General features: G+C 40.2%; 104 protein-coding genes, 2 tRNA genes, 1 other RNA gene, 1 pseudogene, 1 riboswitch and 4 other annotated features. Of the genes and pseudogenes, 99 read left to right on the top strand and 9 right to left on the bottom strand.

The window, feature by feature from the left end:
* The first annotated feature begins 282 nt into the window (after positions 1-282).
* From IHV12_RS00535 to IHV12_RS00490, 10 genes are all read left to right on the top strand, one after another.
* Positions 283-435, top strand: coding sequence for a hypothetical protein (locus IHV12_RS00535; protein ID WP_197189548.1), 153 nt, complete (start codon positions 283-285; stop codon positions 433-435).
* A 118-nt stretch (positions 436-553) separates the two neighbouring features.
* Positions 554-2,245, top strand: a complete 1,692-nt coding sequence (locus IHV12_RS00530; protein WP_197131469.1) for a long-chain-fatty-acid--CoA ligase — start codon at positions 554-556, stop codon at positions 2,243-2,245.
* 204 nt (positions 2,246-2,449) lie between these two features.
* Positions 2,450-3,052, top strand: coding sequence for a TetR/AcrR family transcriptional regulator (locus tag IHV12_RS00525; RefSeq protein ID WP_197131467.1), 603 nt, complete (start codon positions 2,450-2,452; stop codon positions 3,050-3,052).
* Positions 3,053-3,078: 26 nt separating this feature from the next.
* The gene (locus IHV12_RS00520) at positions 3,079-3,852 is read left to right on the top strand and encodes an enoyl-CoA hydratase (protein WP_197131465.1); all 774 of its coding nucleotides are present in this window, start codon (positions 3,079-3,081) and stop codon (positions 3,850-3,852) included.
* A 14-nt stretch (positions 3,853-3,866) separates the two neighbouring features.
* Positions 3,867-4,637, top strand: coding sequence for an electron transfer flavoprotein subunit beta/FixA family protein (locus tag IHV12_RS00515; RefSeq protein WP_197131463.1), 771 nt, complete (start codon positions 3,867-3,869; stop codon positions 4,635-4,637).
* A gap of 12 nt (positions 4,638-4,649) precedes the next feature.
* Positions 4,650-5,621, top strand: a complete 972-nt coding sequence (locus tag IHV12_RS00510; RefSeq protein WP_197189547.1) for an electron transfer flavoprotein subunit alpha/FixB family protein — start codon at positions 4,650-4,652, stop codon at positions 5,619-5,621.
* Between the two features lie 68 nt (positions 5,622-5,689).
* Complete coding sequence (locus IHV12_RS00505) at positions 5,690-6,286, top strand: histidine phosphatase family protein (RefSeq protein WP_231620602.1); 597 nt, start codon at positions 5,690-5,692, stop codon at positions 6,284-6,286.
* Positions 6,287-6,400: 114 nt separating this feature from the next.
* Positions 6,401-6,712 carry a thioredoxin gene (trxA, locus tag IHV12_RS00500; protein WP_137788705.1) on the top strand — a complete coding sequence of 104 codons (312 nt, stop codon included), beginning with the start codon at positions 6,401-6,403 and terminating at the stop codon, positions 6,710-6,712.
* Positions 6,713-6,876: 164 nt separating this feature from the next.
* Entirely contained in the window at positions 6,877-8,679 is a 1,803-nt protein-coding gene (gene uvrC, locus IHV12_RS00495) for an excinuclease ABC subunit UvrC (protein WP_197132113.1), read from the top strand.
* 65 nt (positions 8,680-8,744) lie between these two features.
* Positions 8,745-8,933: riboswitch (Lysine riboswitch) on the top strand.
* A 162-nt stretch (positions 8,934-9,095) separates the two neighbouring features.
* Positions 9,096-10,334 (top strand): aspartate kinase, encoded by a 1,239-nt coding sequence (locus IHV12_RS00490; RefSeq protein WP_197132112.1) that lies wholly within the window; start codon positions 9,096-9,098, stop codon positions 10,332-10,334.
* 40 nt (positions 10,335-10,374) lie between these two features.
* Here the strand turns inward: IHV12_RS00490 and IHV12_RS00485 are convergent, their stop codons facing one another.
* On the bottom strand, positions 10,375-10,821 hold the full coding sequence (locus IHV12_RS00485) for a YslB family protein (RefSeq protein WP_197189546.1): 447 nt from the start codon (positions 10,819-10,821) through the stop codon (positions 10,375-10,377).
* A gap of 304 nt (positions 10,822-11,125) precedes the next feature.
* Here IHV12_RS00485 and IHV12_RS00480 point away from each other — a divergent pair, with 304 nt between their 5' ends.
* The 31 genes from IHV12_RS00480 (at position 11,126) to yihA (ending at position 46,872) form a co-directional block, all read left to right on the top strand.
* A complete protein-coding gene (locus IHV12_RS00480) occupies positions 11,126-11,734 on the top strand; it encodes a succinate dehydrogenase cytochrome b558 subunit (RefSeq protein WP_197131456.1) in 609 nt (202 codons plus the stop codon).
* A 15-nt stretch (positions 11,735-11,749) separates the two neighbouring features.
* On the top strand, positions 11,750-13,510 hold the full coding sequence (gene sdhA / locus IHV12_RS00475) for a succinate dehydrogenase flavoprotein subunit (RefSeq protein WP_066396656.1): 1,761 nt from the start codon (positions 11,750-11,752) through the stop codon (positions 13,508-13,510).
* Between the two features lie 2 nt (positions 13,511-13,512).
* Entirely contained in the window at positions 13,513-14,268 is a 756-nt protein-coding gene (gene sdhB, locus IHV12_RS00470) for a succinate dehydrogenase iron-sulfur subunit (protein WP_144698733.1), read from the top strand.
* A 101-nt stretch (positions 14,269-14,369) separates the two neighbouring features.
* On the top strand, positions 14,370-14,837 hold the full coding sequence (locus tag IHV12_RS00465; protein WP_197131454.1) for an acyl-CoA thioesterase: 468 nt from the start codon (positions 14,370-14,372) through the stop codon (positions 14,835-14,837).
* Positions 14,838-14,992: 155 nt separating this feature from the next.
* Positions 14,993-15,217, top strand: a complete 225-nt coding sequence (locus tag IHV12_RS00460; RefSeq protein ID WP_066243534.1) for a helix-turn-helix domain-containing protein — start codon at positions 14,993-14,995, stop codon at positions 15,215-15,217.
* Positions 15,218-15,365: 148 nt separating this feature from the next.
* Entirely contained in the window at positions 15,366-16,220 is an 855-nt protein-coding gene (glcT, locus tag IHV12_RS00455; protein ID WP_197189545.1) for a glucose PTS transporter transcription antiterminator GlcT, read from the top strand.
* Between the two features lie 196 nt (positions 16,221-16,416).
* Positions 16,417-18,489, top strand: coding sequence for a glucose-specific PTS transporter subunit IIBC (gene ptsG, locus IHV12_RS00450; protein WP_197131438.1), 2,073 nt, complete (start codon positions 16,417-16,419; stop codon positions 18,487-18,489).
* Between the two features lie 13 nt (positions 18,490-18,502).
* Complete coding sequence (locus tag IHV12_RS00445) at positions 18,503-18,769, top strand: phosphocarrier protein HPr (protein WP_066396644.1); 267 nt, start codon at positions 18,503-18,505, stop codon at positions 18,767-18,769.
* Positions 18,769-20,481, top strand: a complete 1,713-nt coding sequence (gene ptsP / locus IHV12_RS00440; protein ID WP_197131435.1) for a phosphoenolpyruvate--protein phosphotransferase — start codon at positions 18,769-18,771, stop codon at positions 20,479-20,481. Before IHV12_RS00445 ends, ptsP begins: the two co-directional genes overlap by 1 nt.
* Positions 20,482-20,693: 212 nt before the next feature.
* On the top strand, positions 20,694-21,488 hold the full coding sequence (racE, locus tag IHV12_RS00435) for a glutamate racemase (RefSeq protein ID WP_305069382.1): 795 nt from the start codon (positions 20,694-20,696) through the stop codon (positions 21,486-21,488).
* A 196-nt stretch (positions 21,489-21,684) separates the two neighbouring features.
* The gene (locus IHV12_RS00430) at positions 21,685-22,722 is read left to right on the top strand and encodes a GerMN domain-containing protein (RefSeq protein WP_197190324.1); all 1,038 of its coding nucleotides are present in this window, start codon (positions 21,685-21,687) and stop codon (positions 22,720-22,722) included.
* Between the two features lie 422 nt (positions 22,723-23,144).
* Entirely contained in the window at positions 23,145-23,753 is a 609-nt protein-coding gene (locus IHV12_RS00425) for an XTP/dITP diphosphatase (protein WP_231618363.1), read from the top strand.
* Entirely contained in the window at positions 23,738-24,268 is a 531-nt protein-coding gene (locus IHV12_RS00420) for a metallophosphoesterase family protein (RefSeq protein WP_197189543.1), read from the top strand. Before IHV12_RS00425 ends, IHV12_RS00420 begins: the two co-directional genes overlap by 16 nt.
* A gap of 81 nt (positions 24,269-24,349) precedes the next feature.
* Positions 24,350-24,423, top strand: a tRNA-Gly gene (locus IHV12_RS00415).
* Positions 24,424-24,611: 188 nt separating this feature from the next.
* Positions 24,612-24,688, top strand: a tRNA-Arg gene (locus IHV12_RS00410).
* 304 nt (positions 24,689-24,992) lie between these two features.
* Positions 24,993-25,895, top strand: a complete 903-nt coding sequence (gene ilvE, locus IHV12_RS00405) for a branched-chain-amino-acid transaminase (protein ID WP_153237714.1) — start codon at positions 24,993-24,995, stop codon at positions 25,893-25,895.
* Between the two features lie 24 nt (positions 25,896-25,919).
* Entirely contained in the window at positions 25,920-27,587 is a 1,668-nt protein-coding gene (gene ilvD, locus IHV12_RS00400) for a dihydroxy-acid dehydratase (protein WP_197189542.1), read from the top strand.
* A 3-nt stretch (positions 27,588-27,590) separates the two neighbouring features.
* Positions 27,591-27,855, top strand: a binding site (T-box leader).
* Between the two features lie 148 nt (positions 27,856-28,003).
* Positions 28,004-29,722 carry an acetolactate synthase large subunit gene (gene ilvB / locus IHV12_RS00395; RefSeq protein ID WP_197189541.1) on the top strand — a complete coding sequence of 573 codons (1,719 nt, stop codon included), beginning with the start codon at positions 28,004-28,006 and terminating at the stop codon, positions 29,720-29,722.
* Positions 29,719-30,237 carry an acetolactate synthase small subunit gene (gene ilvN, locus IHV12_RS00390; RefSeq protein ID WP_066396617.1) on the top strand — a complete coding sequence of 173 codons (519 nt, stop codon included), beginning with the start codon at positions 29,719-29,721 and terminating at the stop codon, positions 30,235-30,237. The genes ilvB and ilvN overlap by 4 nt, the downstream gene beginning before the upstream one ends.
* Positions 30,238-30,252: 15 nt before the next feature.
* Positions 30,253-31,278: a ketol-acid reductoisomerase gene (ilvC, locus tag IHV12_RS00385; protein ID WP_197131416.1), complete on the top strand. Its 1,026-nt coding sequence runs from the start codon at positions 30,253-30,255 to the stop codon at positions 31,276-31,278.
* Positions 31,265-32,806 (top strand): 2-isopropylmalate synthase, encoded by a 1,542-nt coding sequence (locus tag IHV12_RS00380; RefSeq protein WP_197189540.1) that lies wholly within the window; start codon positions 31,265-31,267, stop codon positions 32,804-32,806. Before ilvC ends, IHV12_RS00380 begins: the two co-directional genes overlap by 14 nt.
* Positions 32,807-32,824: 18 nt before the next feature.
* Positions 32,825-33,919: a 3-isopropylmalate dehydrogenase gene (gene leuB, locus IHV12_RS00375; RefSeq protein ID WP_197189539.1), complete on the top strand. Its 1,095-nt coding sequence runs from the start codon at positions 32,825-32,827 to the stop codon at positions 33,917-33,919.
* 14 nt (positions 33,920-33,933) lie between these two features.
* Entirely contained in the window at positions 33,934-35,370 is a 1,437-nt protein-coding gene (gene leuC, locus IHV12_RS00370) for a 3-isopropylmalate dehydratase large subunit (protein WP_197189538.1), read from the top strand.
* Complete coding sequence (gene leuD / locus IHV12_RS00365) at positions 35,357-35,950, top strand: 3-isopropylmalate dehydratase small subunit (protein ID WP_197189537.1); 594 nt, start codon at positions 35,357-35,359, stop codon at positions 35,948-35,950. The genes leuC and leuD overlap by 14 nt, the downstream gene beginning before the upstream one ends.
* A 43-nt stretch (positions 35,951-35,993) precedes the next feature.
* Positions 35,994-36,947 carry a threonine ammonia-lyase gene (gene ilvA / locus IHV12_RS00360; protein WP_197189536.1) on the top strand — a complete coding sequence of 318 codons (954 nt, stop codon included), beginning with the start codon at positions 35,994-35,996 and terminating at the stop codon, positions 36,945-36,947.
* Positions 36,948-37,182: 235 nt separating this feature from the next.
* On the top strand, positions 37,183-38,202 hold the full coding sequence (locus IHV12_RS00355) for a hypothetical protein (protein WP_197189535.1): 1,020 nt from the start codon (positions 37,183-37,185) through the stop codon (positions 38,200-38,202).
* A 106-nt stretch (positions 38,203-38,308) separates the two neighbouring features.
* Positions 38,309-39,601 (top strand): trigger factor, encoded by a 1,293-nt coding sequence (gene tig / locus IHV12_RS00350; RefSeq protein ID WP_197189534.1) that lies wholly within the window; start codon positions 38,309-38,311, stop codon positions 39,599-39,601.
* A gap of 331 nt (positions 39,602-39,932) precedes the next feature.
* Positions 39,933-41,207, top strand: coding sequence for an ATP-dependent protease ATP-binding subunit ClpX (gene clpX / locus IHV12_RS00345; protein ID WP_191751861.1), 1,275 nt, complete (start codon positions 39,933-39,935; stop codon positions 41,205-41,207).
* Positions 41,208-42,107: 900 nt separating this feature from the next.
* Entirely contained in the window at positions 42,108-43,775 is a 1,668-nt protein-coding gene (lonB, locus tag IHV12_RS00340; RefSeq protein ID WP_197131389.1) for an ATP-dependent protease LonB, read from the top strand.
* A gap of 194 nt (positions 43,776-43,969) precedes the next feature.
* Positions 43,970-46,288, top strand: coding sequence for an endopeptidase La (gene lon, locus IHV12_RS00335; protein WP_197189533.1), 2,319 nt, complete (start codon positions 43,970-43,972; stop codon positions 46,286-46,288).
* Complete coding sequence (yihA, locus tag IHV12_RS00330; protein WP_197131383.1) at positions 46,285-46,872, top strand: ribosome biogenesis GTP-binding protein YihA/YsxC; 588 nt, start codon at positions 46,285-46,287, stop codon at positions 46,870-46,872. Before lon ends, yihA begins: the two co-directional genes overlap by 4 nt.
* Before the next feature lie 299 nt (positions 46,873-47,171).
* Here the strand turns inward: yihA and IHV12_RS00325 are convergent, their stop codons facing one another.
* Positions 47,172-47,648: a LiaI-LiaF-like domain-containing protein gene (locus IHV12_RS00325; RefSeq protein ID WP_197189532.1), complete on the bottom strand. Its 477-nt coding sequence runs from the start codon at positions 47,646-47,648 to the stop codon at positions 47,172-47,174.
* A 234-nt stretch (positions 47,649-47,882) separates the two neighbouring features.
* On the opposite strand from IHV12_RS00325, the gene hemA reads away from it, so the two are divergent.
* The 9 genes from hemA to ysxE all read left to right on the top strand — a co-directional run bounded on the left by hemA (position 47,883) and on the right by ysxE (position 57,833).
* Positions 47,883-49,250 carry a glutamyl-tRNA reductase gene (hemA, locus tag IHV12_RS00320; protein WP_197189531.1) on the top strand — a complete coding sequence of 456 codons (1,368 nt, stop codon included), beginning with the start codon at positions 47,883-47,885 and terminating at the stop codon, positions 49,248-49,250.
* A 38-nt stretch (positions 49,251-49,288) separates the two neighbouring features.
* On the top strand, positions 49,289-50,107 hold the full coding sequence (locus IHV12_RS00315; RefSeq protein WP_197131374.1) for a cytochrome C assembly family protein: 819 nt from the start codon (positions 49,289-49,291) through the stop codon (positions 50,105-50,107).
* Between the two features lie 19 nt (positions 50,108-50,126).
* The gene (hemC, locus tag IHV12_RS00310) at positions 50,127-51,059 is read left to right on the top strand and encodes a hydroxymethylbilane synthase (RefSeq protein ID WP_197131360.1); all 933 of its coding nucleotides are present in this window, start codon (positions 50,127-50,129) and stop codon (positions 51,057-51,059) included.
* Positions 51,059-51,811 carry a uroporphyrinogen-III synthase gene (locus IHV12_RS00305; protein ID WP_197131358.1) on the top strand — a complete coding sequence of 251 codons (753 nt, stop codon included), beginning with the start codon at positions 51,059-51,061 and terminating at the stop codon, positions 51,809-51,811. Before hemC ends, IHV12_RS00305 begins: the two co-directional genes overlap by 1 nt.
* 1 nt (position 51,812) lies before the next feature.
* Positions 51,813-52,784 carry a porphobilinogen synthase gene (gene hemB, locus IHV12_RS00300; RefSeq protein WP_197131356.1) on the top strand — a complete coding sequence of 324 codons (972 nt, stop codon included), beginning with the start codon at positions 51,813-51,815 and terminating at the stop codon, positions 52,782-52,784.
* A gap of 16 nt (positions 52,785-52,800) precedes the next feature.
* On the top strand, positions 52,801-54,087 hold the full coding sequence (gene hemL / locus IHV12_RS00295) for a glutamate-1-semialdehyde 2,1-aminomutase (RefSeq protein WP_197189530.1): 1,287 nt from the start codon (positions 52,801-52,803) through the stop codon (positions 54,085-54,087).
* A gap of 145 nt (positions 54,088-54,232) precedes the next feature.
* Positions 54,233-55,831, top strand: coding sequence for a LysM peptidoglycan-binding domain-containing protein (locus tag IHV12_RS00290; protein ID WP_197189529.1), 1,599 nt, complete (start codon positions 54,233-54,235; stop codon positions 55,829-55,831).
* Between the two features lie 14 nt (positions 55,832-55,845).
* Complete coding sequence (locus tag IHV12_RS00285) at positions 55,846-56,763, top strand: hypothetical protein (RefSeq protein ID WP_197189528.1); 918 nt, start codon at positions 55,846-55,848, stop codon at positions 56,761-56,763.
* Positions 56,760-57,833: a spore coat protein YsxE gene (gene ysxE / locus IHV12_RS00280; protein ID WP_197131335.1), complete on the top strand. Its 1,074-nt coding sequence runs from the start codon at positions 56,760-56,762 to the stop codon at positions 57,831-57,833. The genes IHV12_RS00285 and ysxE overlap by 4 nt, the downstream gene beginning before the upstream one ends.
* Before the next feature lie 28 nt (positions 57,834-57,861).
* Here the strand turns inward: ysxE and IHV12_RS00275 are convergent, their stop codons facing one another.
* The gene (locus IHV12_RS00275) at positions 57,862-58,056 is read right to left on the bottom strand and encodes a hypothetical protein (RefSeq protein ID WP_066396554.1); all 195 of its coding nucleotides are present in this window, start codon (positions 58,054-58,056) and stop codon (positions 57,862-57,864) included.
* A 168-nt stretch (positions 58,057-58,224) separates the two neighbouring features.
* Positions 58,225-58,447: a binding site (T-box leader), on the top strand.
* 47 nt (positions 58,448-58,494) lie between these two features.
* Here IHV12_RS00275 and IHV12_RS00270 point away from each other — a divergent pair.
* From IHV12_RS00270 to IHV12_RS00175, 20 genes are all read left to right on the top strand, one after another.
* Complete coding sequence (locus tag IHV12_RS00270) at positions 58,495-61,143, top strand: valine--tRNA ligase (RefSeq protein WP_197131333.1); 2,649 nt, start codon at positions 58,495-58,497, stop codon at positions 61,141-61,143.
* A gap of 75 nt (positions 61,144-61,218) precedes the next feature.
* Positions 61,219-62,517 carry a bifunctional folylpolyglutamate synthase/dihydrofolate synthase gene (locus tag IHV12_RS00265; RefSeq protein WP_231620601.1) on the top strand — a complete coding sequence of 433 codons (1,299 nt, stop codon included), beginning with the start codon at positions 61,219-61,221 and terminating at the stop codon, positions 62,515-62,517.
* A gap of 108 nt (positions 62,518-62,625) precedes the next feature.
* Positions 62,626-64,347, top strand: a complete 1,722-nt coding sequence (locus IHV12_RS22535; RefSeq protein ID WP_197131323.1) for a GGDEF domain-containing protein — start codon at positions 62,626-62,628, stop codon at positions 64,345-64,347.
* 110 nt (positions 64,348-64,457) lie between these two features.
* Entirely contained in the window at positions 64,458-65,453 is a 996-nt protein-coding gene (locus IHV12_RS00255; protein ID WP_197189527.1) for a hypothetical protein, read from the top strand.
* 620 nt (positions 65,454-66,073) lie between these two features.
* Positions 66,074-66,664 carry a Maf family protein gene (locus tag IHV12_RS00250; RefSeq protein WP_197131319.1) on the top strand — a complete coding sequence of 197 codons (591 nt, stop codon included), beginning with the start codon at positions 66,074-66,076 and terminating at the stop codon, positions 66,662-66,664.
* 32 nt (positions 66,665-66,696) lie between these two features.
* On the top strand, positions 66,697-67,368 hold the full coding sequence (gene radC, locus IHV12_RS00245) for a RadC family protein (RefSeq protein WP_197190322.1): 672 nt from the start codon (positions 66,697-66,699) through the stop codon (positions 67,366-67,368).
* A 72-nt stretch (positions 67,369-67,440) separates the two neighbouring features.
* On the top strand, positions 67,441-68,478 hold the full coding sequence (locus tag IHV12_RS00240; RefSeq protein ID WP_137788747.1) for a rod shape-determining protein: 1,038 nt from the start codon (positions 67,441-67,443) through the stop codon (positions 68,476-68,478).
* A 14-nt stretch (positions 68,479-68,492) separates the two neighbouring features.
* Positions 68,493-69,365 carry a rod shape-determining protein MreC gene (gene mreC / locus IHV12_RS00235; protein WP_197189526.1) on the top strand — a complete coding sequence of 291 codons (873 nt, stop codon included), beginning with the start codon at positions 68,493-68,495 and terminating at the stop codon, positions 69,363-69,365.
* A complete protein-coding gene (gene mreD, locus IHV12_RS00230; RefSeq protein ID WP_197189525.1) occupies positions 69,362-69,883 on the top strand; it encodes a rod shape-determining protein MreD in 522 nt (173 codons plus the stop codon). The genes mreC and mreD overlap by 4 nt, the downstream gene beginning before the upstream one ends.
* 63 nt (positions 69,884-69,946) lie before the next feature.
* The gene (minC, locus tag IHV12_RS00225) at positions 69,947-70,624 is read left to right on the top strand and encodes a septum site-determining protein MinC (protein WP_197131311.1); all 678 of its coding nucleotides are present in this window, start codon (positions 69,947-69,949) and stop codon (positions 70,622-70,624) included.
* Between the two features lie 15 nt (positions 70,625-70,639).
* On the top strand, positions 70,640-71,434 hold the full coding sequence (gene minD / locus IHV12_RS00220) for a septum site-determining protein MinD (RefSeq protein ID WP_197131308.1): 795 nt from the start codon (positions 70,640-70,642) through the stop codon (positions 71,432-71,434).
* Positions 71,435-72,125: 691 nt separating this feature from the next.
* A complete protein-coding gene (locus tag IHV12_RS00215; protein WP_197131305.1) occupies positions 72,126-72,854 on the top strand; it encodes a M23 family metallopeptidase in 729 nt (242 codons plus the stop codon).
* Positions 72,847-73,698 carry a site-2 protease family protein gene (locus IHV12_RS00210; protein WP_197189524.1) on the top strand — a complete coding sequence of 284 codons (852 nt, stop codon included), beginning with the start codon at positions 72,847-72,849 and terminating at the stop codon, positions 73,696-73,698. Before IHV12_RS00215 ends, IHV12_RS00210 begins: the two co-directional genes overlap by 8 nt.
* Positions 73,699-73,740: 42 nt before the next feature.
* Entirely contained in the window at positions 73,741-75,216 is a 1,476-nt protein-coding gene (locus IHV12_RS00205; RefSeq protein WP_197189523.1) for an Rne/Rng family ribonuclease, read from the top strand.
* Positions 75,217-75,262: 46 nt separating this feature from the next.
* Positions 75,263-75,334, top strand: a sequence feature (ribosomal protein L21 leader region).
* A 14-nt stretch (positions 75,335-75,348) separates the two neighbouring features.
* On the top strand, positions 75,349-75,657 hold the full coding sequence (gene rplU / locus IHV12_RS00200) for a 50S ribosomal protein L21 (RefSeq protein WP_066396525.1): 309 nt from the start codon (positions 75,349-75,351) through the stop codon (positions 75,655-75,657).
* Between the two features lie 5 nt (positions 75,658-75,662).
* Entirely contained in the window at positions 75,663-76,016 is a 354-nt protein-coding gene (locus IHV12_RS00195; protein WP_137788753.1) for a ribosomal-processing cysteine protease Prp, read from the top strand.
* Positions 76,009-76,299 (top strand): 50S ribosomal protein L27, encoded by a 291-nt coding sequence (rpmA, locus tag IHV12_RS00190; protein WP_066239506.1) that lies wholly within the window; start codon positions 76,009-76,011, stop codon positions 76,297-76,299. The genes IHV12_RS00195 and rpmA overlap by 8 nt, the downstream gene beginning before the upstream one ends.
* Before the next feature lie 128 nt (positions 76,300-76,427).
* On the top strand, positions 76,428-76,964 hold the full coding sequence (locus tag IHV12_RS00185; RefSeq protein ID WP_171005400.1) for a Spo0B domain-containing protein: 537 nt from the start codon (positions 76,428-76,430) through the stop codon (positions 76,962-76,964).
* A gap of 18 nt (positions 76,965-76,982) precedes the next feature.
* Positions 76,983-78,269 (top strand): GTPase ObgE, encoded by a 1,287-nt coding sequence (gene obgE / locus IHV12_RS00180; protein WP_197131287.1) that lies wholly within the window; start codon positions 76,983-76,985, stop codon positions 78,267-78,269.
* Positions 78,270-78,384: 115 nt separating this feature from the next.
* Positions 78,385-78,831 (top strand): ACT domain-containing protein, encoded by a 447-nt coding sequence (locus IHV12_RS00175; protein WP_137788756.1) that lies wholly within the window; start codon positions 78,385-78,387, stop codon positions 78,829-78,831.
* Between the two features lie 38 nt (positions 78,832-78,869).
* On the opposite strand, the gene IHV12_RS00170 is transcribed toward IHV12_RS00175, so the two are convergent.
* Both IHV12_RS00170 and IHV12_RS00165 read right to left on the bottom strand, forming a co-directional pair.
* Entirely contained in the window at positions 78,870-79,397 is a 528-nt protein-coding gene (locus tag IHV12_RS00170) for a transcription repressor NadR (RefSeq protein WP_197189522.1), read from the bottom strand.
* Complete coding sequence (locus tag IHV12_RS00165; RefSeq protein ID WP_197189521.1) at positions 79,394-80,545, bottom strand: IscS subfamily cysteine desulfurase; 1,152 nt, start codon at positions 80,543-80,545, stop codon at positions 79,394-79,396. The genes IHV12_RS00170 and IHV12_RS00165 overlap by 4 nt, the downstream gene beginning before the upstream one ends.
* A 97-nt stretch (positions 80,546-80,642) precedes the next feature.
* Here IHV12_RS00165 and nadB point away from each other — a divergent pair, with 97 nt between their 5' ends.
* The 12 genes from nadB to yajC all read left to right on the top strand — a co-directional run bounded on the left by nadB (position 80,643) and on the right by yajC (position 92,241).
* Positions 80,643-82,223 carry an L-aspartate oxidase gene (gene nadB, locus IHV12_RS00160; protein WP_197131279.1) on the top strand — a complete coding sequence of 527 codons (1,581 nt, stop codon included), beginning with the start codon at positions 80,643-80,645 and terminating at the stop codon, positions 82,221-82,223.
* On the top strand, positions 82,177-83,037 hold the full coding sequence (gene nadC, locus IHV12_RS00155) for a carboxylating nicotinate-nucleotide diphosphorylase (RefSeq protein WP_197190321.1): 861 nt from the start codon (positions 82,177-82,179) through the stop codon (positions 83,035-83,037). The genes nadB and nadC overlap by 47 nt, the downstream gene beginning before the upstream one ends.
* Positions 83,012-84,109 (top strand): quinolinate synthase NadA, encoded by a 1,098-nt coding sequence (gene nadA / locus IHV12_RS00150; RefSeq protein WP_197131277.1) that lies wholly within the window; start codon positions 83,012-83,014, stop codon positions 84,107-84,109. The genes nadC and nadA overlap by 26 nt, the downstream gene beginning before the upstream one ends.
* Positions 84,110-84,245: 136 nt before the next feature.
* A complete protein-coding gene (locus IHV12_RS00145; RefSeq protein ID WP_197189520.1) occupies positions 84,246-85,892 on the top strand; it encodes a LysM peptidoglycan-binding domain-containing protein in 1,647 nt (548 codons plus the stop codon).
* Positions 85,893-85,938: 46 nt separating this feature from the next.
* Positions 85,939-86,865, top strand: coding sequence for a phosphotransferase (locus IHV12_RS00140; RefSeq protein WP_231620648.1), 927 nt, complete (start codon positions 85,939-85,941; stop codon positions 86,863-86,865).
* A 72-nt stretch (positions 86,866-86,937) separates the two neighbouring features.
* Positions 86,938-87,525: a YhcN/YlaJ family sporulation lipoprotein gene (locus IHV12_RS00135; protein ID WP_197131271.1), complete on the top strand. Its 588-nt coding sequence runs from the start codon at positions 86,938-86,940 to the stop codon at positions 87,523-87,525.
* A 285-nt stretch (positions 87,526-87,810) separates the two neighbouring features.
* Entirely contained in the window at positions 87,811-88,404 is a 594-nt protein-coding gene (ruvA, locus tag IHV12_RS00130) for a Holliday junction branch migration protein RuvA (protein WP_197189518.1), read from the top strand.
* 14 nt (positions 88,405-88,418) lie between these two features.
* Positions 88,419-89,420 carry a Holliday junction branch migration DNA helicase RuvB gene (gene ruvB, locus IHV12_RS00125; protein WP_197189517.1) on the top strand — a complete coding sequence of 334 codons (1,002 nt, stop codon included), beginning with the start codon at positions 88,419-88,421 and terminating at the stop codon, positions 89,418-89,420.
* Complete coding sequence (locus tag IHV12_RS00120) at positions 89,417-89,608, top strand: DUF2905 domain-containing protein (RefSeq protein ID WP_197189516.1); 192 nt, start codon at positions 89,417-89,419, stop codon at positions 89,606-89,608. Before ruvB ends, IHV12_RS00120 begins: the two co-directional genes overlap by 4 nt.
* A gap of 131 nt (positions 89,609-89,739) precedes the next feature.
* Positions 89,740-90,768: a tRNA preQ1(34) S-adenosylmethionine ribosyltransferase-isomerase QueA gene (gene queA, locus IHV12_RS00115; RefSeq protein ID WP_197189515.1), complete on the top strand. Its 1,029-nt coding sequence runs from the start codon at positions 89,740-89,742 to the stop codon at positions 90,766-90,768.
* 17 nt (positions 90,769-90,785) lie between these two features.
* Complete coding sequence (tgt, locus tag IHV12_RS00110; RefSeq protein WP_197189514.1) at positions 90,786-91,928, top strand: tRNA guanosine(34) transglycosylase Tgt; 1,143 nt, start codon at positions 90,786-90,788, stop codon at positions 91,926-91,928.
* Between the two features lie 43 nt (positions 91,929-91,971).
* Positions 91,972-92,241 carry a preprotein translocase subunit YajC gene (gene yajC / locus IHV12_RS00105; RefSeq protein WP_197131260.1) on the top strand — a complete coding sequence of 90 codons (270 nt, stop codon included), beginning with the start codon at positions 91,972-91,974 and terminating at the stop codon, positions 92,239-92,241.
* A gap of 24 nt (positions 92,242-92,265) precedes the next feature.
* Here the strand turns inward: yajC and IHV12_RS00100 are convergent, their stop codons facing one another.
* On the bottom strand, positions 92,266-92,655 hold the full coding sequence (locus IHV12_RS00100; protein WP_231618360.1) for a TIGR04086 family membrane protein: 390 nt from the start codon (positions 92,653-92,655) through the stop codon (positions 92,266-92,268).
* Positions 92,656-92,851: 196 nt separating this feature from the next.
* On the opposite strand from IHV12_RS00100, the gene IHV12_RS00095 reads away from it, so the two are divergent.
* Entirely contained in the window at positions 92,852-93,511 is a 660-nt protein-coding gene (locus IHV12_RS00095; RefSeq protein WP_197131257.1) for a DUF421 domain-containing protein, read from the top strand.
* Positions 93,512-93,530: 19 nt separating this feature from the next.
* Here IHV12_RS00095 and spoVB read toward each other — a convergent pair whose 3' ends face one another.
* On the bottom strand, positions 93,531-95,081 hold the full coding sequence (gene spoVB / locus IHV12_RS00090) for a stage V sporulation protein B (RefSeq protein WP_197189513.1): 1,551 nt from the start codon (positions 95,079-95,081) through the stop codon (positions 93,531-93,533).
* 99 nt (positions 95,082-95,180) lie between these two features.
* Between spoVB and IHV12_RS00085 the strand changes: the two genes are divergently transcribed.
* The 12 genes and pseudogenes from IHV12_RS00085 to IHV12_RS00035 all read left to right on the top strand — a co-directional run bounded on the left by IHV12_RS00085 (position 95,181) and on the right by IHV12_RS00035 (position 109,007).
* The gene (locus IHV12_RS00085; protein WP_197189512.1) at positions 95,181-95,441 is read left to right on the top strand and encodes a post-transcriptional regulator; all 261 of its coding nucleotides are present in this window, start codon (positions 95,181-95,183) and stop codon (positions 95,439-95,441) included.
* A gap of 344 nt (positions 95,442-95,785) precedes the next feature.
* Positions 95,786-98,003: pseudogene (gene secDF, locus IHV12_RS00080) on the top strand (protein translocase subunit SecDF).
* Between the two features lie 71 nt (positions 98,004-98,074).
* Positions 98,075-100,426: a single-stranded-DNA-specific exonuclease RecJ gene (recJ, locus tag IHV12_RS00075; protein WP_197189511.1), complete on the top strand. Its 2,352-nt coding sequence runs from the start codon at positions 98,075-98,077 to the stop codon at positions 100,424-100,426.
* 20 nt (positions 100,427-100,446) lie between these two features.
* Positions 100,447-100,959, top strand: coding sequence for an adenine phosphoribosyltransferase (locus IHV12_RS00070; RefSeq protein ID WP_197189510.1), 513 nt, complete (start codon positions 100,447-100,449; stop codon positions 100,957-100,959).
* A 360-nt stretch (positions 100,960-101,319) separates the two neighbouring features.
* Positions 101,320-103,503, top strand: coding sequence for a RelA/SpoT family protein (locus IHV12_RS00065; RefSeq protein WP_197131245.1), 2,184 nt, complete (start codon positions 101,320-101,322; stop codon positions 103,501-103,503).
* Positions 103,504-103,525: 22 nt separating this feature from the next.
* A complete protein-coding gene (gene dtd / locus IHV12_RS00060; RefSeq protein ID WP_197189509.1) occupies positions 103,526-103,969 on the top strand; it encodes a D-aminoacyl-tRNA deacylase in 444 nt (147 codons plus the stop codon).
* A gap of 66 nt (positions 103,970-104,035) precedes the next feature.
* On the top strand, positions 104,036-104,209 hold the full coding sequence (locus IHV12_RS00055; RefSeq protein WP_197189508.1) for a hypothetical protein: 174 nt from the start codon (positions 104,036-104,038) through the stop codon (positions 104,207-104,209).
* A gap of 43 nt (positions 104,210-104,252) precedes the next feature.
* Positions 104,253-104,484 (top strand) — a binding site (T-box leader).
* Positions 104,485-104,630: 146 nt separating this feature from the next.
* On the top strand, positions 104,631-104,756 hold the full coding sequence (locus tag IHV12_RS22825) for a hypothetical protein (protein WP_255520105.1): 126 nt from the start codon (positions 104,631-104,633) through the stop codon (positions 104,754-104,756).
* Positions 104,757-104,788: 32 nt separating this feature from the next.
* A complete protein-coding gene (gene hisS / locus IHV12_RS00050) occupies positions 104,789-106,057 on the top strand; it encodes a histidine--tRNA ligase (RefSeq protein ID WP_197131238.1) in 1,269 nt (422 codons plus the stop codon).
* Positions 106,058-106,071: 14 nt separating this feature from the next.
* Positions 106,072-107,850 (top strand): aspartate--tRNA ligase, encoded by a 1,779-nt coding sequence (gene aspS, locus IHV12_RS00045; protein WP_197189507.1) that lies wholly within the window; start codon positions 106,072-106,074, stop codon positions 107,848-107,850.
* A 91-nt stretch (positions 107,851-107,941) separates the two neighbouring features.
* A non-coding RNA gene (gene ssrS, locus IHV12_RS00040) (6S RNA) lies at positions 107,942-108,122 on the top strand.
* A gap of 117 nt (positions 108,123-108,239) precedes the next feature.
* A complete protein-coding gene (locus tag IHV12_RS00035; RefSeq protein ID WP_197131234.1) occupies positions 108,240-109,007 on the top strand; it encodes a tRNA threonylcarbamoyladenosine dehydratase in 768 nt (255 codons plus the stop codon).
* A gap of 316 nt (positions 109,008-109,323) precedes the next feature.
* Here IHV12_RS00035 and IHV12_RS00030 read toward each other — a convergent pair whose 3' ends face one another.
* Both IHV12_RS00030 and IHV12_RS00025 read right to left on the bottom strand, forming a co-directional pair.
* The gene (locus IHV12_RS00030) at positions 109,324-110,172 is read right to left on the bottom strand and encodes an RsfA family transcriptional regulator (RefSeq protein WP_197189506.1); all 849 of its coding nucleotides are present in this window, start codon (positions 110,170-110,172) and stop codon (positions 109,324-109,326) included.
* A 124-nt stretch (positions 110,173-110,296) separates the two neighbouring features.
* On the bottom strand, positions 110,297-111,631 hold the full coding sequence (locus IHV12_RS00025; protein ID WP_197131230.1) for an AAA family ATPase: 1,335 nt from the start codon (positions 111,629-111,631) through the stop codon (positions 110,297-110,299).
* A gap of 155 nt (positions 111,632-111,786) precedes the next feature.
* Here IHV12_RS00025 and IHV12_RS00020 point away from each other — a divergent pair, with 155 nt between their 5' ends.
* Genes IHV12_RS00020 through mnmA form a run of 4 tightly spaced genes read left to right on the top strand, consistent with a single transcriptional unit; the run spans position 111,787 to position 115,171 of the window.
* Complete coding sequence (locus IHV12_RS00020; protein WP_370568754.1) at positions 111,787-112,497, top strand: YczE/YyaS/YitT family protein; 711 nt, start codon at positions 111,787-111,789, stop codon at positions 112,495-112,497.
* Entirely contained in the window at positions 112,430-112,849 is a 420-nt protein-coding gene (gene cymR / locus IHV12_RS00015) for a cysteine metabolism transcriptional regulator CymR (RefSeq protein ID WP_144698865.1), read from the top strand. The genes IHV12_RS00020 and cymR overlap by 68 nt, the downstream gene beginning before the upstream one ends.
* A 14-nt stretch (positions 112,850-112,863) precedes the next feature.
* Positions 112,864-114,003 (top strand): cysteine desulfurase family protein, encoded by a 1,140-nt coding sequence (locus IHV12_RS00010; RefSeq protein ID WP_197189505.1) that lies wholly within the window; start codon positions 112,864-112,866, stop codon positions 114,001-114,003.
* A gap of 40 nt (positions 114,004-114,043) precedes the next feature.
* A complete protein-coding gene (gene mnmA, locus IHV12_RS00005; RefSeq protein WP_197189504.1) occupies positions 114,044-115,171 on the top strand; it encodes a tRNA 2-thiouridine(34) synthase MnmA in 1,128 nt (375 codons plus the stop codon).
* Positions 115,172-115,343: the final 172 nt, after the last annotated feature.

The raw sequence follows: 115,343 nt of genomic DNA, 5'->3' as shown, positions 1-115,343 counted from the left end.
AAAGATATGGAAACATTATTTAAAGTGTTGTTTGTGTTAAGCGGAGTATTCATTGCGGCAGGACTTATCTACTTATTCTTCTTTGCGTAAGTCTCAAAACCAGTTCTCGATTCGGAGAACTGGTTTTTTGTTTTCCTTAAGACTGTTCTGTAATTGTTATTAATCTTTAATGATTGTTTTACTTAGTATTACTTAAAAGATGTTACTTTAATTGTTTCTGATTTCTTCTGTGCAGGTTGATTGGAGCGCAAGGTTGCCGACTCCTGCGGGACAGGTGGGCAGGTGAGACACTTATACGTGAAACGTACGAATGTGGCTCACCGCCTGCCCCGCGGAAAGCGAGCAACCTGGAGCGGAAATCAATTACTACCAAGACTATCATTGAATCTGAATAAACAGCTTTTAAGTTTCCTTATGCTCAAAAACAGTTTTTAGAACCGTATTATTGAATTATTTATAATTTTTAAAAAAGTATATAAAATTGTATACGTTTTCAATATAATAGGAATAAAGATATAGAAATTTTGAAGGAAGGCGTGAATTAAAGGAGGAGATGCAAGTGGAAAGACGGTGGCTCAACAGTTACCCTAGTGAGATTCCGGGACATCTTGATTACGACAGCAAACCTTTATTCGCGTATTTAGAATCAGCAGCAGAAGAAAAAACAGATAAAACTGCTGTACACTTTTTAGGAAAGACATTAACATTCGGTGAGCTTCATGAATGCAGTTTACGCTTTGCGCATGCTCTAACAACGCTTGGTGTAAAAAAAGGTGATCGTGTTGCCATCATGCTGCCTAACTGCCCGCAGGCAGTCATCGCCTATTATGGCACCCTTTTTATAGGGGGAATTGTTGTGCAGACGAATCCTCTTTACACAGAGAGGGAGCTACGCCATCAATTATCGGACAGCGGGGCAAAAGTCATTGTAGGATTAGATCTTTTGTTTGGAAGGATTTCAGCCGTTCGTGGGGATACGAACATTGAACACATTATCATGACATCTGTGAAGGATTATCTGCCTTTCCCTAAAAATTTGATCTATCCATTTATTCAAAAGAGGCAGAATCCAACAGTAGTCGTTGATATTACGTACAATCATGAAGTTCATTCGTTTCGAGATCTGCAGAAACGCTCTCAACCAGTAAAGCCACAAGTAGAGGTTGATCCTGATGAGGATCTCGCACTGCTGCAATATACTGGAGGTACTACAGGGCCAGCAAAAGGTGTGATGCTGACTCACAAAAATCTAGTCACGAATGCGTTGCAGTGCAATACATGGATGTATAAAAATAGGGAAGGTAAAGAAAAGATACTCGGCGCTCTGCCTTTCTTCCATGTTTACGGGATGACCTGTGTTATGAATCTTGGCATCATCACGAGAGCAGAGATGATCATTCTGCCGAGGTTTGATCCAGTGCAAGTTTTGAAGACGATTCATAAGGAACGACCAACACTATTTCCTGGCGCTCCGACTATGTACATCGCACTTCTGAACCATCCAGATCTGAAGAAATACGATCTTTCCTCCATACAAGCATGTATAAGCGGATCGGCTGCTCTTCCGCTTGAAGTGCAACAAAAATTCCAGGAAGTCATCTCAGGTTCATTAGTTGAAGGGTATGGACTTACGGAGGCTTCACCCGTTACACATGCGAACCTCATTTATGGCGATCAGGTAAGAGGGAGTATAGGATTGCCTTGGCCGAACACAGAAGCAGCAATCATCTCAGCTGAAACAGGCGAATGGGCGGAGCCGGGTGAGATTGGAGAGTTAGCTGTAAGAGGACCTCAAGTAATGAAAGGGTACTGGAACCAACCTGAAGAAACCGCATCTGTATTCAGAGAAGATTGGTTGATTACGGGAGATATGGGTTATATGGATGAAAAAGGTTACTTTTATATCGTGGATCGGAAAAAAGACTTGATCATCGCAGGAGGATTTAATATTTATCCTCGTGAAGTAGAAGAAGTTTTATATGAACACGAAAAAGTAAAAGAAGCTGTAGTAGTCGGTGTGCCTGATGCATACAGAGGAGAAACAGTTAAAGCTTTTGTTGTGTTAAAGGAAGGAGCAGAATGTACGGAAGAAGAGTTAAATAAATTCTGCCGAGAACATCTTGCATCCTTTAAAGTGCCTAGGCTCTATGAGTTTAGACAAGAGCTGCCAAAGACGATGGTTGGTAAGATCTTAAGAAGAGTTCTTTTGGAAGAAGAACGTGAAAAAGCAAAGCAAAGTTCGTGAAAGCTGCCATCTGGCGGCTTTTTCTATGCAAAAGTGTCACCAAACAAGGAATGAAATAAGTAAGATTTAAGTTAGACTTGTAAAATGTATATAAAAAATGACATAATGAAATTGACAGAAAAGAAAGATTTGTTTTACAATTATGAATGAACAATCATTCATTTTTGAAAAGATGATTGTGTTATACAAAAAGAGGCGATAGAAATGAAGCGTAAAGGTCCAAAATACGAAAAAATCATTGATGCAGCTGTAAATGTGATCGCAGAACACGGCTATCATCAATCCCAAGTTTCAAAGATAGCGAAAGAAGCAGGTGTCGCTGACGGCACCATCTATCTATATTTTAAAAATAAAGAAGATCTGCTTGTTTCTGTTTTTAATGAGAAGATGGGGACCTTTATCGAAAAAACAGAAAACGAGCTGAAAAGTAATGATTCAGCGATTGAGAAGCTTAGAATTCTTGTTGAGATGCATTTTAAGCAATTGACTGCTGATTTTGAACTATCAATCGTAACACAGCTAGAACTAAGGCAGACGAACAGGCAGCTTCGTGCGAAGATCGGAGAAGTATTAAAGAGGTACTTAGATTTAATCGACTCGATCTTGAAGGATGGTATGCAGGAAGGCGTTTTTGTTAAAAACATGGATTACAGATTGGCTCGTCAGATGATCTTTGGAACAATTGACGAAACAGCAACAAACTGGGTAATGAACGATCATCGATATGATCTTCCTGCTCTTGCTGGCCCGGTTCATCAGATGCTTGTAAACGGTCTTTCCGTTCGCTCTGTACATCCAGATGATTGATATTCAAAAAAGGAGGGAATGCAAAGTTGGAATTCTTACAAATTGAAAAACAAAATAAAGTGGCAACGATCAAACTTAATCGTGCGCCAGCTAATGCTTTATCAACAGGAGTTATTGAAGAGATCGATAAAGCTTTAGATCAGATCGAAAATGATAACTCTGTTAAAGCAGTTGTTATTTTAGGAGAAGGACGATTCTTTTCCGCTGGAGCAGACATCAAAGAGTTTACAGAAGTTCCTGATGAAAAAGGTTTTGCGGAGCTTGGGAAAAAAGGACAAGATGTTTTTAGCCGAATCGAGCAATTTTCAAAACCAGTAATTGCAGCGATTCATGGAGCTGCGCTTGGTGGTGGACTAGAACTTGCGATGAGCTGCCACGTAAGGCTTGTGGCTGAAGATGCGAAACTTGGTCTTCCTGAGCTCACACTAGGGCTAGTTCCGGGATTTGCTGGAACTCAAAGACTGCCACAGCTTGTAGGTGTACCTAAAGCTTGCGAGATGCTTCTTTCAAGTAAGCCGATCTCCGGAGTAGATGCTGTCACATTTGGTTTAGCAAACAGTTCTTATCCAACAGAAGAGCTTTTTGAAAAGGCTTACAAAATGGCTGAAGAATTTTCTATGAAGAGTGCTGTTTCCATTAAGTACACTTTAGAGTTGTTGCATTATGCGAGACATGGACTCTATGAAAAAGGTGCAGAGAAAGAAAGAGAACTGTTTGGGAAAGCTTTTAAAAGCTTTGACGGACAAGAAGGAATCTCTGCATTTATTGAAAAAAGAAAGCCTGAATTTCAGGACCGATAACTAGGAGGGTAACCATGAACATTTATGTAATTTTAAAACGTACTTTTGATACAGAGGAAAAAATTTCTGTTTCAAACAACAAGATTTCTGAAGATAGTGCAGAATTCATTATTAATCCTTATGACGAATATGCGATTGAAGAAGCGATTACATTAAAAGATGCTCACGGCGGTACGGTTACGGTTGTAACGGTTGGAGACGAAGATTCTGAAAAAGAGCTTCGTACTGCACTAGCTATGGGAGCAGATCAAGCGGTTCTTATTTCGAACGAAGACTTGGACAGCCAAGATCAATTCACGACTTCGTCGGTTTTGGCAGCTTACTTTAAAGATAAAGAATACGACATTATTCTAGGCGGAAACGTTGCGATTGATAACGGGACTGGTCAAGTTGGACCGCGTCTTGCAGAATTATTAGATATTCCACACGTAACAACCATCACAAAGATTGAAGTGAACGGTTCGACTGTAAACATCGAACGCGATGTTGAAGGAGATCTTGAGAAGATTGAGACATCTCTTCCATTATTGGTGACTGCACAACAAGGATTGAATGAGCCACGATATCCTTCGTTACCAGGGATCATGAAAGCAAAGAAGAAGCCTCTTGAAACATTGGAGTTAGATGATCTTGATATTGATGAAGATGACGTAGAAGCGAAAACAAAAACGGTAGAAGTATATCTTCCACCAAAAAAGGAAGCTGGAAAAATCCTATCAGGTGAAACTCCAGACCAAGTAAAAGAACTTGTATCTCTGTTAAGAAATGAAGCGAAGGTAATATAAGGAGGAGTCATCATGGCAAAAAAAGTTTTAGTACTTGCAGAATCCCGTGACGGTGCGTTACGTAATGTTTCATTTGAAGCAATTGCAGCAGCAAAAGAAATTTCTGGCGGCGGAGAAGTGTTCGCAGTATTATGCGGTGACTCTGTTCAGTCGTTAGCAGCAGAATTAATTCACTATGGAGCTGATCGTGTACTCACAGCGGAACATGAGAAGCTAGCGAACTATACTCCAGATGGTTATTTCCAAACGTTAAAGCAGATCATCGATGATGAAAGCCCTGAAGCAATCGTGTTCGGACACACATCGTTAGGAAAAGATCTTTCGCCACGACTTGCAGCTCGTCTAGAATCTGGACTGATTTCAGATGTTACAGGACTTGAACAAGCTGGTGAGAACACTGTGTTTACTCGCCCTGTATATTCAGGAAAAGCCTTTGAAAAGAAATTAATCTCAGATGGTCTAGTATTCGTTACGATTCGTCCGAATAACATCGCACCATTAGAGAAAGATGAATCTCGCTCTGGTGATGTAACATCTGTATCTGTTGACATCAAAGACTTAAGAACGATTGTTAAAGAAGTAGTTCGTAAAGCATCTACAGGCGTAGATCTAGCAGAAGCAAAGATCATCGTTGCTGGTGGTCGCGGTGTGAAATCTGAAGATGGCTTCAAACCTCTTCAAGAACTTGCAGATGTACTTGGAGCAGCAGTTGGGGCATCTCGTGGTGCGTGTGATGCTGATTATTGTGATTATTCATTACAGATCGGTCAAACCGGTAAAGTTGTAACGCCTGATCTGTATATCGCTTGTGGAATTTCGGGAGCTATTCAGCATCTAGCTGGGATGTCTAACTCTAAAGTCATCGTTGCGATCAACAAAGATCCCGAAGCTAGCATCTTCTCGGTAGCAGACTATGGAATCGTTGGTGACCTGTTTGAAGTCGTTCCTTTATTAACGGAAGAGTTTAAAAAAGTGTTAGTATAATAGAATGTAAATGAATGAAAACGTCCGTTTTTCTGGACGTTTTTTCAATTTGAGAACGAGGAAGGTGTATGATGACTACGATTGCATTCATTCGTCATGGTGAAACGGATTGGAACATTGAAAGAAGAGCTCAAGGCTGTAAGGATATCCCGCTTAATGACAACGGGAAGTATCAAGCTGAACGTTTAGCGGAACGGTTTGTGGATGAAAAATGGGATGCTATATATGCCAGTCCATTACTCAGAGCATATAAAACTGCTGATGCTATCAGCGGAATAACCGGTCTAAACGTGTTGGCTGATGATAGACTTCGCGAGATCTCATTCGGTGAGACAGAAGGAACCACTGAGAGCGAACGAGTCGAACGCTGGGGAGAAAATTGGATGGAGCTTGATCTAGGTAGAGAATCAAATGAAGATGCCGATACTAGATGGAAAGCAGCCCTAAGCGATATTGTTCAAAAGCATAAGGGTGAGAAAGTTCTGGTCATCACTCATGGAGCATTACTTGTAAGGATCTTCAAAGAGCTTCTGCAAGACGATACTGATCGCTGGTACGGACTTAACAATACGTCTTTTTCTATTTTTAACCTAAAAGCAGAAAACGCTTGGACTTGTGAATTATTCAACTGTCAGAGACATCTAGAAAAGAGTGCTACAATCTAACGTTTGTCGAATAAAAAACTTGGGTACCATAAAGTTGAGCAAACTATTAGCAACTGTTACATTTGTGGGATATACTTTGTTTACACTTTGTTATTTAAAAGGAGGGCCAAATAAATGGCTATTGTTAATGCATCAGATCAAACATTTAATACAGAAACGAACGAAGGTTTAGTACTTGCTGACTTTTGGGCACCATGGTGCGGACCTTGTAAAATGATCGCTCCTGTTCTTGAAGAAGTAGATCAAGAAATGGAAGAAGTAAAAGTAGTTAAGCTTGATGTTGATGAAAACCAAGAAACAGCTGGAAAATTCGGTGTTATGAGTATTCCAACCCTACTTGTATTCAAAGACGGTCAAGTGGTAGATCAAGTTGTCGGTTTCCAACCGAAAGAAGCATTAGTTGAACTATTGAACAAACATAAATAAGGTTTACCCAAAAAAGCCCGTTGCTCGGGCTTTTTTTTTGTGCATTTTACAAACTGTTCAATATTTTCTAGGAAATATTGTCGATAAATGAAAATATGTGGTATTGAAATCACGATAGTATTATGAACACGTTGATACATGATATGATAGTAGAAAAGACTGCTATGAGTGAAGGGGGGAAGAAATTGACCTCTATTTCTGTAAAACAAAAATTAATGTTGCTACCAGATCAACCTGGCTGCTATCTTATGAAGAATGAGTTTGGGAAAGTTATTTATGTTGGTAAGGCGAAAGTGTTGAAGAATCGTGTGAAATCTTATTTCTCGGGGACACATGATGGTAAAACGCAAAGACTTGTTAGTGAGATCAGAGATTTTGAATACATTGTAACTTCTACTGAGATGGAAGCATTAGTTCTAGAGATGAATTTGATTAAAAAGCATGACCCTCGTTATAACGTTATGCTAAAAGATGATAAGAGCTATCCATACTTAAAAATCACTGCTGAAAAACAACCAAGACTTCTATATATACGGAAGATAAAAAAAGATGGCGGAAAATATTTTGGTCCGTTTGTGAATGCTTATGCTGCCCAAGAAACGAAAAAGCTTTTAGACCGTATTTTTCCACTCCGTAAATGTGATACGATGCCTAAAAGAGTGTGTTTGTATTATCATATCGGTCAATGTTTAGGTCCTTGCGTATATGATGTTACAGAACAAGAAAATAAACAGATGGTAGATGGCATCGTGAAATTTCTTAATGGCGGCTATCAGGATGTTAAAAATGAGTTGTCAGAAAAGATGCTCGAAGCCTCTGAAGCATTAAACTTTGAACGCGCAAAAGAGCTTCGAGACCAGATACAGCACATTGAAGCTGTTATGGAGAAGCAAAAGATGATGACAGCAGATTTAGTCGATCGAGACGTTTTTGGTTATCATTTCGATAAAGGATGGATGTGTGTACAAGTCTTTTTCATTAGGCAAGGAAAAGTGATTGCTAGAGATATTTCGGTCTTCCCTTTTTATGGAGAAGCGAATGAAGACTTGCTAACCTTTATTGGTCAGTTCTATCTGCAAAAAAATCACCTTCTTCCTAAAGAGATTCTCCTTCCACAAGAAGTGGATGCAGATCTTGTATCCGAACTTCTTCAAGTGAAAGTATTGCAGCCGAAAAAAGGACAAAAGAAAGAGCTTGTGGAATTAGCTACTAAAAACGCGTCTTTAGCTCTTCACGAGAAATTTGCCCTGATCGAGCAAGATGAGGCGAGAACGATTAAAGCCGTTGAGAACCTTGGTGAGAGAATTGGAATTGCTGCACCTTATCGTATTGAAGCGTTCGATAACTCGAATATTCATGGAACAGACCCTGTTTCTGCCATGGTTGTTTTTGTTGACGGAAAACCGTACAAAAAGGATTATCGAAAATATAAGATCAAATCTGTGGAAGGTCCAGATGATTATGCTTCCATGAAGGAAGTTGTTCGCAGAAGATATACAAGACTATTGAGGGAAGAAGGAGAGCTTCCTAGTCTTATTCTGATCGATGGCGGAAAAGGGCAAATATCTGCGGCTCAAGATGTATTAGAGAACGAGCTTAACTTATTTATTCCAGTAGCAGGTCTATCGAAAGATGAAAAGCATAGAACCTCACAGCTTTGGATTGGGGATCCTCCTGAAATGATACACTTGCCTAGAAACAGTCAGGAATTCTATCTTCTGCAACGAATTCAAGATGAAGTTCACAGGTTCGCGATCTCCTTCCATCGAAAAGTTCGCTCTAAAAGCATGTTCGAATCAACATTAGACAGCATCGCTGGAATCGGTGACAAACGCAAAAAGATGCTGCTTCGCCACTTTGGATCGTTAAAAAAGTTAAAAGAAGCTTCTGTTGATGAGATTCAAGCAGCAGGTGTGCCTAAACCAGTAGCCGAGCTTATTGAAAAAGCATTTTTATCAAATGAGTAGTTGCAGCTATTGAGTAACTTTGTTAAAATAAATCCAACTTTATAAATATGCCATGCTTCGTATGAAGTGATGGTAGAGGAGCAGGAACCAATAGTAACCCATCTGAAGAGAAGAAGCTCTAGTGATGATGGTGGAAAGGGGATTCTTGCCGAAGTGTAAAAGGACTTCTAGCCTTTTATGCTGGACCTGTATTGAAGAAATACAGAGCTGTCACACAAGTCCCCCCAGGGTTTGTGTGGAGGACTATCTCACGAGGGGGAACAAACTTGGCTTGCTACGGATTATAGCAACAATAGGGTTTTTCCTTATTGTTGCTTTTTTGTATTTACTTTCAAAAAAAGAAGGTATACGTGCACCGTCAACAAAGTCTTCTAATAAAAGAGATAGAATCTTACAACAAGAAGGGATTGGAGTATATGGGGAGAATCGTTCAAAAATTTGGTGGAACTAGTGTAGGCTCAGTTGAGCGAATACAAAATGTTGCAAAACGAATCATCCATGAAGTAGATGCAGGAAATGAAGTCGTGGTTGTGGTTTCAGCGATGGGCAAAACAACGGATGAACTCGTAAAGCTTGCTACAGATATCAGTCAGAACCCTTCTAAACGGGAAATGGATATGCTACTTACGACGGGTGAACAGATTACGATTGCCTTATTGACGATGGCTCTGCATCAAGAAGGATATAAAGCTCAATCATTAACCGGATGGCAAGCGGGTATTCAAACCGAAGATGCTTTTTCAAATGCAAGAATACTAGACATCGATTCAGAGCGCGTATCTTCTCTATTAAAAGATGGCCATATCGTGGTTGTCGCAGGTTTTCAAGGGCTGATTCCTGAAACAAAGGATATTGCAACGCTTGGCAGAGGTGGATCTGATACAACAGCCGTTGCGCTAGCGGCAGCTTTAAAAGCCGATCGATGTGACATCTATACCGATGTGACGGGTGTATATACGACGGATCCGCGTGTAGTGGATTCAGCTAGAAAACTACCTTCGATCTCTTATGATGAGATGTTAGAGATGGCGAACCTTGGTGCTGGCGTTTTACATCCGAGAGCGGTTGAGTTTGCTAAAAACTATAGTATTACATTAGAAGTAAGATCTAGCATGAGTGAAGAACGTGGAACATTAGTTGAGGAGGAAGTGTCTATGGAACAAAATTTAATGGTTAGAGGTCTTGCGTTTGAAGGAAACATAACAAAAATTACGGTCTCTTCAGTTCCCAATGAAATACACGCGTTAGCGGAATTGTTTACTATTTTGGCATCAAACGGCATCAATGTAGACATCATCATTCAGAATGTCCTAAATGAAGAAAAAACGAATATTTCGTTCTCGATTGAATCAAACTCATTATCTGCTACACAAGAAGTACTTGCTGCGCATCAAGGGAAATTAGGATTCGAATCGATCAGTTATGAACAAGGTCTTGCAAAAGTGTCAATCGTTGGCTCAGGCATGATCTCAAATCCTGGCGTTGCCGCTAAAATGTTTAAAGCTCTTTCAGACGAAGATATTATGATAAAAATGGTAAGCACTTCTGAGATTAAAGTATCAACCGTCGTGAAACAAGAAGATATGATTAAGTCGATAGAAACGCTGCATGATGTGTTTGAGCTAGATGCTCGTGTTCCCGTTCAGAACACATAGGACCAAACATTGAAAAAAGCCGGCAATACGCCGGCTTTTGTTATTCAATCGTATCTTTTTTGTCCCATTGAACAGTAATAAAAACTTTGTTTCGTTTTGTAGATTCTAAAGCTTCTGTTGTGCATTTTTTTTGCAGCTGAACTTGTTCAGCGAGGAAGCCTGCTTCTAGGCTGAACGTTTGATGATTGAAGTTTTCCATTCGCTGCATGATCAGTTGAGAGTTTAAAGAGAAATTCATCTCAGTTTTCGAAGCTTCGATCATTTCAAGAGTGCCCCAGCCTGCTTCAACAAAAAAAGCGTGAACTTCTTCCATCGTATGTAAAGGATATTTTCTAGCCAAGTGTCTTCCTGCCCAATAGAGAATATTTCGTTCTTGTTTGCCAAGAAGTTCAGGCAACAAATCGCTTCGAAGGATCTCATACCCAAAAGCTGAAACAGAAAGCTGTTCTACAGGGGTGTTATCATCCTTTGTCTTTTGTTTAAACATTCTGCATCCCTTCTTTCTAATTTTTATTATAACGGGAAAGCGGTTTAAACTCTATAGCAACTATCGGTATTTGTCGAAAATCTTAAACCTCCAAAAGCGTTGATGTATCAAGAAAATTTACGTATTTAGTTGTTAGCGTTTTCTTGACGGTGTCAAACGATGGGAGTAAAATGGACATGTTGCTAGTTAATTAAGCTAATTGTTTAACACTCATCCTCTAGAAGAGGAAACTTAAAACGCTTACATGTGGAGAGGAACAAAGATTAGCAGCCAGAGAGAGGCTAAATTTGAAGGGGGCAAGAGAATGGCTGGCAGTAGAGATTTTATTAACAGAAGGATTCATTCATTATTAGGAGTAATTCCGATCGGGATTTTTCTCGTACAGCATCTAGTTGTAAACCATTTTGCAACGAGGGATGCTGAAGCATTTAACAAAGCGGCGCATTTTATGGAAAGTTTACCTTTTCGTATTTTCCTAGAAACGTTTGTCATCTACTTACCTATTTTGTTTCATGCCGTGTATGGACTTTACATTACGTTCCAAGCAAAAAACAACGTTACCCGCTATGGCTATTTCCGCAATATGATGTTCCTCGTTCAGCGTGTAACAGGCGTTATCACATTAGTCTTTATCGCTTGGCATGTATGGGAAACACGTGTACAGGCTGCGTTGGGACAAGAAGTAAACTTTGATATGATGGCAGACATCTTAAGCTCTCCATTCATGGTTGTCTTCTATCTTGTTGGTGTTTTATCAGCAGTATTCCATTTTGCTAACGGATTATGGTCGTTCTTTGTCAGCTGGGGCCTTACAGTTTCGCCTCGTTCACAGAAAATTTCAACATACGTAACAATGGGTGTATTTGTTGCACTTGCTATTGTTAGCGTAAGAACAATCTTTGCATTCATTTAAAAGGGGTGAGACAAATTGAGTAATCAGAAAATAATTGTTGTTGGCGGAGGTCTCGCCGGTTTAATGGCTACGATCAAAGCAGCTGAAGCTGGTGTGAACGTTGACCTCTTTTCAGTTGTTCCAGTAAAACGTTCGCATTCTGTTTGTGCTCAAGGTGGTATAAACGGTGCTGTAAATACAAAAGGTGAAGGAGATTCACCGTGGGAGCATTTTGATGACTCTGTATACGGTGGAGACTTCTTAGCAAACCAACCTCCAGTTAAAGCAATGTGTGACGCAGCGCCAGGAATCATTCATTTAATGGACCGTATGGGTGTAATGTTTAACAGAACGCCTGAAGGATTACTTGACTTCCGTCGTTTCGGAGGAACACAGCATCATCGTACTGCATTTGCTGGTGCTACAACGGGTCAGCAGTTATTGTATGCACTTGATGAGCAAGTTCGTCGTCATGAGGTTGCAGGTCTAGTAACGAAATATGAAGGATGGGAATTCTTATCTGCCATTATTGATGACGAAGGACAATGTAGAGGAATCACCGCACAAAACTTGAAAACGATGGAAATCGTAAGTTTTCCTGCAGATGCAGTTATTATGGCGACTGGCGGACCTGGAATCATTTTCGGTAAGTCGACTAACTCTGTTATTAACACAGGTGGAGCAGCATCAGCTCTTTATCAGCAAGGTGTTTATTATGCGAATGGTGAGTTCATTCAAATTCACCCGACGGCCATACCTGGTGATGACAAGCTTCGTTTAATGAGTGAATCTGCACGTGGTGAAGGTGGACGTGTTTGGACTTATAAAGACGGAAAGCCTTGGTACTTCCTAGAAGAGAAGTATCCAGCATACGGTAACCTTGTTCCTCGTGACATCGCTACACGTGAAATCTTCCACGTGTGTGTTGATCTGAAGCTAGGAATCAATGGTGAGAACATGGTATATCTTGATCTTTCACACAAAGATCCTAAAGAGCTTGATATCAAACTTGGTGGAATCATTGAGATCTACGAAAAGTTCATGGGAGATGACCCACGTAAGGTTCCTATGAAAATCTTCCCTGCTGTTCACTATTCAATGGGTGGCATGTGGGTTGATTATGATCAGATGACGAACATTCCAGGCCTTTTTGCAGCTGGTGAGTGTGAATATCAGTATCATGGTGCTAATAGATTAGGAGCTAACTCGCTGCTTTCAGCTATTTTTGGCGGCATGGAAGCTGGTCCGTCGGCTGTTCGATACATTAGAGGATTAGAAAAAACAGTTGAGGATGTACCTTCTACTGTATTTGATAACCAAGTGAAAAAAGACCAAGAAGTATACAACAATATTCTATCTATGGATGGAACTGAGAACGCTTATGTGATCCATAAAGAGCTTGGAGAATGGATGACAGACAACGTAACGGTTGTAAGGTACAACGATAAGTTAAAACAAACAGATGAAAAGATTCAAGAATTGATGCAGCGTTATAAAAACATCAATATTAACGATACTTCCAAGTGGAGCAATCAAGGTGCATCATTTACACGTCAGCTATGGCACATGCTTCAGCTAGCTCGTGTTATTACACTCGGTGCTCTTAACCGTGATGAAAGTCGTGGAGCCCATTATAAACCGGACTTCCCTGAACGTAATGATGAGCAATGGTTAAAAACAACAAAAGCGAAATTCAATCCAACAACGAACGGACCAGAATTCGAGTATGAAGAAGTAGATGTTTCGCTAATCCAGCCACGTAAACGTGACTATTCTAAGAAGAAGGCAGGGGTGTAAGAATGAGCACAAAAATGGTGAAATTCGTCATCTCAAGACAGGATAACCCAGAAACTGCCCCATATTTAGAAGAGTTTGAGATTCCTCATCGTCCAAACATGAACGTAATATCTGCTCTTATGGAAATTCGTAGAAACCCTGTTAACGCTAAAGGGGAAGCTACGACTCCCGTTACTTGGGAGATGGGTTGTTTAGAAGAAGTTTGTGGAGCTTGTTCCATGGTGATCAACGGAAAGCCTAGACAATCTTGTACGGCTCTTGTTGATCAGTTAGAACAGCCGATCCGTCTTGAACCAATGAAAACATTTCCGGTTGTCCGTGATTTGGCGATCGATAGAAGTAGAATGTTTGATGCACTTAAACGAGTTAAAGCTTGGATTCCAATCGATGGCACGTACGACCTTGGACCAGGACCTCGTATGCCTGAGACTAAGCGTCAGTGGGCATATGAACTTTCAAAATGTATGACTTGCGGTGTTTGTTTAGAAGCATGTCCGAACGTAAATACGAACTCGGACTTTATCGGACCGGCGCCTTTATCTCAAGTTCGTTTATTTAATGCTCACCCAACTGGTGAGATGAATAAAGAAGAGCGCTTGAACGCGATCATGGATGACGGAGGTCTTGCAGAGTGCGGTAACTCTCAAAACTGTGTGCAGTCTTGTCCTAAAGGAATTCCTTTGACAACATCAATCGCTGCACTTAACCGTGATACAAGCTTCCAAGCTTTCAAGAACTTCTTTGGAAGTGATCGTTAAAGTATCATACAGAGCTTCTCTCATCAGGGAGAAGCTTTTTTTAAAAACAAATAACTGAATAGCGATTCATTAAATATCTGTATGGAAAGGCGGTAAAGAATTTGGCTAGGCAAGATTACATATCAAATATGGATGATTGGCAGAAGGGCTTTTCTTTTTATCACGAATTGCAAGTACGTTTTGGTGAGATTGACGGATTTGGCCACGTGAACAATACGAATATCTTTACTTATATGGAAGAATCACGAATCGCGATGTTTAAGGAACTGGGTTTGATGACTGACTGGGGTGCTCCAGATTCAGAAGAGATTCCGGTAGTGGCAGACCTTCAATGTGACTATTTGGCCCAGATCATGTACGATGAAAAATTAAAAGTATATGTGAAAATAAATGAAGTAGGTTCATCTTCAATAGACATCCATTACTTAGGCATAAATGAGAAGAAGATTCCTGTATTTACAGGGAGAGGTGCTATCGTACAGATTTCTAGAAGAAATGGACGTCCCGTAAAGTGGAATGAAGAGTTGAAAAACCAACTAAATAATTTTTCTAAAGAAGCCCATGTATGAAAATGGGCTTTTTTTTATGGTTTATCCGTAATATTCTTCATACTTTTTAAATGAACCAAGTCACTCCCATCTGATTCTTTACATACTATATGTTGACTAAATACTTCCAATATTCGTTGGCGGTTCCTAAACCCTAGCAAGGAGGGGTGAATTCATTGAAAGATAAACACTACCGACCGAAGCCTCTACTTACAAAAAGAGAGAGAGAAGTTTTCGAACTACTAGTTCAAGATAAGACCACAAAAGAAATTGCGGAACAATTATTCATTAGTGAGAAAACAGTTCGTAACCATATTTCGAATACCATGCAAAAGCTTGGGGTTAAAGGACGCTCTCAAGCCGTTGTAGAGTTATTGAGGCTTGGAGAACTCGAGATTTAGTCAGAAAGCGGCTTTCATTGTGAAAGCCGTTTTCAGTTTGATTATCAGCAGGTAAAAAGTGTAATTGATTTTTCTAACAGTTTTCCGCTATGATGAAAGTTATGATGTTAGTGGTTTATGGACCTAAATGAAAAAGGTGAAAAAATTCATGAACAAAAGCCTGCAAGTGAAAAAAGTTCTTAATAATAATGTGGTTATTGCTATTGATTCCTTCGATGAAGAAAGAATTGTTATTGGCAAAGGAATCGGCTTCGGCAAGAAACCAGGTGAAGAGATTCTTCCTAAGCAAGTGGACAAGTTATTTGTATTGAGAGATGAAAACGAACAAGAACAATATAAAACGTTATTAAATTCGATAGATGAAAAGATTGTAGAATTGATCAATGATGTAATTGTTCACATACGAACTCGTTTTGAGAATGAGTTAAACGAACATATACATGTTGCGTTAACCGACCATATTACATTCGCGATCAAACGATTAGAACAGAATATGGATATTAAAAACCCATTTCTAACAGAAACTCAAACACTGTATCCGAAAGAGTATACTGTCGCTGAAGAAGCGATCGAAATCATCAATAAATCGTTAGGGATTCATCTTCCTGAAGGGGAGATCGGTTTTGTTGCACTTCATATTCACAGTGCTATTACGAATAAAAGTGTAACTGATATAAAGAAACATTCAGAGCTCATCAACACTTTGATGCAGATGATCCAACATTCATTAGACCTTACGATCGATACGAAAAGCATCAATTATTTACGTCTTGTTCGTCATCTAAGGCATGCGATAGAACGGGTCTCTATGGGTGATATCATGGAAGAGCAAGAAAAGTTAGCAAAAGTGTTGAAAGAAGAATATCCTTTATGCTACAATTTGGCGTGGAAGTTGATTAAGGTTATGCAAAATACCTTACAAAAACCCGTGCCCCATGCAGAAGCAGTATATTTGACAATGCATTTGCAAAGGCTTTCGCGTTATGACAATGAAGACAAATGATAAATGAATATAGAACAACTCGTTTTTACGTGTTACTGATTCGATCAGGCATAAGTAAGAAACAAAAGTGTAGCAGATGCTTAATTAGGATATATTAATTCTGATTAGGGATTTACTCATGTTTCTTATTTATGTCTTTTTTTGTTTGATGCGAAAGTAAATGGAAGGGTTATCATAATAAAAAGGAGGACTTCCTATGTGGAAAAAATTATTTGGTGTTCTTCAACGCGTAGGTAAAGCGCTTATGCTGCCGGTTGCGATCTTGCCAGCTGCAGGTCTCTTGCTTGCCTTTGGTAATGCGTTTAAAAACCCAGCGTTGATTGAAAGAATACCTGCATTAGATGCAGCATGGTTCCAGCTTGTTGCAGACGTAATGGAGAAATCGGGAGACATTGTTTTTGCTAATCTATCGTTACTGTTTGCCGTTGGTGTTGCCGTCGGTCTTGCAGGCGGTGAAGGTGTAGCAGGATTAGCAGCAATTATTGGTTACTTGATCATGAACGTAACCATGAGCGTTATTGAAGGGGTAACGCCTGATATGATCGGAAAAGATCCTTCTTTTGCGAACGTACTGGGTATTCCGACACTTCAGACGGGAGTGTTTGGAGGTATCATCGTCGGTATCTTGGCCTCCTATCTTTATAAGAGGTTCTATAACATCGAACTTCCTCAATACTTAGGATTCTTTGCTGGAAAACGTTTCGTTCCGATTGTTACTGCAGTTTCTGCTTTAGCACTGGGTATTGTTATGACGTTCATCTGGCCGCCTGTACAGCATGGACTTAATACGTTCTCTGAAAGCATGATCAATTCGAACTTGACGGTCGCAGCATTTATCTTTGGTGTGATCGAACGTTCATTGATTCCTTTTGGACTACATCATATTTTCTACTCGCCGTTCTGGTTTGAGTTCGGCTCTTATAAATCTGCAGCAGAAGGACTTGTTCGTGGTGACCAAGCGATCTTCTTTGCACAACTAAAAGATAACGTTGAATTAACAGCAGGTACTTTTATGACTGGTAAGTTCCCGTTCATGATGTTCGGCCTTCCGGCTGCAGCATTAGCTATGTATCACGAAGCACGACCTGAACAAAAGAAAATAGTTGCGGGTATCATGGGTTCTGCTGCGTTGACTTCTTTCTTAACAGGAATCACGGAACCACTTGAGTTTACTTTCTTATTTGTTGCTCCAGTATTATTTGGAATTCATGCTATTTTCGCAGGGCTTTCTTTTATGGTTATGCACTTGTTAAATGTTAAAATAGGTATGACTTTCTCTGGTGGTGTAATCGACTACTTACTGTTCGGAGTACTTCCTAACCGTACAGACTGGTGGCTAGTAATTCCTGTAGGTCTCGTATTTGCAGTGATCTATTACTTTGGTTTCCGTTTTGCGATCCGTAAATGGAACCTTAAAACACCAGGACGAGAAATCGTGGATGACGAAGTTGAAACGAATGTTGGACCGTCCAATAAAGATTCACTAGCAGCGAATATTTTAGAGGGATTAGGCGGAGAGTCCAATATTTCTAACCTTGACGCTTGTATCACTCGATTAAGAGTTTCTGTAAATGATCCTAAGGAAGTGGACAAGGATCGATTGAAAAAACTCGGAGCTTCCGGCGTTCTTGAAATGGGTAATAACATTCAAGCGATCTTTGGAACTCGTTCAGATACGATTAAGAGTGAAATTCAAGATATTATCAGTGGTAAGACTGTAGCTAAACCGAAGAATTCAGAGAAAACGCCTGAACAAGGAAAAGTTGTTGAAACAAACAATCCTGGTGCTACACCAACTTCATCGATTTCTACAGATGATGATCGTTTTGTTTCTCCGATTAAAGGGAAAATACTTCCGATCACCGAAGTTCCTGACCAAGTTTTCTCAGGAAAAATGATGGGTGATGGATTTGCGATCGAACCAGCAGAAGGCTTGGTGGTTTCACCTGTTAATGGTAAGATAATGAATATCTTCCCGACGAAACATGCCATCGGTATTGAGTCAGATTCAGGCAAAGAAATTCTCATCCACTTTGGTATCGATACAGTGAAACTGAAAGGTGAAGGTTTCGAGAGCTTTGTTTCTGAAGGCGACAGAGTTAAGATCGGTCAAAAGATTTTAAAGGTTGACCTGAACTTTGTTAAGGAAAATGCACCATCCGTAATCACACCGATTGTATTCACGAATCTATCGGATGAAACAGTTTCCGTCGAAAAAACAGGAACTGTGGCTATAGAGGAAGAAAATATTATTACATTCAAAAAATAAAGGGGTAATTATCATGGCAGAAAAAACATTCAAAGTAACTAGCGAATCAGGAATTCACGCACGTCCAGCAACAACTTTAGTTAACCAAGCAGGTCAGTTCAGCTCAGATATTACACTTGACTACAACGGAAAGAGCGTTAACTTAAAATCAATCATGGGCGTAATGAGCCTAGGGATCCAACAAGGATCTTCAATCGTGATCAAAGCAGAAGGTTCAGATGCAGATGAAGCAATCGCTGCATTAGAAAACGTAATGAAAAAGGAAGGGCTTGGTGAGTAATGTCTGAAAAAATTTCAGGTATTGCAGCATCAGCCGGCATCGCAATCGCAAAAGCGTTTGTTCTTCAAAACCCTGAATTAACGATCGAAAGAAAATCGATTTCAGATTCAGCGAGTGAAATCGATCGTTTTGAAGCAGCGCTTAACGTTTCCAAAGAGGAACTTTCTGTTATAAAAGAAAAAGCGAACAAAGAGTTAGGCGAAGATAAGGCAGCGATTTTTGCTGCCCATCTTCTTGTTTTGAGCGATCCAGAACTAGTTGATGCTGTAAAACAAAAGATTGAAAATGAAAAAGTTAACGCTGAAGCTGCAATGGACGATGTTTCATCCATGTTCATCAATATGTTTGAATCCATGGATAACGAATACATGAAAGAGCGTGCGGCAGATATTCGTGACGTTTCAAAACGAGTTTTAGCACACTTGTTAAATGTGACGTTTACTACACCTGCAAGTATCACAGAAGAGGTTGTCATCTTAGCAGAAGATTTAACTCCTTCTGACACGGCTCAATTAAACCGTAATTTTGTTAAAGGTTTTGCAACTGACATTGGAGGGAGAACTTCTCACTCAGCAATCATGTCTCGTTCAATGGAAATTCCTGCAGTAGTAGGGACTAAAACAATTACAGAGAACGTTGAGAACGGCGTAATGGTAATTATCGACGGTCTGGATGGACATGTAATCGTGAATCCTACTGAAGATGAAATCGCTACGTATGAAGAAAAACAAAAACAATATCAAAAGCAAAAAGCGGAATGGGCAAAGCTAGTGAATGAAAAAACATTCTCAAGCGATTCTGTTCAAGTTGAGCTTGCGGCTAATATTGGAACACCAGCTGATGTAAAAGGTGTTCTAGAGAACGGTGCAGAAGGCGTTGGTTTATACCGTACAGAGTTCCTTTACATGGGCCGTGATCAACTTCCTACTGAAGAAGAGCAGTTCAAGGCATATAGTGAAGTGCTTCAAAAGATGGAAGGTAAACCAGTAGTTATCCGTACACTCGATATTGGTGGAGATAAGGAACTTCCTTATCTAAATCTTCCGAAAGAGTTAAATCCTTTCTTAGGATTCCGTGCGATTCGCCTTTGCTTAGAAGAGCAAGACATTTTCCGTACGCAACTTAGAGCACTTCTTCGTGCAAGCCAATATGGGAACTTGAAGATCATGTTCCCGATGATTGCAACACTTGGAGAATTCCGTGCTGCTAAAGGAATCTTATTAGAAGAAAAAGAAAAGCTCGTTTCTGAGGGAATTGAAGTTTCAGAATCCATTGAAGTAGGTATCATGGTGGAAATTCCATCAACAGCGGTAATGGCAGATACTTTTGCTAAAGAAGTTGATTTCTTCAGCATCGGCACTAACGATTTGATTCAATATACGATGGCTGCAGATCGTATGAACGAACAAGTTTCTTACTTGTATCAGCCGTACAATCCAGCAATCTTAAGATTAGTAAAAATGGTTATCGATGCAGCACATAAAGAAGGTAAATGGGCTGGTATGTGTGGAGAGATGGCAGGCGATCCGATCGCAATTCCAATTCTTCTTGGGCTTGGTCTGGATGAATTCTCAATGAGTGCTACATCTGTACTTCCTGCTCGTAGTCAGATTCTCGGTCTGTCTAAAGAAAAGATCAGTGCACACATGGATGAAATTCTACAAATGGAAACAATGGAAGACGTTGTGAAGTTTGCAGAAGAAAATTTCTAAAGTGGAAAAAAGACTATGGGGAAATTTCCATAGTCTTTTTCTATAGATGTTTGAGTGAGTAGGGTTGGACACGAGAGTGGTTGATTTCCGCTCCAGGTTGCTCGGATTTAAAACATTCCATTAACGAATGGTCTTGCAATTTCATAAAAATATTAGCAGAATAGAAAACAGTGACTAACGCCATTATGTATATAGAGATGAGGCGATGTTTTTTGAATAGACCCATTGGAGTCATTGATTCAGGAGTGGGAGGTTTAACGGTAGCAAGAGAGATCATGAAACAGCTACCGAAAGAAGAGATTATCTACTTAGGAGACACGAAAAGGTGTCCGTATGGCCCGAGACCATTTGAAGAAGTTAGGGCTTATACGTGGGAAATGATTGACTTTCTTTTAGAACAGGAGATTAAGATGCTCGTTATCGCCTGTAATACAGCTACTGCAGCAGTTTTAGAAGAAGCGAAGAGAAAGTTAGACATTCCTGTCTTAGGAGTTATCCATCCTGGTGCCCGTTCCGCTTTAAAAGCGACGAAAAATAATCATGTCGGTGTAATAGGGACAGTCGGGACGGTCAATAGTGGTGCTTATAAACAGGCGCTAACACAGATTCGTAACGATGTAATCGTAGAAAGTTTAGCATGTCCGTTGTTCGTTCCGCTTGTTGAACAAGGTAAGTTATCTGGTGAAGAGACATTAAGTGCAGTTTCAGAAACTTTATATCCACTTAAGGATCTTTCCATCGATACGTTAATTCTGGGATGCACTCATTACCCGTTGTTAAGACCAATCATTCAGCAAGTGATGGGTGAACATATCACGTTGATCTGTTCAGGTGCAGAAACTGCGCGTGAAGTTTCTGTCATCTTAGACCATAGTGGGCTTTTAAATACAGAAGATGCTAAACCGATGCACCGATTTTTAGCGACAGCAGAGAGCGATCATTTCCTGCAGATCGCCAACCATTGGCTAGACCGTAAGATTGAAAAAGTAGAATGTATGAAGTTATAGTTTTCAAAGAGCATGAAAATTAGGTAACCTCATAATTAGAATATTGAATTGAAAGAGTAGGATCCTTTTTGGGGTTCTGCTCTTTTCTTTTAATTAAAGCCAGTCTCTTTTATTTTTTGTACAAGTGGTCTAATGGGAGAGGATAGCTCGTATACATAATAGTACAAACCACTTGAGGAGGGAAAGTATGCGCAAAATGATGAAGTCAGGAGCACCGCTTATCATATTATCAGCTTCATTGCTGGTATCAGGTTGCGGACTATGGGGAGAGAAAGCAGGAAATGAGCTTGATCCCCCTAAAGTGAATTACGTGAAAGAAGGTCAGTCGCTGGATAAGAAAGACAAAGCGGCGAGTGCAGAGCAAACGAATAAGCGGCAACTGTTTTTATTCGACAGCAACGGGATGGTTGTCCCACAGGTACTGGCTCTTCCAAAGAACGATGAAACGGCTAAACAAGTATTGCAGTATCTTGTAAAAGACGGACCTGTAAGCAATCTGCTCCCTAACGGTTTTCAAGCTGTTCTGCCAGCTGATACAGAAGTGTTATCGGTAAATATCAAAAAGGGGACAGCTACGGCAAATTTTTCAAAGGAATTTACAGAGTATAATGCAGCGGATGAAATGAAGATCTTGCAAGCTATTACATTCACACTTACTCAGTTTGACAACATAAAAAAAGTTAAAATACAAATCGCAGGAAAGAACCAAAATTCAATGCCTGTTAATAATACACCAGTTGGTGACGGTGTGAGTCGTGTTGACGGGATAAATCTCGAAAATGGCAGTGTGGCAGATATCACGAATAGTGAACTCGTAACTCTCTATTTCTTGGCACAAACACAGGATCAAACGTATTATGTACCTGTAACGCGTCGAGTTGCAAAAGAGGGGACAGATAAAGTAACAGCAACGATCGAACATCTAATTGATGGTCCATCTGCAGAAAGCAGCCTTTTAACAGACTTTAGAACAGATGTGAAACTGTTAAGTACACCTGTCGTCAAAGATGGTGTTGTTACATTAAACTTCAATGGAGCTTTGCTGGATAATAAAGAAGAAAGCATGATTGCAGATGAAGTGTTAAATTCAATTGTTCTTTCGCTTACAGAGCTATCTGAAGTGAAGAAAGTGGCGATTAAAGTTGATGGGAAGTCTAAGATATTCAATGAAAAAGGTAAAGAACTTACAGCCCCGGTTTCAAGACCTAAAAAAGTGAATACAGGTGAATTTTAAAATTAAATAGGTTGTGATACAGTAAAGAGGCGAATATTCGTCTCTTTTTTTATTGCTCTGTTGTTTTGAAAGTAGTTGATTTCCGTTTCAGGTGTCTCGCTTTCCGCGGGGCGATCGGTGAGCCCCTTGCCGCTTTGCGCCTTTAAGGGTCTCACCTGACCGCTCGTCCCGCAGGAGTCTCAAACCTTACACTCCAATCAACTTTGTCGACGATGAGAATGAACATGCAAAAGTAACAATCTTTTGCAAGCGAAATGAGAAGAGCTTTGGACAACCTTTGTACTTTTAAAGTATTTGATTCCGCTTTATGTCCCTCGCATTCCAAATGGGAGGCGTACATTTTATAGTTGAAGACGCTTCACCAAATGACAGTAATATCACAATCCTATAGAAAAACTTTTTACAAAACGGAGGCGTACCTAATGAAAATTTTAGTTGCAACGAAAAATAGAGGTAAAGCTAAAGAATTTCAATCGATGTTAGGAAGTTTTGGGGTTGAGATCCTCACTTTAAACGATATTGAAGGAAGTCCTGACGTTGAAGAAACTGGAGTCACTTTTGAAGAGAACGCTATTTTAAAAGCTGAAACCATCTCTAAACAGATGAATATTCCTGTTATCGCGGATGACTCAGGATTAGAGATCCATGCTTTAGAAGGACGACCTGGCGTTTATTCAGCTAGGTATGCAGGTATACATAAAAGTGATGAAGAGAACATGAACAAAGTCTTAGAAGAACTTCAGAATGTTGAAGATAACGATAGAAACGCTCAGTTTGTATGTGCTCTGGCTTTTGCGAGACCTCAAAAAGAAACGCTAGTTGTAAAAGGGGAGTGTAAAGGTCAGATTTTAAGAGAAAAGAAGGGAACGGAAGGTTTCGGGTATGATCCGATTTTCTTTCTTCCTCAATTAAATCGTTCGATGGCAGAGTTAGCAAAAGAAGAAAAAAATAAAATTAGTCATAGAGCAATAGCTTTGGAAAAACTAAAAAAACTGATCAATGAGGAGGATCTCTTATGGGAAAAGCCTTAATCGTTAGTGATAGTCACGGGTTAACAGATGAGTTAGAAACATTAAAGAGCCGCTATCAAAATGAAGTAGACCTTATGATTCATTGCGGTGATTCAGAGCTTTCGACATCATCTAAAGAAATGTCTGGATTTGTAACGGTTAAAGGTAATATGGATTATTTAGGCGATGATTTTCCTAACGAAGCCATTGAGCTGTTGGGAGATACTTGTATATATATAACACATGGTCATTTATACGATGTAAAAATGTCTTATCTTTCACTCGCATACAGGGCAGAGGAAACAGGTGCAGCAATTGCTTGTTTTGGGCATTCACACGTAGCTGAAGCCTTTGAACGTGAGGGAATGATCTTTATCAATCCTGGGAGTATCAGGCTGCCTAGAGGTTCTTTTGAAAAGACATATGCGTTGTTGGAGATTGAAGATAATAGGATATCGGTAAGTTTTTATTCACTCAATGGTATACGTATCGATCAGTTAAGTAGAACATTTGAAAAAAAAACAGTTAGAAAATAAAAAAGTTGAGAAAATGGGTTGACTATAATTTAGATATCATGTATATTTAGTTATGTCGTCGCGACAAGGTCTAAATTGTCTGCGGGTGTAGTTTAGTGGTAAAACAAGAGCCTTCCAAGCTCTGGTCGTGAGTTCGATTCTCATCACCCGCTCCATTTGTTTTTCTCACGTTCAAATGGTCCATGAAAAGTTACATCTGAAGTTAACAGATCTTACAATTAAAATGCATGATAAAAATATATTTGTATCCACAGTCGACGGGTGGAACAAATCACTGTGTGCCCGCAGCGCATGGTAATTGCGGAAAGCGCCATTACTATGCGAAAGGGGCTCCAATACATATGTCCCAGTAGCTCAGCCGGATAGAGCATACGCCTTCTAAGCGTACGGTCGGGAGTTCGAATCTCTCCTGGGACGCCATAATACTTACATAATAACAACTTTTCGACACGCTTGATATCCTCTATTAAAGGATATCAAGCGTGTTTTTTTATTTTTGATGAAAGCGCTTTAAAAATGTTTACAATGCAACGCGTTAAAGCTTCAAAACCTTATGGGCATGGGAATGAAAGCGTGTGCAAAATAACTGAAAAGTCAGAATTCGGTGAAATATCGAAAATTCGTGGTTGATTCTTTAATAAGATGGGCGTAATATTGTCAACAATTATTAAATTATTTTTAAAAAATTCAAATAATTCAAATTGACACGTAAAGGAGGATCACGATGCAGGAGCAATGGGTTTATGTTAATGGTGAGCACGTATTAAAGGAAGACGCCAAAGTCTCAGTTTACGATCATGGATTTTTATATGGAGATGGGGTGTTTGAAGGTATTCGAGTCTATAACGGAAATGTATATCGGCTAGACGAACATCTTCAGCGTTTATACGAATCAGCTCAATCCATTATGCTGACAATTCCACACACTAAAGAAGAACTAACAGACATCATCGTTCAAACGCTCCAGAAAAACAAATATCGTGATGCTTATATTCGACTAGTTATCTCACGAGGAAAAGGAAACTTAGGGTTGGACCCTTTTACATGCGGCCAACCGGGAGTCATTGTCATTGCAGAACAGCTTGCACTATTTCCTAAAAAACTTTATGAAACAGGTTTAGAAATCATAACGGTGGCAAGCAGAAGGAACCGTCCGGATGTGTTAAGTCCTAAAGTTAAATCGCTAAACTACCTAAACAATATCTTAGTTAAGATCGAGGCTAGTCTTGCTGGAGTTAGTGAAGCATTGATGCTGAACGATCAAGGGTACGTGGCGGAAGGTTCTGCTGATAATGTGTTCATTATCAAAGGAAATACGATCAAGACGCCGCCAGGATACTTAGGAGCTTTAGAAGGAATCACTCGAAACGCGATTGTTGAGATCGCACGAGCACAAGGATACAACATGGTTGAAGAGCCATTCACGAGACATGATGTTTATGTGGCAGATGAAGTATTTCTAACTGGAACTGCAGCTGAAGTTATTGCGGTAGTAAAAGTTGATGGAAGAGTAATCGGAAACGGAGCACCAGGTGAACATACGAACAAACTTTTAAAATCCTTTAGAGAAAAAGTAGTTGAAGAAGGAGTTAAGGTGTATCCGAACCAAGCTGTTCAAGCTGGATAAAAGAAGTATAGGAGTGTTACAGATATGCGCAGTAATATGATCAAGCAAGGAATCGATAGAGCCCCGCACAGAAGTCTTCTCCACGCAGCGGGAGTTGCACCAGAGGATATGGATAAACCTTTTATCGGTGTTTGTAATTCCTATGTTGATATTATTCCGGGGCATATGCATCTAAACAAAGTAGGTGAATGGGTAAAAGAAGCCATTAGAGAAGCTGGTGGAATTCCGTTCGAATTTAATACGATCGGCGTAGACGATGGAATTGCGATGGGGCATATCGGTATGAGGTATTCACTCCCAAGCAGAGAGGTCATCGCAGACGCAGCAGAAACGGTTATCAACGCCCATTGGTTCGACGGTGTGTTCTACATACCTAACTGTGACAAGATCACGCCGGGTATGTTAATGGCAGCTGTAAGGACGAATGTTCCGGCAGTATTTGTTTCAGGTGGTCCAATGGAAGCCGGAAAGTCTATGGCAGGAAAATCCCTATCCCTTGCCTCGGTATTTGAAGGAGTAGGTTCTCATTTAGCTGGAAAGATGACGAGAGAAGAACTTTTAGAACTCGAAACGAGTGCTTGCCCGACTTGTGGATCATGCTCAGGTATGTTTACAGCCAACAGCATGAATTCCATTATGGAGATGCTAGGTATTACACTGCCGGGTAACGGAACGATCGTAGCTACCTCAGACGAAAGAAGAGAACTGATCAAAGAGGCTGCAACGTCACTTATGGATCTTGTGAAAAACAATATAAAACCAAGAGATATTATAACGAAAGAAGCAATTGATGACGCATTTGCATTAGACATGGCGATGGGTGGCTCAACGAATACCGTTCTTCATATGCTTGCTATCGCAAATGAAGCTGAGATTGATTATGACTTATCATCAATCAACGAGATCGCAGAGCGAATTCCATATTTATCAAAGATCAGTCCTGCATCGGATTATTCCATGCAAGATGTTCACAGAGCAGGCGGTGTCAGTGCGATCATCAATGAACTCTGTAGAATGGAAGGAGCCATCCATAACGATCGGTTAACGATAAGTGGAGAAACGTTAGAGCACCGAGTCCGGCATGCGGAAATTATGGATGATGATGTTATTCGTAGGAAAGATAATGCTTACTCGCCAGTAGGCGGTTTATCTATACTTTATGGAAATATTGCGCCAGATGGCTGTGTTATCAAAGTGGGAGCTGTTGATCCTTCAATAAAAACATTTCAAGGCGAGGCGATCGTCTATGAATCCCAAGAAGAAGCGATCGAAGGCATTAATAATGGTGAAGTAAGAGAAGGGCATGTCGTTGTCATTCGATACGAAGGACCGAAGGGTGGACCAGGTATGCCGGAGATGCTCTCTCCCACATCAGCTATTGCTGGAAGAGGATTGAGTACGAAAGTAGCACTGATCACGGATGGCAGATTTTCTGGAGCGTCTCGGGGAATCTCTATCGGTCACATCTCGCCAGAAGCGGCACAAGGCGGACCTATCGCGTTCGTGAATAATGGTGATCCAATCTTAATTGATCTAGTAAATAGAACGATTCACGTTTTATTAACGGAAGAAGACTTAAAAGAACGAAAAGAAGGTTGGGTGAAACCAGAGCCGAAGATCAAAAAAGGCTACCTCGCACGCTATGCGGCGCTCGTAACATCAGCTAATACTGGAGGAATCTTAAAAATTTAAAACAATAAAACGATGACGGAGAACAATGGTAGATGTGGGGTACTCAGAGAACCGGTGGTTGCTGTGAACCGGTTATCCCTAATACCAGGACATCCCTCCTGAGTGTCCTTTTGAACGTTTCTTAGTAGGAAGGGCCAAGCGATAAGACCATTATTTATCGCTTGTTATCAAATGACGATTATTTCGTCTTGAGGCAGTTCTTGCGTATATGAGCATGAACTGTGAATAAGGGTGGTACCGTGGAAAAGAAAACTTTTTCACCCCTTTGGATAGGATTAACCTGTCCATTTGGGTGGAGAAGTTTTTTTATTTTTTTTTTAGACGTTGTTGCCCTTTTGGTTATTTTCCAAGAGCAACAACTGATTCCCGAAACATCTTTTACCAAGTAAAGGTTCGAAGTTAAAGGAGGAATGAAAATGAAGGCCAGTTGGGTGGCTGAAAAAAAATCAGTCGAAACTTCATTAGTCTCTGGTGCTGAACTATTTATTCAAGGGTTGCAGGATGAGAAAGTTGAAGTTCTGTTTGGTTATCCGGGAGGTGCTGTACTTCCAATCTATGATGCCCTCTACAAATCAGAGATGAAACATGTTCTAACGAGGCATGAACAAGGAGCTATTCATGCCGCGCAAGGCTATGCAAGAGTAACGGGGAAGCCAGGCGTTGTGTTAGCAACGTCAGGGCCAGGTGCTACAAACCTTGTTACAGGTATAGCGGATGCGATGATCGATTCTATTCCTCTTGTTATCTTCACGGGGCAGGTAGCGACGACTGTGATCGGTACGGATGCTTTTCAAGAAGCGGACATCGTCGGGATCACAATGCCGATCACAAAACATAACTATCAAGTTCAGCGGGCAGAAGATCTACCGAGAATTATGAAAGAGGCTTTTCATATAGCCAACACTGGAAGAAAAGGACCTGTTTTAATCGATATACCGAAAGATGTTGCGGTTAAAACAGCTGAAGTTAAAGAGGTTGCTGGTATTCATCTTCCGGGTTACCAACCAACATTAAAACCCAATATTCTTCAAGTGAAAAGATTGAATGAAGCCTTGTTGCAAGCGAAAAGACCTGTCCTCTTAACAGGTGCGGGGGTACTGGCAGCAGGTGCTGAAAAAGAGTTGGTCGCGTTCGCGGAATATCACCAGATACCGGTTGCTCAGACCCTTTTAGGCCTAGGTGGATTTCCAGCTGAACACCCGCTTTGCTTAGGGATGGCAGGAATGCATGGAACATACGCGAGCAACATGGCACTTTATGACTGCGATCTATTAATTGGTGTTGGGGCTAGGTTTGATGACAGGTTAACTGGAAACTTGGATCATTTTGCTAAAAAAGCAGTGGTTGCTCATATCGATATTGATCCAGCTGAAATCGGAAAAAATGTTCCAACTGAAATTCCCATTGTGGGGTGTGCGAAAGAAACACTTTCAGCATTAAACCAGTCGAGAGTCGATAAAGGAGATTATAACGAGTGGGTAATTCAACTCACGAAGCACAAGACTGAATTTCCTCTTACGTATAAGACAGATGAATCAGAATTGAAACCACAAAAGTTAATGCAGGTTCTTCATGAAGTTACGAAAGGAGAAGCCATCGTAGCTACTGATGTAGGACAGCACCAGATGTGGGCAGCTCAATATTATACATTTTTAGAATCGAACAGATGGATAACGTCTGGAGGACTTGGAACGATGGGATTCGGATTTCCTGCAGCGATTGGAGCAAAAGTTGGAAAGCCCGAGCTCCCGGTAATAGCAGTTGTTGGAGATGGTGGTTTTCAGATGACGCTTCAAGAACTTGGAGTTCTTCAAGATTGGGAACTTCCTGTCATCGTAGTCATTGTGAACAATAAATCTCTCGGGATGGTAAGACAGTGGCAAGAAATTTTTTATGAAAAAAGATTCTCTCACTCTTTGCTTGATATTCAACCTGACTTTATCAAGCTAGCATCTGCTTACGGAATTGATGGCAAACGTGCTGAAACAGAAAAGGATGTAAGAGAAGCTTTGACGTTCGCTCTTGCATCCAAAAAACCATTTGTTCTCGATTGTGTTGTTACTGCTGATGAGAATGTATATCCGATGATCGCTCCAGGAAAAGGACTACATGAAATGATTGGAGTGAGAGGATGAGACGTATCATTTCAGCAACGGTTCTAAACGAAAGTGGTGTATTGAATCGTTTGACCGGATTGCTGACAAAACGCCAGTTCAACATAGAGAACATTACGGTTGGACATACAGAAGATCCAGCCGTTTCAAAAGTAACATTAACGGTTTGGGTAGAAGATGATCGTAAAGCTGAACAACTTGTTAAACAGCTTCATAAGCAGATTAATATTCTAAAAGTTCGTGATCTGACAAACATGGCCCTCGTTTCTAGAGAACTTGCGCTCATCAAAGTTCTAACAACACCTGATACGCGCAGCGAGATCAAAATGCTGATCGAGCCGTTTCGAGCAACCGTCCTTGATGTATCACTCGAAAACGTAACGCTTGAAGTAACGGGGGATGGAGAAAAGATAGATGCGTTGATCGAACTGCTGCGTCCATATGGAATAAAAGAGATTTCAAGGACCGGTGTTACAGCTATACCCCGCGGAACACAAAAGAAAGTACTTGAGCTTCACCCCTATTCTATTATGTAAAGGAGAATGATGATAATGGCAAAAGTATATTACGAAAACGATCTTTCTAACGATGTATTAAAGAATAAGAAGGTAGCGGTAGTAGGTTATGGTTCTCAAGGGCATGCTCATGCATTGAACCTAAAGGATAGCGGCTATGATGTTGTAGTTGGTGTGCGGGAGGGTCGTTCATTTGACGAAGCAGTTAAAGATGGATTTGAGGTATATCCTGTTCGGGAAGCGGCTAGGCTAGCGGAAGTCGTAATGGTTCTATTACCAGATGAAAGGCAACCTGAAGTTTACAAAAATGAAATTTTACCTGAACTGTCTCCGGGCAATGCACTCGTTTTTGCTCACGGGTTCAACGTTCACTATCACCAAGTGGTACCACCTCAAGATGTGGATGTATTCTTAGTTGCTCCTAAAGGTCCTGGTCATCTTGTTAGACGCACATTTGAATCAGGTGAAGGAGTTCCAGCGCTTTTCGCGGTATACCAAGATGCTACAGGCACTGCCCGTGAAACTGCACTTAGTTATGCTAAAGGTATTGGTTCTGCTAGAGCTGGAGTGCTCGAAACGACATTCCAAGAAGAAACGGAAACAGACCTTTTTGGTGAACAGGCCGTGTTGTGTGGTGGGTTATCTTCACTTGTCAAAGCAGGATTTGAAACACTAACAGAAGCTGGATATCAGCCAGAAGTTGCTTATTTTGAATGCTTACACGAATTGAAGTTGATCGTTGACCTCATGTACGAAGGTGGTCTAGAGGGGATGAGATATTCAATCTCAGATACTGCTCAGTGGGGAGATTTTCAATCAGGACCTCGCGTCATTGATGAAAGAGTAAAAGAATCAATGAAATCCGTTCTGAAAGATGTTCAATCCGGAGAGTTTGCTAAGGGTTGGATCTTAGAGAATCAAGCGAATCGACCTGTGTTCCATGTTGTGAACAATCAAGAGAAGAACCATCCTATTGAAAAAGTAGGGAGGGAACTTCGAGCAATGATGCCGTTCGTAAAATCAAAACAAAAAAAGGAGGCCGTTGCTAGTGCGAAAAATTGAGATCTTTGACACGACTTTGCGTGATGGAGAACAAACAGCAGGGGTCAATCTAAACACGGCAGAAAAAATCGAGATCGCCAAAAGACTAGAACTGCTAGGTGTGGATGTTATGGAAGCAGGCTTTCCTGCTGCATCCAAAGGCGATCTGGATGCCGTAAAAAAAGTAGCTTCTATTGTAAAGAATTCAACGGTTACTGCTTTGGCAAGATCGAACACCTCAGATATTGATTATGCATGGGAAGCTCTAAAAGATTCAGCTGAACCAAGGTTGCACGTTTTTCTGGCAACATCGCCCATTCATATGACATACAAGTTAAAGAAAACACCTGACCAAGTCGTTGAGACGGCGGTTGGTGCAGTCAAATATGCACGGCAAAAGTTCCCTGTCGTGCAATGGTCAGCAGAAGACGCATGTCGGTCAGATCTTGTATTTTTATCGCGTATTGTTGAGAAAGTAATCGATGCTGGTGCAACGGTCATTAACATACCGGATACAGTAGGATTTACGAATCCGGAGGAATACGGAAAGATCTTTCGTTATCTATTAAATAATGTTCCGAACATAGAGAAAGCTATTTTATCTGCTCACTGTCACGATGATTTAGGGATGGCTGTTGCCAATTCTTTATCGGCGATCGAGTATGGTGCGAATCAAGTGGAATGCACGATTAATGGGATTGGTGAAAGAGCAGGAAATGCTTCATTAGAAGAGATTGCAGTAGCATTAGCGATCCGTGAAGACTTTTATCAGGCAAGAAATGACCTTAAGTTAAATGAGATCAGCCGTACGAGTCAGCTTGTGAGCAGGCTGACGGGAATTGCTGTCCCACCGAATAAGGCTGTAGTTGGAAAGAATGCTTTTGCTCACGAGTCAGGAATCCATCAAGACGGTGTATTAAAAGAAAAATCAACATATGAGATCATCACACCTGAGCTTGTTGGTGTTCCTTCCAATCAACTCGTACTCGGAAAACACTCAGGGCGTCACGCGTTTAAAGATTATTTGCATAAATTAGGTTTTCATCCAGATGAGAACAAGGTTAAGGTTCTATTTGAAGATTTTAAACAACTTGCTGACAAGAAAAAAGAGATGACAGAAGAAGATATTTTCGCTCTACTCATCGATCATAAAATACAACCTGAAGTGCCGTTATATCAATTAAAAGATATTCAAGTAAACTATGGTACGAATCAGATTCCTACTGCAACGTTAAGAATGTTGACTCCAGACGGAAAACTGATTCAAGATGCTGCAACAGGTTCAGGTAGTGTCGAAGCGATCTACAATACACTTGGAAAAATGCTTCCTTCTTCAATCAAGCTGAATGATTATAGAATTCAATCAGTAGGAGCAGGGCGTGACGCTCTTGCTCAAGTATTTGTTCAGATCGTCAGTGATGGTCATGAGATAAACGGAAGCGGAACGGCGCAAGATGTTTTAGAAGCTTCAGCTAAAGCTTATGTTCACGCCTATAATAAGCTTCAGCTTCAAGATGAAAAGAAAAGTTATGAAGCGATGAGTATCTAAATTTAGGAGGGATGTTAGATGAAAAAGAGAATAGCAGTTTTGCCAGGAGACGGGATCGGTCCGGAAGTGATCAAGGGTGCTTTGCAAGTTTTAGATGGTGTAGCGACGCGGTTTGGTCATGAATTTGAGACGATTGAACAAGTATTTGGAGGTGCTGCTATTGACCAGGAAGGTAATCCTCTCCCTGATACCACACTAAAAGGTTGCCGTGACAGCGATGCTGTTCTGCTCGGAGCGGTTGGTGGTCCAAAATGGGATCAAGGGAGTGTTCGGCCAGAACAAGGGTTACTCGCTTTACGAAAAGCGATGAACGTGTATGCAAACGTAAGACCTGTTCACGTTTATCCTGGTCTTGAACATCTATCACCTCTTAAATCGAATAAGGTAAAAGGTGCTGACTTTGTATTTGTTCGCGAACTGACCGGTGGGATTTATTTTTCAGAGCCGAAAGAACGGAATGAGAAATGTGCGGTAGATACATTGTCATATACGCGAGAGGAAATAACGAGAATCGTTGAAAAGGCTTATGAGTTAGCTTCTTCTCGCAGAAGAAGAGTAACATCTGTTGATAAAGCGAACGTTCTTGAAACGAGCAAGTTGTGGAGAGAAGTCGTGGAGGATGTAGCTAAAAAGTATCCTACCGTTGAAACAGAACACTTGCTGGTAGATTATGCTGCCATGCGGATGATTAGTAATCCTACGAGCTTTGATGTGGTCGTTACTGAAAATATGTTCGGGGATATTCTGTCTGATGAAGCCTCTGTTCTTACAGGATCGTTAGGAATGATGCCTTCTGCTTCTCTTAGTGAAAACGGTCCTGGTCTATATGAGCCTATACATGGATCAGCACCTGATATCGCAGGAAGCGGGAAAGCAAATCCGATCGGTATGATCCTTAGTGTTGCGATGATGCTTCGTCATTCGTTTCAACTTGAGAAAGAAGCGGAGGCCGTTGAACTTGCTGTCTTCGAAACGCTGCAGGCAGGGTATCGAACACAAGATATCTTTGGAGAAAGCGGAACGCTAGTAACGACAAAAGAAATGGTCAATCAAATACATTTTAGAATGTTGGAAGATTCAACAAGTGCAACTCTTCTAGAGGTTTATGTGTAGGGAGGTAGATTTCTGTGAGTAAAACAATAATAGATAAACTTTGGGATAGCCATATTGTCGTAGAAGAGGAAAATAAACCAGACCTGCTCTACATTGATCTGCACCTCATTCATGAAGTGACATCACCTCAAGCATTTGCAGGTTTAAGAGAAAAAAATAGAACTGTCAGAAAGCCGGAGCTTTGCTTTGCCACGATGGATCATAATATCCCGACGGTCGACCGATTCAATATAAAAGACGAAACATCACGCTTGCAAGTGCAAACTCTTGAAAAAAACTGTGCGGAATTCGGTATTCAACTCGAGGGATTGAACTCTGAACTACAAGGGATTGTCCATGTTATAGGGCCAGAGCTGGGTCTGACGCTGCCTGGGAAAACAATTGTATGTGGAGATAGTCATACATCCACACACGGTGCATTCGGAGCGCTCTCTTTCGGAATTGGCACGAGCGAAGTTGAACATGTTCTTGCTACACAAACGTTGTGGCAGAACAAACCTAAACAGATGAACGTTAAGATTGAAGGAGAGTTAGGTTTTGGTGTTACAGTCAAAGACGTCATCTTATGGTTCATCGCGAAATATGGAACGAATGTCGGTACAGGTTATATCATTGAGTTTTCTGGTAGCACCGTTAGGAAATTTTCGATGGAAGAACGAATGACTCTTTGTAATATGTCTATTGAAGCTGGAGCAAAAGCATCGATCGTTTCTCCTGATGAAGTTACCTTTTCATATATTTCAGGTAAGCGCTATGCTCCAAAGAGTCAAGACTTTCTGGAAAGTTGTAAAAGATGGAGACAGCTTGCAAGTGATGAGAATGCTAGATTTGATCAAACGATTGAGATTGATGCTTCAGAGATCGAACCAATGGTCACGTGGGGAACGACTCCATCGATGTGCTTGCCGATCAGCGGAGTGATTCCTGTAGAGGAAAATTCTTCTTCTATAGAAGAGAAGCAATCGTTACGAAATGCACTCCATTACATGGGCTTCAAAGGAAATGAAAAAATAGAGCATATACCTGTGCAACACGTGTTTATTGGATCTTGTACAAATTCAAGACTTAGTGACCTACTTCAAGCTTCTAAAGTTGTTGAAGGTAGGAATGTACACCCCGAAGTCCGGGCGATCGTAGTTCCTGGATCACAAGCAGTAAAAAAAGAAGCGGAGAACCTTGGGCTTCATCAGATTTTTATAGATGCTGGATTCGAATGGCGTGAGTCGGGATGTTCGATGTGTTTAGGTATGAATGATGACGTTGTTCCCGAAGGAGAAAGATGTGCATCTACCTCAAATCGTAATTTTGCTGGGAGGCAAGGAAAGGGTGCGAGGACACACCTTGTCAGTCCAATCATGGCTGCAGCTGCAGCTTTAAATGGGAAATTCACCGATGTTCGTTCCATACTTCCTAAAAAAGAACAGGAGGTAGATCGTTATGCCGGGGTTTAGAACGCATCTAGGCAGTGCTGCAGTATTAGACAGAGATCATGTGGATACAGATCAGATCATTCCAAAGCAATTTTTGAAAAAAATTGATAAAGCAGGTTATGGAGAGTTTTTGTTCTTTGATTGGAGATATCATTCTAATGGACAAGAAAACGAAGACTTTGAACTTAACTCACCCGAAACAAAAGAAGCATCCATATTAGTTACCGGTAAAAATTTTGGTTGTGGTTCCTCCAGAGAACATGCACCTTGGGCCTTAAAAGATTATGGATTTCAAGTGATTATCGCTGAAAGCTTTGCTGATATCTTCTTTAACAATTGTGTGAAAAATGGTATCTTACCGATTCGACTCTCGAAAGCAGAGATTCGAAACTTACAGAGCGAAAGAGATGGAAACCTTGTACGAACGTTGAGAGTAGACCTTGAGCAACAACAGGTAGAAAACGAAACGGGAGAGGTATTCCGCTTTGAATTTGATCCGTACTGGAAAAAGATGCTTCTCAACGGATGGGACGAAATATCTGTAACTCTTCAACAGGAAGCATTCATAAAAAAATATGAAGATGAAAGGATTGTGAACTGACAATGGGGATTTAACAATCACAGCGGAACGTTTATTTCACGCATTGGAGGAAGTCTCAAAAATCGCCCACCGTACTCCGCTTAAACAATCCACAACGCTTAACAAATGGACCGGTGGAAACGTGTATATGAAGCTAGAGAACCTTCAGAAAACGGGTTCGTTTAAATTAAGAGGAGCTTATTACAAAGTTTCAACCCTAAACGAACTAGACTGCGCGAGGGGTGTGATCGCAGCATCAGCTGGCAACCATGCACAAGGATTGGCGCTTTCCTGTTCACTGCGTGGAATAAACTCTAAGATCTTCATGCCTGAAAATGCACCGCTTTCCAAGATAGACGCCGTAAAATCGTATGGAGCAGATATCGTTTTAGAAGGTGATAATTATCAGGCTGCATATGAAGCAGCAAAAAGGGAAGAAGAGAACAACGGAGGAGTCTTTGTTCACCCTTTTGATGATTACGATGTGATCGCTGGACAAAGTACCGTAGCTCTAGAGATGCTGCAACAAAAACCAGAACTAAAAACGATTGTTGTACCAGTAGGAGGCGGAGGGCTATTGGCTGGAATCGCTCTCGCCGTAAAGTCAATCAGACCAGATGTGCGAGTAGTTGGCGTGCAATCGGCGAATGCCAGTGCGGTATATCAAGCCTTCACAGGCGCTTCTAGAAAAACGTTAACTCGCTGTACATCGATCGCGGATGGAATCGCGGTTGTTAAGCCTGGAGAGATTACTGTTCCTGTGATTACAAAATATGTTGACGAAATGGTCACCGTGACGGAAGAGCAAATTGCATATGCGATGATGTTTATGCTTGAACGTGAGAAGGTGGTCGTAGAGGGTGCAGGCGCGGCTAGTTTGGCGGCAGTTATGTTTCACAGCCGTCTTGCTCTCGATCAAAAAGTTGGGCTCATCATCAGTGGCGGTAATGTAGACCCCGTTAAATGGTCATTATATAAAGGGATGGCTGATAAGGTGAACTTGAAAAGAATTAGTTAATAAAGAGGCTTGCTTAGAAGAGATATCTTTTGAGTAAGCCTTTTGGTTTGGTTATGCTTAACAAACTACTTACAAAAGCAACAAAGGGTACGATAAAAGCCGTTAATGAAGAAGTTTAGCATTTTCTCACTGCGTGTTAAAGTGGAATTCAGGTTTGTAACTTCTTAGTTATCTTGAGTTCACCTCGCGAAACTGCTATTCTTTAGTCAAATATTAATGGAAGCGGAGAGTTGTGATGACTAACGAAAAGAACAACAAAAACAATATCGTTCGGTTTCCTAACTTAAATGGACGTCTTTTAGAAAAAGGAATGGATTCTTTAAAAGGTAAAAAATACGATGAATCTTTATCCTGTTTTGAACAATTGCTTTATGCAGACCCAATGCATGCACAAGGTAATCTTGGGCTTGTTTTAAGTTTGGTTGAATTAGGTCGATTACATGAAGCAAAACAGAGATGTGATCGTATGCTTAAAGAAGGGATCGGCGAATATTATGATGTACTTCAAATCTACTTAAGCATATTAGTTCAGTTATCAGAATACATAACCGTTGTTTCAGTGATCGAAGCTGTTCTTGAAGAGCAGAAGATTCCTGCAGACAAAGCTGAAACGTTTTATCAGCTTCTACAGTTCAGTCGTAAAGTAATTGAGCAGGAAGGTGTTCCTGAAGTAAAGAAAGATCCTGAACTTCCAACAGCACCTCCAGCTAATCCTGACTTTCAAGTATTGAAAGAGATGCTTGCAAGCGATCAGGCAGACTCGCAGTGGATGGCTGTACAACAGTTGAAGCGGCTTGGTCCTGACATGATCGTACCGATGTTTGAGTCATTTTTAATAGATGAAAAAAAGCATCCGGCTGTTAAAAGCTTAATTCTGCAATATCTTAAAGAAAATCAAGTAGACAAAATCGTAAGGATAGAGAAATATGGACAATTCACTGAAGTTGACATCGCGAAGCTCACTGATTTAAATGATCATTTCTTTTATAAGGAAGTAAAATCTTTGATTAAAGACGAACTCGAACAAGAGAATCCATCACTGCTCGAGATCGCGCTTGCCGTTTGGAAGGATTATTCACTCGCGTTATATCCTTTCTCACCAACTCCAGAGAATAAGGTACTTTGGTTTGAGGCTGCTGTTATGGCAGCGAATATTCTATGTGGGATGGAAGAAGAAACGGATCAAGAAGATGAAGAATTACAAAGAGCAGTAAAGGTTCTCGTCGAATTGGAAAGATTTTATATGCAGACTTAATGAGAAAGTGATGTAACTTGTTGAAATACAGAACGTCTATGCTATAATGGAATGGTTGTAATCTATATGATAGTTATGGAAATACCGATGTTGGAGGGAACATTTAATGACTGCTAAATGGGAAAAGTTAGAAGGTAATCAAGGTGTCTTAACGGTAGAAGTTGAGGCAACTGAAGTAGATACAGCGCTTGATCAAGCGTTCAAAAAAGTTGTAAAGCAAGTTAACGTACCAGGATTCCGTAAAGGGAAAATGCCACGTAGACTTTTTGAACAACGTTTTGGAGTAGAGTCTCTTTACCAAGACGCTCTAGATATCCTATTGCCAAAAGCATACGGAGACGCTGTACAAGAAGCTGGTATCGAGCCAGTCGATCGTCCAGAAGTTGACATCGAAAAAATGGAACAAGGAAGCAACCTTGTTTTCACAGCTAAAGTAATCGTAAAACCAGAAGTTAAACTTGGTGATTACAAAGGTCTTGAAGTTGAAAAGACTGAAACTGAAGTTACAGATGAGGATGTTCAAAACGAACTTACTTCTTTACAAGAACAACAAGCTGAACTTGTTGTTAAAGAAGATGGAACAGTTGAGAATGGCGACACTGTAAACATCGATTTCGAAGGATTCGTTGATGGCGAAGCTTTCGAAGGTGGAAAAGCTGAAAACTATTCTCTTGAAATCGGATCTGGATCTTTCATCCCAGGTTTTGAAGAGCAATTAGTTGGTGAAAAAGCTGGTGCTGAAAAAGAAGTTAACGTAAACTTCCCTGAAGAATACCATGCTGAAGAACTAGCTGGTAAGCCTGCTGTTTTCAAAGTAAATATCCACGATATCAAAGCTAAACAACTTCCAGAGCTTAATGACGAGTTCGCTAAAGAAGCTGAAGGCGATGCTGAAACTCTAGAAGATCTTAAAAAAGAACTTCGCACAAAGCTTGAAGAGAGCAAAAAGCAAGAAGCTGAAAACAAAACTCGTGAAACAGTTATCGAAAAAGCTTCTGAGAATGCAGAAATCGATATCCCTGAAGCAATGGTAAACACAGAGCTTGACCGTATGGTTCAAGAATTTGGCCAACGTCTTCAAATGCAAGGTATGAACCTTGAGCTTTACTACCAGTTCTCTGGTACAAGCGAAGAAGCACTTCGTGAGCAAATGAAAGAAGATGCTGGGAAGCGTGTTCGTACTAACCTAGTACTTGAAGCGATCGTTGAAGCTGAAAACATCGAAGTTTCTGAAGAAGAAATCGATGCTGAACTTAGCAAGATGGCTGAAATGTACCAAATGGAAGTAGAACAAATCAAGCAAATGCTTGCTATGCAAGGTGGAAATGATGCAGTAGCAGCTGACTTGAAAGTACGTAAAGCAATTGATTTCCTTTTGGAAAACAGCAAGACTGCTTAATCATTAATTAAATAAGTTCATAAAACTTAAGCAAGGCGCGATCCTTATGTATCGTGCCTTGTTTTGCCATACATATTAAATTTCTATTAAAATACACATCCTATTTGAAAAATAGGTTTTAAATCTTACGGTATTGTTCATACTTATATAGAGCGTTACCATACATATTTATTAAGCGTTATTATTTCCGTTTTAATATGGAAGTGTGATACAATCCATTATAATCAACGGAATGCTTAAGTAGTAGAAAAGATAATCAGACTTTCCTTCAGAGCATATCTGAATTTTAGTCAAGCGTTTCATCCATATTCTCGTTTTAGGGGTGATATCATTGTTTAAGTTTAATGATGAAAAAGGGCAATTAAAATGTTCTTTCTGTGGTAAAACACAAGATCAAGTAAGAAAACTGGTTGCTGGACCAGGTGTATATATTTGTGATGAATGTATCGAACTCTGTACAGAAATCGTAGAAGAAGAATTAGGTACAGAAGAGGATGTAGAACTAAAAGAAGTACCAAAACCAGTAGAAATTCGTAAAATTCTTGACGAGTACGTAATCGGTCAAGGTCAGGCTAAGAAATCTCTTTCTGTAGCCGTTTACAATCATTACAAACGTATCAATTCAACTCAAAAATCAGATGAAGTAGAATTGGCGAAAAGTAATATCGCAATGATCGGACCAACAGGAAGTGGTAAGACACTACTTGCTCAAACGTTGGCTCGTATCTTAAACGTACCTTTTGCTATTGCCGATGCTACATCTTTAACAGAAGCTGGATATGTTGGTGAGGATGTAGAGAACATTCTACTCAAATTAATCCAGTCTGCTGACTACGATGTAGAAAAAGCAGAAAAGGGAATCATCTATATTGATGAAATCGATAAGATTGCACGTAAATCTGAAAATCCTTCTATCACAAGAGATGTTTCTGGTGAAGGCGTTCAGCAGGCTCTTCTTAAAATCCTTGAAGGTACAGTAGCTAGTGTACCGCCACAAGGAGGAAGAAAGCATCCTCACCAAGAGTTCATCCAAATTGACACTACAAACATTCTGTTCATTTGTGGTGGAGCCTTTGATGGTATCGAACAAATCATCAAACGCCGACTTGGTAAGAAAGTGATCGGTTTCAGTTCTGAAACGAAACAAGCTGATTTAAAAGCGGGAGAATACTTGTCTAAAGTTCTTCCTGAAGATTTACTTCGCTTTGGTTTAATTCCTGAATTTATCGGTCGTTTACCGGTTATTTCAAACTTAAACCCTCTTGATGAGGAAGCGTTGATTGAAATCTTAACAAAACCTAAAAACGCACTTGTAAAACAATATCAAAAGTTATTGGATATTGACGGTGTCGAGCTAGAATTTACCGATGAAGCTCTTCGAGAAATTTCTGCTCAAGCCATTGAACGTAAAACAGGTGCGCGTGGACTTCGTTCGATCATTGAAGGAGTTATGCTTGACGTAATGTTTGAGTTGCCTTCTCGTGAAGATGTTGTTAAATGTATCGTGACGAAAGAAACGATCTCTGATAAAGTACCACCAACTCTTGAGTTAGAAGACGGTACGGTTATTGAACAATCAAAAGAGACTCCAAAAGAGAGTGCTTAATTTTGAGACCAGCTTATGCTGGTCTTTTTTGTTGTTTAGGAAATTAAAAAAACTAGACCTGTGATAGTTGTTCGGTAAAATGTTCGTATCATTTTGGGGAGAAATTCAAATTCATTCGCGTATCTGGCTGGCAAGACGATATCATACCAATTCTGCTGGAAAAGGAAAAGCAGGGAGTGGATGTATTGGAGTCCGCGCTTTCTCATGCGCACATCGTTGATTCCTGCACAAGAACATCACTCGCTAGGCGCCTTCGTTTAGTGGTCGTCGATGATACGGAAGTCATCTTTGCAGGGATGGAAAGATAAAGCTGGCAAGCGTTGAAGGCGAAACCGCGGCCATTTATTAAAGTTTTTATTGAGTCCTTTTATGATGTGGTGGCACTGGCTAAAAACTGATGATGAATGATGAAGAGATTAAGAGCGTATTGATGAAGTTAAGTTATTAAAAAGATAGGGCTGACCCCAAAAAGCACTTCGCCTGATCTTTGGAGGATAAGCTCTATTTCATTTTATAGCCTGATTGCGTGTGAGCAAATCCCTATGAGTCAAAGTATGATCTCTATGGGTCGTAACTAGACACCTATGAGTCAAACGAAGACTTCTATGGGTCAAAAAGAGAGGTCTATGAGTCAAACCATAATCTATGGGTCAAATTCATAGATCTATGGGTCAAAATGGACACCCTTTGGGTCAAACAGCAATAAAAGTAAATGAAGCGGTGATATCCAATAGGATTAAAATCAGAATTTCTGATTTGTCATGTTCAATAATGTAAACAGATCTTCATTACATATTGTGACCTATGTGAAAATTGTCTTTTTAAAAGGTTGACCGTTTAGTTCACCACCTCCTCGGAGATACTATGATTATCACTACATAGGTACCGGGAGGAAAAACAATGAACTGGACTGGCATAGCATTACTTATTCAATTATTCTTTGGGATTGTTATCGGGCTATATTTTTGGAACTTGCTGCGTAACCAGCGTTCTCAAAAAGTAAGTGTGGATAAAGAATCGAGAAAAGAGATGGAGCAGCTTAGAAGAATGCGTTCGATCTCCCTATCAGAACCTCTGTCTGAACGTGTTCGACCTGGAAAGTTTGAAGATATCATCGGTCAAGAAGATGGAATAAAAGCGTTGAAAGCTGCTTTATGTGGACCGAATCCTCAGCATGTTATCGTTTACGGCCCTCCAGGAGTGGGGAAGACAGCAGCAGCACGATTAGTATTAGAAGAAGCGAAGCGAAATCAGTCATCTCCTTTTCGTTCTACAGCAGTTTTTGTAGAATTGGATGCTACGACTGCTCGTTTTGACGAGCGAGGCATTGCGGATCCATTGATTGGCTCTGTGCATGATCCGATCTACCAAGGTGCTGGAGCTATGGGACAGGCGGGAATTCCTCAGCCGAAGCAAGGGGCTGTTACGAATGCGCATGGCGGTGTTCTTTTTATAGATGAGATCGGTGAACTTCATCCTATACAAATGAACAAGTTACTCAAAGTTCTAGAGGATCGTAAGGTTTTTTTAGAAAGTGCTTATTATTCGGAAGAGAATGCGAACATACCTCATCATATTCATGATATCTTCCAAAATGGTCTGCCTGCAGATTTCCGAATGATTGGTGCTACTACTCGTATGCCGGAAGAAATACCTCCTGCAATTCGTTCTAGGTGTCTAGAAGTGTTCTTTAGAGAATTGCAGCCAGCTGAAATTGAACAGATCGCTAAAAGAGCAGCTGATAAGATTCAGTTAGGGATTGATGATGAATCATTATCATACATGGCCCAATATGCTAGAAACGGTCGAGAAGCAGTTAATATGATTCAAATTGCAGCAGGGTTAGCGATCACCGAACAACGAAAAAACATCACAAAGAGCGATGTAGAGTGGGTAACTCACTCGAGTAGAATGGCTCCAAGACCAGAAAGGAAAATTGGAGTCAAACCAAAGATTGGCTTAGTGAATGGTCTTGCTGTATATGGTCCAACAAGCGGAGCGTTGCTTGAGATTGAAACAACCGTACTTCCTGCAAAGAAACAAGGTTCCATAACGATAACAGGAATAGCAGAAGAAGAGAGTATTGGTAATCAATCGAAGTCTATTCGAAGAAAAAGTATGGCAAAAGGTTCAGTGGAGAACGTTATTACAGTACTTCGTTACATGGGAGTAGATGCATCCATGTATGATATCCACGTGAACTTTCCAGGTGGTGGCCCGGTAGACGGTCCATCAGCAGGTATAGCGATCGCATCTTCCATCTACTCAGCTATTCACAACATTAAAATAGATCATGAAATCGCAATGACAGGTGAGATCAGCATACATGGTAAAGTGAAACCAGTCGGTGGAGTGATGGCGAAGATACTAGCTGCGAAAGATGCAGGTGCAAAACGTGTTCTTATCCCGTTTGAGAATAACCAAAAGATTTTCGATACGATTGAAGACGTAGAGATCATTCCAGTAAAAAAACTTTCAGAAGTATTTCAACACGCATTTTTAGATGACGGTGAAGAGCAATCTATTCCTGCGTCTGCTGCCTTAAACTCCCCTCCTTCTTCTGTATAAGGAGAAGTAGGGAGTTTCTTTTTGTTCGGAAAATAGGATGATAAAAAATTTCTATCAGGCTAGGAGAACGTTTTATTAGGAGTTTTCTAACAATCCGAAGCTTACATTAGACAAAGTTAAGCATTATCGGTAGAATTGTACAAAGACTAAGCATATAATTAATGATTACATAGCAGTTTTCGGAGGTGTTTTTAATGGGGGAAAAACGAGTTCTTCCGCTCCTCCCTCTTCGCGGATTGTTGGTCTATCCAACAATGGTACTTCATTTAGATGTAGGAAGAGAAAAATCTATTCAAGCACTTGAAAAAGTGATGCTTGATGATCAGATGATCTTTCTATCTACTCAAAAAGAAGTTTCTATTGAAGATCCAGCACAAGAGGAAATTTATCATGTAGGAACGTTGTCAAAAGTAAATCAGATGCTCAAACTGCCTAATGGCACGATTAGAGTACTTGTCGAAGGTATTAAACGCGGAGAAATTACTTCGTTCACGGACGAGAAGACCCATGTAGAAGTAGAAGTTGAACTAACAGATGATATTGAAGTGAAAGAAGCCGAAACGGAAGCTCTTATGAGAGCTGTTCTGGCTCAATTCGAACAATACATAAACCTATCGAAAAAAGTAACGCCTGAAACCCTTGCCTCAGTTCAAGATATTACCGAACCTGGACGCTTGGCTGATGTTATTTCTTCACATCTTTCTTTAAAGATCAAAGAAAAGCAAAAAATCCTAGAGATCTTTGATGTGAAAGAAAGACTTGAACACTTACTGGACCTTTTAAACAATGAAAAAGAAGTGCTAGGTCTAGAAAAGAAAATCGGTCAACGCGTTAAAAAGGCGATGGAAAAAACGCAAAAAGAATATTATTTGCGTGAACAGATGAAAGCGATCCAAAAAGAGCTAGGTGATAAAGAAGGCAAAGTTGGGGAAGTGAGTACGCTCAAAGAACGTATCGAATCTTCTGATATGCCTGAGACGGTCATGGAACTTGCAAAAAAAGAACTTGACCGCTATGAAAAGATGCCTAATTCTTCAGCTGAGAGCTCTGTTATCAGAACATATATCGAGTGGCTTGTTAATCTACCTTGGAAACAAGAGACGATTGATAATTTGGATATTCCACATGCGGAAACAGTTCTTAATGAAGATCATTATGGTCTTGAAAAAGTGAAGGATAGAGTCTTAGAATATCTTGCTGTTCAGAAGCTGACAAATTCACTAAAAGGGCCGATCCTTTGTTTAGTTGGACCTCCAGGGGTTGGTAAGACATCGTTAGCAAGGTCGATCGCACGTGCAATCGGCAGGAATTTTGTAAGAATTTCTCTTGGCGGTGTAAGAGACGAAGCTGAGATTAGAGGGCATCGAAGAACATATGTTGGTGCGATGCCAGGCCGATTGATTCAAGGTATGAAGAAAGCGGGAACGATCAATCCTGTGTTCTTGCTTGATGAGATCGATAAGATGTCGAGTGATTTTAGAGGAGATCCTTCCTCTGCGATGCTCGAAGTGCTGGATCCTGAACAGAATAGTACCTTCAGCGATCATTATATCGAAGAGCCGTACGATCTATCTAAAGTCATGTTCGTTACGACAGCAAACTCGCTTTCAACAATTCCAGGTCCGTTATTAGATAGAATGGAAGTTATTTCGATCGCTGGTTATACAGAGGTTGAAAAGCTGCATATTTCTAAAAATCACTTGATTCCAAAACAGTTGAAAGAACATGGATTAAAGAAAAGCCAGATTCAGTTCAAGGATGATTCTATTCTAAAGCTGGTTCGTAATTATACACGTGAAGCGGGTGTGCGTAATCTTGAACGGCAAATTGCAGGATTATGCAGAAAAGCAGCGAAGCAAATTGTATCATCTGAAAAGAAAAAGGTTGTACTTTCTGCTAAAAACCTTGAAGATTATCTTGGTAAACCCCGTTTCCGATATGGTCAAGCAGAACTTGAAGACCAAATTGGTGCAGCGACGGGATTAGCTTATACGACAGCAGGCGGAGATACTCTCTCCATCGAGGTAGCACTATCACCTGGTAAGGGCAAACTGATCTTAACGGGTAAGTTAGGTGATGTTATGAAAGAATCTGCTCAAGCTGCGTTAAGCTACGTTCGCACGAAAGTGGAAGAGCTGGGAATCGACCATGATTTCTATGAAAAAACAGATATTCATATACATGTTCCTGAAGGAGCAACACCAAAGGATGGTCCTTCGGCAGGAATAACCATTGCTACAGCGTTAGTATCAGCACTAACCAAAAAGCCAGTTAGAAAAGATGTGGGGATGACCGGGGAGATTACGCTCAGAGGACGTGTGTTGCCTATTGGTGGTTTGAAAGAAAAATCATTAAGTGCGCATCGAGCAGGAATCAAAACCATCATCCTTCCGAAAGAAAACGAGAAAGACATTGAAGATATTCCACAATCGGTTAAAGAGGGATTATCTTTTATAACCGTATCTCATTTAGATGAGGTATTAAAAGTTGCATTAGCAGGTGATAGAAAGTGAAAGTAAATACAGCGGAAATCGTAATATCGGCAGTCGGACCAAAACAATATCCGGAAGGCAATCTTCCGGAGATTGCTTTGGCAGGACGCTCGAATGTAGGGAAATCGTCTTTTATTAATAAGATGATTCACAGAAAAAATTTAGCACGTACGTCTTCAAAACCTGGGAAAACTCAGACGTTAAACTTTTATATCCTAAATGAAAGTTTTTATTTTGTAGATGTACCTGGCTATGGTTTTGCTAAAGTGTCAAAAACAGAAAGAGAAGCTTGGGGCAAGATGATCGAGCAGTATCTCGTTGAACGCGATCAGTTAAAAGCAGTTGTTCAACTTGTTGACCTTAGACATGCTCCATCAAAAGATGATGTTTTAATGTACGATTGGTTAAAATATCATGAGCTTCCTGTTATTGTAGTCGCTACGAAAAGTGACAAGATCCCAAAAGGAAAATGGGATAAGCATAAAAAAGTAGTCAAGGAAACATTAAACATGGACAAGAGCGATAAGATCGTACTCTTCTCATCTGAAACCGGACAAGGAAAAGATGAAGCGTGGGGCGTACTGAATTCTTATCTATCTAAATAATGACTGTTATAAAATTTTAGCATGACGCCTCTTTGCTAATAGATTATAGTTTTAGGTTTTTAAATCTTTTTATTTACTTCTTTGATTGTTGATTGGAGTGGAAGGTGCGAGACTCCTGCGGGACAGGCCGGCAGGTGAGACACTTATACGTGTAGCGTACGAATGTGGCTCACCGCCTGCCCCGCGGAAAGCGAGCAACCTGGAATGGAAATCAACTACTTCAGGCGAGCATCGGTGTTACGAAAACAGCCATAACACAAAACCCTCTATGTTTTTTAAACATAGAGGGTTTTGTGTTTCTATTTCTTTTTAAAGAACATAAGATAAGCCCCGATGACCATTAAAATAATCGGCCAAAAATCTTCAGCTTTAACAAATATATTTTCTACAGAAGGGGTATTACTCTTAAAGAAGAGCAACCATAGAGCTAAAAGCGATAACAATAACCCGGGGATAAGCCCTTCTTTTGTTTTTCGATACTGAATCAGAAATGATACACCTGCTAGTAAAACGATAACAGGAAGTGGTTCCGGCCATGTCGCAACTTTTGTAGCAGCATGAAAATGTACGCCTAGCCCAGTCAAGAATACACCTGAGAACATACTTGAAGAATCTTTTCCGGATCCAGATTGGAAAAGAAGAGCTACCCCAATGATGATTAGTATACTTGGCCATGTGAGGTACGGTTGTAGCAGTTCAATGTTCATTCTATTAGCAAAATAGAATAATCCAATTCCGAGTAAAATGATGCCGCTGAATGTGTTTCTTTGTTTCATAATGCCTCCATCTTAAACGTAAACCTTTGCTAAATTGGTCGATTTTTGTTATTTTTAATATTGGTGCTAAGTTTTAGTAATTATGGTTATCCTAAAACTGCTATACACGCACCAAAAAGATAATAAATACATCATAGCATAAACGTTTAAATTCTGTTCACATTATTGGATATTCCGTATTTTGGGACATGTTATAATTAGTAAAGAACATACATAATTAAGGGAGGTGAGCGCATGCATATTCTAGTGGTTGGACTTAATTACAAAACGGCACCCGTAGAAATTCGGGAAAAAGTTTCTTTTCAGCCCGCTGAATTAACGGATGCGATCTCTACACTCCGAAAACAAAAAAGTATACTTGAATGTGTAATCGTTTCAACGTGCAACCGTACTGAGATCTATGCTGTTGCCGATCAGCTTCATACCGGAAGATACTACATCAAATCTTTTTTGGCGGACTGGTTTTCAATTGATAAAGAAGAACTTTCACCATTCTTGAGCATCAGAGACGGAGAAGCAGCTGTCGAGCATCTTTTTCGTGTAGCTGCTGGCTTGGATTCTATGGTGATCGGTGAAACACAAATCCTTGGTCAAGTAAGAGATGGGTTCTTAGAATCGCAAAAACTTGATGCAACAGGGACCATATTTAATAAACTTATGAAACAAGCGATCACATTTGCGAAGAGATGTCATTCAGAGACGGATATCGGTGAAAATGCGGTATCGGTTAGCTATGCAGCTGTCGAACTCGCTAAAAAAATCTTTGGTGGTTTGCAAAATAAAACCATCTTGATCGTTGGTGCGGGTAAGATGGGTGAGCTTACAGCGAAACATCTGCATGCGAGTGGAGGAAATGAAGTACTTGTTATTAACCGAACTTTTGAAAAGGCACAAGAGGTAGCTAAAAAGTTTCATGGTACAGCACATCCTTTTGAAGATCTTGAAAGTTTGCTCATTAAGGCAGATATCGTGATTTCTTCCACGGGTGCTAGTGAATTTGTCATTACAAAGAAAATGGCTGCACCAGCAGTTAAGAAACGCAAAGGTCTTCCATTGTTCATGGTAGATATTGCAGTACCTCGTGACCTAGATCCTGAGCTTCATGATTTAGACAGTGTTTTTCTTTATGATATCGATGACTTAGAAGGGATCGTAGAGTCTAATCTTGCTGAACGAATGAAAGAAGCGGAAAAGATTGAGATTATGATCGAAGCTGAAATTGTAGCTTTCCAATCTTGGATTTCAATGCTGGGTGTAGTACCGTTAATTTCTGCACTACGAGAAAAGGCATTAAACATTCAAGCTGAAACCATGCAAAGCATCGAGCGCAAGCTGCCGGATCTTACAGATCGGGAAAGAAAAATTTTAAGCAAACATACGAAGAGTATCGTGAATCAATTGCTTCGTGATCCTGTGACTAGAGCCAAAGAGATGGCTGGTGAACCAGGAGCTGAAGAACAGTTGCAATTATTTACCGAAATTTTCGGACTCGAAGAATACTTGGATAAACAGAAGCAGTTGGAAACAGCATTTGCTGCAAACGTCGAAGAGAAGTCTTCACTAACAGATGAAGTGGTTCCTTCGGCTGTAGTAAGAACTTAAGCTCTCGTTTCCCTCGAGCTCATGGAGTGTGAGCAAAAATGAATTGGATATATGATCTTACTATCGTTCTATATGCACTTAGCATCATAGGCTATTTTATAGATTTTCTTCAAAACAACCGGAAAGCGAACCGATTTGCTTTCTGGTTGCTTTCTATTGTCTGGGTACTTCAAACGGTCTTTTTTGTGTTAAGGATGCTGAAAGATCAACGGTTTCCAATATTAACACCCTCGGAAGGCCTGTTTTTTTATGCATGGATCCTCGTGACGTTCTCAGTTGTCATGAGCAGGTTTTTCCGTGTTGATTTTCTCGTGTTTTTTACGAACATTCTTGGTTTCTTGCTCGTCTCGATCCACTTGTTTGCTCCAACAGGGCAAGCTAGTGCAGTGATTGAGAAGCAGCTGATCTCAGAATTATTAATCATTCATATAACGATGGCTTTTATCTCTTATGGAGCATTCTCACTCTCCTTCATATTCTCGTTCATGTACCTGCTACAGCATGGCATGTTGAAGCGAAAGAAATGGAGCAAAAGGCTGCAGCGTTTTGGGAGTCTATCATACTTAGAGAAACTTTCTTTTCGATTGAATACGATCGGAGTGCCGCTGCTCTTGCTTAGTCTAATATTGGGAGTCGTATGGGCATTCTGGAAAATAAGTGACTTTACACTTCTTGATGCCAAAGTCATCTCGTCATTTATTGTCCTTTTGGTTTACAGTACTTACCTCTATCAAAAGGTTGGAAGAGGTGTGCAAGGTAAAACGTTAGCGCTTTGGAACGCTGCTGCCTTCCTAGTCGTTTTGATCAACTACTTTTTAGCGTCGACTTTCACTGAATTTCACCTTTGGTATAAGTAAAGAATAGGAGATTCATATCATGAGAAAAATTATAGTAGGTTCAAGAAGAAGTAAATTAGCGATTACACAAACAAATTGGGTGATTGATCAATTAAAAAAATCAGGAATGCCTTTTGAATTTGAAGTAAAAGAGATCGTAACAAAAGGGGATATCATTCTTGATGTTACGCTCTCAAAAGTAGGCGGAAAAGGTTTATTCGTCAAAGAAATCGAACAAGCGATGTTAGATAAAGAGATTGATATTGCCGTTCACAGCATGAAAGATATGCCTTCTGAACTTCCTGAGGGGCTCGAGATCGGCTGTACTCCTAAACGTGTTGATCCGAGAGATGCTCTAATATCTGAAAAGTATTCGTCGTTAAGAGAGCTCCCTGCAGGTGCAATTGTTGGGACAAGCTCACTAAGAAGAGCTGCACAGGTTTTAAACAGACGTCCAGATCTAACGATTAAATCTATTCGAGGTAATATTGATACTCGTCTTAACAAATTAAAGTCCGGTGAGTTCGATGCAATCATCCTAGCAGCTGCAGGACTTGAAAGAATGGGTTGGTCTACAGATGTTGTAACCGAATACTTGGACATCGACCTGTGTCTCCCTGCTGTAGGACAAGGCTCATTAGCTATTGAGTGCAGAAGTGAAGATCTTGAAGTAAAAGAATTATTAGCTACACTGAACGATGCTTATACGTTTGACACAGTTTTAGCAGAACGCTCTTTCCTGAACACGTTAGAAGGCGGTTGCCAAGTTCCAATCGCGGCATTTGCTACGATGGATGAGAACCAAGAAGTTTCTTTAACGGGTCTTGTTGCAGATCCTGAAGGAAAAACGGTGTTAAAAGAAATGAAATCAGGCAAGGACCCGCACCGTGTGGGTGTAGAGTTAGCCGAAGAATTAAAGGTATTAGGTGCGAAAACAATACTAGATGCAGTGAAAAAGGATTTAAATACGTAATGAATACTTCTATAGGACCATTAGCAGGTAAGCGAATACTTGTTACACGGCCGAAAGAGCAGGCAGAGCCATTAATCTCACTTATTCAAGAGAACGCTGGCGTCCCTCTTTCTTTTCCTATTGTATCTATTAATGGTGTAAGAAACGATGATTCACAGTCTACGTTGAAAAATCTGTCGTCTTTTCAATGGATTGTTTTTACGAGCAAAAATGGAGTAGACTACTTTTTTCAATTGATTCATGATTATAACGTTTCACTAAATAGTGTTAAGTTTGCAGCAGTTGGTGAAAAAACAGCTGAATCATTAAGAGACAGAGGAATCACGACTATTCTTGTGCCTGAACATTATCATGCAGAAAGCTTAGTGAAGACGTTAAAAAACCACGTCTTAGCTCATGAAAGAGTTCTATTTCCAAAAGGAAATCTAGCTCCATCTTTTATTAAAGAAGAGTTGAAAGAAACAGCATTTGTTGAAGAATTAGTTGTTTACAAAACTGAATCAGAAGACCATTTAGATTGGTCGCTCGTGTATCAAGCTGATTGCCTGTTTTTTATGAGCCCTTCTGCCGTAACCTTCTTAAGTAAAGGGTTAAACACAGAGGAAGTCTATAAGAAGCCTGTGATCTGTGTTGGGCCGACAACGAAAAGTGCTGCAGAAAAATGCGGGTTTCATCAAGTATTAATGCCTAAACAATTTACCGCAGAAGATATGGTGAACTGTGCCATCTCTTATTTTCAAGGAGGAAGTTAATATGAATTTTCAGCGTCATCGCCGTTTAAGAAAATCAGCATCCATGCGTTCACTAGTGCGTGAAACGCATCTTCATGTCTCTGACTTTATCTATCCATTGTTTTTTGTTGAAGGAGAGAACGTCAAAAAAGAAGTCCCTTCCATGCCAGGTGTGTATCATCTATCATTGGACCTTCTTCAAGAAGAGGTAAAAGAAATTGAAAGTCTTGGTATTCAGTCTATTATCGTTTTTGGAGTACCTGCTGAAAAAGACGAATGCGGAAGCTCAGCTTATGATCATAATGGAATTGTACAGAAAGCAATCTCACAAATTAAAGAAGTTGCCCCATCACTTACTGTGATAGCAGACACATGTTTATGCCAATTTACAGATCATGGACACTGCGGTGTGATTGAAAATGGTGAAGTATTGAATGATGAAACCTTGACGCTTCTTGCAAAAACAGCTGTCTCACAGGCGAAAGCTGGAGCAGATATCATCGCACCTTCAAACATGATGGATGGTTTTGTTGCTGCGATCAGACAAGGGCTTGATGAAGCAGGTTTCTATGATGTTCCGATCATGTCTTACGCAGTTAAATATGCATCATCCTTTTATGGTCCGTTCCGTGATGCAGCTCATAGCACACCACAATTCGGTGATAGAAAAACGTATCAGATGGATCCGGCGAACCGACTTGAAGCTCTCAGAGAGGCAGAATCAGACGTCGCTGAAGGCGCTGACTTCTTAATGGTAAAACCAGCTCTTTCTTACCTAGATATTCTAAGAGAGTTAAAAGACAGGTACCCTCTTCCACTAGTGGCTTACAACGTGAGTGGAGAATATTCCATGATTAAGGCAGCTGCTATGAACGGATGGGTAGATGAGAAAAGCATCGTACTTGAGAAACTGATCTCTATGAAACGAGCAGGAGCAGACTTAATTATTACGTATTTTGCCAAAGATGCTGCAAGATGGCTGAATGAAAAATAAGGAAAGAGGTGTTGGTATGAGAAGCTTTGAAAAATCGATAGCTGCTTTTCAAGAAGCGAAAGAAGTTATGCCTGGAGGCGTTAACAGTCCTGTACGTGCATTTAAATCTGTAAAAATGGATCCTGTATTTATGGAACGTGGAAAAGGGTCAAAGATTTATGATATCGATGGTAACGAATATATCGATTATGTATTGTCATGGGGACCCTTAATTCTTGGACATGCTGACAATCAAGTAGTGGAGGCACTTAAGCAAACTGCTGAGCTCGGAACAAGTTTTGGTGCTCCGAATGAAATGGAAACGAAGCTTGCAAAGCTTGTAATCGATCGTGTTCCATCGATCGAAGTTGTACGTATGGTTAACTCAGGTACAGAAGCTACGATGAGTGCACTTCGTTTAGCGCGAGGATACACAGGACGAAGTAAGATCGTTAAATTTGAAGGCTGCTACCACGGACACGGAGACTCCTTATTGATCAAAGCAGGCTCTGGTGTAGCAACACTTGGACTGCCGGATTCTCCTGGAGTTCCAGAAGGTATCGCACAGAACACGATCACTGTTCCGTACAATGACCTTGAGAGTTTGCAAGTTGCATTTAATCAATTTGGAGAAGATATTGCTTGTGTGATTGTAGAACCAGTCGCAGGTAACATGGGTGTAGTCCCTCCACAAAAAGGATTTTTAGAAGGCATTCGTAAAATAACTGAACAACACGGCTCTTTATTAATCTTTGACGAAGTAATGACAGGCTTCCGAGTGGATTATGAATGTGCACAAGGTTATTTTGGAGTAACACCAGACCTAACATGTCTAGGTAAAGTAATTGGTGGGGGTCTACCTGTTGGAGCCTATGGTGGAAAACGAGAGATCATGGAACAAATCGCGCCGAGCGGGCCGATCTATCAAGCAGGAACGTTATCAGGAAATCCTCTTGCGATGGCTGCCGGGTATGCTACCCTTTCTCAACTTACGAAAGAAAGTTACATATATTTCCAAAAACTAGGAGATCGACTAGCTTCCGGAATTTCTGAAGCCGCTGAACATTATGGTGTGGCACATACGATCAACCGTGCAGGCAGCATGATCGGCTTTTTCTTCACGAATCAAGATGTGATTAACTACGACACTGCTAAGCAATCCAATTTGGATCACTTTAACGCTTGCTTCAAAACGATGCTACAAGAAGGTATCTCGCTGCCTCCTTCACAATTTGAAGGATTATTCTTATCTACAGCTCATACAGAAGAAGATATTGATAAAACAGTTGCAGCGTTCAGAAAGGCTTTTTCACAATTAAAATAGTTATTTTTTGTAGCGTCCGCTAACTTCAGCGGACGCTATTTTTGTTTTTTAAGAAAGCTGTTACCTAATAAAAATCATATTTCGTCCTGTTCCCTCATACACCTATATTGTATAACTATATGCAACCTGAAAGGAGGAGAAGGGCATGAGTCAATCGAAGCTGCGTTTCTCCATTGAGGAGTCTGTTTGGCTAAAGAAGGGACAGGAAGTAGCTGAAGTTTTGTCGATGTCACTAGATCCTGAGATTCGTATTACAGAGGAAGCCGGACAGGTTTATATCAAGGGAGCCCTAATTTTAAATGGCAGATACCGGTCAGAGAAACAAGAACAGACTGAGGGAGTATCAGATCATAATACGCTCTCTGAGAGTATGTCTTACCGCTCTCTTACACAACTGAACGTTGCAGAAGATGGGATGACAGATCTTGTGCATCGTTTTCCAGTCGATATTACCATCCCATCTTATCGTGTAGAGGATTCTAATGAGGTAAAAGTGGAAGTCGAATCGTTTGAATATGAACTTCCGAACTCTACATGCTTTGAACTTTCGGCATCGATCTGTATTTACGGGATTAAAGATGAGAAACAGCGTCAGGAAAGTCAATCATACGATCTTCCGAAAGAAGCGGTTAGAACGAGTGCCGCAGAAGAAAGGTCTGTACAAAAAGAAGAAAAACAAGATATTTTTACTCCTTTTCAGTTTGAAGCACGTCAAAGTGGCGGAGTACCTTCACAATCTTCACACCTTAATGAATTTGCAGCTAGGTTTGATGAGAACGAAGCTGACGTTCGTGCTGAAAAGACAACACCGTTTGAATTTAAACCGCATTTTGAAGCACAAGATGATCGGACGATGGAAGCTACATTCGATTCGTTAAAAGCTATTGCGTTCTCGATGAACGATACAAGAAACAATGATGCTGCATCTATGGATGAACTGGCGGATTCTGATGAAGAGAATTCACAGCTTTATGGAGAGGTAGAGGAGATGGAAGAAAATAATAACTCAGATGCCTATGATCACGTAGAAGGTGACTATGAGAGCTATGATGCTTCATATCAAGAAGATGAAGCTAGCACCCAAACAAACCATCCTCAATATGAGCAATCTTACCAACAAGATGCGAACAGACCTTATTCATACAACCCATATCAGCAGCAGGAAGAATATCAGCAACAAGCTTCGTACCAAAATCAAGGTGGGTATCAGCAGCAGGAAGAGGCTTACCAGCAAGAAGAAACAAATCAACAACATGATGCTTACCAGCAGCAAGAAACGTATCAACAGTATGATGCTTATCAACAGCAATCCAATCAATACGGAAATTATCAATATCAGCAGAATGCTTCACAGCGTCCTTCATACGAGTATGGTGAACAATCTTATGAAGCTGAACAAGAATACGAGAATGCAAGTTACAACGGAGCAGAAGAACAGGAAGCAGCTTATGAATCCTACGATACGAGTTACGATGAATATGAGTCAGAAGCAGAGTCTATGGAAATGCATAAAGAACGTGAAGAGCCTAGAGACGAGAACGCTCTTTATTTAACGAAGATGCTTTCTGCTAAAGAAGACCGTTTTTCTAAAATGAAAATGTACATTCTTCAGCGTGGAGATTCACTAGAACACATTTGTGAGAGATATGATATTTCATTGAACACTCTCATGCGTATGAACCAACTGCAGCAAGGGGAAGTAACCGAAGGACAGATCATATATATCCCAGTAAGTTCACGTTAGGTCGAGGTGCTATTATGGAGCTGATCAACGCCTTAGAAAAGGAATATGAACTTTATGGGATGCGATGGAAAGAGAAACCTCATATCATCCTGACTGATTATGGAGAGAAGCGTATCCGTTATTGGAGTGAGAGCGAGAGTATGAGATGGCACATAAGTTGGCGCGATGAGTCCTCTAAGGGCTCAGGCGCTGTGCCAGATCGTATGATTCGTACTAAATCGGGTGAACCTGCCATAAAATATGGAAACAGGTGGCTAACTGTTCATGATCATACAGAAACATTGTATGGATGTGAAGATGTTGAACGTTGGGGACAGTTCATCGGCACATTACTAAATGCGGCAGTGTCTGTGAAAAATCAAGAGGTGTTCATGAAACAAATCGAACCTCCTGTCTTTGATTTGAATCATTGTATGACGCTTGCTCAAAAGTATTTAGAAGCTAACTTTCAATGTATGGTTACGAGTATAAAAGAGAGTAAGCAAAGATTGGAATTTTCTCGTGCTATAAAAAATAGAATGAGAAATCATGCATTACCTGTTCTTGATAAAGAGCTAAGCGTAAAAAATGGGAAGAAAATCTTTCACTTCTTATTTTATCAGGGGGGTGAATCTTTACCAGTAAAAGGGTATCTGCCACTTCGTAAGTTTATGGTAGAGTGGCTGGAACAAACCTCACCTTCTTCTTTAAAACGGCTGTTAACGGAGGTGAATAAGCATTTTTCTTTGGAACAAGAGCATGGGTTGTTACTTTTAGCTGAGGTCGTTATGCCTTGGGAACTGTATGATTGCTTAGATCAATTAGATAACAGCTCCTTAGAAAGAATGATAGATGGCTTGAAAAGATATGAAGATTGCTGGAAAAAAAATCGAACATTGGTCAAAACAGTAACCGAATGGTTTGATGAAAAAAGAAGGAAGGTGGCCCTATGACAACGGAAAAAGATACATTAAATTACGGGCCCGTCCTTTTTCATTATGATCTATTTCCCGAGAAGTTAGAGCAGCATGGGAGAGTTAAGAAGGTCATAACGAAAAGGGGTACATTTGCACTGAAAGAAGCAGAGATGTCAGAGGATGAAAGAAGCTGGTTTACGCATGTGATCCAACGTCTTTCTGAGATAGGTTTTCATCAGGTCGTTCCTCTGTATCCTACAAAGTTTGGTGATTATACGGTTCAATTAGGATCAAGAACGTATTATTTAATGCCATGGTTTGCGTCTGATGAAAGAAATGAGAGAGCGAAAGATGAAGTTCTTATCGATCACTTAGGAAAGATTCATGCGTTAACACTGAAGGAGCAAGACTTTTCAAATGAAGTGGTAGAACATTCGTATCAGTATCTCATGAACAGATGGGAAAATCGGCAATATGAAATGGAGAGATTTACGGAAGAAGCAGAACAGAAAACGTATATGTCTCCCTTTGAACTAACATACCTTAGTCACTTTCATCAGATCATGAGAATGACAGAAGAAGCGAAAAGAAGATTGAAAGAATGGTATGAAACGTGTCAAAGAGAAAAACGCTACCGGAGCGTACTTTGTCACGGTAAGGTTTCAAGGAATCACTTGATCTTTAACCCAACAGGTGAAGGCCATCTACTCAATTTTGAAAAGGCCGTTCTGGATACACCAATCAGAGACTTAGCCGTTTATTTTAGAAGAGCAGCTCATCAAAAGGAATGGTCTGCAGAAGAAGGAAAATCATTATTAGACCTTTATGAAAAACACGTACCTTTGCTAAACGAAGAAAGAGGATTATTAATTAGTTATTTATCTTATCCTGAACCTGTTTTTAATGCAGTGGATCTTTATTGCATGAAACGGAACGATTATTCTCAAATTGAAATGGTGCATAGGCTTGAGAGCAGAATAAGAGCCATGAAAAAAATCCGGGATTTCTGTGATGCGATTATGATGGCTCCCCCACCTGCACCTTTAGAGCAAACAGATTCTATTCCAACAAAAATTCACATAAATGATGAAGGAGATCACATATAACGACTATATGTGATCTTTTTTTGTTTTTTTAAAGAACATCATAAGCGAAACACACATGGAGGATCACTAAGGTTAAAAGGATGATAAAATCAACAGCAGATGGAAATAGTATCGTCCTTAAAAGCTGAAAGACAATAAGTGGCGCAGTCAATTGTCCGATTGTTTGTTTGAGTGTGACAAACCACCCAGGAAAACGTGTTTTTCGAAAATACTTTCTAGACAAAAGAAGCCCTCCATTCGCCCATTTTTTATAATTTATGCAACAATATAATTAATGTGAAAGACAGGCTTTCACCAAAGGGCGATCAAAGGCATAGAATAACTTTTATAAGTTACGGTAATACTATTGACTAAAAACAGATAAGTTGTATAAAATATACTCAGATTCTATATTGTCGCGTAGACAGGGAATAGTACAACATAACACCTTTTAGAGAGAGGATTCATCTGCTGAAAGAATCCTTAAGGAATGTTAGTTGGAAGTCGCCCTTGAGCATCTTCTCTGAAACTCGAAGTAGGAGAAGACGGTCCATCCGTTATTCATGAGTGTACAGCAAGTTTATTTAGACTTGCCGTAAATAAAGGTGGTACCGCGGAGTCCTTTCGTCCTTTTTGACGAAAGGGCTTTTTTGTTTTTTTAGAAATAAAGGAGGAGAATAGAATGACGAACGAACAGAAAGAACTGACGATGCCAACGAAATATGATCCGAAGGCAACTGAAGAAAATCGTTATGATTTTTGGTTGAAAGGTAAATTTTTTGAAGCAAAGAGCGAAGAGGGTAAACAGCCGTATACGATCGTAATCCCACCTCCTAACGTTACAGGCAAACTACACCTCGGGCATGCATGGGACACAACGCTTCAAGACATCTTAACACGTACAAAACGTATGCAAGGATACGATGTTCTATGGCTGCCTGGGATGGATCATGCTGGTATTGCAACCCAAGCAAAAGTAGAAGGAAAGCTTCGTGAAGAGGGGATTTCTCGATACGATTTAGGCCGTGAAAAGTTTTTAGAGAAGTCGTGGGAATGGAAAGAAGAGTATGCAGAGTTTATTCGTAATCAATGGGCAAAATTAGGGCTCGGCCTAGATTATTCCCGTGAACGCTTTACATTAGATGAGGGTTTGTCTGATGCAGTTAAAGAAGTTTTTGTTACCCTTTATGAAAAAGGCTTGATCTACCGTGGTGAATATATCATTAACTGGGATCCAAAGACGAAAACAGCTCTTTCTGATATTGAAGTTATCCACCAAGATGTTCAAGGTGCGTTCTATCATATGAAGTATCCACTAGCTGATGGATCTGGACATATCGAAGTAGCAACTACTCGCCCTGAGACGATGCTTGGTGATACAGCAATCGCTGTTCATCCGAAAGATGAACGTTATCAACACCTAATCGGCAAAAAAGCTATCCTCCCAATCGTTGGACGTGAGATCGAGATTGTTGGAGATGATTATGTTGATATGGAATTTGGTTCAGGAGCTGTAAAAATCACACCTGCTCATGATCCAAATGACTTTGAGATCGGGAACAGACACAACCTTGAGCGTATCCTTGTAATGGATGAAGGCGGTCAGATGAATGACAATGCTGGTGCTTACCAAGGACTCGACCGATTTGAGTGTCGAAAGCAGATCGTTAAAGATCTTCAAGAGCAAGGTGTATTGTTCAAGATTGAAGAGCATATTCATTCTGTTGGACACTCTGAGCGAAGTGGAGCGGTTGTTGAACCATATCTTTCAACACAATGGTTTGTTAAGATGCAGCCTTTAGCAGACGAAGCGATCAAGCTTCAAAAAGGTGAAGATAAAATAAACTTTGTTCCTGATCGCTTCGAGAATACGTATATGCGTTGGATAGAAAACATTCGTGATTGGTGTATCTCGCGTCAACTTTGGTGGGGTCACAGAATCCCGGCATGGTTCCATAAAGAAACGGGAGAGATCTATGTTGGTAAAACGGAGCCGAAAGATCCCGAAAATTGGGAGCAGGATACAGATGTTCTTGACACATGGTTCTCATCTGCTCTTTGGCCGTTCTCAACGATGGGATGGCCAGACGAAGAAGCTGCTGATTACAAGCGTTACTTCCCAGGAAATGTACTCGTAACAGGTTACGATATCATTACGTTCTGGGTTTCAAGAATGGTCTTCCAATCGATTGAATTTACGGAACAAAAGCCGTTTAACGATGTGCTGATTCACGGGCTCGTACGTGACTCCGAAGGAAGAAAGATGAGTAAATCACTCGGTAACGGTGTTGACCCGATGGATGTGATCGAGAAGTATGGCGCTGATGCTTTGCGTTTCTTCTTATCAACAGGAAGTTCACCAGGAAACGACCTTCGTTTTTATTGGGAAAAAGTAGAGTCTACTTGGAACTTTGCTAACAAGATCTGGAACGCATCTCGTTTTGCATTGATGAATATGGATGGTATGCAATACGACGAGATTGATCTAAGTGGAAAGAAATCACTAGCTGATCAATGGATTTTAACGCGATTGAATGAAACGGCAGAAGATATCACACGTTTGATCGATGCATACGAATTTGGAGAAGTGGGACGCCTGCTTTATAACTTTATCTGGGATGATCTTTGTGACTGGTATATCGAAATGGCAAAACTTCCACTCTATGGGGAAGATGAAGAAGCGAAGAAAACGACTCGTTCTGTTCTAGCACATGTGTTAGACCAAACGCTAAGATTGCTTCATCCTTTCATGCCATTTATTACAGAAGAAATCTGGCAGCACTTGCCTCATAAAGGTGAATCGATCACTATTGCTTCTTGGCCAGAAAAGCGTGAAGATCTTCATTTCCCTGAAGCAGCAAAAGAATTTGCGCTGATTACAGAAGTGATCCGTTCAGTTCGTAACATCCGTTCTGAAATGAACGTTGCTCCGAGTAAGCCAGTTGAACTACAGATTAAACCAAAGAATAAAGAGATCCTTTCAGCACTCGAATCAAATCGTCATTATTTAGTGCGTTTCTGTAACCCAGGCGAACTTATCATCTCAGATGAGATCTCAGCACCTGAGAAGAGCATGAGCACGATTTTAACAGGTTTAGAAATGTACCTTCCACTTGAAGGGTTGTTAAATATCGATGAAGAAATTAAGAGACTTGAAAAAGAAGCTGAGAAATACGCGAAAGAAGTAGAGCGCGTACAGAAAAAATTAAGCAATGAAGGCTTTATGAAGAAAGCACCTGAAAAGGTTATAGAAGAAGAGCGTGCAAAAGAAGCGGATTATCAAGAGAAATATGATAACGTATTAGCGCGTATTAAAGAACTTCAAAGCTAACACATCATCTATATGAGGCGAATCCTTATTTCAGCAGGGATTCGCCTTCTTTATGGTTAGAAAGGCGGAATTAACTTGAATTCTTACAAGGAAGCACTAGAGTGGATTCATAGCTTATTGAAATTTGGTATAAAACCCGGTCTGAAACGAGTGGAATGGCTCTTAGAACGAACAGGCAACCCCGAAAAGAAGATAACGTGTATACATATTGCAGGCACGAATGGTAAGGGGTCAACTGTAGAATATATAAGAAGCATCATGAATAAAGCGGGTTATTCTGTAGGTACGTTCACATCTCCTTATCTCATTTCTTTCAATGAGAGGGTATCATTGAACAGGGTACCTATTGCAGACGAAGAACTGCTTCATTATACAAGAATCGTAAAGCCTCTTGTTGAAGAAGTTTCTTTAACCAATCTAGGAAGTCCTACCGAGTTTGAAGTGATCACCGTAATCTCACTTCTTTACTTCGCTGATAAACAGCCTGATATTGTTGTATATGAAACAGGGCTTGGGGGTCTTTACGATTCTACTAACGTAATAACACCGATCTTAAGCCTCATTACAAACATAGGCTTTGATCATATGGGCATACTCGGTGAAACGCTAAAAGAGATTGCCTTTCAAAAGGCTGGGATCATCAAGCGTGGTGTACCTATCATTACAACAGCAGATCAATCTGAAGCACGTGAAGTGATCGATCGTAAAGCGAAGGAAATGAATGCAGAGAACTATTATCTTGATCGTGATTTTTCTGTTGTACACGTAGAAAGTACAAATAGTGGTGAAAGATTTCTCTATACAGATTCTGAAGTTCATAGAGGTATAGAACTTGAGATTTCTATGATGGGAACGCACCAAATTAAAAATGCTGGATTAGCAGTGGCAGCTGTTAAGCATTTAACAAGGTCTGGCAAGTTTAATATTTCGCTCTCTACGTTAATGGATGGACTTCGCGAAGCAATTTGGGCTGGAAGATTTGAAAAAGTATCACATTCACCCGATATAATAATTGATGGGGCTCATAACCAACAAGGTGTTGCAGCACTTAAACAAACACTGATCAATCATTATGGATCTAAGCGAATCTTTCTTTTGTTTGCGGCTTTGGAAGATAAGGCGTATGCAACGATGATGCAAGACTTGGTAAGTGTCGTGTACGAAGCGTGTTTTACATCCTTTGATTTTCCAAGAGCAGCATCTGCGGAACAATTGTTGGCAGAAAGCCCTCTGGAAAATTCATATAGCATCTCTTCTTGGAGAGAGGCATTGCAACATGTAAAAGACCAATTAGAGGAAGATGATATTCTCATAATTACTGGATCGCTCTACTTTATTTCAGAAATTAGAAAAACATTTACAAATTTGGAATAACATTTATTGTAATTTTTAGAACTTTTGATAAAATAAAAGATAATGAATTTGTCCTAGTAAAAAAGTTGTGTATTTTAAACAATCCTTATTTGGAAGGGGGACAAGGTGGTGGCGACTCGTATGGTAAATAGAAAAAAACGTATGATTCTTATAGCGGCATGGATTTTCTTTTTCCCACTCGCTATTTGGACGGCTGTTCAGATGACGAGTAACCAGCCTGATATCAATGTAATCGACCTTGGTATTATAAGCTTTTTAGCGATCGTTGTTTCTTGTTTCCCGATCAAAGTGATGAATACGAACATCTCCTTCATGTCTGGAATCAACCTAGCCGTATTTCTTTATTATGGGCTGACTGTTGCGTTATATATGACGCTATTATCTGTTTTAGCCATGTTTATCTCTCTAAAGGTTCATGTCATAAAAGAGTATTATAGATATATGGCGAACAGCCTTATGTTTACATGGCTAATTATCTGTGAGAGCTCGGTATTTCATCTCTTTGGAGGTGAAGTGGGACCGTTTGCAGTTGATGAATCTATTAATTTGATTCCTGTAGTCGCATATGTTTTAACGGGGTTGGTTTTAAATCATGTTGGTCTTTACTTTATCGTAAAAGTACTATACGAAGAAGACGTTGCTTTTTTTGAGCGTGATGCTGTATGGGACCTCGTTTCGGAGGTTCTAGCTATTCCTGTTGGCCTCATGCTATTTGTTCTATACTCTCAGCTAGGGCGTCCTGGAATCTTTTATGTTGGCCTACCATTTCTTTCATTATCTATCATTATTAATCTCTATCATGTTAGTCAACAGATTAACGATGCTCTTCAAAAAGCGAGTGAGATCGGCCAGCAGCTTTCTGAACATTTAAAGGTAAATCACATATTGGATGTTTTTATAGAAAGACTGATCGGTTTTATGAATGTTGATTTTGCGTTTATATATGATGCGGATGCGGGAGAAAATCTTAAGATCATACGCCAATATGAAAGTGAAGAAGGCATACTCACCACAGTACCTATCAAAAAACATGAAGCTATTAGTGGTAGAGTATGGTCGACAGGAAAAAGTATACGTTATAGCAAATTGAAGCCATGGCGTAAGATATCGAACGTTTTCTTTCAAGGAAAAGCACAGTCTGTACTCTCGGTGCCTATGATCAGAAATCAAAAAATCGTAGGTATCATTACCTTTGCATCGAAAGAAAAACACGCTTTTCAGAAGCATCACCTCATCATCCTTGAAATCTTAGCAAACTACTTGGCAGTAGCGATCGATAACGCAAGAAACTACGAATCCACAAAGTTAAAAAGTGAACAATGTCCTTTAACAGGTTTATATAATTATCGATATTTTGAGAGCATTCTTACCGAAATGTACCAAAATTATGAGTATTTTAGGAAGCAGTTCTCAATCATCTTATTAGATATTGATCACTTCAAAAAAGTAAATGATACATACGGTCATCAAAGTGGAAATGAAGTATTGATCCTCTTAGCTAGAAGACTAGAAGAGTTTATTGGTGATCGAGGAACAGTTGCCAGGTATGGTGGAGAGGAGTTTATTATCTTGCTACCTGAATCAGGGGATAGAGCGGGTATCCAATTAGCTGAACAGCTTCGTTCTGTAATTTCTGATCAAGGATTTGATATACATAATGACCTCACCGACCAATGCAGACATACGATCTACATAACTGCAAGTATCGGGGTTGCAACTGCTCCTCATCAAGGAGAAGATGCACTTACATTAGTACGAAACGCAGATCGTGCCATGTATACAGGTGCAAAACAACAAGGAAGAAATAAAGTCGCCGCTTATATCGGATAAAAATCTAGGCAGTTTCACGCCTGGATTTTTTTTGTGTTCCTATCTTTTTCTTGTTCTATTAAAACAAAAATAGCATATGTTTTAGTAGATGATAGAGAGGAGCGGATGATATGAAACAAGAGATATCCATCTTGATCAATGGTAAAGAAAAGAACTATAGTGAAGATCAAACATCTGTTAAAGAGCAGCCCGCTCATAATGAGGTTGCTGCTGCCATCGAGGAAGTGAACAGAGGCGGATATACGATTCTGGCAACTTCTCTTAAGAAACGTGAAAACTTCTTTAAAAGAAAGAACGGACATGTGTTGAACAAGAGGACAAGCTTCCTTGTTCCGAATAATGGGAAAGGCTTTCCTAAGCAAATTGTTGCAGCGATTATAGGAGCTATCGTTACAGGAACAATTTTAGGAGTATTAGTCTTAACGGTATTCTCCTCCGATATCACGGAAGCTGGAGATAAAGTGACAGAAGCATCAACAGTTGCTACAGAAAAAGTAGCTGACTCTGGTAAATCCGTAACGATCAGGCCGATCAAATTAGATTTTTCAGCACTTCAAGCGGGTGTCTTCTCATCAAAAGATCGAGCTGAAGGAGCTGTTAAAACCATAGAAGATAAAGGCTTTTCAGCAGTTGTTTTTAAAGCTGAAGAAGAAAAGTATTCTGTTATCGTAGGCATTGGAAATGAGAAGCATCAATTAGATAAATTTAATGAAGCTTATCAAAAAGAAATGGATAAGCCACTTTTTAAATCGCTCTCTTTTTCTTTTGATCAATTAAAAACACCATCAAAGCTAGATGAAACCTATTTTACGAATGGTCAGATTCTACTTCAAAATACGCTTACCCTTTCTCAGATGCCAGACATAAGTGGATCAGGTCTTGATCGGACACTGAGCGATTTTAACAAGTGGAAAGAGTATGGAAAAGGGCAGAAGGGCAAGTGGAGTGAAAGTACAACGAAAGCAGCTTCAGATTTTGAAAAGCAGCTTGAAGGTGCCTTTCTAGCCTTAAAGGATTCGAAAAAAGGAGAACTGAACTGGGCTTTTCAGCAAAAAGTAATGGATAGCTTACAGTCTTATACGAAGCTGCTTGCAACATTAAAATAATTAAAATAAATAGCCTGTTTGCTTATTCATTGCTCTTTGAAAGTAGTTGATTTAAGCTCCGGGTTGATCGCTTTCCATGAGGAGACAGGTGAGCGCCTCGCCGCTTTGCGTCATTAAGGGACTCACCTGTCTAGATGCAGTGGCTAGCCCCTCGAGGACAAAGGTTATACGGTCTGTGATGAGCAAAGTGCTCCTTCATAGCCCATTCAACTTTTGCTTGTCGGGCCTTAACAAGCCACTTCTACTTTTAGGATCGACCGCTCGTCCCATAGGAGTCGGCAACCCTCCACTCTGATCAACTTGCATTAAAAGAAAAGTAACATTCTTAGAAATGAAGAAACTAAAGGAATTTAAGGTATGGCTCGATTGTTGAGTCATACTTTTTTAGTTTCCATAAAGATTGATTGTGAAAGCGTAAAACAAAATCTTGATTGATAGGTTTTTAAGAATTTTGTCGGAATTCGTCAATGAATTTAATCATTTGCCCTCATAAAATGCAGTAAAGAACCGAAAAACTAATAGAAGTATGTTTTTCGGCGTGATTTGTCTAATTTTTACAAGTTTGCTATTGTAAATCTATACGAAACTATACATCAAAGAATTAGATGAAAGGTGATTACATGAAACGCCTCATATTAGCCTCTGCTTCACCTCGAAGATATGAACTTCTGTCATTAACGCTTCTTCCATTTGAAACGTATCCAAGTACACTTGAAGAAAAAATGGATCATTCCCTTACTCCAAGTCGATTGGTAGAATCACTTGCTGAGCAGAAAGCTGCAGACATTTTTACTCAAAAACCAGAGTGTGTGATCTTAGGTGCAGATACAATCGTATCTTATCAAAATAATCGTCTTGGCAAACCTAAGAATCGAATTGAAGCTGCCGAAATGTTAAGGATGCTCTCAGGTCAAACACATGAAGTTTACACGGGGGTCTGTTTAATAGATCAAACAAAAAAAGTGATTTTCTCTGTTAAGACAAGTGTTACTTTCTACACTTTAGATGAAAATACAATTGATTGGTACTTAAACACTGGTGAACCTTTTGATAAAGCTGGCAGTTATGGAATCCAAGGATCAGGATCGCTATTAGTTGAGAAAATCGAAGGCGATTACTTCAATGTTGTAGGATTACCGATCTCTAAGGTGGTTCGATCACTAAAAGATTTCGGGTTTTCTTTCACCGAGTCAGTCACGAAGACTGAATAATAGGGGGGACGTAAGTGGTAACGAAGCCGCTTATGATAAAAGATTACCCATTACAGGAGAGGCCGCGAGAAAGACTTTTAAATGATGGTCCTGAAGCGCTCTCTAACTATGAATTGTTAGCTATTCTTTTAAGAACGGGTACGAAGCAAATGTCAGCTATCCAGCTTGCCCATCATATCATTCAGCAATTTGAAGGATTAATGCATCTTAAAGAAGCAACAATTGGTGAACTGAAAGAGATCAATGGTATAGGATCAGCAAAAGCAGTGGAACTGATGGCTGCCATAGAAATCGGTAAACGGATCAGCCGTCTTCAGTTTGAAGAAAGGTACACGATACGTTCACCTGAAGATGGAGCTAGGTATCTGATGGACGAGCTGCGTTTTTTACAGCAAGAACACTTCGTTTGTTTATATTTAAATACAAAAAATCAAGTGCTTTATAAAAAAACGGTTTTTATCGGAAGTCTAAATACGTCTATCGTACATCCGCGAGAAGTATTTAAAGAAGGCTTCAAACGCTCAAGTGCTTCAATCATCTGTTTTCATAATCATCCGAGTGGTGACCCTGCTCCGAGCAGGGAAGATATTGAAGTGACAAAAAGATTAGTAGAATGCGGAAAAATGTTAGGAATTGAAGTGTTGGATCACATCATAATAGGTGATCAAAGATACGTAAGTTTAAAAGAAAAAGGATATGTTTAACATTGTCTTTTGTTTCTTTTTTAGCGTATAATCAAACTTATGAGTTTTGCTTGATGAAAGGAGTCTACATAAATGTTTGGTGGATTTTCAAGAGATTTAGGAATTGATTTAGGAACTGCAAACACACTTGTTTACGTGAAGGGCAAGGGTGTTGTTGTGCGTGAACCTTCCGTTGTTGCTTTGCGTACTGACACAGGTTCAATTGAAGCGGTAGGTAATGCTGCTAAGAATATGATTGGACGTACTCCTGGTAATATCGTTGCCGTACGACCTATGAAAGATGGAGTTATTGCTGATTTTGAAACAACAGCTACAATGATGAAATACTTTATTCAGCAAGCCCAAAAAAACCGTTCTGTTTTTGCACGTAAACCTTATGTCATGGTATGTGTACCATCAGGAATTACTGCAGTGGAAAAGCGTGCGGTTGAAGATGCGACTAAACAAGCGGGAGCTCGTGAAGCTTACACGATCGAAGAACCTTTTGCAGCTGCAATCGGTGCTGATCTTCCTGTATGGGAACCAACAGGTAGCATGGTCGTTGATATCGGTGGAGGAACGACTGAAGTTGCGATCATCTCTTTAGGTGGTATCGTTACAAGCCAGTCAATTCGTATTGCTGGTGATGAGATGGACGATGCGATCATTGCTTATATTAAGAAGACTTATAATCTTATGATCGGTGAAAGAACGGCTGAAACTCTTAAGCTAGAAGTCGGTTCAGCTGGTGCGCCGGATGGAATTGAAGATATGGATATCCGTGGTAGAGATTTGTTGACAGGTCTTCCAAAAACGATTACGATTACGGCGGAAGAAGTTTCCAGTGCGTTGCGTGATACTGTTAATAGCATTATGGATGCCGTTAAAGTAACTCTTGAAAAAACACCACCAGAACTTGCTGCTGACATTATGGATCGTGGTATTGTTTTAACTGGTGGCGGTGCTTTATTACGAAACTTGGATAAAGTAATCAGTGAAGAGACGAAGATGCCTGTTATTGTGGCTGAGAACGCGTTGGATTGTGTAGCAGTTGGAACTGGCCGTGCGCTTGAAAACCTGCACCTCTTTAAATCCAAGGCTGGTATAACTTCTAGATCTAAATCCAAGTAAGTAGGTGTATTTTCATGCCACAATTTTTTTCGAACAAACGCCTTATCATTCTGCTAGTCAGCATTATCATTCTAGTAGCTCTGATTGGTTTTTCGATGAAAAAAAGGGAAAGCCTAACCTTACCTGAACAGTTTTTAAAAGATTCTGCAGGACTAACACAAACGATTTTCTATAAACCCGCTAATACACTAGCGGGTTTCTTTGAGAATTTAGCTGAAATGAAGCAGCTCTACAAAGAGAATCAAATGTTAAAAGCTAGGTTAGATGAGTACGCAAAACTTTATGTACAGTATGAGGAAGTTAAAAAAACAAACGAAACACTCAAAGCGCAATTAGACAAAGAAGAAGATCTTACCGATTTTAAAGTGAGAGAAGGTACTGTGATCGGACGCTCCCCTGATCAGTGGAATCAATTTATCTACATCAACAAAGGGGAAAAAGATGGTATCAAACCGAAGATGGCAGTCATTTCACCACAAGGATTTATTGGGAAAGTCACGAATGTTTCCTTGTTTCAGTCAACCGTTCAGTTGATCAGTGACAATGATCGTACGAATCGTTTCTCTGCTATCGTTCAAGGTGAGAAGAACATCTTTGGAACGATCGAAGGTTATGATGCAAAAAAACAAGCTTTGGTGTTTAAGAAGATTCCGGTAGATGCAAAGATTAAGAAAGGCCAAAAGGTGATCACCTCTGGTCTAGGAGATGTCTTTCCGCCTAACCTGCTCATCGGAGAAGTAATTGATATTGAACCAGATGAAGTGGGATTGACACAAACTGCTTATTTAAAACCTTCAGCTGATCTTTATGATATTGATCATGTGATGGTACTTGAACGAGAAATGCCTGCAGTGGATGAAAGTTTAAGAGAAAAGGAGGAAGAATGATGAAAAAAGTCTTTCTTCCTTTTCTTATCTATCTAGCTTTTATTAGTGAGAGTTCATTAGTACAAGCTTTCTTGCCTCATGATAATAGTATGGATTGGCAGCTGGTCCCCCGTTTTTCAATGGTATTAATTTTATTTGTTGCCATGTATGTAAACACCACATACGGGCTTTTATACGGACTTGCTTTTGGTTTGCTCACTGATCTTCTCTATACAGACATCATTGGTGTTTATTTGTTCTCTATGGCAGCTACTGCCTATATTACATCAATCTTTTCAAGGTATTTATTTGGAAACTTGATCGTGACTTTACTTCTGTCCGTAGTAGGGGTTTCCATATTAGAGTTTTTTGTATACGGTTTGAACAGTCTTATAGGAATCAGTACTCAGATGTTAGATGTATTCCTGTATAAAAGATTGTTGCCTACCCTCATCTTAAACGGTTTCTTTGCGATACTCATTTATTTTCCGTTTGTAAAGCAGTTGAACCAAATAAAGGATACTCTAAAAGAAAACTAACTTTTGCAAAGAGGAATTTAGACCTAGCTGTCGAATGTTAGTACGTTGAGGTGAACAATGGCAATGGTACAAAAACTCCAGCACAACGTAACAATTAAAGGAACAAAAGACGGCCTCGTTTTATTGTTGGATGATAAGTGTTCCTTCGATCTATTAGTCGAGGAGCTTAATGATAAATTAACCGCCGGAAGCAGCCAAATGTTAAGCGGACCTGTAATTTCCGTTAAAGTAAAAGCAGGGAACCGTTATTTGACTGCTGAACAAGAAGAGAAGTTAATAGAAGTTCTTAAACAAAAAGAAAATCTTATCCTAGATCATATTGAGTCAGATGTTATCACAAAAGCTGAAGCTGAAGAGATGAGAAAAGATGCTCAAGTTGTGACCGTATCTAAAGTCGTCAGATCAGGTCAGGTTCTTGATATACAAGGAGACTTGCTTCTGGTCGGCGATGTAAATCCTGGAGCAACTGTGATGGCGACAGGGAATATTTATATTCTCGGTTCGCTAAAAGGAATCGCTCACTGCGGCACGAAAGGTAACGAAGAAGCGATCATTGCAGCATCCGTAATGAAGCCTTCTCAACTTAGGATTGCTCACCATATTAATAGAGCACCAGACTCTTATCCCGAACTAGGAAATGAGATGGAGTTTGCTTACATATCCAATGAAGAAAAACAGATTCGTATTGATCGAATCAGTGCTGTTCATCGATTAAGACCGAAACTGAACAGTTTGCTATAGAAAGGGGAATGAAGCATGGGAGAAGCAATAGTCATAACGTCTGGGAAAGGTGGAGTCGGTAAAACGACGACTTCTGCCAATTTAGGGACTGCTCTAGCTCTTTCTGGAAAAAAAGTATGTCTTGTAGATACTGATATCGGGTTGAGAAACTTGGATGTATTGATGGGACTTGAGAACCGCATCATCTATGATCTTGTTGATGTAGCAGAAGAACGCTGCAAACTTAAACAAGCATTGATAAAAGATAAGCGTTTTGAGTGTTTGTACCTGCTCCCAGCAGCTCAAACAAAAGATAAATCTTCCATTACCCCTGAACAAGTAAAAACAATCGTTCAGGAATTAAAGCAAGATTACGATTATGTCATTATTGATTGTCCTGCAGGTATTGAGCAAGGCTTTAAAAATGCCATTGCAGGTGCGGATAAATCAATCGTAGTAACCAATCCTGAAACTGCTTCTATGCGTGATGCTGATCGCATTATCGGGCTGTTAGAACAAGAGGATATGGAACCGCCTAAACTGATTGTAAATCGTCTTCGTAATCATCTGGCTAAGAACGGTGATATGTTAGATGTTGATGAGATCGTTTCCGTGCTTTCTATCGAGCTTCTTGGAGTCGTGATCGACGATGAGAACGTGATAAAAGCTGCAAATAAAGGTGAACCAGTTGCTTTACAGCCTGACTCGAAAGCTTCTATCGCATACCGGAATATTGCGAGAAGAATTTTAGGTGAGTCTGTTCCGCTTCTGTCACTAGAAGAAGAAAAAGGTTTCTTTGGAAAGATCAAAACATTATTAGGTATGAAATAAGCATCGGCTACGCGCTGATGCTTTTTTTTGAGCTTTTTACTCTGAAGGTTTTGAAAGTGGTTAATTTCCGTTCCAGGATGCTCGCTTTCCGGGGGGCGTGCGGTGAGCCACCTCGACACTTTGTGTCCTTAGGTGTCTCACCTGTCCCGCTGATCCCCCAGGAGTCTCGCACCTTGCACTCCAATCAACAAACCAAAGATGTATTTTACAAAGCTATTTCATAGGCGTTCTTGAAGTCGGTTATTGACTTTCATGATGCTTGTTTTTAGATTTGATCATTTCACGCTTAGTCAAAAGCAACTGTGCTTCCTTTGTTTACTAGTAAACCTACCGTATAGTCTTTATTGTCGTTTGCTCGGTGAGAAGCTTGTAAGGTGTTGCACTATTCAATTTGTCTTTGGAGCTTTTGGATTTTTTCTTTTTGCTACATTTGCAAGTTGATTGGAGTGGAGGATGCGAGACTCCTGCGGGACGAGCGGTCAGGTGAGACCCTTAATGGCGCAAAGAGGCAAGGGGCTCACCGGTCGCCCCGCGCAAAGCGAGCACCTGTAACGGAAATCAACCACTTACGAATACAACAGAGCTTATGTAAATCTTTATTTTCAGCTGCACAAATCAACAAACCATTTACTCATATCTCCAACGGACAAGTCATAGGATGTACATATATGAGAAAAATGGAGGAACGGTTATGAAAAATAGAGCAGATGAAATCCGAAAGAAGTACGGTAATATTTCTAAGAACGGCAGCTCAAAAGAAAGTAGCTCGGTTATCACATCTAGGGACGAACCGGAGAAATCTCATCCTCTATTCAACCGTCATGCTATGTTAATGCAGATTATGTTTTCCATTATCTTATTTTTAATTGTAGGAATCGCATTTAAGAATAATAATGATCATACGGTTCAGGCGCAAAACTTTATCAAACATGTATATCAAGATGAGTTTCAGTTTGCTGCAGCAAAAGATTGGTATGAAGATAAGTTCGGAAAACCATTAGCTTTATTTCCGAAAGATAAGTTGCAGAAAGAAAAGAAAACGGAAGAAGTCAGTGAAGTATTTGCTGTTCCTGCTGATGGTAAGGTGTATGAGACGTTCAGTACAAACGGCAAAGGAATCGTTATTGAAACGGGCAAAGAGGAAGATGTAGAAACGTCGAAAAGTGGTTACATTGTTTATGCTGGAAAAAAGGATGACTTGGGTTATACCGTAATCATTCAACACTCGGACGAACAAGAATCGTGGTATGGAGACCTAAAGGAAATTGATAAGTCCATTAAGCTATATAATTATGTAGAAAGCGGTACTCGATTAGGTAAAGTATCGGGAAGTAAGGATGGGAAGTCCGGTAAATTTTATTTTGCGATAAAAAAAGACAAGAGTTTCATTGATCCTAGCAAGGTGATTGATATTGATTAAATTAATAATAGAATTCATACGAAAAATAAAGATTAATCCCGCCTTTTGGGTCGTCATTTTCGGTGCGGTCTATACGGGGCATTTTAGGGAGATTATCGTCTGGTTTTTCGTCGTTCTAATTCATGAGATGGGTCATTTTGCTGGTGCCCGTCTTTTTAATTGGAGAGTTTCAAGAATAGATCTTCTCCCTTTTGGAGGTGCAGCCGTAGTTGAAGAACATGGTACACGTCCGATTCACGAAGAGGTTTGGGTAGCTGTTCTTGGTCCGTTACAACACATTTGGCTTACCGGAGTCGCATATATCTTAAGTCAGACTAACCTCATCTCTGCGAATGATTTTTATTGGTTTTTTATTTTGAACCTTACCTTATTTTTATTTAACCTTCTTCCGATATGGCCACTCGATGGTGGGAAAGTTTTATTTGCTCTAGTATCCAAACGGATTCCATTCAAAGAAGCACAGCAGAAGTTTTTAATAGGATCCGGTGCTTTGTTGGTCATAGGCAGTGCATGGCAGCTCTCTTTACAGCCATCGCATTTGAACCTTTGGGTAATCTGTCTTTTCCTAGGCTTAGCTCATATTCTTGAATGGCGCAGCAGACATTATGTGTTCATACGGTTCTTGCTGAACAGAATGCAGCAATCAAGCATAAAAGGTACTCGTACAATTATCGTACCCCCAACATGGTCACTTTCAAAAGTCACTCATCACTTGGTAAAAGGTGTTTCCCATTCTATTGTTATTAAGAATTTCAATCCTATTACGATCAATGAAAAGCAACTCTTAGAAGCTTATTTTCATAATCATTCTCCCGAGTGTGCAATTGGAAAAGTTTTTCGTTAGAATAGGATACAGAGCAAAAAACAGGGAGATGTGAATGGAACGATGCAGCGCGTAGTAATCAATGCAGTAGGAATGGAAAAACGTACAGCGTTAATGGAGAATGAAAAACTTATAGAATGTGCGGTCCATAGACCGACTAAAAGTCCGTTAACAGGAAATATCTATAAAGGAAAAGTTCAAAAGGTTTTGCCTGGTATGCAAGCTGTGTTTGTAGATATTGGAACGAGCAAGAACGGCTTTCTTCATAAAGACGATTTGCCTGCTTATCAACAACTTTCTGGTGAGGCACAAAAGAAAGTATCCATCTCAAGCCTTATTAAAGAAGGAGAATCGATACTTGTTCAAGTCGTTAAAGAAGAGTCTGGAGATAAAGGTGCCAAATTAACAGCCCTTATTTCGTTTACAGGCCATCTGCTCGTTTATTTTCCATTCACTCCTCACGTTGGAATATCCAAAAAGATAAAAGAATCTCAACGCGCAATGCTACAAGACTGGGGAGATTCTGTTATAAATAATCAAGAAGGTCTGATCATTCGGACAGGTTGCGAAGATTTTCCTGAGCGCGAAATGAATCAAGAGCTTGAAAGACTTAGAAGACAATTGAACGAAGTGCAAAAATGCTCAGATGGTAAAAAAGCACCTGATCTAATCGTGCAACCTCCATTTTTTTATCCACTCTTAGAGAGATGGATAAATCATAACGTAGAAGAAATTATAGTTGATGATTATGAAACGTATCAGCATGTCAAAGAGTATGCTGCTTCCTTTCAAAATCCATTTTCTGTTAAACTGTACAATGAAAAAGAGCCTCTTTTTCGCAAATTAGGAATTGACACAGACATTGAAAAAGCACTTTCTCCGTTAGTATGGTTAAAGAATGGGTCTTCGCTTTATTTTAATGTGACAGAAGCGTTAACAGCGATCGATGTGAATACGGGTAAATTCACTGGAAAAAAAGATCGGTCTAAGACTGTTGTTGAGACAAATAAGATAGCTGCACAAGAAATAATGAAACAGCTTCGTTTGCGTAATATTGCCGGCATGATCGTCATTGACTTTATTACGATGCAGTCAAACGAAGACAAAGAACAAATCAACAAGGTTATGCGAGAAGCATTAAAGAATGATTCTGCTACCATGATTTTGCATGGTTTTACGAAAATGGGCTTGTTTGAAATGACTAGAAAAAAAGAAAGGCCATCATTACTTGAGACTCTTGCTACAAGGTTTGATCGCCATATGATGGATGGGTATATCCTGCGCCAGGAAACGTTGTATTATGAGATGGATCGTATAATGAAAGAATACACATACGAAGATGACGAGGCTTTATGGATGGAAGTGCCACAACACTTTTCTGAATGGCTGAAAAAGAATCCTGACAAGCTGAAACATTTAGAGAAACAGCATGATATTAAAGTGTTTGTATCTATCGGTTCGTCAAACAGAGAAATGGCAGTCAGACAATCAGGAAAAATAGATGAAATAAGAAACAGGATGTTAAAAGATTCACATTGACATAAGGGTGCCAAACATGGTATCCTTTTTTCGTTAGTGTTTGGAGCACCCGCTCCAACCGCACAGACCAGGTTTTAAGTATTTTTATACACCTGGGATGGCGAGTCTGAGTATAAGAGGAGGTGCACGTTGATGTACGCAATTATTCAAACTGGTGGTAAGCAAGTTCGAGTTGAAGAAGGTCAAGCGATCTATGTTGAAAAACTAGATGTTGAAGCTGGAGCGTCAGTAACATTTGAGGATGTATTGATGGTAGGTGGAGATAGCTTGAAAGTAGGAGCTCCTTTAGTTGAAGGTGCTACAGTTACGGCAACAGTTGAAAAACATGGCCGTGGCGAAAAAGTGGTTGTCTACAAGTTTAAGGCGAAGAAGAACTATCGTCGTAAGCAAGGACACCGTCAACCATACACAAAAGTTGTGATTGAAAAAATTAACGGGTAATTCTCATGATTCTAGTTTCTATATACAGGAACAACGATCAAGACATACTTTCGTTTACGATGGAAGGACATGCTGATTATGCTCCACATGGCCAAGACTTGGTTTGTGCAGCAGCTACAGCGGTGTCATTCGGTACGATCAATGCGATAGAAAAGCTTTGCGGATATGAGCCAGAAGTAACTACTCATGAAGATGGTGGTTTTCTAACGTTAACCGTACCGGGTAATCTTAATGATTCTATACATCAAAAAACACAGTGGCTTTTGGAAGGCATGGTTGTATCCCTTGCTTCCATTGAAGAAGGATACAGCGAGTATATAAAATTGACTGAACATGAAGGAGGTGCAACGAATGCTTAAATTAAACCTTCAATACTTTGCCTCTAAAAAAGGGGTAGGTAGCACAAAGAATGGTCGTGACTCACAGTCTAAGCGTCTAGGCGCTAAGCGTGCTGATGGACAATTCGTTTCTGGTGGTTCAATTCTTTACCGTCAACGTGGTACTAAGATCTATCCTGGTACAAACGTAGGTAAAGGCGGAGATGACACACTATTTGCTAAGGTAGACGGAGTTGTACGTTTCGAACGTTATGGCCGTGACCGCAAAAAGGTAAGTGTTTACCCAATCGCGCAAGAAGCGTAAGAGGGAGATGAAAACTCTAACCAGATTGGTTAGAGTTTTTTCTTTGCTTTGTGAGAGTATTAAGTACTGCGCTAAATTTGTTGGTGTAAGGTATAGCCCTATTAAAAGGAAAGGCTAGGAGTGCGATGATGTCAAACAAATGGACAACTGTCGATCTTTTGCGCCACGCCAGGCATGACTGGCTAAACCAGCTACAGCTTATTAAAGCAAACCTATCACTTGGCCGCACAGAGCGGGCAAAAGAGATTATGAATGAAGTTATTGAACTATCACGGGAAGAATCAAGAATCTCTAACCTGAAAACCCCGAATTTATCGGAGTACTTATTAACATATAACTGGTTGAAGCATCCGGTGAAATTGTATGGAAAAGTAAATGGTGAAAGCGGGGATTTCAGCTTATTTGAAGAGGAATTGTTACATACGACGAAAGAAGTATGTGATGTGTTGAATAATTCCATTTCGGGTTATGATGAATACTCACTTACTGTTACATTTGATCCTGCAGCTCTTCGAGTTTGTTATACCTTTCAAGGGATGCTAACAGATGAGAAGGATACGTATGAAGTATTGAGAAATATTTTTTCAACACATAAAAGCATGTTACTCATCGAAAGCTATAATCAGGAAAATAAGTGTTATTTTGATATTCAGTTAACTTCCTAATGGAAGGAGGAGAATGAAATGTTTGTCGATCAGGTCAAGATTTATTTAAAAGCAGGTGACGGCGGAAACGGAATGGTTGCATTTCGCCGTGAAAAATACGTTCCAGACGGTGGTCCTGCTGGTGGTGACGGAGGAAAAGGAGCAAACGTGATCTTTGAAGTTGAAGAAGGTTTACGAACGCTTATGGACTTCCGTTACAATCGTCATTTTAAAGCCCCTCGAGGTGAACATGGTATGTCTAAGGGCATGCATGGAAAAAAAGCGAACGATATGATTGTTAAAGTTCCTCCAGGTACTGTCGTGACAGATGCTAATACAGGAGAGACAATTGCTGACCTCGTACATCATCAGCAGCAAGCGATCATCGCTAAAGGCGGTCGAGGCGGCCGTGGAAACACTCGTTTTGCTACTCCTGCAAACCCGGCTCCAGAAATTGCTGAGAACGGAGAACCAGGTGAAGAACGAGAAGTAACATTAGAATTGAAAGTCTTAGCTGACGTAGGATTAGTAGGATTTCCGAGTGTAGGGAAATCAACCTTCTTATCGATCGTTTCAGCAGCTAAGCCAAAAATTGCTGAGTACCATTTTACAACAATCACTCCTAACTTAGGAGTTGTTGCGGTAGAGGATGGAAGAAGCTTTGTAATGGCTGACCTTCCAGGTTTGATCGAAGGTGCTCACGAAGGAATTGGACTCGGTCATCAATTCTTAAGACATATCGAACGAACACGTGTTATCCTACATGTTATCGACATGTCTGGAATGGAAGGCCGAGATCCTTATGATGATTTCGTGAAAATAAACGATGAGCTTAATCAGTACAACATGCGTTTAATGGAACGTCCTCAAATTGTACTAGCTAACAAAATGGACATTCCAGGTGCTGAAGAAAACCTTGAAACGTTCAAAGAAAAAGTGGGAGAAGACGTAAAAGTATTCCCAATTTCTGCGATTTCTCGTCAAGGTATTAGAGAAGTGCTTTTCACAACAGCAGATACTCTTGAAGTAACACCTGAGTTCCCTCTTATTCATGATGATGGTGGAGAACAACAAAGGGTTCTATATAAGCACGAAAAAGAAGATGCTGGCTTCTATATTACTCGTGACCCTGCAGGTGTTTTTGTTATCAATGGTCCGAAGATTGAAAAGTTGTTCAAGATGACAGACTTTTCTCGAGAAGAAGCAACAAAGCGTTTTGCAAGACAAATGCGTACTCTTGGTGTAGACCAAGCATTGCGTGATCGTGGAGCAGAGCATGGTGATGTTGTTCGAATCCTAAAATATGAGTTCGAATTTATCGATTAAAAGAAGGCAGCCTATTCTGTAGGCTGTCTTTATTTTATACAAATGTCCGTGTGAGATAGACACGAAAGGTAAATCCTATTATAATAAAGGTAAGAAAGTCACCGGAGGAAGCTAAATGAAAAATGATCAGCAATACTACATGGTAAGAGAAGATGTGTTGTCCGAATCTATGCAAAAAGCATTGGAAGCAAAGTCTCTCTTAGATCGAGGAAAAGTTAAAACAGTCGCAGAAGCTGCAGAAAAAGTTGGATTGAGCAGAAGTGCATTTTATAAATACCGTGATGGGATCTTTCCGTTTCATACGATGGTTAAAGAGAAAATTATAACACTATCCATTCACCTTGAAGACAGATCCGGTGCCCTGTCGAGTCTGTTAACAGTTGTTGCTTCCCAAGGATGCAACGTATTAACGATTAATCAGACGATTCCCTTACAAGGACGTGCACATATTACATTGACGATTGAAACGAACATGCTTCAAGGAGATATGAAGGACTTGTTAAGCACATTGAACCGTATGGAAACGGTAGAACGAGTGGAAGTAGTAGGAACCGGCGCATAAAGAAATCCCTGGCTGTTACAGCTAGGGATTTTTTTGGCTTATAATAAGAATCCTTTTTCCTTTAAAGCACCGCAAACTTTATCGAGCTTCTCCTCTGAGTCTGATGAGAGAGTGTGCATGTGAATACCTTCTGTTAATTCACTTAGAAGGCTAGCATTCGTATCTTTAAGCCGTTGGATCAGATCTTCAACATCTTTTCGCGTGGAGAGTTTAAGTGAAGCCTTAATATCACCATAAACAGGGTGTTCAACGGTAACATCTTCAACTGTAACGCCATAATCCACAATCGTTATTAGTTCACTCGTTGTTTCTTCTGGAGAATGATTTGCTGCAATCACACGAGAGAATTGTTTTTTTGAGTCGTCCTTTAAGTAAATATAGCCTTGAGCTGTTGCCATGATCGGCTCACCGCTTGCTTTTAAAAGTGACATGTCTTGTACGATAACCTGTCTGCTAACATTCGTTTTAGTGGCGAGAATCGAACCACTAAGCGGCTTATCAGCTTTCATCAGCCAGGCTATGAGCTGCGAACGTCTGTCTTCACCTTTTAATTTATCGTTGCTCATCTTGTTATTACCTCACTAACAGATCTAAATGTATTTGTAATTTCGATAAGTGCTTTTCCAAGTAAAGCAATTTCTGCAGAAGTCGTTTGATGACTGGTCGAGATTCTAACCAATTCATGAGCTTCACTTTCTGTTCTTCCAATGGCCAGTAAAGTTTTAGAAGGTGCTTGTTGTCCGTTCTTGCATGCTGATCCTGTTGAAACAGCGATTTTTAATCGATCCAGCTCTTGCATCACGATTTGACCTTCCATTCCTTTTGCGCGGATTGGAATGATAAATGGAGAGCTGTCGTCATTGTCTTCAAAGATTATATTCCTATCTGTAAGTATAGACGATTTTAGTTGTTTTCGCATGTCAATGGCATGCAGATAGCGATCTTGCTGTAAATGGAATGCCTCTTCTGCTGCTGTTACGAATGCGACGATTGATGGGAGATCAACAGTACCAGCACGGAATCCACGTTCATGTGTGACTTCTGAAAGAAGAGGAGCTATATGAATAGATGGTGATACATATACAGCACCCGTTCCCTTTGGTCCGTTTATCTTGTGAGCAGACATTGTAAAAGCATCTATGTTCAAAGAATGAAAATAATCTTTTTCCCATTTTCCGAAGGATTGAACACAATCACTGTGAAACAAAACACCTCGATTTTTTAAATGTTCACCGATTTCTTTGATATCCTGAACGATTCCCGTTTCACTGTTCACATGCTGAATGGTGACGAGAATAGTATCTGGACGAATTGAGGACAGCAGTGTATGGATCGAGATCTTCCCATTTTTTTGTATGGGTATTCTTGTTATCTCATAACCACTTTCCTCTAAAAATCTAAGCACATAATCAATAGAGGGGTGTTCTACATTTGAAGAGATAATGTGTTTTCCTTTATAGTTTGCTCCATTCGCTAATGAAGTAATAGCTAGAAAATTGCCATCAGAACCCCCGCCTGTAAAATAGATCCCTTCACTTTCTTTATTTAACAACTCAGCTAAAGAACACCGAGCATGTTCTAATAGATCACGAGCTGCTTGGCCTCCCTCGTGAAGACTTTCTGTGTTTTGAAAATACATTTTTGAAGTTTGAACAAAAGCATTCACTGCCGATTCTGACAGGGGTGTAGTTGCTGCATAATCAAGATATATCAAGGTTTCCACCTCAGTTTTAATAAAATAGTTGTATCTAGTTTAAATCTATGTAAATATAGGTGTCAAGACACGTGTAAAGTTGAGGTGTTTTGTGTATATGAAACATAAAGAGGCAGATGTTCTAATTATCGGCGGAGGAATCGCTGGTTTGATGGCTGCTGAATATTTAAGTTCGCATAAGAATGTGATAGTTATCACAAAGTTTTCTGCAGAAAAATCAAATTCGTTTTTAGCTCAAGGTGGAATTTCTGCAGCAATAGATGAAGAGGACTCTTGGGCAGAGCACTTTTTAGATACGCTAAAGGCTGGGCGCCATCATAATGATCAAGAGGCGGTCAAACAACTTGTGAAAGAAGGCGAAAGTGTCGTTCGTACTCTTACAGAGTGGGGAGTGAACTTTGACAGACACGAGAACGGTTCTTTTATCTTAGGTAAAGAAGGCGGACATAATCGGAATCGCATCGTTCATGCTGGAGGAGATCAGACAGGTAAGAAAGTGATTGAAGCCTTAATACGAAGAGTAAGTAAAAACGTTAAGATCGTCACTCACCAATATGCAGTGGACTTAATTATTCAAGATCATAAATGTATCGGTGTATCTTGTAAAGATGATGAAAATCAAACCACTATCTTTCAAGCGAAAAATACCATATTGGCAGGTGGTGGATATGCAGGGATATATGGAACGACTTCTAATGCATTCGGATCGGATGGGAGCGTTCTATGCATGGCGTACCGGGCAGGTGTTGAACTCTCGGACTTAGAGTTTGTTCAATTCCACCCAACCCTACTATCAGATAGAGTGCCAGCAGGATTGATTACTGAAGCGGTGCGAGGACAAGGTGGAATATTGATCAATTCAAGTGGAGTTCCTTTTATGAAGGATGTGCATCCGTTAAAAGACCTTGCACCAAGAGATATCGTATCGAGGAGACTGTTTCAAGAGATTCATGAACACGGCGAGAAGGTGTTCTTAGATATATCTTCGATTAAAGATTTTAGAAGTAAATTTCCTGGAGTAACAATGCTTTGCGAGAATGCTGGTATCGATTTAGATAAAGGGCTGATTCCAGTATCTCCTGGTGCTCATTTTACGATGGGTGGAATCGTTACAGATCAAAGCGGTAAGACCTCGTTGAGAGGGCTTTATGCGGTTGGAGAGTGTGCGAATACAGGTGTACATGGTGCAAATCGATTAGCGAGTAATTCTCTCCTTGAAGGAGCTGTATTTGCAAAAAAGGTGGCAAACAGTATTCTTTCATCAGAGATAACGGATATGAAGCCTGCGACTTTTAAGAGAAAGAAAAATCTTGAACATAAATCAATACAGATTGACGGTCTCTTGCAAGAAAGCGAGATTCATCTTCTTATGGATAAATACGCGGGAATCGTCAGGAGTAAAAAAGAATTGATGAGTGCCGCAAAAACCCTAAACCTACCTTCATGGAGACCTGATCTGATCAAAGAACCACTACCTGTTATCAAGAGGTTCAATATGCAAACAATCGCATGGTTGACGGTAACAAGTTGTCTTAAGCGTGAAGAAAGCAGAGGCAGCCATTATCGAAAAGATTTTCCATCCCAGAAAAAAGAGTGGGACTCAAAAAAAATTATAAGGAGTTTGTGGCATGATGAATCCATTATTGCTGAAAAAACAGCTGCAGGAATTTTTAATTGAAGATATTGGATCTGGAGACTTGTCAGTGTCTCTCTTTGAAGATCATACAGAAGTGACCGCCACCATTATAGCCAAAGAAAATGGTGTATTTGCAGGTGGACAAATCTTGTCTATAGGGTATGAGTTGATAGATAGAACCGTGCAAACGAGCATTTTCGTAAACGAAGGAGAACAGTTTGAGGCAGGAGCAGTGTTAGCTGAGATAACAGGTAGAAGACAAAGTGTTTTATCTGGTGAAAGAGTAATCCTGAATCTTTTGCAGCGGCTCTCAGGTATAGCGACGATAACAGCTAAAGCAGTTTCTTATTGTGAAGGTGGAACTCGTATTTGTGATACACGAAAAACGACACCGGGTCTTAGGATGTTTGAGAAGTATGCAGTTCGATGTGGAGGAGGATACAACCACAGGTTCGGGCTGTACGATACGGTAATGTTAAAGGATAACCATTTAGCAGGATTTCCTTCTATTAAGGAAGCGGTTGAAACGGCGCGTAAAAAGTGTGGACACACCGTGAAGATAGAAGTTGAAACAGAGACGGAAGAACAAGTGATCGAAGCGGTCTTAGCTGGAGCAGACATAATCATGTTTGATAACTGCAGTCCTGAAGAGATCAAACAAAGACTTACGCATGTACCTTCGAGTATTATAACCGAAGCTTCTGGTGGAATTGCTCCCGATGAGATCAAGGAATATAGTCGAGCAGGTGTTGATTATATTTCTCTCGGTTACTTAACTCACTCTTATAAAGCGCTGGATATTAGCATGAATGTTAAAGGAGTTGTAAAACATGAGTTTACTAAAAACTTTTTCTAAAACAAATACATTACCAGATCGATATAGCTCTATGTCAGTTGAAGAGATGGAAGCTAGGGTTCACGAGATTAAAAGCAGTTTAGGTACGCGTTTATTCCTCCCAGCCCATCATTATCAAAAAGATGAAATCGTTCAATTCGCAGATGTTACAGGTGATTCTCTTCAGCTTGCCAAAATTTCAGCAGAGAACAAAGATGCTGATTTTATCGTATTCTGTGGTGTTCATTTTATGGCCGAAACAGCTGACATGTTGAGCACTGACAACCAAACTGTAATTCTTCCAGATTTGAAAGCTGGTTGTTCTATGGCGGATATGGCGAATATTCATCAAACAGAAAGAGCTTGGATCGAACTTCAAAAGCTCTTTGGTGATACGATTCTGCCATTGACTTATGTGAACTCAACAGCGGAGATAAAAGCATTTTGTGGAAAAAATGGTGGTGCTACAGTTACTTCTTCAAATGCTAAAGAGATGGTAAGCTGGGCTTTTGATCAAAAAGAGAGATTACTTTTTCTCCCTGATCAGCATCTTGGGAGAAACACCGCTTTTGATCTAGGGATACCACTTGAAGATATGGCGATCTGGGATCCGATTTCAAACAAATTAATCTATGATGGAACGAACATCGACCAAATCAAAGTGATTCTTTGGAAGGGGCATTGTTCAGTCCATGAAAAGTTTACAGTAGAACAGATTGCCGACTTCAGAGAGAACCATTCGGAGTTCCAAATTATTGTTCATCCAGAATGTACGCATGAAGTTGTAAGAGCTAGTGATTTGAACGGATCTACACATTTTATTATTGAGACGATCAAACATGCAGAACCAGGAACAAGCTGGGCTGTAGGAACTGAAATGAATCTTGTAAACCGGTTAGCTCAACAGTTCAGTGACAAGAAAATCGTCTCATTAAACCCTCATCTATGCCCTTGCCTTACGATGAACCGAATTGATCTGCCACATCTGCTGTGGTCGCTAGAAAATATTATTGATGGAAACCTTGAAAACGTAATTAAGGTAGATGAAGAAACAAAAAAATATGCAATCACAGCATTGAACCGAATGATGTAGTGTTTCTCCCCCTGTCATAACCTTCTTTTATGAGGCATAAATTGATAAAGGAATAATGTCACTTCTAATACGATGTAGCAATATGCCCAAATGTTCATATACTGTAAGGAAATTTGGCAGGAGGGAGTTTTGCAGCGTGAGAATACACATTGTGCAAAAAGGGGACACACTCGACAAAATTGCTGAAAAATACGATGTACCAGTGAATGAATTAAGAAAAGCAAATCCGGGTTTCTCCAAAACAGATGTAATTGAACGGGGGGAAAAGATTAAAATCCCGATCAAGATGCCTGGTATGAAGAAAGAACAGCCTATTGTACCGGTTAAAGAAAAACCGGTTGCACCTGTACAAGAGGCTCCGAAGCCGGCACCGGTTAAGCCTGCTCCAAAGAAACCAGCTCCAATAAAACAAGAAAAGAAACCAGCTCCAATGAAGCCGGCGCCATTAAAACCTGCACCAACCAAGATGGAAAAGAAAGATGCACCAATGAAGAAAGACGCACCAATGAAAAAAGATGTTCCAATGAAAAAAGATATGCCAATGAAAAAAGATGTACCTATGTTAAAAGATCAACCGATGAAAGCACCGATGAAGCAGCCCATGGCCCCTATTCATGACAAGGACTTTGCAGGGATGGTGGAGTCGTCAAATCTTGGACATTATGTGCCAATGGGGTACCCAAATCAACAACCAAACATAGCGAACATGCCAAATATGGCAAATCAACCAAACATAGCGAACATGCCAAATATGGCGAATCAACCAAACATGGCAAACCAGCCGAACGTGGCGAGCAAGCATGGGATCTATGCAGGAAAAGATGGCTATGCGCCAAATAAACATCCATTTTTGATGGAAGAATCATCTGGAATGATGCAGAACATGTATGGTTCTATGCCGCCAATGTTTCCAAAACCACAAACCTATTCTCAAATGCCACAGGGATATGGAATGATGCCTCCACAAGGGTTCAGCGGAATGCCTCAACTCTATGGTGGCGGATATCCACAAAGTGGGCAACAAGGTGGAGGTGGCATGCAGCAAGGAGGATCTATGCCTTTTGGTGAATATCCTGATTCTGATATGGACCAGATGCCTTCAGGAGAATACACACCTGGTGGGCAACAACAAGGTATGCAGGATATGCAAATGGGTATGCAACAGCCAGGTTCAATGAGCATGATGCCTATGGGTATGCCGCAAGGATTTAGCGGAATGCCGCAGATGGGTCAAATGGGAATGGGTATGATGCCACAAGGCGGCGGAATGCCGGGAATGACCCAGATGGGTATGATGCCACAAGGTGGAGGAATGCCACAGATGGGTCAGATGGGTATGATGCCACAAGGCGGTGGAATGCCACAGATGGGTCAGATGGGTATGATGCCACAAGGCGGCGGAATGCCACAGATGGGTCAGATGGGTATGATGCCACAAGGCGGCGGAATGCCGGGAATGGGTCAGATGGGTATGATGCCACAAGGCGGTGGAATGCCACAGATGGGTCAGATGGGTATGATGCCACAAGGCGGAGGAATGCCGCAGATGGGTCAGATGGGTATGATGCCACAAGGTGGAGGAATGCCACAGATGGGTCAGATGGGCATGATGCCACAGGGTGGAGGAATGCCACAGATGGGTCAGATGGGCATGATGCCACAGGGTGGAGGAATGCCAGGAATGCCTCAACAGATGCAACAAGGTATGCCAAACCCATATTCACAAGCACAATCTCGTGAAATAGATGAGAATGTTACGGAAGAAACGGAAGAAGATGAATAGGGACGTAAGGGACGATTTCCAAGGGGATCGTCTTTTTTTGAAAAAGATGAATGAACTGGGGCTTGAAGTGATCGACTTTGGCTTTTTTCGAGAGAACGTTATCTGGATTAAGACTAAACAAGGTAAATATGTTTTAAAAGGTTTTAACAGATCAGAAACCTGTAACAAGCAATTAAAGCTTTCAAAACTGTATCATGGACAAAAGCCAAGAATTATGGGTACTTATACGGTATTTCCAAATCAGAAAAAAACAGTTCAATTCGGGAAATATATTTGGGCGATCATGCCATTCTATAAAGGAGAAGGTCTTCATTTTGGTAAAAAAGACGACGTTAAAGCGGGGATAGATGCAATCAGTCGTTTTCATTCTTTTTCAAAGCATATACCAGATCCCTTATATGAACAGCTGACTTCGTACTCATTATTTAAAAAGTGGAGTGACAGACTTGATGCTTTTAAATTTCATGCAAGATCAGCAAATTGGAATCATCAGATGCGTCCTTTAATTTCAGAAATAATCATGTGGGGAGAATGGAGTTTAAACCACTTTGATCATGAAGCTGTTGAAAAGCTAGAGAAAAAAGCGTACAAGAAAAAAGAGATCACACATGGGGATGTTGCTCCGCATAATTTTGTGAAACATAAAGAAAAAGATACGTATCTGATTGATTTTGATCTTTTTGCAGCAGTTCCTCAAGCATTTGACTGGTTACAGTACGCCAATCGTATCTTACCGTTTTGGCATTGGTCGTATGAAAAGATGGAAGAGGTAGGGAATGAAGATTTCTTAAAATGGTTTACCAAAAGATGGTTTGTGATAAGTCTGGTATTTCCCACGGATCTCTATCGAGAATGGAATAGGGCCCTTAAAACGGGGGACAAGGAAATGATTGATGCCGTTACAAGATTTACATTGCGTGATTTTTCCCACAGGAAAAAATTTGTTGAAAAAATAATGAAGAGGATGAGTTAACGATCATCCTACATTTAACAGATTATTTAGAGCCTTCTTCTGCCAAGCTAATGGTGAAAGGAGGTTTTTCCATTGAACTTTTTAGGGAAATCACTTACTGTAACAATCCTAGCTGTAGGTCTTGTAGGCTGTAATGGTGTAAATGAATCTCAGGATAAGAATGACAACGACGTTCGACCGATTGGATACTACTCCAATGAGGGAGATAATCGTGGTGATCTTGACCGTGGTAAGGGATTCATTTCTGATATGGCTGATCGAGATGTAAATGATCATACTGCCACTTACCATGAAGATTATGATGGTAAACTTGCTGAACGAATTGCGAAAAATGTCAACGACATCCGGGGTGTAGACGATGCTCACGTTATTCTTGAGGATAACAACGTCATTGTAGGAATAGACACGGATAAAAAGAAGAAGGCCGAACTAACTAACAAAGTTAGAGAGATCACTTCTAAATTGGCACCAAATCGTGATGTGAAAATTGTAGCTGATCAAAATATGGTTAACCGCATTGAGAACGTTGATAACGATCTGCGAGATGGCCGTGCTTACACGGAAGTTGAATCAGATGTTCGCGGAATCAGCAACGATATCGTAAATGCCGGCAGTGACCTTGGAAATGCGATAAAACGTCCTTTCGAAAACAACCGCTAGTATGAAAGAACTGTCAGAAGTTGAATCAACTTTTGAACAGTTCTTTTTTTACTGTGAATTTAATTACTTAAGTGGAGCGTATGTATAGTGGTCCACCGTAGAAAGCGGGTAGCTTTGGAAATTTAAAAGGCAACATCGAATTTCGTAAACAGCTTTTAAATAAGGTATGTCATATGATGCTTTTAAAGAAATCAAATTCACTTTTTATAAGGAATTAAGGGGGAGCCTATGATACAATAAGCAATAGAAACATACGCTCGTGTTTAGCGTTAGGGAGAGAAGAATTTGATTGAAAGCATTTCTGGAAATATAGATTACATAACGGCAGAATATATTGTTATCAACAATAATGGAATCGGATATAAGATTTTATGTCCAAATCCTTTTATTTATAGATTGAACGATCAAAAAACGGTATATACGTATCAATATGTTCGTGAGGATATACTGGCACTTTATGGTTTTAAAAATAGAAAAGAACGCGACTTGTTCTTAAAACTATTGAACGTGTCTGGAATCGGTCCAAAGGGAGCGTTAGCGATCGTTGCCTTCGGTCAACCTGAGCAAGTCGTCAATGCGATCGAACAGGAAGATGAAAAGTTCCTTACGAAATTTCCTGGTGTAGGAAAGAAGACCGCACGTCAGATGATCTTGGATCTGAAAGGTAAGATCTCAATCTTTGCAGATGTAGAGTTCACGGATGGACTATTCGCAGATATGGAACCAGAGAGTGATGAACTTGACGAAGCACTTGAGGCTCTTGCAGTCTTAGGATATGGCAGAAAAGAAATCCAAAAAATTCTTCCGGATCTGAAAAAAGAAAAGATGTCAGCAAACGAATATGTTAAAGCGGCATTAAAGAAGTTAATGAATTCATAAGGACGTGAGGATGTATGGAAGAGAGAATTGTTTCTTCAGAGGAACGTCAAGATGAAGCAAATATCGAGTTAAGCCTGCGCCCTGAACTATTAGACGAGTATATTGGACAAACCTCCGTAAAGGACAATTTGCGGATATTTATTAAAGCTGCAAAACTTCGCAACGAACCTCTTGATCATGTCCTGTTGTACGGACCTCCTGGTTTAGGGAAGACAACGTTGGGAGCGATCATTGCAAACGAGATGGAAGTTAACTTGAGGACAACAAGCGGACCAGCTATTGAACGGCCTGGGGACTTGGCAGCAATCCTAACTTCGTTAGAACCAGGTGATGTATTATTTATCGATGAAATTCATCGATTGTCCCGTGCCATAGAAGAGATTTTATATTCGGCAATGGAGGACTTTTGCTTAGATATCGTAATCGGGAAAGGAGAGGTTGCAAGGTCTGTGAGACTAGACTTGCCTCCTTTCACATTGATTGGTGCGACTACAAGAGCGGGTTCTTTATCGGCTCCTCTCCGAGATCGTTTCGGCGTGCTCGCAAGGCTAGAATATTATAAGCCGGATGAGTTAGGTGAGATCGTAAGGCGTACAGGTGATGTCTTTGGGGTAAGAGTAGATGATCTATCAGCAGAAGAGATTGCGAGAAGATCAAGAGGTACACCGAGGATCGCAAACCGATTGTTACGTCGAGTGAGGGATTTTGTGCAGGTTGAAGGCAAGGATACGATTTCTTTGCCGATCTGCCAAAAAGCCTTGGAGCTTCTGCAAGTAGACCGTTTAGGTTTAGACCATATTGACCATAAATTATTACTAGGGATCATTCACACGTATAAAGGCGGTCCTGTAGGTCTAGAAACCATTTCGGCTACAATAGGTGAAGAATCCATGACGATTGAAGATGTATATGAGCCATATCTTCTTCAGATTGGCTTTTTACAACGTACTCCACGCGGACGAATGGTAACAGAACAGGCCTACCATTATTTTGGACTGGAGGCTTCCACAGATTGAACAAACTGTTAATCGTTGCAGGAATCGTTCTCATTATTATAGGATTAGTAGGGACGTATATAGGTAAACTTCCTGGAGATATGGTATGGAAAAAAGGAAACACAACTGTCTATTTTCCAATCGTGACGTCCATTATCGTTAGTATTGTACTTTCCTTGATCTTCATGGTCATAGGTCGATTTAAATAGAAAGTTATGCAACTCTGTTCTTGAAGTGGTTGATTTCCACTCCCGGTTGCTCGCTATCCAATCAACTTGTCATGAAGAATGGAGCAAAGGTTACTTAGAAAAGTGCTAAATAGAAAGCAGGAATACATGACATGAACGTAAATGATTTTGATTTCCATCTGCCTGAGGAACTAATTGCGCAAACGCCGCTTGAGAACCGCACTTCCTCACGACTGATGGTCTTAGATAGATCACAAGAAACACTTGAACATAAGCATTTTTATGACTTAAAAAATTATTTGAAAGCAGGAGACTGTCTTGTTTTAAATGACACGCGTGTTCTTCCGGCAAGGCTTTTTGGGCAAAAGTCGGAAACAGGCGGAAAAGTTGAAGTGCTTCTATTAAAAGAAGAAGGCAACGATACTTGGGAAACACTAGTTAAGCCAGCAAAAAGAATAAAACTTGGAACGGAAATTTCATTTGGAGATGGCCGATTAAAAGCAGTTTGTACGGGTGAGAGTGACCATGGTGGCAGACAGCTGAAGTTTATTTATGATGGCATTTTTTACGAACTTCTAGATGATCTAGGTCAGATGCCACTTCCGCCCTATATTAAGGAACAGTTAGAGGAGAAGGACCGTTACCAAACTGTCTACGCTGTACATCAAGGCTCTGCAGCGGCTCCAACGGCGGGATTGCATTTTACGACAGAATTAATCGAAGAGATCAAATCTATGGGTGTACATGTTACGTTTATTACTCTTCACGTCGGTTTAGGTACGTTTCGCCCTGTTAGTGTAGAAAATGTTCTAGAACATGACATGCATGCAGAATTTTATCAAGTAACAAAAGGAACAGCTGAACTTTTAAATGGGGTTAAAGAGGCCGGTGGAAGAATTATTACCGTTGGAACGACGAGTACACGAACACTTGAAACGGTAGCTAACAAATTCGACGGCAAGTTTAAAGAAGATTCAGGTTGGACAGATATCTTTATCTATCCTGGTTATACGTTTAAAGCGATCGATGGATTGATCACCAATTTCCATCTTCCAAAATCAACATTAATCATGTTGGTGAGCGCATTAGCCTCAAAAGATTTCGTTTTAAGAGCATATCATGAAGCCGTCGAAGAAAAGTATCGCTTTTTCAGTTTCGGTGACGCGATGCTTATACTTTAAGGGGGATATATTTTAAGATGAAACCAGCAGTAACGTATGAATTAATAAAAACGTGTAAACAATCAGGTGCAAGATTAGGGAAAGTTCATACTCCGCACGGAACATTTGAAACACCTATCTTCATGCCGGTAGGAACATTAGCAACAGTAAAAACAATGAGTCCAGAAGAACTAAAAGAACTTGGAGCAGAGATCATTCTGAGCAATACGTATCACCTATGGTTGCGACCTGGACATGATATCGTAAAAGAAGCTGGTGGACTTCATAAATTTATGAATTGGGATCGTCCGATACTTACAGATTCAGGAGGCTTTCAAGTCTTTTCTTTAAGTGATCTGAGAGAGATTAAAGAAGAGGGTGTTCACTTCAGAAACCACCTTAGCGGTGAAAAGCTTTTCTTAAGCCCTGAAGGAGCAATGGAGATTCAAAACGCTCTAGGTTCTGATATTATGATGGCGTTCGATGAGTGTCCGCCATATCCTGCAGAATTTGATTACATGAAAGCGTCTGTAGAACGTACAAGCCGTTGGGCTGAACGATGCTTAAAAGGACATGCTAGACCTGAAGATCAAGCCCTTTTTGGTATCGTGCAAGGTGGAGAATACGAAGAGCTTCGAAAACAGAGTGCGCAAGATCTTGTATCGCTCGATTTCCCGGGTTATGCAGTTGGAGGCCTATCAGTAGGTGAACCAAAAGATGTGATGAACCGTGTCTTAGATTTCACAACTCCACATCTTCCAGAAAACAAACCACGTTATCTGATGGGCGTAGGCTCTCCTGATTCGCTAATCGATGGGGCGATTCGCGGGATCGACATGTTTGACTGTGTATTGCCGACTCGTATCGCTAGAAATGGAACATGTATGACGAGTGAAGGAAGGCTAGTGGTTCGTAATGCGAAGTATGCACGCGATTTCCGTCCGATCGACGAAAAATGTGACTGTCACGTATGCCGAACATACTCTAGAGCTTATATTCGTCACCTTGTAAAAGCGAACGAAACATTTGGTTTCCGATTAACAAGTTACCATAACCTTTATTTTTTGGTAAACTTAATGAAGCAAGTAAGACAAGCGATCATGGAAGACAGACTTCTTGACTTTAGAAATGAATTCTTTGAAATGTATGGATTCAATAAACCGAACGCGCGTAATTTCTAAAATGTACAATCCATTTTTAACTTATAGAAAGGGGTGAATTAGTATGGGAAACCTTGGAGGAATATTACCGATTATCTTGATGTTTGCGATTTTTTATTTTCTATTGATCAGACCGCAACAAAAAAGACAAAAAGCGGTTCGTGAGATGCAGTCTAACCTTAAAAAAGGCGACAAAGTTGTAACGATCGGTGGATTACACGGAACACTTGATAGCATCGATGATGACATCGCTGTTATCCGTTCGAACGATGGAGCAAAGTTAACTTTCGATCGTAATGCGATCCGTGAAGTAAAAGAAGAAGCAGCACTATAACAAAAAGACCCGTTCATACGGGTCTTATTTATATGTTTGTTTATGACTGCTTAAGTTCACTCCCATAATTCCACCGATGATCGCTAATAAAAGAAAAAGAGCATGATACATATACTGAGATGAGTTGAACGTACTTTGGTAGCCTAAGTATTGAACAAGAAAAACAATAAAAGAAAACAAAAGACTTGTACCGCCACCTAACAACCAACCTTTACTCTGTCCTTTCTTTCCAGATATCATTCCACCTATAAACAATGATAAAAAAGAAAGACCCACTGTTACCCATTTCAACGACGCTTCAGTCAATCCTGTAAACCGCAACAATAGTGAGAGTACTAAACTGCAGAGCATGATCATTAGTAGAACTGCAATCAAACCCCGTCCCATAGAAGAAGCCATATGTTTAATCCCCATCCTTGATCCTCCTTATCCCTAGAAGCTTTCTATATACTTTATTCAGACACCGAAAAAAATAGAAGTACAAGCAAGCATTTTCCCTTTCGTTTCCATTGGTTTATATTTGGCAAAACCTGCGTAACATGTTTTTTCATATCTGTGCCACACTAACAAATGGAATGATCAGAGAACGTATTATGGAAGGAGGGGAATCGTGGAACTGTATACGATTATTTTCAGAACGCTTTTTATCTATTTTTTAATCATGGTGATCTTCAGACTGATGGGTAAGCGCGAGATGGGACAATTATCGATCATTGACTTTGTTGTTTCAATCATGATCGCAGAGTTAGCTGTTATCTCAATCGAAGACCCTACGATTCCCATGCTGAATTCCCTCGTATCCATTTTTGTATTGCTTAGCATCCAGCTCATATTAGCACTCGTTTCACTGAAGAGCAGGAGGATGAGAGAAATCGTAGACGGTAAACCTTCTTTAATCATTAAAGAAGGACAAGTGGATGAACATGAGATGAAAAAACAGAGATATAACTTTGATGACCTTTTAACACAATTGCGCGAGAAAAATATTAGAAGCTTGAATGAAGTTGAATTTGGAATTTTAGAAACAACAGGCAAGCTCTCAATTATTAAAAAAGAGGCTGATTCTGAAAATATACCGATTCAAATGGTTCTGCCTCTTATTTTGGACGGGAAAATTTTAGAAGATAATCTTGAAAAGTTGGACAAGACAACGTTTTGGTTAAGGCAAGAGTTAAAAAAAGTAGGGTTTAAAGAAATAAAAAATATTTCGTTCTGTACACTTAATGAGGATGGAACACTGTATGTCGACGAATTAAATAGCAAAAAATAAAACAGCCGATCAGGCTGTTTTACATCCATCTTTTTATGATAGGTATGTGTTTAAGGTCTTCCTTACCTAGGAGCTTAAAGAATATGAGAACAAACAAATAGATTCCGCATGTTGCAGATACACATATGGTCAGACCTTGTAATGGAGAAAATTGAGGCATCATGTACCTATACAGATAAACAGCCCCTCCTCCTGTAATGAAAATGGAAAGCAAGCATAAGACAAAATCTTTTACTACGATCGTATAACTGATGGCTTTGATCACTGTAGCGAAATGCAGCAAGGTAACCACTACTATACTAATTACGATTCCGAGTGCTGCTCCCATGATTCCGAACTCAGGTCGTGTAGCTAGAGCGAATATGGCTGTTAATTTTACAAGAGCACCAATAAGGCTGTTGATCATGGCTGAGCGTGCAAGATTTAACGCTTGAAGCACAGCTTGTAATGGACCTTGGAAATAAAGGAAAAAGAAAAAAGGTGTCATGATTTTTACATATGATGCGGATGCAGGTGAATCATACATCAAGTCCATGATCGGGACCGCATATACATACATAATTACAGCCGCAATACCACCTGATAGCATCGAGAGTCTGAGTGCTTGATTCAAGCGATGCTCAATCAAATGGTATTTTTTTTGTGCGTTAGCTTCACTGATGGCAGGTACTAAAGATATAGAAAGCGAATACGTAATGAACGTTGGCAGAAACAATAGTGGGATAACATAGCCTGCGAGTTCTCCGTATTGTGCGGTGGCAACAGCTGTAGTGATACCAGCAATCGCTAAACTATTTGCCACAACAATGGGTTCAAAAAAGTAGGAAACAGAACCGATCAATTGACTTCCAGTAGTTGGTAGTGCAATGTTCAGGAGATCTTTCATCGTTTCATGACCTTGCTTCAACTGCTTGAAAAAACCTTTTCGGATGCGCATCTTCTTTTTCACTTTAAACATGGAAAACATATAAAGAAGTGAAGCTAGCTCACCGATAATAACAGAGATCATCGCGCCAGCTGCCGCGTATTCTACACCATATGGCAGGAACAAACCTGTCAATAATGCGACGAGAGCAATTCTGACCACTTGTTCGATGACCTGTGAATAAGCAGACGGTCTCATGTTCTGCAGACCTTGAAAATACCCTCTCAAGACCGAGGAGACTGCTATGACAGGAACTACGGGTGCGATGGCGAGCAACGGCCAAATCGTACGATTATCTGTAAAGAAGTATTCAGCTAATAACGGAGCTGCGATAAACAAAGCGATTGTGATCACAATGCTCAAAATTCCAGTGATGGCTAAAGATACGATCAAGATTTTTCTTACTTTAGAACGATCTCCAGTTGCGTCTGCTTCTGCAACAAGTTTTGATATGGCGATCGGCAGACCAAGTCTTGTTAAAGTTACAGCTAATAAGAAGGTAGGGACTGCCATCATATAAAGGCCAACACCTTCGTGACCCATGACACGAGCCATGACGATACGATTAACGAAACCGAGTATTTTGGTTACAAGTCCTGCTAATATGAGCAGGATCGTTCCTTGCACGAGTGTTTGTTTTGTCATCTTTACCTGTCCTTTCTTGGACAATCTTATATATCACTATATGCAAGTACATTGAACAGTCATGACAGCTTGTTTCATCTCGAAAGGAGAGAGATATAGATGGAGAATACACATTTTTCGGAATGGAAAAGAGAAGTGAAGCCAGCGGTACAGAGTAAAAAAGAAGAATTTCATTACTTGGGGTATGAAAGTGTAACAGAAGAGGAAATATGGGAATGTGTGCAATCAAAACTAAAGAAAAAGAAAGTTGAGCCTCGTCTCTACGCGTTGGTTGACACAATTTTAGCTCTTTCACTAAATGATTTTATGACGTGGCTAACGATACGCTCATATAAAGAAGAGGGGCTGACCCAAGAGTAGAACTTACTTTTGGGCAGCCTTGTTCTTTTTGATGATCCTAGGCTTGTTGTATCTTGGGAGTTTTTCTGAAAGATCGTTGTTTAAAATAGCAGCTTTGAAGTTGTAAATTCCTGTACTCGCGGAGGCTCACCGCACGCTCCATGGAAAATGACGTGGAGCTGAAATCAACTTCTTGCAGGAGAACAATGGATACGAAAAACAACTTAAGTTTATTATGTTTTATTTATGAACATTCACAGGACAAATTGACAGAAAAAAACAACAATCGCTATAATGGGAAGGGTTAGTATTCGTACTTATACATAGTGTTGTCTTTTGATACAGCATGAAGGAGGTTTCTTGAAGTGGTAAAAAGGAGTAAGATCGTCATCTTTTTTGTTGTGCTTATCATGTTCGCAGCACTCATTGGGCTTACAACAGAAAAGATTGTAAAAGGTACAAAGCTTGGACTAGATCTCCAAGGTGGATTTGAAGTACTTTACGATGTAAAACCTGTGAAAAAAGGTCAAAAAATTACACAGGAAACATTGAAGAGTACGGTTGAAGCATTAAACAGCCGTATCAACGTATTAGGTGTCTCTGAGCCGGATATTCAAATTGAAGGAGACAACAGAATTCGTGTTCAGCTTGCTGGTGTAACCGATCAGAACAAAGCACGAGAACTATTATCTACACAAGCGGAGTTAACATTCCGAGATGTGGACGATAAGGTGCTTTTAGATGGATCAGATCTAGAAGGAAATGGTGCGAAGCAAACGTTCGAATCTCAAAACAATAAGCCGATCGTTTCATTGAAATTAAAAGACGCTAATAAGTTTGCAAAAATTACAGAAGAAGTTCTTCAGCGTCAGCCGCAAGGTGAAAACATCATGGTTATTTGGTTAGATTATGAAAAAGGTGACTCATTTAAAGAAGAACAGAAGAAAGAACTTGCTGGAAAACAGCCAAAGTATATTTCTGCACCTTATGTAAGAGAAAAACTTACTCAAAAAGATGTAACCATCACAGGTCAATTCTCTGTTGAAGAAGCACAGAGCTTAGCTAAAATTTTAAATGCTGGAGCTTTGCCAGTTAAACTTGACGAAGTGTATTCTACATCAGTTGGAGCGAAGTTCGGAGAGAAAGCATTGAATGAAACGGTATTTGCTGGCTTTATTGGAATTGCCGTAATCTTTTTATTCATGCTGATTTTCTATCGTGTGCCAGGAATAATTGCTGTCATCACACTATCCATTTATATTTGGTTGATCTTAGCTATTTTCTATCTGATGAACGGGGTATTAACGCTGCCAGGTATCGCAGCTCTTATTCTTGGAGTGGGTATGGCGGTTGACGCTAACATCATTACGTATGAACGAATCAAAGAGGAACTAAGAAGCGGGAAATCTGTATTAAGTGCGTTTAAAGCCGGAAATCGTCGTTCATTTACTACGATTTTTGATGCAAATATTACGACTATCCTTGCAGCCGCTGTTTTGTTCGCATATGGAACAAGCTCAGTAAAAGGATTCGCGTTAGTTCTAATTATTTCAGTACTGGCAAGTTTCATCACAGCCGTGTTCGGCTCAAGGCTTTTCCTAGGCTTATGGGTACAGTCACGTGTAATGGATAAGAAGCCAGGTTTGTTTGGTGTAAAGGAGAGTGACATCCGTGAGCTTTAAATACGACTTTGTAAAAAACAGAAACCTTTACTTCATCATCTCGACTCTCCTTACGGTTATAGGAATTGTATCCTTGCTTACAGCTGGATTGAAGCTTGGTATTGAATTTGATCGTGGATCACGTGTTAATATACAAGCGAACGAGACTTTAACCAATGAACAAGTTCAAGCAGAGTTTGAAGAACTAGGTTTTGAAGATGCTACAGTAGTTCTTGCAGGCGCTGATAATGATCAAGCAAATGTTTCCTTTAAAGGTGCTTTGTCAAAAGAGGAAGTATTGAAGATCAACACTCACTTTGAAGAAAAATACGGTGAACCACCAAGTATAAGTACTGTTACGCCAACGGTTGGCCGTGAATTAGCACAGAACGCTTTTTATGCCGTGCTGATCGCTTCAGTCGGTATCATCATCTATGTAGCGTTCCGTTTTGAATGGAGCATGGCTGTTGCATCCGTAGTAGCTTTATTACATGATGCTTTTATGATCATTGCAATATTCAGTATCTTAAGGATAGAAGTAGACCTTCCATTCATTGCAGCAGTTCTAACGATTGTTGGTTATTCGATTAACGACACGATCGTTACGTTTGACCGGATTCGAGAGAACATGAGACTTGAAAAAGTAAGAACACAAGAAAAACTGGCAGAAATCGTAAACAGAAGTATTTTTGAAACGTTGGGTCGTTCGATCAATACCGTTCTAACGGTTATTATCGCAGCAGTAGCGCTATTGATCTTTGGAGCTGATTCAATAAGAAACTTCTCGATCGCCTTGTTGATCGGTCTTACTTTCGGTGCATATTCTTCCATCTTTATCGCTTCTCAGTTGTGGTACGTTATGAAATCAAGACAGATGAAATCAAAAAAGACACGACCAGTTGAAGCAGAGCCAGAAATTTAAAGTAAATATCATTCATAAATTGTCACCTCTTATCCTGTTTTGTATAATGAATAGGTTAAGAGGTGATTTTTATGTTGGAGCCTAGAACTAGGTGGGAGATTCAAGAACCATCCGAAGACAAGGCAAAATGGTTGTCACAAGAATTAGATATCCCTCTTCTGATCGCGAATCTATTGGTTGTCAGAGGAATTGAAACGATAGAAAAAGCAGAAGCATTTTTAAAAATAGATACTGATCAATTTCATGATCCTTTCTTGATGGATGGGATGACAGAGAGCGTTGAGCGGATACATAGAGCTATAGAATCGAATGAAAAGATTTTAATTTTTGGCGATTATGATGCTGATGGTGTAAGTAGTACGACGGTAATGTACTATGCACTGAAAGAACTCGGTGCACAGTTTGACTATTATATTCCTAACCGTTTTACAGAAGGCTATGGTCCGAATGAGCCTGCATTAAGAAAAGCGAAAGAGGATGGTTATTCTCTCGTTGTAACCGTTGATACGGGAATCTCAGCTGTACACGAAGCGAATATCGCAAAAGAGATCGGGTTAGACTTTATCATCACGGACCACCATGAAGCACCTCCTGTATTGCCGGATGCTTATAGCATTATCAATCCTAAGAAACCAGGTTGCACTTATCCATTCTCTGGACTCGCAGGTGTAGGTGTAGCATTTAAAGTAGCACATGCTCTTCATGGTAAGCCACCGCTACATTTGCTTGATTATGCATGCATTGGAACAATAGCGGACCTTGTTCCGCTTGTTGATGAAAATAGGGTAATCGCAAAACTTGGGATAGAAGCACTCTCGAAAACGGATAAGATCGGATTGCAAGAACTGCTAAAAGTAGCGGGTCTTTATGAAAAAGAACTTACAGCTGAAGATGTAGGATTCGCGATCGGACCGCGAGTGAATGCAGCAGGAAGACTTGGTTCAGCGATGCCGGTGGTGGAGTTGTTTACTTCAACTGATCGAGACGAATCAGCCATGTTGTCACAAGAGATCGATTCCGTAAACAAGGAACGTCAAGGAATCGTAAACGAGATTACAAAAGAAGCGATTGCAATGGTCGAAGAAAGTTATCCTCCTGATGAGAATGAAGTGCTAGTCCTTGCCAAAGAGGGCTGGAATCCTGGGGTTATTGGGATTGTTGCTTCACGATTGGTTGAAAAATTTTATCGTCCTACGATCGTTCTATGTTTAGACCCTGAAAAGGAAACAGCAAAAGGATCAGCGCGTAGCATCAAAGGGTTTGATATGTTTGAGAATCTTTCAGGATCTAGAGACATTCTACCTCATTTCGGTGGACATCCAATGGCAGCAGGAATGACCCTTTCTATGCATGATGTCGATGAATTACGAAGTAGGCTAAACCGGCAAGCTAAGGATTGTTTAAGACCAGAAGATTATCTGCCGGTTACAACGGTTGATCTTACAGCTAGATTAAATGAGATCTCACTAGAAACGGTTGAGCTTCTAAGTACATTAGCTCCTTTCGGTGTTGGAAATCCATCGCCTCGCGTAATGGTTGAAGAAGTTCCGATCCGTGAGATGAAAAAGATTGGGAGTCAATCAAACCATCTCAAACTGCAAGTGGGCAATGGTGAGCTTTCGGTTTTAGATTGCATCGGTTTTCAAAAAGGTAGCTTGTTAGAAGAGATGACGCCATATTCATTGATTTCAATCGTGGGTCAGATCCAACTGAACGAATGGAACGGCTATAGAAAACCTCAGCTTCTTCTTGAAGATCTTTCTGTAAATCATTTTCAGCTGTTTGATTATCGAGGTCTGAAAGATGCTGCAAAACGGTTGATCGGACTGCCTTACTCGAAAACATGTTTTATCGCGTTTGAAGAAGAAACAGTAATGCATAAAGATTTTGAAGCGCTATCTGACCAAGTGATTGGTGAAGACGAGTTATTGACTCTACCGGAGGATTATTTTAAAGAAAAGAATTTAGTTTTCTTAGATGTTCCTCCTTCTCTAACCCGCTTTTCAGAATGGCTGGAGACTATCGGTGAACCTTCAAGAATCTACGCAGTGTTCCATCAGAGTACAGAACACTTTTTCACGACTTTACCGACCAGAGAACACTTCAAATGGTTTTATGGGTTTCTTGCTAAAAGAAAAACCTTTAATGTCAAAAGGGATGGTGCAGAACTAGCCAAATGGAAAGGCTGGTCGAAAGAAACAATAGATTTCATGTCAAAGGTGTTTTTTGAGCTGGATTTTGTTACAATAGACGATGGTGTTATTTTCATTAACAAAGAACCTAGCAAAAGAGAATTAGAAAGTTCTGAAACGTATCAGAAAAAGTTTGAACAAGCAGACATTGAAAATCAGCTCGTTTACTCTTCTTATCATTCTTTAAAAAGCTGGTTTACAGAACAAACACGGCCAAAAGCCAGTTTGTAATTTTCAGGAGGCAAAGATTCATGGATTATAAGCCGTTTATTTCAGTAGTAGAGAATTTCCCAATCGAAGGCATTCGTTTTAAAGATATTACTTCACTTATGTCTGATGGTGCAGTATATAAACAAGCAATGGATGATATTGCTGTATACGCAAAAGAAAAACAGGTAGACGTGATCGTCGGACCTGAAGCACGTGGGTTTATCGTAGGTTGCCCGGTCGCTTACACGTTAGGATTAGGATTCGTCCCTGTTCGTAAAGAAGGTAAACTTCCTCGTGAAGTAATTAAAGTTGATTACGGTCTTGAGTATGGTAAAGATGTTTTAACGATGCATAAAGACGCGATCAAACCAGGACAAAGAGTCTTGATCACAGACGACCTACTCGCAACAGGTGGAACGATCGAAGCAACGATCAAGCTTGTAGAAGAGCTTGGCGGAGTAGTTGTAGGAATCGCATTCATGATCGAACTTACTTACCTAGATGGCCGTAAAAAACTTTCAGATTATGATATCTTCACTTTAACTCAATACTAAAACGATGAGAGAGTTCCTTTTGAAGGGGCTCTCTTTTTAGTGATTTTTCTAAAAGAAGGATTGCTATAAATTCTTTTCTTCATTGTAAATTTTGATTGGAGCGGAAGGTGCAAGACTCTCGGCTAGGACAAGCGGTCAGGTGAGACCCTTAAAGGCGCAAAGCGGCAAGGGGCTCACCGCCTGCCCCGCGGAAAGCGAAGCACCTGGAGCGGAAATCAACTACCCTCTAAAAAATTGTTTTTTTTACAATCCTGTCACAAAATCTGCTCAATCATTCGACAAATTTCGTTTTTTGCTTTACATGAAGGTTCAATTTAACGATAATAGAAGCAATATACAATGACAACGTAAGGTGATTCCATGACGATTGAGGAAGTATTGCAAAAAGCGGAGAGCTATCTTTCAAAAGACGACTTAAGCTTCATCACGAAGGCTTATGAATACGCAAGAAATGCACACGAGGGACAGTTCCGTAAATCGGGAGAGCCCTATATTCATCATCCTGTTGAAGTAGCAGCAATTCTGGTGAATCTCCAGATGGATCCTGTAACTGTAGCAGCAGGGTTTCTTCATGATGTAGTTGAAGATACACCGATAACACTCAAAGATATTTCCACTCAGTTCAATGAAGAAGTGGCAATGCTTGTTGATGGTGTAACGAAGCTTAAGAAGATCAAATTCAAGTCTAAAGAAGAACAGCAGGCTGAGAACCACCGGAAGATGTTCGTCGCTATGGCACAAGATATTCGTTGTATCTTGATCAAGCTGGCAGACCGTCTTCACAATATGCGCACATTAAAGCATATGCCAAAAGAAAAGCAGATACAAAAAGCGAATGAGACACTTGAAATCTTCGCTCCGCTTGCCCATCGCCTTGGGATTTCGACAATAAAGTGGGAGCTTGAAGATGTTTCTTTAAGATACCTAAATCCACAGCAATACTACAGAATCGTTAACTTGATGCAGCAAAAGCGTGCTGAACGGGAAGAGTATGTTCATCAAGTGATGGATGAGATGAAGAGTAAGCTTAAAGAAGTTAACATTCAGGTAGATATCTCTGGAAGACCGAAACATATCTATAGCATCTATCGAAAAATGGCTAAACAAGGAAAGCAGTTCAATGAGATCTATGACCTTTTAGCTGTTCGAATCATCGTTCAGAATATTAAAGACTGTTATGCGGCTCTTGGTATTATTCATACAGCCTATAAGCCGATGCCTGGCCGTTTTAAAGATTATATCGCCATGCCAAAGGCAAATATGTACCAGTCCCTTCATACGACGGTAATCGGACCAAAAGGCGATCCGCTCGAGGTCCAGATCAGAACGTCTGATATGCATCGCGTTGCTGAGTACGGGATTGCAGCACACTGGGCATACAAAGAAGGAGCAACGAAAGCGCCTGTTAGCTCATTTGAAAATAAATTAACTTGGTTCCGTGAAATTCTAGAATGGCAAAACGATGTTGTGGATGCTGAAGAATTTATGGAATCACTTAAGGTCGACCTTTTCTCTGATATGGTGTTCGTGTTCACTCCAAAGGGAGATGTTTATGAGCTTCCGTCAGGATCGGTTCCAATCGATTTTGCATACCGCATTCATACCGAGATTGGTAACAGATGCATTGGTGCAAAAGTAAACGGCAAGATGGTCACGTTAGATTACCGTTTGAAAACGGGAGATATTATCGAGATCTTAACGAGCAAACATTCCTACGGACCGAGTCAGGATTGGCTGAAGATCACTCAGAGCTCTCATGCGAAAAACAAGATCCGTCAATGGTTTAAGCGCGAGAGAAGAGAAGAGAATGTCGCAAAAGGCAAAGAGCTTGTTGAAAAAGAAATAAAGAATCGCGGGTACGATCTGAAAGACATCTTTACGAATGATAACATTCAATATGTCGCTCAAAAGTATAATTTTGCTGGGGAAGAAGATATGTACGCTGCTGTAGGGTATAACGGTATTACGGCAGCACAGATCGCTACTCGATTAACGGATAAAGTCCGACGCAAAAAAGAGCAAGACCCGGATAATTCAGAACTGCTTGATGCGATAAGAGATTCTGCTGAAAAACCTGAACCAAAACGAAGAACAGATTCTGGTATCGTAGTTAAAGGCATCGATAATATGCTGATTCGTTTATCTAAATGCTGTAATCCAGTTCCAGGAGATGACATTGTGGGTTATATCACAAAAGGTCGTGGTGTATCTGTTCACCGTGAGGATTGTGTCAACGTACACAATGAAGATGCCCAAGTACGTCTCTTACCTGTTGAATGGGAAGGGAATCTAGAGCAACCGAAAAATTATAATGTGGACATTGAGATCAACGGATTTGATCGTCGTGGCCTTCTAAATGAGGTTCTGCATGCAGTTGCAGAAACGAAAACGAATATTACAGCAGTAAGCGGCAAGTCAGATCGCAACAAGATGGCAACCATCAGTATGTCAATCTCGATCCACAACGTAAGTCATCTTCAAAAAGTGGTCGAACGAATTAAAAGAATTCCTGACATATATGCGGTTAGAAGATTGATGCAATAGGATTTAAGGAAGTGATTCTGCAATGAAAGTAGTATTACAGCGTGCTAAAGAGGCGAAGGTCTTAGTCGATTCTGATGTTAAGGGCAGAATTGACAAAGGGCTTGTCCTCTTAGTTGGTGTTACACATGAAGATACAGAGAAAGATGCCGATTATTTAGCCGAAAAGATCGTAAACCTTCGTATATTTGAAGATGAAAATGAAAAGATGAATCTTTCATTAAAAGATACAGAAGGAAGCATTCTTTCTATTTCACAGTTCACGTTATATGGAGATACAAAAAAGGGAAGACGTCCAAATTTCATGGACGCCGCTAAACCTGATCACGCCATTACTATGTATGACTATTTTAACGACAAGCTTAAAAGCTTAGGAGTACATGTGGAGACAGGTGTATTCGGTGCGATGATGGATGTTTCGTTTACGAATGATGGACCAGTAACCTTAATCTTGGACTCTAAAATATAAATTGAACATGAATGAAACCTCCGCCTTGATGGAAAGACTAAATCAAAAAAAGGTGGAGGTTTTTTTATGAGGCAGAACCGGAGAGGCATAGAAGGGATCCCTCAATGGAAGCAGCTGAGCTTTCATGATTTTCTTTCTCTCGAAAAATCAGCAAACGATATGGAGCTCGCTGAAGAATTTGGAATGAATCTATATCAAGTCAATCAGTTAAAGAAAAAAATAAAACGCGAAAACTATTGACAGCACACCCCATCTAAAAGTATGATAATCTACAATTCCAAAATGAAAACTGATGACGAAGAAAAGTAGCTTTACCCCACAGGGTTAGAGATGAGATACCATGGCTGAAAGTATTTCTCCCTGATGATAAAGTGAAAGACACTTCATAGGTTTTAATTCGAACGGTTAAGTTTTGACCTCAGTAGAGTTACACGTGGGCAATCGTTACTTGCATAATGAGGAAGCTTCTTTAGCTTCGAAGCAGGGTGGCACCGCGGGAAAATCCCGTCCCTTATGAAATGACTGATTTCATAAGGGACGGGATTTTTTTATTGGTTTTTTTATAAAAGGCTATCTTCTAAAGGGTTGTTTCTATTTTAATCTTCGCTGACTTCGTTGATTGTAGTGAAAAGTGCGAGACTCCTGCGGGACAGGTGGGCAGGTGAGACACTTAAAAGTGAAACTTACGAATGTGGCTCACCGACTGCCCCGCGGAAAGCGAGCACCTGTAATGGAAATCAACACTTACAAGAGCAACATTGAGAAGAGAACAGCCTTTTATCTTTAACGAACAACCAAAAAACGGGAGGATGAAAGAAAATGAGTATTAACATTCCAAGGGGAACGAAAGATATACTCCCAGGAGAAGTGGAAAAATGGCAGCTGATCGAACAAAAAGCAAAAGAAGTATCAGCTCGATTCAATTATAAAGAGATTCGAACACCGATCTTTGAGCACACTGATCTGTTTCAACGCGGTGTAGGAGACTCAACAGATATCGTTCAAAAAGAGATGTATACGTTCAATGATCGAGGTGACCGCAGCTTAACTCTTCGACCAGAAGGAACAGCGCCTGTAACTCGCTCTTATGTTGAAAATAAATTGTTTGGATTACCAGGTCAGCCTGTAAAACTCTTTTACATTCAACCTATGTTTCGATACGAAAGACCTCAAGCAGGTCGATATCGTCAATTTGTACAGTTTGGTATTGAGGCGATGGGTTCCGCCGATCCTGCCATCGATGCAGAGGTAATTTCACTTGCGATGACGGTATACAAAGAGCTCGGCTTGAATAAGCTCCGTCTTGTGTTGAATACGTTAGGTGATGCTGAGAGCCGTAAATCTCATAAAGAAGCTTTGATCGCACACTTTGAACCTAGAATCGAGGAATTCTGTTCCGATTGCCAAAATCGTTTATTGAAGAATCCTTTAAGAATTTTAGATTGTAAAAAAGATCGAGATCATGAGCTCATGAAGAGCGCTCCTTCAATTCTTGAACACTTAAACGAAGAATCAAAAACGTATTTTGAAGAAGTGAAAACGAGCTTAGATGCGATGAACATCGAGTATGTGATCGATCCAACGCTCGTACGTGGACTTGATTATTATAACCATACTGCTTTTGAGATCATGAGTGAGGCTGAAGGGTTTGGAGCCATCACAACACTTAGTGGGGGCGGCAGATACAATGGTCTTGTTGAGGACCTTGGAGGACCAGCTACGCCAAGCATAGGATTTGCGATGAGCTTAGAACGCTTGTTATTAGCTCTTGAAGCAGAAGGTGTCACACTTGAAACAGAAGAAGAATTAGATTGTTACGTTGTTGCACTTGGTGATGAAGCGAAACAAAAATCAGTAGCGATCTTAAGTCAGCTTCGTCAAGCAGGGATAAAGAGTGACAAAGATTATTTAGATAAAAAGATGAAAGCACAATTTAAAGCAGCTGACCGATTAAAGGCAAAGTTTGTAGCTATTTTAGGTGAAGAAGAACTTTCAAAAGGAATCATCAACGTTAAGAATATGGATTCTGGAGAACAATCAGAAGTAGCGATCGAGAAGTTGAGCACATTTTTGAAGCAAGGCAAATAAGGAGGACACATCTCATGGAATATCGCACACATCAATGCGGAAAGATTACAGAACAATATATCGGTGAAAAAGTAACAATAACAGGTTGGGTACAAAAAAGACGTGACTTAGGTGGACTGATCTTTATCGACCTGCGTGACCGTTCTGGAGTTGTACAGATCGTCTTCTCACCAGAAGTTTCATCTGAAGCGTTAGAAACGGCTGAAAAAGTAAGAAGTGAATATGTTTTAACGATCACAGGAAAAGTGCTTGAGCGTGATCCAAGCACGGTAAACCCAGCTATGAATACGGGTAAGATTGAAATCTCTGGAGAAGAAGTTAAGATTTTAAACAGTGCAAAAACACCACCTTTCTCCATCAGCGAAGATATGGACATTACAGAAGACATTCGATTGAAGTATCGCTATCTAGATCTTCGCCGTCCGATCATGCAGGAAACGTTGAAGATGAGACATGAAGTAACTCGTTATATCCGTAACTTCCTAGAGAACGATGAATTTATGGAGATGGAAACGCCGATGCTTACGAAGAGCACACCTGAAGGAGCGCGTGACTATCTAGTACCAAGCCGTGTGCACCCTGGTGAATTCTATGCATTGCCGCAATCTCCACAATTATTTAAACAGCTTTTGATGGTTTCAGGTTTTGAAAAATACTATCAGATCGTACGCTGTTTCAGAGACGAAGATCTGCGCGCAGACCGTCAGCCAGAATTTACACAAGTCGATATCGAAACTTCTTTCATGGGTCAAGAACCTCTTTTAGCTATGATGGAAGAGATGATGACAGGGCTCGTTAAAAAAGTAAAAGGTGTAGAGATTCCAAAGCCATTCCCAAGAATGACTTATAAAGAAGCAATGGATCGTTATGGTTCAGATAAACCGGATACGCGTTTCGGCCTAGAGCTTATCAACGTATCAGAAATCGTTAAGGATTCTGGATTTAAAGTATTTGCAGCAGCGGTTGAAAACGGCGGTCAAGTTAAAGCGATCAACGTTAAAGGCAAGGCAGCAAATTATTCTAGAAAAGATATTGATGGTTTGACTGAATTCACTGCTCGATATGGAGCGAAAGGCCTTGCTTGGATGAAAGTCGAAGCAGAAGGGTTAAAAGGACCTATTTCAAAGTTCTTTAACGAAGAAGATGCAGCTAACTTAACGAACGCACTACAAGCAGAAGAGGGAGATCTGTTGTTGTTTGTAGCAGATAAGCCGTCCGTTGTAGCAGACAGCCTAGGTGCGTTAAGACAAAAGCTAGCAAAAGATTTAGATCTGATCGATCAATCAAAACACAATTTCTTATGGGTCGTTGATTTCCCTCTTGTGGAATACGATGAGGATGCAGATCGTTTTGTGGCGCTGCACCATCCATTCACGATGCCGAAGATAGAAGATCTTCACTTAATGGATTCCAATCCTGCTGAAGTAAGAGCGCAAGCGTACGACTTAGTTCTTAACGGTTATGAGCTAGGTGGCGGGTCTCAGCGTATCTACCAACGTGACGTTCAAGAAAAAATGTTTAAAACATTAGGATTCACCGAGGAGGCAGCACGTGAGGAGTTTGGATTCCTTTTAGAGGCTTTTGAATATGGAACGCCTCCACATGGTGGAATAGCGCTAGGGCTTGATCGTATAGTGATGTTATTAGCTGGTAGAAGTAACTTAAGAGACACGATTGCTTTCCCTAAAACAGCTTCTGCATCATGTTTACTTACGAATGCACCATCTGCTGTAAATGAAAAACAGCTTGATGAACTACACCTGTCAGTTAAAGTGAAACAAGAAACCAAGTAAGTGAATATTTAGAAAAATACGAATCGTCTTAAAAAGAGACACATTTTGTCTTGTATTTGAATTACTCGTATGATAGTATGAATTTAAGCGATGGGTCCTATGGTGACCGTTAACAACCCGAAAGTTTTGAGCCAACATTAAGTATTAGGGAGTTTGTGTTTTCACACAGCGTCCATGCCCTGAAAGCTAGGGGACGGACAAAATGCGAAACAGGGCACCCACCTGCGAGAGCAGGTTCAAAACTAAGGGTATACGGCATTTTTGGGGCTCATTTTTTTGTGCGAAAAAAACCAAGTAAGCATATTGATTTTGTTTTCAAAAGTGGATATGCTGATAAAGATGCATTTTCTTTATTTTATGTGCACGTCTGAAAGGAGATTTCGCTAAATATGCTTTATCAGTTCTCAAGAAATGAACTTGCCATTGGAAAAGATGGAATAGAGGTCTTAAAAAACTCAACTGTTGCGGTGCTTGGAATCGGGGGAGTAGGTTCCTTTTCAGCTGAAGCACTAGCTCGCTCAGGAGTTGGACGTTTGATCCTTATCGATAAAGATGATGTCGATATCACGAACGTGAATCGTCAAATACATGCACTTGTAAATACCGTTGGACAGCCAAAAGTGGATCTTATGAAAGAAAGAATCGCGCTTATTAATCCAGAGTGTGAAGTAATTGCTCTTAAGATGTTCTATACGGAAGAAACGTATGAACAAATCTTTGAATATGGACTTGATTTTGTAGTTGATGCTTCTGATACGATCTCCTATAAGATCCACCTCATGAAAGAATGTTTGAACCGCAAAATTCCGATCATCTCGAGCATGGGAGTTGCGAACAAACTAGATCCAACGCGCCTTCAGATCGTTGATATCTCTAAGACGAGCTATGACCCGATCGCTAAGGTTATTCGCCAGCGTCTAAGAAAAGAAGGAATCACAAAAGGAATTCCGGTCGTATTCTCAGATGAAAAACCAATCCAGATCCGTGAAGAAATTCGTAAAGAGATTGTACCAGAGAACGCTCCTGGCATTCGAAAAGCGAAGATGCCTCCATCTTCAAACGCATTTGTTCCATCTGTTTCAGGACTTTATATGGCAGGTTACGTGATCAACAAAATTATTGAAGATAACAATATAAAGATTGAAAGAGTCCGATAAATTTTATTGAAGAAGAGTCCTGACTGATCTAAAGTCAGGGCTTTTTTTCGTCTATTCATAAATTTATTATTACTTATAAATGTGGGTGAGTGGAATTGTGCTTTTCAGTAGGACGTTGCGAAGAAAATGTTCTTCTTAAATGAACACTACGAATTATTACGAGGTAATCTCGAATAATTCCAGGGTAATTTGAAATATATCCAGGTATAAACAAAATAATTCCGCAGATAAAATAATTTATCCGATTTTAAAACAAAAATCCACACAAAAAAATGACTCACAGGGATTAAAGCTTAACCCTATGAGTCATCTATTATTATTTTGCTAGTTTTTCTAGATTTCCGTTCTTGTCCATGCGGAAGGTAACGTTCGGATTCGTATCTTCGTCTTGGAACAATACCATTTTCCTTGCGCGATCCATGATCTGAATCAATGCTTGATAATCTTCCTGAACCGTTTGGTGCTCTTTCTCAAGAACAGAAAGCTGATCTTTCATCACTTTGTTCTGTTGCATCAACTCGTTCATCTGAAGACGAAGTTCCATGTTTTCTTGAACGAGCTTGCCACTCGAAGTACCGTTTCGCTTTAACCCACTTAAGAAATCTATGACTTCATCAAGTGTAAGACTACTTTCATTACTAGCTTGTGGCTGACGATAAGCAATCGGTGATGAATTTTGTTGTGACCCTTGTAAGCTTGTAACTTCTGTCGCCTCTGATTCTGGTTGCTGAACAAAACTCTGTTGTTCTGAAACTGCAGGTGTCAAAGCTACTGGAGCTGGTGCTGTTGTGTTTCTTTCATACGTAAAAGGTGTTTTGAAGAACTCTTCAGGATGATAGGTTTCATCATCATGCATCTGTGGAGCATTATTCGATTGTACTGGCTTAGCCGCAGGTTTCGACTGTTGTTGTTGCTGCTGAGACCTTGCTAGTGCACGCTGACGTTCTTTTCTTTGTTTTTTTGCGATCTTTAATGCTTGTTCGTATTTTTTTCTTACGATTGCATTCCATCTGAAACCAACTGCTGCACTCGTACGCTCTAATTTATCTCCAACCTCTTCAAAAGCATGCAACTGTGTGCTTCCTTCACGGACATGGCGTAAGACTGTTTCGGCAAGCAATAGATCGTCTTCTTCTGACCAGGCGTCCTGTCTGATTTTTGACACGGTAATCCTCTCCTTAGCTACAAAAATATTCATTTGATATTTTCATGTTTACCAATCAGAGAGAATCCTATACACACTTCTGAAGAACTTTTGCTAGTTTGCTAAGTTATAAAGTCTCATAGATTTACTTTCCTTTTTTCTTACGATCATTAAAATAGTCGAGACGTTTCTTTATATTCTTTTCAAAACCACGTTCAGTGGGCTCATAGAAAGTCTTACCTTGCAGATGTTTCGGTAGATATTCTTGAGGTACGTATCCGTCTTCGAAGTTATGTGGATATTTATAGTCCGCGCCATGTTGAAGCTGTTTTGCTCCTTTATAATGAGCATCACGAAGATGGATGGGAACGAGTCCTGTTTTTTCTTTTTTCACTGCATCAAGCGCCTTATCGATTCCTGTTATCACTTTATTACTTTTAGGAGCAGTAGCTAAGTATAATGTGGCTTCTGCAAGTGGAATACGAGCTTCAGGCATACCAATAAAATCAGCAGCATAACTAGCAGCATGGGCAACCAATAACGCGTTTGGATCAGCTAGACCGACGTCTTCTGCAGCATGAACGAGCAGTCTTCGAGCAATAAAGCGAGGATCCTCGCCTGCATAAATCATTTTCGCAAGCCAATACAGAGCTGCGTCAGGATCTGATCCGCGTATGCTTTTAATGAAAGCGGAGACGGTATCATAATGGTTGTCTCCTTTTTTATCATATTGAAGGACTCTTTGTTGAATAGATTCTTCAGCAATTTCTAGTGTGATCACAATGTTGCCGTCTTTATCTGGTTTGGTTGTTAACACAGCAAGCTCCACCGCATTGAGTGCTGTTCTTGCATCTCCGTTTGAAATAGATACGATATGATCGACTGCATCTTTTTCCATGGTGATTGGATGCTTGCCATATCCTCTCTCTTTATCAGAAAGAGCTTGTCGGATCACTTTCGCTATATGTTCATCTGTTAGTGGTTCAAAGCGAAACAACCGAGACCTTGATAAGAGAGCGGGGTTGATCTCAAACATTGGGCTCTCTGTTGTTGCGCCAATCAAAATAACCGATCCGTCTTCCACGTATGGAAGGAGAGCGTCTTGCTGACTTTTGTTAAAACGGTGGATCTCGTCGATAAAGAGCACCGTCTTTTTTTCTTCTAATAATAGACGTTCTCTCGCAGCTCCCATGATGACTTTAAGATCAGCCACTCCAGATGTAACAGCATTGAGTTGTTCGAACCATGCAGATGTAGAATTCGCTATGATTTTTGCTAAAGTCGTTTTACCCGTTCCTGGAGGTCCAAAAAAGATCATCGGTGTTAGCTGATCGGCTTCGATCGCTCGTCTTAATAGCTTACCTTCTCCAGCGATATGCTCCTGACCGATAAATTCCGTTATTTTTCTTGGGCGCATGCGGTTAGCAAGAGGTCTTTTTAAAGAATGGGAGCTTTCATCTTTATAAGAAAACAAGTCCATTACAATCATCCTTCCGTACACTTGTTCTAATCGTCATATGACAATACTATACAATAGTACATCATGCAAGTTGAAATGATTTCATGCTATAATAAGCTTTAGATTTATGGAATCAAACGAAATGAGACAACTTAATAGGGGAAGGATTTTGCATAGTGAAAGACCAAAAGCATTCAAGATGGAACAAGTTTTTGTTTCAGTGGTCTGTATTTTTTATTGGATTATTTATTATGGCCTTTGGAATCGCCCTTATGATTAAGGCAGACCTCGGAAGTGCTCCGTGGGACGTTCTTCATATCGGACTGTTTGCACAGTTCGGACTATCGATCGGAACATGGTCGATCATTATGGGATTCTTCGTCATCTTAGCTACATCCTTATTAACAAAAAAGAAACCTCAATCAGGTGCCTTTTTAAATATGGTGTCTGTTGGTTTGTTTATTGACTTTTATTTATGGCTTCCTTTTTTTCATGATCCTGTAACTGAATTTGGGAAATGGATGTTCTTAATCATCGGAATCTTAATCTTAGGTTTTGGTATCGGGCTATATATTTCATCAGACTGCGGTGCAGGACCAAGAGATAGTCTGATGCTCGCTCTTACAGAAAAATCAGGAATGAAAGTTTCAAATATTCGACTTTTAATGGAATTTGTTGTTCTGTTTTTTGGTTGGATGTTAAAAGGACCCGTTTCGTTTGGAACGATCCTTTTTTGTGTAACGATAGGAGCAATCGTGGGTAGGACCCTTCCTTATTGCCAAAAATTAGTGAAGTTTGTTTTAGAACGGAGTGAACAATATGAAGATATCAACAAAAGGTCGGTACGGATTAACCATCATGATGGCATTAGCAAAGAGATCAGGTGAAGGTCCGATCGCATTGAAGTTAATCGCAAAAGAATATAGTCTATCCGAACATTATTTAGAGCAGCTTATTGCTCCGCTTAGAAATGCAGGACTTGTTAAGAGTATCCGCGGTGCATATGGTGGGTATATGTTGGCAAAAGAAGCGTCCACGATTACTGCTGGAGACATCATTCGTGTACTTGAAGGGCCAATCTCTCCCGTTGAAGTATTGGATGATGAAGAGCCCGCAAAAAGAAATCTTTGGATCAAAATCCGAGATGCTGTAAAAGATGTATTAGATTCTACAACACTTGAAGATTTGGCAAACTATGAAGATGAGGGCGCACAGGACGCTTACATGTTTTATATATAGGAAGGAAATGAGCAATGAAAAACGTTTATTTAGATCACGCTGCAACCTCTCCTGTTCATCCTGAAGTTATAGAAGAGATGATTCCGTTTTTAACCGAACATTTTGGGAATCCTTCTAGCATCCATCAATACGGAAGACAGACTCGTAAAGCTCTTGATGATGCGAGAACCATGATTGCAACTTCTATAGGTGCTTCACGTAATGAGATCATTTTCACAAGCGGCGGTACAGAAAGTGATAACCTTGCTATTCTTGGTACAGTCTCTGCTCTAGAGAAAAAACGGAAGCATGTTATTACGACAGAAGTAGAGCATCATGCTGTACTTCATACTTATCAGGAGCTTGAAAAAAGAGGTTTTGACGTCACATATTTGTCTGTTGATGATAACGGAAGAATTTCTCTAGAAGAACTTAGGAAATCCCTTAGAGAAGATACGGTCCTCGTTTCGATCATGTTTTGTAACAATGAAACAGGGACAACACAAGACATTAAAGAAATCGGGAGCCTATTGAAGGAAAAAGAGATCTTGTTTCATACTGATGCAGTGCAAGCCTATGGCTTAATATCGATCGATGTAAATGAACTGAACATCGATCTGTTAAGTGCTTCTGGACATAAGATTAACAGTCCAAAAGGATCTGGATTTTTATATGTAAAAGAAGGAGTTCCTTTTCTCCCTCAAGGCTTCGGTGGTGAACAAGAGCGAAAGCGCCGTGCTGGAACGGAGAATGTAGCAGGAATCGCTGCCTTACGAAAAGCGGCTTCGATCGCTGAAAAAGAAAGAGAAGAACGCTTTAGTCAATACACGACGTTTAGAGATACGATGAAAAGAATATGGACAGAAGAAGAGATATCTTTCATAGAAAACGGAAGTCTTGATCATTTTCTGCCTCACATTCTAAATGTAAGTTTTCCAGGTGTGAAGACCGAAGTGCTTTTAGTCAATCTAGATCTTGCTGGCATTGCAGCTTCTAGCGGATCAGCTTGTACGGCTGGCTCACACGAACCTTCACACGTTCTAAAAGCGATGTTTGGAGATGATGAACGCACAAAATCATCTGTTCGTTTTAGCTTCGGTCTAGGTAATAAATTGGAAGATATTGAATATGCTGCCCTTGAGACAGCAAAAATCGTGAAACGTTTAGCAAAATAAGTTACAATGTTTGTCATATGAATGAAATGAGGTGGACACGATGCAAACAGAATCAAACAAAAAGGCACCTCAAGATACACGAGTAGTTATTGGGATGAGCGGCGGTGTGGATTCTTCCGTTGCCGCACTTTTACTGAAAGAGCAAGGCTATGATGTCATCGGGATCTTTATGAAGAACTGGGATGATACCGATGAGAATGGCGTATGCACAGCAACAGAAGATTACAACGATGTGATTGCGGTCTGCAACCAGATCGGCATTCCATATTACGCGGTGAATTTTGAAAAAGAATACTGGGACAAAGTATTCACGTACTTTTTGGAAGAATATAAAGCTGGACGAACACCTAATCCAGATGTGATGTGCAACAAGGAGATCAAATTCAAAGCATTTCTTGAGCATGCCATGAACTTAGGTGCTGATTATGTAGCAACTGGCCATTACGCACGTGTGGCTGAAATAGATGGAGAAGTAAAAATGCTTCGAGGCGTTGATGAGAATAAGGACCAAACTTATTTTCTTAACCAGCTTTCTCAGGAACAATTAAGTAAGGTATTGTTTCCGATTGGTGAGTTGAAGAAGCCTGAAATCCGTAAAATTGCGGAGGCAGCTGGACTTGCTACCGCAAAGAAAAAGGACTCTACGGGTATTTGCTTCATTGGCGAAAGAGACTTCAAAGAATTCTTAAGTCAGTATCTGCCTGCAAAGCCTGGTGATATGCAAACGTTCGAAGGTGAAGTGAAGGGCAAACACGATGGACTCATGTACCATACGATCGGTCAGCGACATGGCCTTGGGATCGGTGGTAGCGGAGATCCTTGGTTCGTTGTCGGTAAGAATTTAAAAGACAATATATTGTATGTTGAACAAGGTTTTCATAATGAAAAACTTTACTCTGACAGCTTAAAAGCTGTAAAAGCAGGATTTGTTTCTGACAAGCCGCTGCCTGCTACTTTTAAGTGTACGGCGAAGTTCAGGTACCGCCAGCCTGACATGGGTGTAACCGTTCATGTGATGGAAGACGAAACGCTGCATGTAGTCTTTGATGAAGCGCAACGTGCGATCACACCTGGACAAGCTGTCGTGTTTTACGACGGAGATGTTTGTCTAGGCGGAGCAACGATCGATACAGTCTATAAAAACGACGAAGCGATCACTTATCTATAAAAAATGTGGAAAAACTGGCTTACTAGGACAGGAAACGAACTAGTATCGCCAGTTTTTTTGCGTTATTGAAATAAGGTGCTCATGCAGCGGCATATCTATGCTCGCTGCATGAGCGATTCCAGAGATTTATGAGCGATTCCAGAGATTTATGAGCGATTCCAGAGATTTATGA

This window comes from Fictibacillus sp. 7GRE50, assembly GCF_015903875.1.
Taxonomy (GTDB): Bacteria; Bacillota; Bacilli; order Bacillales; family Fictibacillaceae; genus Fictibacillus; species Fictibacillus phosphorivorans.
Note: the sequence above shows the minus strand (reverse complement) of the source record. Positions and strands in the feature narration are given on the sequence as shown.

What these genes read in the sequence shown, in the direction of transcription:
- IHV12_RS00055 (WP_197189508.1), top strand. Translation starts at nt 104,036, where the DNA reads ATGAGGCAGAACCGGAGAGGCATAGAAGGGATCCCTCAATGGAAGCAG.
- ilvD (WP_197189542.1), top strand. Translation starts at nt 25,920, where the DNA reads ATGCGCAGTAATATGATCAAGCAAGGAATCGATAGAGCCCCGCACAGA.
- trxA (WP_137788705.1), top strand. Translation starts at nt 6,401, where the DNA reads ATGGCTATTGTTAATGCATCAGATCAAACATTTAATACAGAAACGAAC.
- IHV12_RS00140 (WP_231620648.1), top strand. Translation starts at nt 85,939, where the DNA reads ATGAATGAACTGGGGCTTGAAGTGATCGACTTTGGCTTTTTTCGAGAG.
- IHV12_RS00170 (WP_197189522.1), bottom strand. Translation starts at nt 79,397, where the DNA reads ATGAGCAACGATAAATTAAAAGGTGAAGACAGACGTTCGCAGCTCATA.
- IHV12_RS00355 (WP_197189535.1), top strand. Translation starts at nt 37,183, where the DNA reads ATGACTAACGAAAAGAACAACAAAAACAATATCGTTCGGTTTCCTAAC.
- dtd (WP_197189509.1), top strand. Translation starts at nt 103,526, where the DNA reads ATGAAAGTAGTATTACAGCGTGCTAAAGAGGCGAAGGTCTTAGTCGAT.
- IHV12_RS00445 (WP_066396644.1), top strand. Translation starts at nt 18,503, where the DNA reads ATGGCAGAAAAAACATTCAAAGTAACTAGCGAATCAGGAATTCACGCA.
- IHV12_RS00505 (WP_231620602.1), top strand. Translation starts at nt 5,690, where the DNA reads ATGATGACTACGATTGCATTCATTCGTCATGGTGAAACGGATTGGAAC.
- hemL (WP_197189530.1), top strand. Translation starts at nt 52,801, where the DNA reads ATGAGAAGCTTTGAAAAATCGATAGCTGCTTTTCAAGAAGCGAAAGAA.
- IHV12_RS00430 (WP_197190324.1), top strand. Translation starts at nt 21,685, where the DNA reads ATGATGAAGTCAGGAGCACCGCTTATCATATTATCAGCTTCATTGCTG.
- IHV12_RS00240 (WP_137788747.1), top strand. Translation starts at nt 67,441, where the DNA reads ATGTTTGGTGGATTTTCAAGAGATTTAGGAATTGATTTAGGAACTGCA.
- IHV12_RS00530 (WP_197131469.1), top strand. Translation starts at nt 554, where the DNA reads ATGCAAGTGGAAAGACGGTGGCTCAACAGTTACCCTAGTGAGATTCCG.
- lonB (WP_197131389.1), top strand. Translation starts at nt 42,108, where the DNA reads ATGAACTGGACTGGCATAGCATTACTTATTCAATTATTCTTTGGGATT.
- IHV12_RS00215 (WP_197131305.1), top strand. Translation starts at nt 72,126, where the DNA reads ATGAAAAATAGAGCAGATGAAATCCGAAAGAAGTACGGTAATATTTCT.
- IHV12_RS00100 (WP_231618360.1), bottom strand. Translation starts at nt 92,655, where the DNA reads ATGGGGATTAAACATATGGCTTCTTCTATGGGACGGGGTTTGATTGCA.
- IHV12_RS00285 (WP_197189528.1), top strand. Translation starts at nt 55,846, where the DNA reads ATGGAGCTGATCAACGCCTTAGAAAAGGAATATGAACTTTATGGGATG.
- rpmA (WP_066239506.1), top strand. Translation starts at nt 76,009, where the DNA reads ATGCTTAAATTAAACCTTCAATACTTTGCCTCTAAAAAAGGGGTAGGT.
- uvrC (WP_197132113.1), top strand. Translation starts at nt 6,877, where the DNA reads ATGAGTGAAGGGGGGAAGAAATTGACCTCTATTTCTGTAAAACAAAAA.
- IHV12_RS00010 (WP_197189505.1), top strand. Translation starts at nt 112,864, where the DNA reads ATGAAAAACGTTTATTTAGATCACGCTGCAACCTCTCCTGTTCATCCT.
- IHV12_RS00290 (WP_197189529.1), top strand. Translation starts at nt 54,233, where the DNA reads ATGAGTCAATCGAAGCTGCGTTTCTCCATTGAGGAGTCTGTTTGGCTA.
- hemC (WP_197131360.1), top strand. Translation starts at nt 50,127, where the DNA reads ATGAGAAAAATTATAGTAGGTTCAAGAAGAAGTAAATTAGCGATTACA.
- IHV12_RS00255 (WP_197189527.1), top strand. Translation starts at nt 64,458, where the DNA reads ATGAAACAAGAGATATCCATCTTGATCAATGGTAAAGAAAAGAACTAT.
- mnmA (WP_197189504.1), top strand. Translation starts at nt 114,044, where the DNA reads ATGCAAACAGAATCAAACAAAAAGGCACCTCAAGATACACGAGTAGTT.
- IHV12_RS00025 (WP_197131230.1), bottom strand. Translation starts at nt 111,631, where the DNA reads ATGGACTTGTTTTCTTATAAAGATGAAAGCTCCCATTCTTTAAAAAGA.
- hemB (WP_197131356.1), top strand. Translation starts at nt 51,813, where the DNA reads ATGAATTTTCAGCGTCATCGCCGTTTAAGAAAATCAGCATCCATGCGT.
- IHV12_RS00525 (WP_197131467.1), top strand. Translation starts at nt 2,450, where the DNA reads ATGAAGCGTAAAGGTCCAAAATACGAAAAAATCATTGATGCAGCTGTA.
- ptsP (WP_197131435.1), top strand. Translation starts at nt 18,769, where the DNA reads ATGTCTGAAAAAATTTCAGGTATTGCAGCATCAGCCGGCATCGCAATC.
- mreD (WP_197189525.1), top strand. Translation starts at nt 69,362, where the DNA reads ATGATGAAAAAAGTCTTTCTTCCTTTTCTTATCTATCTAGCTTTTATT.
- ruvB (WP_197189517.1), top strand. Translation starts at nt 88,419, where the DNA reads ATGGAAGAGAGAATTGTTTCTTCAGAGGAACGTCAAGATGAAGCAAAT.
- ilvN (WP_066396617.1), top strand. Translation starts at nt 29,719, where the DNA reads ATGAGACGTATCATTTCAGCAACGGTTCTAAACGAAAGTGGTGTATTG.
- minC (WP_197131311.1), top strand. Translation starts at nt 69,947, where the DNA reads ATGGTACAAAAACTCCAGCACAACGTAACAATTAAAGGAACAAAAGAC.
- IHV12_RS00070 (WP_197189510.1), top strand. Translation starts at nt 100,447, where the DNA reads ATGGATTATAAGCCGTTTATTTCAGTAGTAGAGAATTTCCCAATCGAA.
- IHV12_RS00035 (WP_197131234.1), top strand. Translation starts at nt 108,240, where the DNA reads ATGCTTTATCAGTTCTCAAGAAATGAACTTGCCATTGGAAAAGATGGA.
- recJ (WP_197189511.1), top strand. Translation starts at nt 98,075, where the DNA reads ATGTTGGAGCCTAGAACTAGGTGGGAGATTCAAGAACCATCCGAAGAC.
- ilvB (WP_197189541.1), top strand. Translation starts at nt 28,004, where the DNA reads ATGAAGGCCAGTTGGGTGGCTGAAAAAAAATCAGTCGAAACTTCATTA.
- IHV12_RS00315 (WP_197131374.1), top strand. Translation starts at nt 49,289, where the DNA reads ATGAATTGGATATATGATCTTACTATCGTTCTATATGCACTTAGCATC.
- radC (WP_197190322.1), top strand. Translation starts at nt 66,697, where the DNA reads ATGATAAAAGATTACCCATTACAGGAGAGGCCGCGAGAAAGACTTTTA.
- leuB (WP_197189539.1), top strand. Translation starts at nt 32,825, where the DNA reads ATGAAAAAGAGAATAGCAGTTTTGCCAGGAGACGGGATCGGTCCGGAA.
- IHV12_RS00325 (WP_197189532.1), bottom strand. Translation starts at nt 47,648, where the DNA reads ATGAAACAAAGAAACACATTCAGCGGCATCATTTTACTCGGAATTGGA.
- IHV12_RS00305 (WP_197131358.1), top strand. Translation starts at nt 51,059, where the DNA reads ATGAATACTTCTATAGGACCATTAGCAGGTAAGCGAATACTTGTTACA.
- obgE (WP_197131287.1), top strand. Translation starts at nt 76,983, where the DNA reads ATGTTTGTCGATCAGGTCAAGATTTATTTAAAAGCAGGTGACGGCGGA.
- yajC (WP_197131260.1), top strand. Translation starts at nt 91,972, where the DNA reads ATGGGAAACCTTGGAGGAATATTACCGATTATCTTGATGTTTGCGATT.
- mreC (WP_197189526.1), top strand. Translation starts at nt 68,493, where the DNA reads ATGCCACAATTTTTTTCGAACAAACGCCTTATCATTCTGCTAGTCAGC.
- cymR (WP_144698865.1), top strand. Translation starts at nt 112,430, where the DNA reads ATGAAGATATCAACAAAAGGTCGGTACGGATTAACCATCATGATGGCA.
- IHV12_RS00480 (WP_197131456.1), top strand. Translation starts at nt 11,126, where the DNA reads ATGGCTGGCAGTAGAGATTTTATTAACAGAAGGATTCATTCATTATTA.
- tgt (WP_197189514.1), top strand. Translation starts at nt 90,786, where the DNA reads ATGAAACCAGCAGTAACGTATGAATTAATAAAAACGTGTAAACAATCA.
- nadC (WP_197190321.1), top strand. Translation starts at nt 82,177, where the DNA reads ATGAATCCATTATTGCTGAAAAAACAGCTGCAGGAATTTTTAATTGAA.
- ysxE (WP_197131335.1), top strand. Translation starts at nt 56,760, where the DNA reads ATGACAACGGAAAAAGATACATTAAATTACGGGCCCGTCCTTTTTCAT.
- IHV12_RS00250 (WP_197131319.1), top strand. Translation starts at nt 66,074, where the DNA reads ATGAAACGCCTCATATTAGCCTCTGCTTCACCTCGAAGATATGAACTT.
- minD (WP_197131308.1), top strand. Translation starts at nt 70,640, where the DNA reads ATGGGAGAAGCAATAGTCATAACGTCTGGGAAAGGTGGAGTCGGTAAA.
- IHV12_RS00065 (WP_197131245.1), top strand. Translation starts at nt 101,320, where the DNA reads ATGACGATTGAGGAAGTATTGCAAAAAGCGGAGAGCTATCTTTCAAAA.
- glcT (WP_197189545.1), top strand. Translation starts at nt 15,366, where the DNA reads ATGAACAAAAGCCTGCAAGTGAAAAAAGTTCTTAATAATAATGTGGTT.
- IHV12_RS00185 (WP_171005400.1), top strand. Translation starts at nt 76,428, where the DNA reads ATGTCAAACAAATGGACAACTGTCGATCTTTTGCGCCACGCCAGGCAT.
- IHV12_RS00085 (WP_197189512.1), top strand. Translation starts at nt 95,181, where the DNA reads ATGGAGAATACACATTTTTCGGAATGGAAAAGAGAAGTGAAGCCAGCG.
- sdhB (WP_144698733.1), top strand. Translation starts at nt 13,513, where the DNA reads ATGAGCACAAAAATGGTGAAATTCGTCATCTCAAGACAGGATAACCCA.
- ilvE (WP_153237714.1), top strand. Translation starts at nt 24,993, where the DNA reads ATGCAGGAGCAATGGGTTTATGTTAATGGTGAGCACGTATTAAAGGAA.
- leuD (WP_197189537.1), top strand. Translation starts at nt 35,357, where the DNA reads ATGCCGGGGTTTAGAACGCATCTAGGCAGTGCTGCAGTATTAGACAGA.
- IHV12_RS00420 (WP_197189543.1), top strand. Translation starts at nt 23,738, where the DNA reads ATGGGAAAAGCCTTAATCGTTAGTGATAGTCACGGGTTAACAGATGAG.
- IHV12_RS00175 (WP_137788756.1), top strand. Translation starts at nt 78,385, where the DNA reads ATGAAAAATGATCAGCAATACTACATGGTAAGAGAAGATGTGTTGTCC.
- tig (WP_197189534.1), top strand. Translation starts at nt 38,309, where the DNA reads ATGACTGCTAAATGGGAAAAGTTAGAAGGTAATCAAGGTGTCTTAACG.
- ilvC (WP_197131416.1), top strand. Translation starts at nt 30,253, where the DNA reads ATGGCAAAAGTATATTACGAAAACGATCTTTCTAACGATGTATTAAAG.
- IHV12_RS00515 (WP_197131463.1), top strand. Translation starts at nt 3,867, where the DNA reads ATGAACATTTATGTAATTTTAAAACGTACTTTTGATACAGAGGAAAAA.
- IHV12_RS00425 (WP_231618363.1), top strand. Translation starts at nt 23,145, where the DNA reads ATGAAAATTTTAGTTGCAACGAAAAATAGAGGTAAAGCTAAAGAATTT.
- IHV12_RS00205 (WP_197189523.1), top strand. Translation starts at nt 73,741, where the DNA reads ATGCAGCGCGTAGTAATCAATGCAGTAGGAATGGAAAAACGTACAGCG.
- rplU (WP_066396525.1), top strand. Translation starts at nt 75,349, where the DNA reads ATGTACGCAATTATTCAAACTGGTGGTAAGCAAGTTCGAGTTGAAGAA.
- aspS (WP_197189507.1), top strand. Translation starts at nt 106,072, where the DNA reads ATGGAATATCGCACACATCAATGCGGAAAGATTACAGAACAATATATC.
- hisS (WP_197131238.1), top strand. Translation starts at nt 104,789, where the DNA reads ATGAGTATTAACATTCCAAGGGGAACGAAAGATATACTCCCAGGAGAA.
- IHV12_RS00490 (WP_197132112.1), top strand. Translation starts at nt 9,096, where the DNA reads ATGGGGAGAATCGTTCAAAAATTTGGTGGAACTAGTGTAGGCTCAGTT.
- IHV12_RS00270 (WP_197131333.1), top strand. Translation starts at nt 58,495, where the DNA reads ATGACGAACGAACAGAAAGAACTGACGATGCCAACGAAATATGATCCG.
- lon (WP_197189533.1), top strand. Translation starts at nt 43,970, where the DNA reads ATGGGGGAAAAACGAGTTCTTCCGCTCCTCCCTCTTCGCGGATTGTTG.
- queA (WP_197189515.1), top strand. Translation starts at nt 89,740, where the DNA reads ATGAACGTAAATGATTTTGATTTCCATCTGCCTGAGGAACTAATTGCG.
- nadA (WP_197131277.1), top strand. Translation starts at nt 83,012, where the DNA reads ATGAGTTTACTAAAAACTTTTTCTAAAACAAATACATTACCAGATCGA.
- nadB (WP_197131279.1), top strand. Translation starts at nt 80,643, where the DNA reads ATGAAACATAAAGAGGCAGATGTTCTAATTATCGGCGGAGGAATCGCT.
- ptsG (WP_197131438.1), top strand. Translation starts at nt 16,417, where the DNA reads ATGTGGAAAAAATTATTTGGTGTTCTTCAACGCGTAGGTAAAGCGCTT.
- IHV12_RS00195 (WP_137788753.1), top strand. Translation starts at nt 75,663, where the DNA reads ATGATTCTAGTTTCTATATACAGGAACAACGATCAAGACATACTTTCG.
- spoVB (WP_197189513.1), bottom strand. Translation starts at nt 95,081, where the DNA reads ATGACAAAACAAACACTCGTGCAAGGAACGATCCTGCTCATATTAGCA.
- IHV12_RS00485 (WP_197189546.1), bottom strand. Translation starts at nt 10,821, where the DNA reads ATGTTTAAACAAAAGACAAAGGATGATAACACCCCTGTAGAACAGCTT.
- hemA (WP_197189531.1), top strand. Translation starts at nt 47,883, where the DNA reads ATGCATATTCTAGTGGTTGGACTTAATTACAAAACGGCACCCGTAGAA.
- IHV12_RS00510 (WP_197189547.1), top strand. Translation starts at nt 4,650, where the DNA reads ATGGCAAAAAAAGTTTTAGTACTTGCAGAATCCCGTGACGGTGCGTTA.